Origin of the sequence: Pauljensenia sp. UMB1177 (assembly GCF_030217965.1) — a bacterium.
GTDB lineage: Bacteria > Actinomycetota > Actinomycetes > Actinomycetales > Actinomycetaceae > Pauljensenia > Pauljensenia turicensis_A.
Genome location: NZ_JASOOV010000003.1, coordinates 115,343 through 230,685, shown reverse-complemented (window position 1 = coordinate 230,685; position 115,343 = coordinate 115,343). Strand labels below are relative to the sequence as shown.

Below are 115,343 nucleotides of genomic sequence, written 5' to 3'. Positions count from 1 at the left end.
GAACGAACTCGGATCGCCCTTCCTGAAGACAACGCCTACGACACGATAGGCGGCCTCGTGATGGCCCAACTTGGACGCATCCCGATGGTTGGCGACCGCGTTGACGTGCACTCAGTGATCCTCGAAGTTGAACACATGCAGGGTCGACGCATTATGCAGATAGCGCTCTATGTGCCTGATCAGGAAGATGAAGAACCGGAGGTTCAGCTATGAGCGCCGGTTGGGGTCTTGGAATCACCGTTGTGTTGCTGGCAATGAATGCTTTCTTCGTCGCCGGAGAATTTGCGACGACATCGTCGCGCCGTTCGCAGATCGAGCCTCTCTGCGAAGAAAAGCGTCGCGGAAGCGCTCAGGCGATGTTCGCACTTGAACACGTATCATTGATGCTCGCTATCTGTCAGCTGGGTGTCACGGTCGCATCAACAACCCTCGGCGTCGTCGCAGAACCGGCGATCGCGCACCTCGTGGAGCATCCGCTGGTTTCACTGGGCTTACCTGCCTCGTCGGCGCACATCGTTGGTTTTATTGTCGCACTGATTATCGTGTTGTTCCTGCACGTAGTGTTCGGTGAAATGGTGCCGAAGAACGTGTCGATCGCAAACCCGGCACGACTCCTTCTGCTTCTTGCGCCGCCTCTGGTGGCAATTGGACACGTTGTCAGCCCGATTATCCACGCAATGGATTCATTGGCGAACTGGTTCCTGTCACTTCGTGGAATTGAACCTAAATCTGAAATTGCGGCAACGTTTACAGCCGAAGAAGTGGCCTCCATCGTCGAATACTCGACCGCTGAAGGAGCTTTGAGTGACGACTTTGGTCTGCTCTCGGGAACCTTGGAATTCTCGACTGAAACCGCTGGGTCAGCGATGGTTCCTTTGGGTGACCTGGTTACTTTGGAGCCCGATGTCACCCCCGACGAGGTTGAAAAAGAAGTCGCTCGAACAGGTTTCTCGCGCTTCCCGATCGTTGCTCAATCCGGTGAAATCGCTGGGTACATTCACCTGAAGGACGTACTCTATGCCGATGCTACGAATCGCACTCAACCGATTCCCGCCTGGCGTATCCGCAAGATGGAAACCGTTGCATCAACCGATGAAGTCGAAGACGCGCTCCGCGCAATGCAACGTTCGGGAACGCACTGTGCACTGGTGAAAAACCAAGCAGGAGAACGAATTGGCGTGCTCTTCCTTGAAGATGTTCTAGAAGAATTGGTCGGCGAGGTTCGTGACTCATTGCAACGCGATGTGATCACTCGCGACCGCGATGAGTTATGACTCCCACTTTCAACCAAACCTCTTTAACCGCCAGGCAATACGATGTAGGTTAGTAAGCGTTGAACTCGGGCACTCACTTCGAGGGCAACTCCCTGAAATCAGCAGATGAAAAGGAACGTTCAGCGTGTCTGAAGCCAAGATTGAATGTCCGTTGCCGTCACGTCGGCAGATTCATGGACATAGCGATCTGGACGCGTCTACGCCTCGCAAAAGACAATCCCACGTTACTCGTCGTGTAGCTCGTGTCGGTGTTCTTGCTGTGCTAACGGCAACGACTGTCGCGATCCCGCTGTCGGGGTTTGTTGGCGCTCAGTCTTCTGTTGAACTTCCTGCGCGTGCACTTGGTGTCAGTGCCGGTGACGAGTCCTGGACAACGGCAACGGTCGTCGCGCAATCGCAGGCCCTTGAAGGGTCCGTCACCGCAGCATCTCGCACACGAGTTCGCGCACCTTTGACTCTCAATGGGTGCTTGCCCTCTGCCCAGACAGCCGCGGGCAATCGAGATGTCCAGGTTCGATCCTCGGAGATCTACTGGCCAATGCCAGCAGGAACGTTCGAGATCACGTCGCCGTTCTTGATGCGCGTTTCCCCGATTTCTGGTCAGCTACAGATGCACGAAGGCATCGACATGGCTGGCCCACTGGGAACTCCGCTACACGCCGTGTATGGCGGCGAGGTCGTCGAGGTCTCTGAAAACAGCCGTTCCGGTGCGTTGGTGAAGATCAAGCACGTCCGTGAAGACGGAAGCATTTTCTATAGCGCGTACCTGCACCAGTACATGGATCAGATCAAGGTCCGTGTGGGCGACACCGTAGAAGCGGGACAGGTAATCGGTGCCGTTGGAAACAACGGTTGGTCAACTGGCCCGCACCTTCACTTTGAAATCCATAACTCCAACGACGAGCCCATCGATCCCGAAGCATGGCTTAAAGAAGTTGGCGCAGTTTATTTCGGAGAGCAGGCTTGTTCATGATCCCGGTTTCTTCTCGCGTCGGGCCGATCATTCTTGCCCACAGGGGAGGCAACGAGGTCGCGCCTGAAAACTCGCTTGAGGCATTCGCTGATGCACGTCAGCTCGGTATCCGCCACATTGAAACCGATGTTCATCTGACCGCTGATGGCAAGGTTGTTGTCCACCATGATCCGATGATCGATCGCGTGTACAACGGTTCTGGTCTGATTGCTCAGATGACGTGGGATGAGTTGAAGACGTACACGAACGATCACGGTGATCGTATTCCGTTGCTGTCCGAAGCTCTTGAGACCTTCCCGGATCTGTACTTCAACATCGATGCGAAGGTTCCCGGTGTTGAGGGGCCTCTGTTGGATGTTGTCCGTCAGGCTCATGCTGAGGATCGCGTTGTCCTGGCATCGTTTAACGAGCGTCGGCTGAAGTGGCTCAGAGAGCAATCTCAGGGCCAGATTGCAACGTCGTTGGGTAGTCAATCAGTGGTGCGTTTGGTTGCGGCTGCAAAGAGCGCAACGAAGACGCGCACATGGCGGATTCCAGGTTCTCATCAGGGCGTTGTTGCCGCTCAGGTTCCGCTGTCCTTCGGCCCCGTGACCGTTGTGGATCGTCGTTTTGTTGCGGCGGCCCATTCGCATGGTTTAGCTGTCCACGTCTGGACGGTCGATGAGATTGACGATCTTAATCAGCTGATCGCTCTTGGAGTCGACGGCTTTGTGACCAATAAGCCGAAGTGTCTGCGCGACTATCTGATCGATCGCGGACTTTGGGAAGAGCTTCCTCCTCCAGGCGCGATGCGGGGTCAGCACCCGCGCGACTGAGCGTCGTGAGCAGAATGCGCCCCCATGCGTTTATGTGCATGCAGGTGCGTTTTCTTTTGCGTTACGCGCGAGCTGGCAGGTTTGGGCGTGTGAGGCGACGTTGTGGGGTTTGCGCGTGGAGTGGATCCGGTTTTTTGCCTCGAATGACCTCAGAGAGTGCCAGCGAGGTTCTGTATGTTTGATCCGCTGTTGACGTCGATGCTGACCCCATACTTACACACGCATTCGGGGTGTGCGCAGCGCGGCGCACACCCCGAATTGTCTTTCAAGCTGAAAGGTTATCGGTCAGCCACAACGTGGTGGTGAGTGATTACGGGTTCACGCTTTCCAGCTTCCACGTCGTTGGCGAGCTTTACGCGCCACACCATCTGAGCGACGAGGAGCGCTGCCAGTACCCAACCTGCGAGATGAGCGATCATGGATTCGGCAACGAAGATTAAAGCCATGGCAACCAATGTCGGAAGCAAGTCTTGGAACGCTTTCACAACGTATCCGCCGAAGGACGGCATATCGACGCCATCGGCGTCAGCAACTGACTTGACCATGAAGTTCGGACCATTGCCGATGTACGTCAATGCCCCGCAGAAGACTGCACCCAACGAAATCGGGACCAAGTAGTACTCGGGGACACCCGCGATCAGGGTTCCATCGCCACCCAGCGACTTCGCCATTTCGAAGAAAGTCATGTAGGTCGGGGCGTTATCCAAGATCGAGGACAGGCCGCCCGTGAAGATAAAGAAGGTAACGCGGTTCAGGGGGAGGTGCGGTGCAACCTGCTCCAAGAAGCGCAATGCCGGAGCCATCGTCGAGAAGATGCCGATGAACAGGGCTGCAACCTCAAGGATTGGGGCCCACGTAAAGGCATTGTCCTCGTAGCGGATCTTCTTAGAGCCCGCAAAGTAAGAGATTGCTGCGGCGCTGAGCATGACGATCTCGCGCCACGGCACCAGGTCTGCTCCATGCGCGTGGCCTTCAATGATCTCGTGAGCGTTCCACGAGGGGATCTTGGCAACGGCGACGATGACAATGGCGAAAAGAACCAGGTTGAAAGCACCGCGCAGGCGCAGTGGGGTGATCTGGGTATCGTCCCTGACGATTTGCGCTTGAGGCTCCGACGAGTAAAGCAGACGGTCGAGCGAGTAGTACATACCGAGCATCAGCACAAGTACGAACAACCATTCCTTCCACAGCTGGAATGTCCAGGTGAAGGGGACACCGTTCAAGAAGCCTAGGAACAGTGGCGGGTCGCCGAGAGGTGTCAGTATGCCACCGCAGTTAGCAACGATGAAGATTGTAAACAGCACGGTATGTACGCGGTAGGTACGTTCTTTATTCGTCGCAAGAAGAGGGCGAATCAGGAGCATTGCGGCGCCTGTCGTTCCGATGAAAGAGGCAAGCGTGCCACCGATAGCCAAGAAAACTGTGTTGTTCTTCGGGGTTGCGCGAATGTCACCTTCAAGGTGGATACCGCCGGAGATGATGAAGAGCGAAAGAAGCAGAGCAATGAACTGAACGTATTCAACACCGACGTCAATCAGCGCTTCATTTCCGATCATGTACACCATGAATGCCAGCGTGGGTAGGCCTAGAACGAGGGCAACCAGAAGCTGGCTGGAGTTACGTTCCCACCACTTGTGTGTGGCGGGGATGATCGGGAAGAGTGCAATGGATGCAAGCATTGCTACGAACGGCAGAAGAGACCACCATTGGAAGGTCATCGGGATCCTTGTCGTCGATTACTAGGGACAGGCACATATTCGTGCGTACCGTTTCAGCCTAACGTGAAACCGCAATATCTTGCCGAAGATGTCCGTTTTTGATGATTGTTAACACTTTGCCCTGAATGTTCGTCCAGATGTGATTGGGCACAAAAAGTGCCCCGAACAGGATTCGAACCTGCGACCTTTCGCTCCGGAGGCGAACGCTCTATCCACTGAGCTATCGGGGCTTAACGCATTGAGTCTAGCAAAGGTTGATGGTGGGTGAAGAATGGCGCTTGACTGCTTCACTTTCGTGCATAGGCGAACGCCCTGATGACGCTGAGGGGTGAGGAGTGTCATACTAGGGGAGTTGATTCGCTGATACCCAAGGAAGGGACACAATGCGCGTTCATATTGGAACAGACCATGCTGGCTATGAGCTGAAGGAAAAGGTCGTCGAGCACCTCAAGGAAAAAGGTTACGACGTTGTTGACCACGGTGCCCATGAGTACGACTCGCTGGACGACTACCCGCCGTTCTGCATTGAAGCAGCAGAAGCAGTGGTTGCAGATGCCGGTTCTCTGGGTGTCGTTATCGGTGGCTCCGGAAATGGTGAGCAAATGGCCGCGAACCGTGTGAAGGGTGTGCGCGCTGCGCTGGTGTGGAATGATTCGACCGCACGTCTTGCCCGCGAGCACAACAATGCGAACGTCGTCTCTGTTGGTGCGCGTCAGCACACCGTCGAAGAGTGCCTGGCATTCATCGATGCCTTCCTCGAAACCCCGTTCTCTGAAGATGAACGTCACCAGCGTCGTATTTCCGAAATGGATGATTACGACGAAGCGCATCGAAAGTGAGTGGTGTCGTTAGACGCTGAAACTCAATAGAATGGGGTCCCTCGGTTTTCCGAGGGACCCCATTCGCGTTGTCACAGGGCAAGTAGCTCAGTTGGGCCTGCCCCTAGATGTCGAATCCGAAGTAGGGAGCTAAGGTCAGCGCCACAAGGAAAATGTTGAGTGCCACGATTGCGACGGCAATCAGAGTTCCACAAACCTGCGTGATCATCGCATTCGAGTGCTCGCCCATAATCGAAGGCTGGCGCGTGTAGCGGATCAAAGGAAGAATCGCGAAGGGAATGCCGAAGGACAGGATGACTTGGGAGACGACCAATGCCCACGTCGGTTCTGCCCCTATGCCGAGGATGATGAGGGCGGGGATTAGCGTGATCAGTCGTCGCACAATCAGCGGGATCCGAATGTGAAGCAATCCGGCCATGATTTCTGAACCGGCGTATGCGCCAACGGATGTCGATGCTAGGCCTGACGCGAGGAGACCAACGGCGAAGATCATGGCAACGACCGGTCCAAGTGCGCTGGCGATTGCAGTGTGAGCACCTTCAATGGTGTCTGTTCCGCTGACCCCTGATAGTGCGGATGCTGCGAGAAGAAGCAGACCGATGTTGACGATTCCCGCCAATCCGAGTGCCCACACGATATCAATCCGGGTTGCTCGCAAGTAATGTTTCAGGTTCGCGCGAGGAGCTTTTTCGTCGTGGTCGTTCACCAGCGAGGAATGCAGGTAAATCGCGTGTGGCATCACGGTTGCGCCAAGCATGGACGCTGCGACGAGAACCGAGTCCGTGCCAGCAAATCGGGGGACGAGGCCGGCCACAACTGACGGGCCGTCTGGCGGAGCAATGGCCAGTCCTGCAAGGAATCCGATTGTGATGATGACCAAAAGGCCGATGATGACGCGTTCAAAGATCTTTTGTGTCCCGCTACCTTGCAGGGTTAACAACAATGTTGAAACGACACCGACAATGATTCCGCCGGTAAGAAGCGGGAGCCCGAAAAGGAGGTGAAGTGCTAGAGCTCCGCCGATGACTTCCGCTAAGTCAGTTGCGGCTGCAACGACTTCTGCTTGAAGCCAGTAGCCAATGCGTGCGCGTTTTTTCAAACGTGTGCCGAGAAGAGCGGGCAGTGATTGCCGCGTGACTAGGCCCAGCTTTGCGCTCAAGTATTGAATGAGCATTGCTGCAAGGTTGGATGCTAGAAGAACCCATACCAGCAGGTAGCTGTAGCGTGCGCCGGCGGTAATGTTTGCTGCAACATTCCCAGGGTCCACGTAGGCGATTGCCGCAACGAATGCAGGACCCAGCAGTGTCGCAAGCGACGGGTGATGGGTCTTTGATGTGCCTGGAGTATGCGACTGCATCTCCGTAGAATCAAGTTTCGGCATACCGGAACCCTAACGCGTTTTTATTGAGATGTCACTCAAGAATGAAGAGCATGAACACGCCAAAGCAACGCTAGACCAGCGTGACCAGGGATCAAGATTCGCTCGAAGCCTCGTCAACCTGATCGGTGGAGAGCACGGGGTAGGTAGCGAGCACGCAGACGTACTGGGCGAAGGCAATCCCGAAGACGACGAACCAGAAAAGCAAACGGATAGCCCACGGCAGTGAAATTGATGCCAGCACAAGCGGTCCAGCCACAACGAGCAACGCCAACAGAGTCCGATGAAGCTTCGCCGCGGATGCCAAAAGCGCAGCGCTGGCCAAACGCGGAAGATCTTTGACGCTTACGCGTCCCCTGTATGCCAAACGGTGAGCAAACATCGGCCAGACCCACACGTGCGTAAACGCTGCAATCAGCACCACAAACACAATCAGCGCACGAACGATCAATGCCATTGAGTGGGAAGCAAGATGCGTCGTCACAGACCACTCCCACAACAGTAGGGAGAAAAGAAGACCTTCAATAAGTGCAAGGAGAATCGCGGGCAACGCTGCCTTGCGGACAACCTGAGCGACGGCCGGGGCAATCGCCGTGGACTCGGAAGCAATCAAACGCAACGAAACCAGCGTCATCACACCAAGACCCACACCGAAAGTGACGACGGGTAGCGAAATGAGCAAACCGACAACGTTCGCCATCACAAGCGCCGCAATCCACGACAGCACCTGAGCGATTGACGAATCAGGCCCAAAACGTGAGCTCACTTGGCTTCTCCGCTCTGAACCAGGGGAGCAGTCGTGCCACCAGCATGAATCGTGGCGGGAACAAAGACGTGGCGGACCGGTGCGGAATCATTGATCTGCTCGAATAAGACATCGCAGGTCAGGCGAGCGATCTCAAGGGGAGGCTGAACGACAGTCGTCAGTTCAGGTTCGACAAACTGGCCGATCGTAATACCGTCAAAACCAATGATGGACATGTCATCAGGAATCGACAAACCCGCTTCGCGAATTGCGCGCATTGCACCAATCGCGAGAACATCCGCGATGGCAAAAATCGCGGTCACATCGGGACGCTCTTGAAGCAGGCGCTTCGCCAAGTGATATCCGTGTTCGTAGGTGTAGGGGTTCATCTGCTCGCGTGTTTCGAAGCGAATCAGATCGTCATCAAGCGGAATACCGGCATTTGAAAGAGCCTGTCGATAGCCGGTGATGCGCTGGGCGCCAACAGAAGCATCCCCTTCGGGAACGCCAAGGGCGGCAATCGTTGTATGCCCCAAGTCAATCAGGTGTTGGACAGCGCGGGTAGCTTCTTCTTGGTCATCAACGGCTACAGACGAATACGCCGAATCATCAACCTTGGGCAGACGTGACACCGTGGAAAGCACGAAAGGCACGTTGAACTTCTTGAAGACGGATGCTTCGTGGCGGAAAGAGCCGCCAAGGAAAATAGCTCCCGCCATCAGTTCTTCATCAACGATCTTCGTGGCCTCTTCGACTTCGTCAGCCCAGTGGGGGACCTTCACGACGGTCAGAAGATAGTTCTTTTCACGGACGATAGCTTCCAATGGATCGAGAACCTGTTGGAAGAACGGATTATCGATACCCTTGATGATCAGGGCAATCGCAGGATTGTGAGAGAGCTTGAGGAAGCGAGCGTGACGGTTGGGGCGATATCCCATCTGATCGGCGAGCGCCACAATGCGTTCGCGAGTGGAGTCGGAGATATCGGGCTTGTTATTGAGTGCACGAGACACTGTCACCACACCAACACCGGCGACTTTGGCGATGTCTTTAATCGTGGGGCGGGAATTCGAGGCTCGCATGATCGCCTTCGTTTCGCTCTCTAGAAAACGGGGGTTAAACGGTGCTCGCCCCTTATCGTGGGCCGTGTCACACCAAGTGTGGTGCGACGCATCTTCAGATAAGGGGCGAGTCCGTCATGAGTATGTTCAGCCCTTGACTGCGCCGGCGACGACGCCTTCAATGATGTGCTTCTGGCTGGACAGGTAGAAGATGATGATCGGAATGATCGCAAGAACGAGCATTGCCATCAACGCGCCCATGTCGTTTGAACCGCGCGAGCCGACCAGCTGCTGAACAACAACAGGGATCGTCTTGTACGGGGTCGACAGGCCAATAACCAAGTAGGGCAGAAGGTAGTCGTTCCAGACCCACATCGCGTTGAGGATCGCGACGGTGATCATTACGGGCTTCAGCATCGGCATAACGATGCGGAAGTAGTTCTGAACCGGACCGCACCCATCAATCATGGAGGCTTCTTCAATCTCCAGAGGAATTGACTTCACGAAGCCGGAGATGATGAAGACCGACAGGGGAGCACCAAAGCCCAGGTACAGCAGGATCATGCCGATTGGGTTGTCGAGGTGCAATATGTCAGCGATCTTGACGGTCGGGAACATGACCATCTGGAAAGGAACGATCATCGAGAAGACGAAGAAGAGGTAAAGCAGGTTCGTCCACCACGTCTTCACACGCGTAATGTAGTACGCGGTCATCGCGCAGAAGAAGACGATCAGAATCAAAGAACCGATCGTGATGAAGAATGACCAGCCTGCGGCGGCCAAGAACCCGGTCTGCTCGAGGCCCGTCACGTAGTTCTGAATACCGGCGAAGTAATCGCCCAGTGGCAGAGCAAACGGGTTATCAGAGATGAACAGACGGCCCTTGAACGAGTTCATCAAGATGAAGAACAGGGGGCCAAGGAACACCAGAGTCAGTGCGATCAAAACGATGTAGAGAATCGCCTTGCCGACGGGGTTAGAGCGTTCTTCCGTGGCAACGATGGGGGCAGCCTTTGTGCTCACGCTTCGACCTCCTTGCTACGGGTTGCGCGCAACTGAATGAATGCGATCACGGAAACGATGAGGAAGAAGATCACGGCCTTGGCTTGACCAACGCCCTCGAAACCGACGCGCGAGTAGAATGTGTTAACGATGTTCAGAGCAACCATCTCGGTCATGTCGAGCGGTTGGCCGTTCGTCAATGCGAGGTTCTGGTCGTAGAGCTTGAACGAGTTGGAAAGCGTCAGGAACAAGCAGATGGTGATCGACGGCATGACCATCGGGATGGTCACGTTACGAAGAATCGTCCACTTTCCTGCGCCATCGATTTCAGCTGCTTCAATGAGTTCCTTCGGAACACCCTGAAGACCGGCGATGTAGATGATCATCATGTAGCCGACCATCTGCCAGTTGATCAGGATGATCAAACCGACGAAGCCGTAGGTGGCATTGGTGACCAGCGTGGTTTGCCAGTGCAGCAAGAGTGCGTTCAGAATTGTCTGCCAGGTGTAGCCCAAGACGATGCCGCCGATCAGGTTCGGCATGAAGAAGACGGTACGGAAGAAGTTCGTACCCTTGAGCTTGCGGGTCAGTGCGTAGGCGATTGCGAATGCAAACACGTTGACCGTAATGATGGAAACAATTGTGATGGCGGCGGTGAAGATCAGAGCGGTAACGAAGCCCTGCTTGTCGCTGAATGCATCAATGTAGTTCTGAACGCCGACAAACGTCGCGTTGGTGACGGTCGTGAACTTCGCGAAGGACAGGTACAAACCGATTGCGAACGGGGCAAGGAACGCCAGCGTGTACGCAAGGAATGTGGGTCCGACGAAGAGCAACCCAAATTTCTTAAGAGCTTTAATCATGAAAAGTTCTTCCTTGAACTATGCGAAGGCGGGTGTGCGGGACCCGGTTGGTTCCCGCACACCCGTATTCGGCAGATTAGTGCGGAGCGTTAAGCTCAGGCGCCCTTTTCAGCTGCCCATCCGGTGGTGAAGGTTTCGACGACCTTGTCCCAATCCATCTGGCCTGCTGCGTACTGCGACAGGGCGGCACCGAAGTCATCCTTGAAGGTCTGGCTCGGGAAGGTGGTGAAGACCCACGGAATCGTGGTCAGCTCGGTGTTGGACAGGTAGGAAACAACTTCCTTTGCTAACGGATCGGCCGGCTGCTCAGCATCGGTGAAGGTGTTGAACGGCGGGATGAAGCCGAGGTCTTCGACCATGTACTTCTTGCCCTTTTCGGAGTTGATCAACCAGTTGACGAAGTCGATCGAAGCCTTCTGCTTGGCCTCGGAAACCTGAGAGTTGATCGAGAAGAAGTTCTCAGTGCCGATGTTCAAGCCCTGGGTTTCTTCGCCCTTGTGTCCGGTGTAGATCGGGAGCATCTTGACATCTTCAGGCTTGACAGTGTTGCCTTCGATGTCAGAAATCTGGCCGTATGCCCAGTTGCCATTCTGAACCATAGCGGCCTTGCCGAGGGCGAACTCAGCCATGGAGTCGTTGACTGCCTTGGAGGAAGCGAGCTTCGGATCAATGGTGGAATTCTGCAGGTAGAGATCGAAGATGTTCTTGAACTCATTGCCGTGCGAGAAGGTCATTTCTGCCTTGTCGTCCACGCCGTCGTCCTGGTACTCGAAGTAGACGGGAAGGTCGGCGAGGTGCGTCTGCCAGCGCCAGTCTTCACCGGGCTTGAGTGAGGTTGAAGCAAAGACGCCGTCGATGCCGAGCTCGTCCTTGCGGGCCTGCATGTCCTCAACAACAGTCTTCAGCGTGGCGAAGTTGTTGATTTCTTCCATCGAGGAAGCCTTCGCGCCGGAGAGGGCGAAGTACTTGTCCATGATGGACTGGTTGTAGATGATGCCATAGCCTTCGACGACGTAAGGAACGCCGTAGACCTTGCCATCTTCACCCTTGACTGCCATTGATGGGTCAAGGAGAGCCTTGTTGAAGTCGGTGTCGGTCAGGTCGGCGGTATAGTCCTGCCAGTTCTTCAGGCCGATGGGGCCGTTGATCTGGAACAGGGTCGGAGCGTCTGACTTGGCGATTTCAGACTTGAGGGTCTGTTCGTAGGTGCCGGAAGCTGCCGTGACGACCTTGACCTCGACGCCGGTTTCCTCGGTGTACGCCTTGGCGATTTCCTGCCAGGTGGCATCGGATTCAGGCTTGAAGTTCAGGTAGTAGACGGAGCCGGTGGTGTCATCGGCTGAATCTGAACCTGACGAGCAAGCTGCCAGAGTAGAAAGGGCGGCGGCTGCTGCAACGGATGCTGCGGCGACCTTCATGAACTTCGACATCGCAGGTGTCCTCCTTTGGACGCTTCGAGTTCGTGACGCTACCTGAAGTGCGTCAAGTTGATGCGATAGCGGGGGGCTACGTCTGAAGAATTGTTATCTCCGTCGGTAACGTTTCCGGTGATAGTGAGCATAGGACGATGAAGGCGTTTGCGTCCACATTTTTAAAAGATTGTCAGGTCACAATTTGGTGACGAAAAAATGGCTTGGTTGAGTCATTTAATGGCTGTCGGGTTGTTTTTAAATCATTTACGGATACGTTACCGGTAACGATTCCGTTCCTGACCTGCAGATTTGCTTTCAACTCGTCCTATTTCACCTCGGTGCGCGTAGCTAATCGGGGACGAAAACAACTACCCTAGAAGGCGTGACTCCAGAAGAACTTGCACTTGTTATTCGTCAGGCCATCATCGCTGCTATCGATAATGGTTCGCTTACCCTGAATGCTGAAGACGTTCCCGACCCTGTGAAGGTTGAGCGTCCGCGCAACCGCGACCATGGCGATTGGGCAACCAATATCGCGATGCAACTGGGCAAGAAGGCCGGCATGGCGCCTCGTGACTTCGCGCAGCTTCTCACTTCCGCACTTGTCTCAGTTGAGGGAATCGACGAGGCCGAGATCGCAGGACCGGGCTTTATTAACATTCGGCTCGGTGCCGCATCTGCTGGTGAACTTGCTCGAACGATCCTCGAAGCTGGCGATGCCTATGGCACCGGAGACAAGCTTGCTGGCAAGCACGTGAACCTCGAATACGTGTCCGCAAACCCGACCGGTCCGGTTCACCTTGGCGGTGCTCGCTGGGCAGCTGTCGGTGACTCGCTTGCTCGTCTGATGGTTGCAGCGGGTGCACAGGTAACCCGCGAGTACTACTTCAACGATCACGGTTCGCAGATTGATCGCTTCGCGCGTTCCCTCTATGCCCGTGCAATGGGTCAAGAAGCGCCTGAAGACGGCTACGGTGGCCAGTACATCGCCGATATTGCTGCCCAGGTGCGTGCCGATGCGGCTACGGCCGCTCAGCCTGATCCTGTCACCCTCGAAACTGAAGAGGCTGTTGAAGTCTTCCGCGCTCGTGGCGTAGAGCTGATGTTCGGCGAGATCAAACAGCGCTTATCTGACTTCCGTTCTGAGTTCGATGTCTTCTTCCACGAAGACTCTCTCCACGAATCAGGGGCAGTCGCTCGTGCGATTGAAACCCTGCGCGAACGCGGAGAGGTCTTCGACCAAGATGGCGCCGTGTGGTTGCGCACTACCAAGTACGGTGACGACAAGGATCGTGTCCTCATTAAATCGGATGGTCAGGCCGCCTACTTCGCTGGAGACGTTGCCTACTACTTGGATAAGCGTCAGCGTGGCGCAGACGTCGCAATCTACCTGCTCGGTGCTGACCACCACGGTTACATCGGTCGCATGATGGCAATGTGTGAAGCCTTCGGTGATAAGCCGGGTGAGAACATGCAGATCCTCATCGGTCAGATGGTGAACTTGGTGAAGGATGGCAAGCCGGTTCGTATGTCGAAGCGTGCGGGCACGATCGTGACTCTTGATGACCTTGTTGATGCTGTGGGTGTCGATGCGGCCCGCTACTCGCTGGTCCGCGTTTCGATGGACTCCAACCTCGACATCGACCTTGACCTGCTGTCATCGCACACGAATGAAAACCCCGTCTACTACGTCCAATACGCACATGCGCGTACTCGTAACGTTGCGCGCAATGCCGCCGAACACGGCGTGACGCGCGAAGCTGGATTCGAGCCCTCAGCTCTCGATACGCAGGCGGATTCGGATCTTCTGGGTGTGCTTGCCCAGTTCCCTGCCCAGGTCGCCCAGGCTGCTGAGCTACGTGAACCGCACCGTGTCGCCCGCTACCTCGAGGCTCTCGCTGCTACATACCACACGTGGTACGGCCAGTGCCGCGTCACTCCTCGTGGAGATGATCCAGTCGATGCGGGTCACGTTGCCCGCCTCTGGCTGAATGATGCCGTGGCGCAGGTTCTGCGTACCGGCCTTGGCCTGTTGGGCGTCGCTGCTCCGGAACGGATGTGACGTGGGGGAAGCGCCAGCATCGTTTGACGCCCGCCCCATCGGGGACCTGATTTGCCCAGAGCCCGATCAACGGCCCGACATGTGGCCTTGGTCGGCCAAGCGCCTTGACAATGGTGTTCTAGAAATCGGTGGAGTTTCTTTGACGGACCTTGCCGATGGCTTTGCCACGCCCGCGTTTGTCCTCGATCGCGCTGATCTTGCTGGACGCGCGAATGTCTGGGCGACCGCGATGGCCGAAGAATTCTGGGACGGCTACGGAATGAATGGCGGTGACGCCTTCTACGCCGGCAAGGCATTCCTTTCATCCGACGTAGTCCGTGTCGTCACGGACGCAGGGATGGGAGTCGATACGGCTTCCCTCGGCGAGCTGACAATGGTGTTGCGCTCCGGCGTAAACCCCGCCAAAGTGGGGTTGCACGGGAACAACAAGCTTGATAGCGAAATCGAACGTGCGCTGTTGGCAGGCAACAAAGAAGGTATCGAGCGAATCTTCATCGATTCCCTCTACGAAGTCGGCCAGCTCGAACGCATCGCTCAGAAGCTGGGCGTCGTCGCACGTGTCATGGTGCGCGTGAAGACGGGTGTGCGTGCGGGCGGAAACGAATACATTTCCACCGGGCACGAGGATCAGAAGTTCGGCGTTGGTGCCTTCGATGGTCAGCTTGACGAGGTCGTTGACTCGATTGCCTCCTCGGATCATCTTGAGTTGCGAGGCCTGCACTCGCATATCGGCTCGCAGATCATCGGCATTGACGCATTCGTTGAAGCGGCTACGATTATCTGCCGGCTGGCGAAGCAGATCCAGGAGCGTACCGGCCTGACAATTCCCGATATTGATCTTGGCGGTGGGGCTGGCGTTGCCTACACGGGTGATGACGAAACACCGACTTCGCCTATTGAGATAGCGCGCGCAATTGCGGGTGCAGTGCGTGACGCGTGCGCTGAGCTGGACTTCCCCGTTCCGCACGTTTCAGTTGAGCCTGGGCGTTCGGTTGTTGGACCCGCGATGGTGAGCCTCTATCGCGTTGGGGCCGTAAAAGACGCGACCCTAGGAGATGGCCTGAAGCGTCGCTACATCGCGGTCGATGGGGGGATGGCTGACAATATTCGACCGGCTTTATACGGGGCACGCTACACGGCGACGCTCGCGAATCGTGTTTCCGATGTCGAACCAGTGCGCTCGCGAATCGTGGGCAAGCACTGCGAGAGCGGCGACGTTATCGTCTGGGATGTTGATCTTCCGAGTGATGTGCACGCCGGGGACCTTCTCGTTATCCCGGTGACCGGTGCCTACGGTTATTCGATGGCATCGAACTACAATATGTTGACCAAACCGGGTGTCATTGCTGTTGAAAGCGGTCAGGCGCGTTGGATCATGCGTCCTCAAACCATTGATGACCTGCTGGAACTCGATACTGGACTTGCCAGCCTTGCCACCGCCAACGACACGTAGGGGCGAATTCTTCAGCGTATGTCGTTCATGTTTTTCCTTAAAGAAGATCAGCTTACTGTTGAGTCACGCACGTGAAAAGGAAAGGATGCGCAGTGCGTTCATGATCGGCCTATTCAACGACTGCTACGACGGTTTTCAATCCTGATTTCACCATGTGGTGGTGCGAGTCATGCCTGCGCCTCGTTGAGCACCTTGAGTGGGAATTATCGACGAGGTTTCGCGCGCGATGTCGGCTTCGCGCTCATCGGGTCTTCAGGCCATAGATGCTTGGGATAACGACCCCGTAGCTGGGATCGCACCTGCTGGTAAGGCCCTGCCCAAAAACTTGCGAGGTCTGATGTGACGGCAGTGGGTCTGCCCGCGGGGTCCGTCAAGTGAATAAGAAGGGGAAGACGCCCGTTGGCGAAGGTGGGCGTTACAGTCCAACCGAAGGCTTCCTGTACCCGCAGTGTCACCGTTGGAGTGCCAGTTGACCAGTCGATTTTCCTTCGCTCTCCGGTGGGAATCTTAATGTCGGCGGGAGCCCACTCGTCGAAAGAACCCGCATGCCGCCAAGGGATCAAGCTCCTGATGAGCGACGCAGTGTCAATCCTGGCGATCGATTCGCCCTCTGCCAACGCGGAAATGAAGGGAGCACACCACGAGTCAGCGTCGGCAATCAGCGCATCATCGCTCACGTCGGGCCACATATCGGGCGCTACCGCGTGCAACGCTGAGAGACGAGCGCGCATATGTGTCGCAGACTCAGTCCACTTCAGCATTGAAAGACCGTGGGTGGTGAACTCATTGGTGAGTAGGCGCATGACATCCTCAGGGCTGGGCTTCACATTGCGTGGTTGCCCAAGTGCAATGACGCCAAGCATTGTGGTTGCGGTTGCGCGGATTCTTCCACCGCTGAGCGTGCAGTCCGTGCGCTCCGTGATGAGTGAGTGTCCTAGGGATAGTGCGTCTTCGGCGCTAATCGGAACAGCCGCTCGAATGAGACCATCGGCTCGGCCGACACTGCGCGTCACATCCGTGATTGCCAGCCAATCGCTTCCCGCCAGTGGAGACGAAGGTGGGAGGGAAGCTCCCTGCCCGTCAGCAAAAAGATAGGTTCCGCTTTGTCCACCTCGCGCGCGAGCAATCCACGTTGGGTGAGCAAGCCCAGCAACGAGGCCAATCGCCTCTTCGTCAGAGAGCCTACCGGGGTCGGAATGGGGATCCGCCCAGTGTTCGAGGCGCTTTGAAGACTGACGTACCCGACGGGCAATATCGGCGTGCCCCGCCTTCAATCGTCGAGCAAAATGTGCCAGGTCACCGTTGCCAACTCGAGGATTCTCACCGAGAAGAGCGACAAAGTATGCGGCGCGTTTACTCCCGATCAGTGGTGAAGCGGCAATCAAAGCCTTCCCGAGGAAAGGGGAAACAGGCATTCGAGCAACGCGACGACCAAGTGTCGTCGGAGAATAATTGTCGTCCACAAGGTCTGCGGCGTGGAGGCGCTCGTGGGCACGCTTTAATGCTCCAGGCGGGGCTGGGTCAATAAGCGCCAACGCATCCAAACCACCACTGGTCCAGCAACGCGCTTGAAGCTCAGCGTCTGCAAGATCCGTCGACAGGATTTCCGGGGTGATCTGGTCGGGTCTGCGCGCGAAACTCACCTGATCAAAGCAGCGATACACCGTGCCCGGCCCGAGTCTGGCAGAGCGCCCAGCACGCTGATCACAACTCGCGCGAGGCGCTGGAACTGTTATCAATGAACCTGCATCGCGTTGAACGTCATACGACGGAACGCGTGCAAGACCAGAATCCACAACACATCCAATGCTCGGCACGGTCAAAGACGACTCTGCGATCGACGTTGTAATAATGATCCGTCGGACTTTCTGACTATCGTCGACGCTCAGAATCGCGTCTTGCTGTCCGGGAGCGAGGTGCCCGTGCAGGCCCCGCACATCCATCATGACCCCGCCAACTTCGTGGAGGCCGAACCCTCCTAAAGCCTGGGCGGCCTCGTCGATTTCTTTGGTGCCGGGCACGAAAACGAGGATGTCGGAATTGGTCTGGCTGACCGCTTGGCGCGTGACTGACGCGATGTGCGAGATGAACTCACGCGCGACCACCACATTCCCGCTACTTGTCGTTGCAAGAGGTTGGGTAGACGGCGCCATCCAATGCGTCGTGATCGGATGCAGTGCTCCGGGAACATCAACAACGTTGACCTCATTGAGGACGCCGCCAAGGAACGAAGCCAAACGATCAGCATTCAAAGTTGCTGATGTGAGAGTCAGGTGAAGATCTGGGCGTAGGACGCTCATCGTGTCCACGATGAACGCAAGCGACAGATCCGTTTCAAGATGGCGCTCGTGGAACTCATCGATGACCACGGCGCCAACGCCTTCAAGCTCCGGATCGCCCTGTAGGCGACGAAGCATAATACCGGGCGTGACAAATTCGACCCGAGTACGGTCGGAGACCTTGACGTCGCCTCGTACTCGATATCCGGACGTGTCACCCACCTTTTCGCCGAGGAGCCAAGCAAGACGGCGAGCAGCACTACGCACCGCGATCTGGCGTGGCGCACACACGATCACACGAGTATCGAGGATCGCTTCAAGAAGAGGAGGAAGCAAAGTCGTCTTACCGGAGCCAGGCGGAGAAGGAAGAACTAGGGCATGACCTGGCTTGATTGAAGGTGCAATGCGATCCAAAGCGTTGGCGATAGGCAGGCGTGGCAGGTTAGCCAGGAGGGGATCGCACGCACTCATGGGATAAGTATGACGTGAAGTCGCTAGACTGTGGAATACGAAGAAAGAAAGGGAGCATCAGTGACAGACCCTGACGTTGCGCGAATTGTCGCATCAACCCGTCACATTTCAATCCCTGCTGACCTTGATCCTCTGATGCTACTTGGTACATCAGATCAGGTGTTGCGCGCTCTGGAACACGGTTTCCCGCGCGTGAACTTCCACGTCATCGGCCGCGATATTTCGCTCACCGGCTTTTCTGCGGATCTTGGTGTTGCCGGCGACTTGATCGAAGAACTGATTTCTTTGGCGAAGAAGGGGCAGCCACTGGATGCGCAGGCAGTCGAGCACGCCATCTCACTGCTGACCCGAACATTCGCAACGCCCGCTGTTTCCGACGAAATTCTTTCCGTCCGTGGTCGGTCTATCCGCCCGAAGTCTGCTGGTCAGAAGGCCTATGTTGATGCGATTGATCGGTCGACGATAGTCTTCGGACTCGGCCCGGCGGGTACGGGTAAAACCTATCTTGCGATGGCAGCCGGCGTGCAACGTCTGCTTTCCGGGCAGGTCAAGCGCATTGTGCTGACCCGTCCTGCGGTGGAAGCGGGGGAGAACCTCGGTTTCCTGCCCGGTTCCCTGACCGACAAGATCGACCCGTATCTGCGTCCGCTCTACGATGCGCTGAAAGACATGCTCGATCCCGAGGTCCTGCCGAAACTCATGGCTGCGGGCACAATCGAAGTCGCCCCTCTGGCGTACATGCGCGGTCGCACGCTGAACGACTCCTTCATCATCTTGGATGAGGCGCAGAATACGACGCCGAACCAGATGAAAATGTTTTTGACGAGGCTCGGATTCAACTCTCAGATTGTTGTCACTGGCGACGCGTCTCAGGTGGATTTACCGGGTGCTGGTCAATCCGGTCTTGCGGTCATCTCGAAGATCCTGAGTGACATCGACGGAATTGAATTCTGCTACCTGACCAGCGCAGACGTAGTGCGTCATCAGCTGGTCGGAGTAATCATAGACGCCTACGAGCGTTGGGAAGACCGCCTGAGCGCTCAACGCTCCATATCTGGGCGAACACGTACGAATGTTTCGCGCTCACGCGCAGTTCGGACGGGCAGGCTGTCATCTGATCGATCACGCACTGGTCACTACCGAGGAGGAACCGATGACTGAAGTCATCAACGAAACTGATTTCGTCATTGACGGGAGCGAATTCGCAGCTCTTGCTGACCACGTGCTGACGCAGATGCACGTTGCCACCGACGTTGAACTGAACATTCTGTTCATCAATCCAGAGCCGATGGAAGACCTGCATTTGCGCTGGCTTGATCTTCCTGGACCGACCGACGTGATGAGCTTCCCGATGGACGAGCTCCGCCCGGGAAGTGCCGACAACCCGACTCCGTCGGGAACGCTTGGTGATATCTGCATTTGCCCGCAGGTCGCCCAGAAACAGGCACTTGAAGCCGGTCACGCGATGGTTGAAGAAATGCTGATGCTGGCCACCCACGGCATGTTGCATCTGCTCGGCTACGATCATGCAGAAGAAGATGAAAAGAAAGTCATGTTTGACCTGCAACGCAAGCTACTGCTGACTTTCCTGGCAACTCGATGACCTCTTCCACCACCTCACTTCCTCTTCCTGCTCTGATCATCATCGCGGTTGTCGGGCTTTTCTTAGCTGCGATGCTTCAGTCGATCGAGGTTGCGTTTTCTCGTATGTCGATTGCGCGTGCAACGGATCTGGTTGAAGAAGAACGCCAGAATGCTTCCGCACTGTTGGCTCTGCTGAACCATCGCAGGCGGGCGACGCTTGTTTTGCGTGGTTTTCGCACGTTTTTCCAAGTGATTGTTGCCGTCTCATTGACGCTTGCGTTTTCTGCGATGTCGTTGGCGTGGTGGGCGACAGCTCTCGTTGCTTTACTAGCGATCACCTTCGTCCATTTCGTCTTCATTTCGCTTGCTCCCTCCCGTTGGGGACAGCGCAGTCCAGAGAAGATTGCTCTGTCGGGAGCACCGTTGGTCTCCTCCCTTGTTACTTTGACAAGATTCCTCGACCCTCTTGTTGAAGCCATCCGTGGGCGTCTTCCCGCATCTGGCCTGACGGAAGCCGAAGCGCGCGCCGAAATGGCAAATGACCTGCGTGAAATGGTCGACCAGGTGGGTGAAACCGAAGGACTTGAAGACGAAGATCGCGCAATGTTGCGGTCCGTTCTGGACCTGGGGCATACGCTTGTCCGCGAAGTGATGGTTCCCAGAACTGAAATGGTGACCGCCCCGGCGGATCTTCCCGCTCATAAGGCCTTGCGCCTGTTTGTCCGCTCGGGCTTTTCACGTATTCCTGTTGAAGGTGACGATGTCGATGACATTCGTGGCATCCTCTACTTCAAGGATGTTGTTGCCCGCTTGCAGACCTACGGGGCGGACATGGACCAGGTGGCAGAGCAGATGATGCGCCCGGTCGAGTTCACCGTCGAAATGAAGCCCGCAGACGATCTGCTTCGTCTGATGCAAGCAGACCACTTCCATATGGCGATCGTCATCGATGAATACGGTGGAGTAGCGGGGCTGGTGACCCTTGAGGACCTCATTGAAGAAGTCGTCGGTGACCTCACCGACGAACATGACAAGGGAATTATTGAGCCCGAACAACGTGACGACGGATCGTGGCGTGTACCTGCACGCTATCCAATTACCGAGCTTGGCGAGCTTTTCGACCTTGAACTTGAAGATGACGACGTGGACTCTGTCGGTGGTTTGCTTGCAAAGGCATTGGGGCGCGTCCCTCTTCCCGGGGCGCAGGGTGACGCATTAGGCATCCACATGCTCGCCGAAGAAGCACGAGGACGCCGTCGCCAAGTTGGTACGATTGTGTGTTCGCTACTCGTGGCGAGCGATGAATCGACCGAAGAAACCAGTGAGGACGCATAATGCATTTCCCCAGCGACGACGAGCTGATGGCAGGCCCGAACGCGTTCGAAAGCGACGAAGTGTGTGTCGATGACAGTGATATTGATGCTGGCGAACTACGCGCATCGGGGGACGAGGTCGCGCACACCACTGAGTTCGATGACGTTGATGACGCGGATAGCCAGGCCTTCGATGACGTCGATCTCGACGACGCAAGTGACATTGACCCCGAAGACGTGTTTGCTGTCGTTGAGGGAATGAAAGCTCTGCGCGACGAAACGAACGTGGGCACCGGCCTGATGATCCCAGACTTTCCGGAGGACTTCCGCGCGGGATTTGTCTCTATCGTGGGTCGTCCGAACGTAGGTAAATCAACGCTGACAAACGCGCTTGTCGGCCAGAAGATTGCGATCACATCGGGTCGTCCTGAAACGACGCGTCACAATATTCGTGGCATCGTCCACGGTGAAAAGAGCCAGCTGGTTTTAGTTGATACCCCCGGATATCACCGTCCGCGAACGCTTTTGGGTAAGCGCCTGAATGACATGGTTCGCGAGGCGCTCGCGGAAGTTGATGTCGTCGTCTTCTGTTTGCCTGCTGACCAGCGTATTGGTCCTGGCGACAAGTTCATTGCCCGCGAATTGAAGGACGTTCGTCGTCCGATTATTGCTGTTGCGACGAAGTGCGATCTGGTGAGTCGAGAGCGCCTGATGAAACACCTGCTGTCGATTGACAAGATGGGTGATTTCGCGGCGATCGTTCCCGTCAGTGCTTTTGACGGAAATGGCGTTGACCAGTTGCTTGATGTGCTGACGAAGACGGTTCCGCTCTCCCCACCGCTCTACCCAGATGGGGATGTGACCGATGAATCGCGTGACACTCTGATTGCGGAGTTCATTCGCGAAGCTGCACTTGAAGGGGTCCGTGATGAGCTTCCGCACTCGCTTGCAGTTCAGGTTGAAGAGATCGTTGCCAGGCCTCGACGGCAGGGTGATACTCGTCCACCGCTCATGAACGTGCACGTCAACGTTTATGTTGAACGCGATTCTCAGAAGGCCATCATCATTGGTAAGAAGGGATCACGCCTGAAAGAGATTGGCTCAAAGTCGCGTCCTTTGATCGAGGACTTGCTGAAAGCGCGTGTGTATTTGGATCTGCATGTGCGAACGGCGAAAGACTGGCAGTCAGATCCGAAAATGTTGGGACGTCTCGGGTTCTAGATGAAGAGCGATTACTCTTCTAGCTCCGCGACGGTTGTTGCTCTAGGAGGTAATGCTCTAGGGCAGACACCCGACGATCAGTTGCACCTGTTGCGTCAGGCTGCGCCAGTCTTGGTGAGTTTGGCTGATGCGGGCCCTCTTGTGATCGCTCACGGGAATGGACCCCAGGTTGGTCAGATCACGCGTGCGTTTTCACTGGGCGTTGCAGCTGACCCCGGTGTGCCCGACGTTGATCTTCCAGAGATGGTTGCGATGAGCCAAGGCTACATCGGCGAGCACCTGGTGCGTTCAATCGACGAGGCTGGGGCGAGGCGCGGATATTCCGGCAAAGTAGTCGCTCTTCTGACTCGTGTGGAAGTCGATCCCAATGATCCAGCATTTGCTGACCCGACTAAACCGATCGGTCAGTTTCTGACTCGGGAAATGGCAGAACAGCGGATGAAGGAAGAGCCCGGATCCGTGTACCGCGAGGATGCTGGGCGTGGATTTAGGAAGTATGTTGCCTCTCCATTGCCACATCGGATCGTTGAAATTGAGGCGGTTCAAGCTCTGACAAACGCCGGCTTCATCGTCATCGCTTCAGGCGGTGGCGGTATCCCAATTATTCGCACCGACTATGGAATGAAAGCCGTGGACGCGGTTATCGACAAGGATCGAAGCGCAGCTCTCATGGCTGATGAGTTGGGAGCCTCTGCTCTGGTTATTCTGACTGCAGTTCCGGCGGTTGCTGCGGGGTGGGGAACACCAATGCAACACTGGCTTCACCACATTTCTTTGGATGAAGGGCGTGCTCTGATTGAGTCGGGGGAACTTGCTGAAGGTTCCATGCGCCCCAAAGTTGAAGCAATCGTTGACTTCGTATCGAAGGCCCCGGCTGGTACGGTTCGCCGTGGTGTCATTTGCGCGTTGGCGGATGCTGATAGAGCTCTGAGCGGTGAAGTGGGAACAACCATCACCTCGGTGTGACCAATGGTTAAACGCGCGTTGCTACGATGCTCGGGACAATAGAGCCATAACATCTTTGACGATTATTGGTCTTGCTGCGACGATCTTTACACTCTTCTGCACTGTTTCATCTTCTATGTGGAAGCCTTTGCCTGGGAAGGGTCGCCCCCGCGCGTTCATTCTTCGGCGATAGCGCTGAAGAAACGCGAAAGTACGCGTTCTACGCCTACAACCAGGGCACGTTCCCCTTGATTGCGTGGCCGGCCTCGTGATTGGGTTGGCGATCTGAAAGGCGAAAATGTCCACATAACGAAGCGGACGCGTACGCTTACCCCCGTCTGTCATACGCTACGAGGCATGAGCCGAGAATGGATGCTCCTGCTTCTTTGCCGTGACGAGGCCTGAAAGGGTCGAAACCTCGCCACGGCTCAACGTGTTTCGACCCGACGCCCACCGATAACCGGGCGAATCAGGATAGCGAAGAAAGAAACACAATGAAGACGACTGGAAACGTCCCCACTCCTGCTGGCTCGCACATGCCGATTGCGAAGTACAAGCCGTTCCTCGACACGAACCCCGTTGTTCTGGACGACCGCAGGTGGCCCTCGAATCGGATTACTCACGCACCTCGCTGGATGTCGACGGACCTGCGCGACGGTAACCAGGCACTGATTGAGCCGATGGACCCGGTTCGTAAGCGCAAGATGTTCGACCTGTTGGTCAGTCGCGGATACAAGGAGATCGAAATCGGTTTCCCCGCAGCATCGCAGACTGACTTTGATTTCGTGCGATCCCTGATTGACGAAGATGCCGTGCCGGACGATGTGACGATTTCGGTTCTGACCCAGTCTCGCCCTGAAATCATCGAGCGCACCCTTGATGCCCTCGTCGGTTTCCCGCGCGCGACCGTCCACCTGTACAACGCGACGTCGCCACTGTTCCGCGAGCTCGTCTTCGGCAATGACAAGGCACAAACGATCGACTTGGCTGTCTTTGGTGCACGCGAAGTGGTGGCGCAGGCAGAAAAGCGTCTGGGCGATGAAACGATCTTCGGCTTCGAATACTCGCCCGAAATCTTCGTGGATACCGAACTCGACTTTGCTCTCGAAATCTGCGAATCCGTTATGGATATTTGGCAGCCCGAAGACGACCGCGAAATCATCTTGAACCTGCCAGCAACCGTTGAACGTGCAACGCCGAACGTTTATGCCGACCAGATCGAATACATGGCACGCAACCTCAGCCGTCGCGACAACATTGCGATCAGCGTGCACCCGCACAATGACCGTGGAACCGGCGTTGCTGCGGCTGAATTGGCATTGCTCGCCGGTGCAGACCGCGTGGAAGGGTGCTTGCTCGGCCAGGGTGAACGCACCGGTAACGTTGACCTGTTGACCCTGGGGCTCAACCTGTTCAGCCAAGGCATTGACCCGGGTGTTGACCTGACGAATATCGATGAGATCCGTCAGACCGTCGAATACTGCACGTCGATGGAAACGTCACCGCGTGCACCTTACGTGGGTGACCTCGTCTACACTTCTTTCTCCGGATCGCACCAGGATGCGATTAAGAAGGGCTTCGTCGCCCGCAAGAAGAAAGTTGGAGAAGCTGGCGGTGACGAAAATGCAGTGGTGTGGGAGTTGCCCTACTTGCCGATCGACCCGCACGATGTGGGTCGTTCCTACGAGGCCGTTGTCCGCGTGAACTCGCAGTCCGGCAAGGGGGGCGTCGCCTACCTCATGTCGACCACTCACAATCTGGAACTGCCACGTCGTCTGCAGATCGAGTTCTCTCGCATCGTTCAGCGACATACGGACTCCTACGGTGGCGAGATCGACGGCGATACCCTCTGGCAGATCTTCGCCGATGAATACCTGCCGAACTCGGCAGCGAAGAACCTCACCGCCTGGGGTCGCTTCGAACTCGGAACTTCTCACGTGACGACTAACGCCGACGAGCAGGTTGATCTGAAGGTGATACTGACGGATCAGGGTGAGCCCGTCGAGGTCAAGGCACACGCCGGCGGTCCGATCGAAGCATTCGTCAAGGCACTCGGCCAGTTTGACGTGGATGTCCGCGTCCTCGACTACTCCGAACATGCGATGAGCCAGGGCGGTGACGCGAAGGCAGCGTCCTATGTTGAAGCCGCCGTCAACGGCCAAATCCTCTGGGGTGTCGGTATCGATTCGTCGATTACGCGCGCAACCTATAAAGCAGTTATTTCTGCGGTGAACAGGGCTTTGCGCTGACATACAGGGGAGAAACGGGGCGGGTACGACCACTTCGTTCCCGCCCCGGCCATTTTCCAGTCGCCGTTTTCTCTCTGCAATTTCAGCCAGGGACTCGACAGTCGCCTCGTCCCCGCATTGCATAACGCGCCATTAATGCACCGAAGTGGGACAATTTCACCGTGATGAGAACGTATCGAGACGAAGCGATCGTGCTTCGCACACACAAACTGGGGGAGGCCGACAGGATCATCACACTGCTCACCGCGAATAACGGTCTGGTTCGCGCAGTCGGTAAGGGCATACGCAGAACAACGTCGAAGATGGGCGCACGTCTTGAACCATTCGGCGTGATTGACGTGCAACTCCATCGCGGGAGGAACCTCGACATCATTACCCAAGCTGAAGTCATTACCCAGTACGGTGACGCGTTATCGAAAGATTTTGAGCTGTATGCCCGCGCATGTGTCATGATCGAGATCGCAGAGAAACTGACTGCTGATTCTGATGATGGAGTGCGCTCCCAACATCTTCTGCTGATCGGTGCTCTCTACGCTCTTGCACACGTGCGTCACGACCCCAATCTGGTGCTCGCATCGTATATTCTCCGCGCGCTTGCGATAGCCGGCTGGGCACCTTCGTTCTTCGATTGTGCCGTGTGTGGAGCCCAGGGGCCACACGCTGCTTTCTCCATTCAGGAAGGCGGTGCCGTCTGCGAAAACTGCCGACCCGTCGGAGCGTCAGCTCCCTCTTTCGAAGCAATGGAATTGATGGGGGACCTGCTGTCCGGAGAGTGGGGCCGAGCCGATAACTCGCCGGATTTCGCTCGCATTGAGGCATACGGGCTTGTCAACGCCTATGCTCAATGGCACGTTGAACATCGCATTCGTTCATTGCGGGTCCTTGAAAGGAACAGTTGATGGCACCTGAAGCGAATCTGACACCGATGGATCGAGCCGGCGGTGATCCCAGCGCGCCTCTGACCGGGCCGGGTCAGTGGCATCAGCCTGTTCCCGAATTTACTACTGGGGAAGTGCCCGCGCACGTTGCGCTGATCATGGATGGTAACGGCCGTTGGGCGAATTCACGAGGCCTCGCGCGCACCGAAGGACACCGCGCCGGTGAATATGCGCTGATGGATACGATCGCGGGTGCCATTGATGCGGGAGTCCGCTACCTGTCGGTGTACACGTTCTCCACGGAAAACTGGAAGCGGAGCCCAGCAGAGGTCCGTTTCATCATGAATTACGCGACCGACGTTCTTGCTCGCCGTACCGATCAACTGAATGACTGGGGAGTCCACGTGCGCTGGAGTGGGCGTGAACCCCGCCTATGGAAGTCCGTCGTGAAGGCCCTGTCGAAGGCAGACGAAGCCACGAAAGATAACTCCACACTGGACCTCATCATGTGCGTGAACTATGGCGGGCGTGCAGAGATCGCTGATGCTGCGCGAGATATCGCTAGGCAGGTCGCAGCGGGAAAGCTCCGCCCAGATGGCGTGACAGAAAAGTCATTTGCCCATCACCTGTATCTGCCCGATGTTCCTGACGTTGACCTGATGATTCGCACGTCGGGGGAGAAGCGCATCTCCAACTACCTGCTCTGGCAGATGGCGTACTCGGAAATGATGTTCATTGATACGCCGTGGCCTGCGTTCGATCGTGAAGTGCTGTGGGACTGTCTGCTCGAATACGCAGGGCGTGACCGCCGATTCGGGGGAGCGATTGATCAGGTGGGGTCGGCCTCGTAAAAACGAGTCAGTCGACGCGGACGGTAGCAGGCTCGCTGGAGGTGCGCTTGCGCCATGCAATGACTCCAATGGCAACAGCGGCGACGGCAAGGCCTCCCGTGCGACCCCACCAGGAGCCAGCAACTGTGCCAAGCAATGCCATCCAAATAGCCAGCAGCCCCATGCCGTACAGGATTGCCCATGCGATGCAACCAGGAATCATCGCTAGCGTGTATGTGCGCCACTTCATGGAGACTAAGCCGGCACCGGCGTTTACCGCAGTTTGGATACCAACGGTCAGGAAACACAGGGGAATGATGATCAACCCCCATGTGTCCAACAGCTTCGCACCGCGCTTCGGCGTAGGGCCGTTAAACCAGCGGGCAATCGAACCCCGCACACCATCTTTCCCGGCGCCAGCCAACGCGCCACGCGCGGCACCTCGACCCAACCAATAGGTTCCCTGGGCTCGGCAAAAAACGATCACGAAGAGGGCAATAAAAAGCGTCGAGCCGTGATCGGCCCACGAGGGAATCACTGAGCATCCTTAGACGACTGAGCGCCCGCAGGGCCCTCATCATCTGCCACGCCAGCCGAACACGTCTGGCATAGGCCAAACAACTCAACGGAATGCTCGACAGCCGTAAAACCGTGCGCGGACGCATTATCGCGAATCCACTTCTCGGTCATATCCAGTTCGATCTCTTCAGTATGCCCGCAGGTGCGACAGACCAAATGATGGTGGTGCGTTGATGAATGGCATACGCGGAACAAGGATTCTCCATCGGCGCTACGCAACACGTCCACATCGCGGCCGTCGGCAAGAGCCTGCAGGTTCCTGTAGACGGTCGCAAGACCGACCTTGAGTCCCTGCTTGTGCAGGTCTTCGAAAATCTGCTGGGCGCTACGGAAATCAGGTACCCGAGTCAGCTCGGCAAAAACCGCCTGACGTTGCTTGGTCATGCGTTGCATTTTCGGACCTCCAGTTTTGCGTCGAGTCAATCGGGTGGATGGGTGGCTCAGGGGCACAGCCTGAGCATATCGGTTCGGTTCGTTTCTGTCCGACCGTGATAGTGGCACTGTGTCTGATCACAGCCGGGTACGGGAGCGATTCTGTTGTGTTGAGTGGGTGTCTTGGTGTTCGGGGTGAGCGACGTGGGCGCGCACATTCGCCATTTTTGACGCACGCTGGCGCCTGTCGACCAGTCCCTTGATGATGAATCCGATCGCGTACAGGGCAATCGCGAATACGACGATGGATGCGCCCGGGGACAGATCGATGAAGTATGTGAAAGACAGTCCCGTGATGCAGATGATTGCGCCGAAAACCATGGCCCATGCCATCGTTGATCGAAATGACTGTGCCATCAGTTGTGAGATGGCAACGGGAATGATCATGAGTGCGGACACCAGTAGCGATCCCACAACGCGCATCGCAACAGCTACGGTCAAGGCAGACAGGATGGCAATAATCATCGACAGTGTCTTCGTGGGTAGTCCGGTTGAACGCGCGAAATCTTCATCGTTCGTCACTGAGAAAAGAGCTGGTGCAATACCGACTCCCACTGCCAAGATGAGGATTCCGAGGACTGAAATCAGCGTGATATCAGTCCATGTCACGGTTGCAATCGAGCCGAAGAGGTAAGAATTCAGCTGGGCTGAAGTGCCACCGGCAAGACCGATAAGAAGGACACCGCCGGCAATGCCACCATAGAACAGCATCGCGAGCGCCACGTCAGCAGACGTGCGCCCAGACTGGCGGACTAATTCGATCGTGATAGCTCCCACAAGCGAAATAATCATCGCCCCTGGGATCGCCCACGAATCTTGTGGGTTCGCGTTCGCCATTGTGCCGGCAAGCCAGCCGAGCGCTACGCCGGTCAGCGAAATATGCCCGATTCCGTCACCGAGCATTGCCAGTCGGCGATGCACTAAGTAGGTGCCGACAACGGGTGCTGACAAGCCGACGATGAGAGCGGCAAGAAGTGAGCGTTGCATGAGGGACGAGGTCAGCAGTGAGGTGAGTCCGTCGATAATTGTCGCGATCATCATGCCTGCCAAATATCGTCGACGAGGCCTGGCCCGGCCTGCGGATGTGGATGCCCGTGATGATGGCCGCCACCATCGGAATGCTGTTCATGGTCGTCACTGATGTGAGGTGGCCCGTCGTAGGTGACGTGTCCCCCACCGATGTGGAGTTCCCTATCGAGAAGCGGACCGAGTTCGCCGAGCTCGTGGAGTACGACAAGAATCGTTGTTCCCTCAGCTTTTGCTTCGCTAACGATTCGCGCGAGGCGCTCTCGAGATGTCCGGTCGATGCCGGCCATGGGTTCGTCCATGATCAGCAAATCGGGATTGCGGACGAGTGCTCGAGCGATGAGGACTCGCTGTTGCTGTCCACCCGAAAGAATCGACATCGATTCTTTGGCGCGGTGTGCCAACCCGACTCTCTTCAGCGCAGCCATTGCCTTCTTTGTATTTCCGGGAAGGCTCCACCACTTCTTTGAGCCAAGAAGACCTGACTTCACAACTTCCAGAGCACTGGACGTGACTGCACCACCAACGCTGATGCGCTGAGGGACATAGCCGATTCGATCCCAGTTGACCGCGCGACGCTGAGTGTTATCAACACCGAAGATGTGAATCGATCCGCGGGTAATCGGAGCGGTACCAAGAATGGCGTGGAGAGTCGTGGACTTTCCTGATCCATTCGCACCCGTCAGGGCAACAGTTTGCCCAGGGCGAACATCGAACTCGATCCCGTGGAGAACGAGGTGAGAATCCCACGCAACGTGGACATTATCCAGTGAAATGACGGGAGCGGATATCCCCACCTCAGGGACATCCGCTTCCGAGTTTTTGGTGTTGCTCACTTGCAGGACAGAGCCGTCTGAAGAGCTGTGATGTTGTCACGCATGACCGCTGCGTAGTCCTTGGATGAATCAACCTGGCTTTCGATCGGATCGAGAACCGCGGTCTGGATTCCAAGATCGTCAGCAAGAGTCTGCTCAACCTTTGGGTCGATGAGAGCTTCAGTGAAGATCGTCGTGATACCTTCCGACTTCACGAGCTTGGAGATTTCTTCCAGGCGCGCCGGCGAGGGCGAGGATTCGGGATCCAGACCCGAGATGCCCACCTGGGTCAGGCCAGTGCGGTCTGCAAGGTAGCCGAATGCGGTGTGAGCAGTGACGAAGGTCTGGTGCTTGCAGGTTGCTGTTGCGTCAACGAGTTCGGTCGACAGATCTTTCATGTTCTTGGTGAGTGTCGCAGCATTGGATGTGTAGGTCTGAGCATTCTGAGGATCAGCCTTGGCCAGAGCCTGACCGATAGCCGTTGCTGCCTGGCCCATGCGTTCCGGATCCAGCCAGAAGTGAGGGTCAGTCGTCATGTCGTGGTGGTGATGGTGCTCAGCTTCTTCACCGGACTCAGCGGTTTCGCTCGAGGCCATGTGATGGCCGTCGTCATGATCTGCTTCATGATCGTGCGAATCAGACTCGGTAGCGTCGCCTTCTTCTTCCGCTTCAGCCGGGTGATTGCCGTCTTCTGCAACATCAACAAGCTGAACAGCCTTAGCGACGTCGATAACCGTTTCCGGGCCGTTGTGCTCAACAGCTTCGTCCACTGCGGACTGGAAGCCCCCTAGATAAACGACAGCATCGGCCTTGCCAAGCTGGTCGACGGTGGCGGGAGAAAGCTCAAGATCGTGCGGTTCGGCACCGTCGGGGGTTAACGAGGTGACCTTAATAAGGTCGCCACCGATTTCTTCGGTCAGATACTTCAGTGGGTAGAAGGACGCCATCACATTCAGAGGTGATGATGAACCAGATGCGGAGGTATCTGACGCCGACTGGGTGGTCGTCGTGCCCGAGCATGCGGCCAAAGCGAAAGAGCCAGCGAGCGCGCTAGCGATAACAACAGAACGAGACAGCTTCATGTTTCAAGTTTCACCCTTAATGGTAATCATTGCCAATAGTGGGAAGGGGGGTGTGCGTCACACTGAGCCTGTCAACGAAGCCGTCGCTAAGTTCGATAGACTCCCACTATCGCAGGCTGCGCCAGCCAGGTGTGGCCGCCAAAACAAGGAGCACAAAGTGGCAGCGCCTTCTCGTCTTGATTCCGTTATCTCCCTAGCCAAGCGTCGCGGATTCGTCTTCCCATGTGGCGATATTTACGGTGGTACTCGCTCAGCGTGGGATTATGGTCCGCTCGGCGTTGAACTGAAGGAAAACATCAAGAAGCAGTGGTGGCAGTACATGGTTCGCTCCCGCGAAGACGTCGTGGGTCTGGACTCCTCCGTCATCCTTCCTCGTCAGACTTGGGTTGCTTCCGGTCACGTCAAGGCATTCACCGATCCGCTCGTTGAGTGCACCTCCTGCCACAAGCGCCTCCGTGCAGATAATCTGCAGGAAGCTCACGCTGCTAAGCACGGCATCGACAACCCGGATGACGTCCCTCTCGGAGACGTCGCATGCCCCAACTGTGGCACCCGCGGTCAGTTCACCGAGCCTCGCGCATTCTCTGGCCTGCTCAAGACCTATCTCGGCCCGGTCGACGACGAGTCCGGTCTGCACTACCTGCGCCCCGAAACCGCTCAGGGTATCTTCATCAACTACGGAAACGTTGCGGCAGCCTCGCGCAAGAAGCCGCCGTTCGGCATCGGCCAGATCGGCAAGTCCTTCCGTAACGAAATCACCCCCGGTAACTTCATCTTCCGTACCCGCGAATTTGAGCAGATGGAACTCGAGTTCTTCTGCGCACCGGGCACCGACGAAGAATGGCACCAGTACTGGATCGACTACCGTCGCGACTGGTATACCGACCTTGGCATCAACCCCGACAACCTGCGCTTCTACGAGCACCCAAAGGAAAAGCTCTCGCACTACTCCAAGCGCACCGTCGACATCGAATACCGCTTCGGATTCCAGGGCTCCGAATGGGGTGAACTCGAAGGCATCGCAAACCGTACCGACTACGACCTGGGTGTCCACTCCGAAGCCTCCGGCTCGAAGCTCGACTACTTCGACCAGACCACCGGCGAACGTTGGACTCCCTACGTCATCGAGCCGTCCGCTGGCCTGACCCGCTCGCTCATGGCATTCCTCATCGAGGCCTACCACGAGGACGAAGCCCCCAACACCAAGGGCGGCGTCGACAAGCGCACCGTTCTGCGCCTCGACTCGCGTCTTGCCCCCGTGAAGGCAGCTGTCCTGCCACTATCGCGTAAGCCCGAGCTCACCGGCCCGGCACGCGAACTTGCAGCAGACCTCCGCTCCATCTGGAATGTCGAATACGACGATGCGGGTGCCGTTGGCCGTCGCTACCGTCGCCAGGACGAAATCGGCACCCCGTACTGCATCACCTACGACTTCGACTCGGTTGAAGACAAGGCAGTGACCGTCCGCGACCGCGACTCGATGGTTCAGGAACGTATTCCGCTTGAGAACGTCAAGAAGCTCCTCATCGAAAAGCTCGGAGCTTGCTGATTTGATTCCATCCGAATCAACGCTTGGCCCGACCTTAGCTCTTGAGGTCGGGCCACTGCGCGTATGGTCGCCCATCGTTCTTGCCCCGATGGCGGGAGTAACCGATGTGCCATTTCGGCGTTTATGTCGACAGATGGGCGAAGAAGGACTGCCGGATTGGTTGAATCCTTCCAGCTCGAACGCTCAGGTCACTCCAGAAAAAGGCGTGGACGCACTCGCCGGCCTATACGTCTGCGAAATGGTAACGTCGCGCGCCCTCGTTGAAGGTAATGTGCGCACATTGGAAATGGTGCGCCCAGACCCCGCCGAACGCGTGCGCTCCATCCAGCTCTACGGCGTCGATCCAGCAACGATGGCTCAGGCTACATCGATCCTTATTGACCGTGACCTGGTGGATCACATTGACCTGAACTTTGGGTGCCCGGTTCCGAAAGTGACGAAGAAGGGTGGGGGAGCTGCCCTTCCGTGGAAGCGCGACCTGTTCGACGATCTTGTACACGCGGTTGTTGGTGCTGCGGACAGGGCCGGAGCAGCAGCTGGTCGCGACATTCCCGTCACAGTGAAAATGCGCGTTGGTATCGACGACGATCACATTACGTTCCTCGACGCTGCGAAAGTGGCTGAAAATCGCGGTGTCGCAGCGGTTGCCCTCCACGCGCGCACGCAAACCCAGCACTACGCGGGTCACGCTGACTGGACGCAGATCAAGCGTTTGAAAGACGCGATGCGTATTCCTGTCTTCGGCAACGGCGATATTTTCTCCGGCGCAGATGCGCAGCGAATGATGGATGAAACCGGTTGCGATGCAGTTGTCGTTGGTCGAGGATGCCAGGGGCGCCCCTGGCTGTTTACCGACCTGACTTCGACACTGATGGGTGGTCCTGCCTTTAGCGACCCGAGTCTTTCCGATATCGCGGACATCATCGAAAAGCACGCCGCATGGGTCATTGAAGACCAGGGCGATGAACTGCGGGCCCTCCGCGAAATGCGCAAGCACGTCGGCTGGTATCTGCGAGGCTTCGCGATCGGCGGGCCGACTCGTCACGCGCTCTCAATGGTGTCGACCCTCGAAGAACTCCACGATCTTCTCCACATGCTGGACCTCGATCAGGAGTATCCGCAGGCGGCGCTGGGAGCTCGCGGTCGCGCCGGCGGTGAAAAGACGCCACGCCTACCCGATGGGTGGTTGGACTCTCCCTATCTGAGCGATGCTGAACGCCAGACCCTTCATCTTGCTGAATCCGATGTCAGTGGAGGCTGATATGTCGAATCCCTGCGATGATTTCATCCCAACTGAAGTGACGATCGGTCATGCGTCGACTCTGCGAGGAATGCTCAACATCGGAGGGGGCGCTCCAACGGCCGTCATCTCTTCGCTGATGAGCGCCTCACTGGAATCGCTAACAAGCGAGATCACGGATGTCGCCGGCGCTCAGCCCGACCTGATTGAATGGCGCGTTGACCCACTCCTTGCCTCGGTGCAAGCGAGCGAGCGTGAAGGCCTATTACGCACTGGACTCAAGCTCGTGACGGATCAGAGCCCGCTTCCTCTGTTGGCAACAATTCGCACAGTCGCCGAAGGGGGCCTCGTTGATCTTTCTGACGGTCAATACACGGACTTTCTTGCCATTCTGGCCACCTTCGCCGACGCGATCGACCTTGAAATTTGTCACCCGGGTGCAATCGACATAGTTGAAGAGATTCACGAGGCCGGTAGCATCGCCGTGGCGTCGCACCATGATTTCACCCGAACGCCCCCCGCCGTTGACATTGATCGAGTATTCGCATCGATGGCAAAAGCTGGCGCCGACGTGCTCAAAATTGCCTATATGACTCATCGGCCCGAGGACGCACTGAGGATCATGGACGCGCAACTAAGAGCGTCACGAACCTATGCCCTTCCTGTTATCGGCATTGGAATGGGTGAATTCGGTGCGATCACCAGGATCTGCGGTCACACATTCGCCAGCGCGGCAACATTCGCTTCAGCGTCGTCCTCTAGCGCCCCAGGTCAGCTCAGCGTTGAAGAAACCCGGCGTGGCCTCGTCACCCTTCAACGCTGAAAGGCGCGCACGAAAGCGGAAATCGAAACGGTGGTCGTGGATCCGTCAGCCAGAGAACTCGGCGGTCGGTGCCGGCTGGATGCGGGCGACACTTACCCACGCGCACGACCTGGGAGCGACCACACCATGGCTACTCTGGGAACTCGCCACAAGGATCTGGGAACCGGGCGGAAGAGCGAGAGGCTGATCGGCGGTGTTCACAACGATCATCACGTCGGAGTTCAGATAGACAAGAGTGTCGGGGCGCGCCCACTCCAACCCGTGCAGTACGCCCAGCGCGTGCGTTCCCAGCTTGCGTTCGGATCGCAGGGCAAGCGCCGTTCGAATGTACGAGGTCGCACTGACCTGCTCGACCACGTTTTCTTCACGAAGGCGACCGTGGAACACACCCGGCAGACCAAGCGCAAGTAGCGTTAACGCACGATCCGCATCCGACTGGCGATCGGCGGGCAGACAATCAACGTTCCATGGAGCAACCGCACCAATACGATCGCGGATAGACAGCGAATCTGAAACAACCAACTCAAGGCTTGGAGCGTCAAAAGAAGCAGTTCGTAGCGCATCATCGTACAGATGATGGAACCACTCGTCTTCAAGGTGAGACATAATGGCGGGAGTGTCAAAGCCAGACAGGCGTGCCGTCACAATCGGCTGAGAATCAAATGTTGCACACTCTGCTTCAACCTGGCGGACAAGAGCAGTGAAACGCTCTCGCGCAAGCGCCCTGCGGATCGGGGAGTCTTCATACTCTTCGGCGCACACGCCCAAATCAACACCATCCGCGCCAGCGTTGAGGGCACCGCGCGTCCTCAGAAGGAGCGTCGTGACGCGGTTTTCCATATCCGCTCCGCGCGCCCCCAAAGACACGAATGTTTCATTCGGGATACGCACAATCACACGCTGGCGGCGCGCTTTCAACTGATGAATAAACTCTGGCAACGGCGACTTCGGATGAACCAGCAGAATCGGGTCATCAAGAGTGACAAGAACGGTATCAAAACCGGCATTGTGTAAGGTCAGTGCATCAGTGGAAATCTGAGCAGCGTTATCCGCAGACAGAGAAGTAGGGATCGTCGCGAGCGCACAGGAATGCCACCAGGGACTAGGACCGCGCCTGGATCGGTGAACGAGCAGGGTGCGGACGGCGTGTGGGCGAGGCTCGTGGTGTTTCACCCTTTCATCGTGTCACAGATGTGGATAACTCGTCTGCCCATTCCCAAGGGATAGGCTTATATGGTGAATGAAAGCCCTGAAATGACTCGGAGTGCCATGGTGCTCGTGCCCGTGTATTCGTCCCAGGATCAGTCACGTATGTGGCCTGAACCTTCGAAGTCAGCGATGCGGACAGCGTTCGAACGCGACAGGGCTCGAATTGTGCACTCGTCGGGTTTGCGTCGTCTGGGTGAGAAGACTCAGGTGTTAGGCCCGGCCACTGACGACTTTGTTCGTACGCGTCTGACGCACTCTCTTGAGGTTGCGCAGGTTGGTCGTGAACTGGGTAAAGAATTGGGCGCGAATCCTGACGTGGTGGATGCAGCGTGCCTGAGCCACGATCTTGGACACCCGCCGTTTGGGCACAATGGCGAGAGGGTTTTGGATGAGCTTGCCGGCGATTGCGGTGGTTTTGAAGGAAACGCGCAGACTCTGCGTCTAGTGAGCCGACTTGAGCCGAAAGTGCTGACCGATGATGGGCATCCGGCGGGGTTGAATCTGACGAAGGCGACACTGGATGCGATCTGTAAATACCCGTGGGCGAAAGGCCAGGGGCCGGATCCGATGAAGTCAGCAAAGAAGTTCTCCGTCTATTCAGATGATGCTCACGTTTTCGAGTGGATGCGTCAGGGAGCACCCGTTGGTCGACGTTGCTTGGAAGCACAGATCATGGATCTCTCAGACGACATTGCCTACTCCGTGCATGACGTTGAAGATGCCATCGCAACGGGTAAATGCGACGTTGCATCCCTCAGCGATGAATCGACACTGAATGAGATTATTGACTCGACGATCAACTGGTACGGGACAGGTGTTGCCCGCACCGATTTGGAACTGGCGATTGAACGTCTGCTTCGTATGCCCGAATGGCCACGATCCTTTGATGGTTCCTATCGTGCGCTCGCGGAATTGAAAGATTTCACATCCGAACTGATCGGACGTTTCTGTGCCTCTACGGTCAGCGCGACTCGTGTTGAGTTTGGTGCCGGTCCGTTGGGACGATACCGTGCGGATCTGGTTGTTCCTCCCGAGGCTCGTGCAGAGATCCAGATCCTGAAGGGGCTGGCTGTTCACTTCGTGATGAGCCCGCGTGAGAACGAGCCGGTGTATTACCAGCAGCGCACGCTTTTGGCGGACTTGGTGGATGCTCTTTTCGAAGCTGGACCGTCGGCTTTGGAGCCTCTTTTTGCTGAAAACTGGCGTCAAACGAACGATGATAATGAGCGTTTGCGCGTGGTGATTGACCAGGTTGCGTCGCTGACGGATGCGTCCGCATCACGCTGGCACGCCCAGTGGTGTGGCATGCTTTCAACCCAATTGTGAGCGTGCGCTAAACGGTGAACGGATCGGTAGACTAGCGTCTATGGCCGGACGCATTCTTGAAGAAGACAAGGAACGCTTACGACAGGCAATTGATGTTGCTCGTGTCGTAGGTGAACACGTCACTTTGCGTAGCGGCGGAATGAACTCTTTGAAGGGGTTGTGCCCTTTTCACGATGAGCGCACTCCGAGTTTCACCGTTAATCCGACGACGGGTCTCTGGCATTGCTTCGGGTGTGGAGAAGGCGGGGACATCTTCGCTTTTGTTCAGAAGATCAATAATTTTTCCTTCCCAGAGACTCTTGAATACCTGTCTCAAATGACGGGTGTCCCTCTTCGGTACGAAGAGGGAAGCTCTCAGACGGTGCGTGAACAGCCCGGCAGGCGCCAGCGTCTGATCGACATGCATCGAATTGCTGAAGAGTTCTATCAACAACAGCTTGAAACTCCAGAGGCCTTGCCTGCCCGTAAGTTCTTAGGCAACCGCGGGTTCGGACCTGCAGAGTGCCGGCATTTTGGCGTCGGTTACTCAGCCGATTCCTGGGACACTCTGACGCGCATGCTTCGCTCACGTGGTTTTACCGATGAAGAGATTGAAAAGTCCGGTTTGGCGTCGCGTGGGCAGCGAGGTCTGATTGATCGTTTCCGCGGTCGCGTCATGTGGCCGATCCGGGATATCACGGGAACAACCGTTGGTTTTGGCGCCAGGCGTTTGAACGACGAAGACAAGCAGAGCCCGAAGTACTTGAATACCCCCGAAACTCCGCTGTATAAGAAGTCCACGTTGCTGTATGGGCTGGATTTGGCGAAGAAAGAGATTTCCAAGAACCGTAAGGTCGTCATTGTCGAGGGATACACGGACGTGATGGCTGCTCATATGGCCGGTGTGACCTGCGCGGTTGCTACCTGCGGTACGGCTTTCGGATCCGAGCACGTTCGCGTTGTCCGCCGACTGCTGGGCGACTCAGCGGATTCTGCTGCCGGGGTTGTCCTATCCAGTGGGCAGGCACGAGGTTCCGAAGTGATCTTTACCTTTGACGGTGACGAGGCGGGCCAAAAGGCTGCTCTTCGCGCGTTTAAAGAAGACCAGAACTTTGCGTCTCAAACATTTGTTGCAGTTGATCCTCAGGGGATGGATCCGTGCGACATCATGATTAATCGTGGGAAGAACGCGGTTGTTGAATTGATTCGTTCGCGTATTCCACTGTTTGAATTCGTCTTGCGTTCGATCCTTCGCCAATCGAACCTCAATTTCCCCGAAGGACGCGTTCGGGCTTTGGAAGCTTCTGCTCCCATCGTTGCTGACATTAAAGATCGGGCATTACGGATGGAGTACGAACGCCTGCTAGCCGGCTGGCTTGGCATGGATCCTCGTTTCGTGCAAAACCAGATTCGTTCACTATCACGCGGGAGATACCAGCGTTTCGACAGTGCGCAGAATAACCACATGGCTGGAGCTGGTCGCCCGCAACCTCAAGCGCGCCCCGAACCCGAAGATCTCGTCTCGCGCGTGGAACGCCAGGCGTTGGAAGCAGTTTTGCAACAGCCGATTTATTTCATTGGCACGCAGTTCGATTCCATCGATGGTGCGACGTTTACTCATCCAACGCGCAGAGCCGTATTCGATGCGGTTAAAGCGGTTGGTGGCGTCGATGCGTTTGCTCGTCAGCTGAAGAAAGCACAGGACGAAACAGGCGATAGTGTCTATGCGCAAGAGGTGGCGACACGTCGTTTCGTGGATGATATTCGCCAAGAAGCAGGCGAATTGATTGAACCGATTATCACCAAACTTGCAGTCGTCGAACTTCCTCAGGATCGCGAAGACGAAATGCGTTCCTACTGCAAGGGAGTTGTGAACGCACTGGTTCGACTGGACCTGAATCGCAAAACAGCCGACATTCGCTCTCAGCTTCAGCGTATGAATGAAGACGACCCGAAGTATCAAGAAACATTCGAATACCTGGTCACTCTTGAACAGCGACGACGTTCTTTGCGTGAACGCGACTAGATTGTTGATCGTTTCTCGCACTGGCTTCCCCGGTGCCGTGCTACCGACATATTCGACCCCAAGGAGGAGGCCACCATGGCTGAAGTTGAGAGCTTCGCGCTGGATCACACTGCAGTGAAAGCACCCTATGTTCGCCTGATTGCCGTTGAACACGGCCCGAGGGGGGATGCGATTTCTAACTTTGATCTGCGTTTCGTCCAGCCGAATGAAAACGCGATCCCAACCGGTGGTCTGCACACGATCGAACACCTGATGGCATCCCTTCTGCGCGACCGCATGGATGGAGTGATTGACTGCTCGCCGTTCGGTTGCCGAACCGGTTTCCACCTGATTATGTGGGGCACCCCAAGCATTGAAGAAGTCACGCGAGCCGTTGTCTCCAGCCTTGAAGCAATCGCTGACCAGATCACTTGGGATGACGTTCCCGGCACCGACATCGTGTCCTGCGGTAACTACCGTGATCACTCACTGTTCTCCGCCAAAGAATGGGCGCGAGCCATCCTGGATAAGAAGTTCTCCATTGATCCTTTTGTGCGCACTCTGCTGGACGACTAGGGGCGCGTTGTAGCGACTGAAAAACGTGTCGGCGAGGTCACAGACTTCGCCGACACGTGTATTACTGGGGAATAGACTTAATCGAGGCCCACGCTCTCACGCAAATCGCGTTCGAAGGCATCTGCTTCCTTCTGGGAAGCCTCATCAAGCGGGCCAAGCGCAATCAGAACAGAAAACAGCTTTCCGTCTTCTGTGCGCCGAATCCATGCCGCTACTTGCGTTCCATTCGACACCTTCAAGGCCTTGTGAATCACGATCGAATGATTGACGCGGTCACTGATGGTCCGCATCAGAACGTGCGGATCTTCAGACACTGTCGTCAGCGTCCAATCCGGGCGTTGAGGATCAACCCAGGTGACCGACAACTGACGAGTTTCAGCCTCCCATTTGGCGGTCGCGGCCTCGTACCACATTGCGGAGTCGATGATCGCGGTGGCAGAAGTCAGGATCAGCGCATGAGTGCCGGCGACAACCCAGAGGTCATCGCCTACTTGCTCAGCGACGGGGTTGCGATCACTATCGGGGAGTAGGCCAAGAGTGGACGCGGGCAGAACGGTAGTCATGGGCTCATTGTAAGCAAACGCCATCTGCCCGGCTGGGCGAGGTGGCGTCCTGCGAAAAGCGGGCTTCCAAGACGGACAGTTAGTTGCTCTGTCCGGATTCGGTGCGTGCAACGGATTGAGATGACGGGGAGTCGTCAGTGCCCTCGGCGGGAACAGGGGTTGGCAATGGAAGAGAGCTCATCGTGGCAACACCCATCCATGAGCGAATATCATCGAGGGCTGCCTGAATGCCGATTGTCCGCAGGCTTTCGTCAGACGTATTCACCAAGTGAAGGTCGGCTTCAATCAGAGTCAAGAAAATAGCGTCAGCGCTGGACGTATCGATTGAACACCTCATGGCGCGCGTGTCCGTTGCACCATTCTTTAATGTTTCATCGACGCGGCTGAATAGTTCATCGGCTTTGATGCTGGCATCAGAAATGACTTGGTTCTTTAACTGAGCAGTCGGCAGTGACTGAGCAACACAATCCCAGCGTGCGACAGAATCGGAGAGCTCCGTGGAAGCTGCAAGCTTTTCACCTGTTTCGTCGCTTATTTCGAGCGTGGGCAACATCGTGCCATTCTCAAGGTGTTCCTGGTCAATCCCCCATGTTGACAGCGCCGCGAGCTCCCTATTGTCTGTTTTCATGCTGAAGCGAGAGTTGAGAGTCTGGAGGCTCTGACTCTGCATGCGTGTACCAATCCCGTACGTTAGAGCAAGCCCCTGAGTATCGGCGTAGCGGCTCAAAGCCACTTGAGTGAGGGCAACGGCTTGTCCGCCGTCAAGAGCATCGGGATTTGATGCGGTTGCAAGATCTCGAAGAGCAGTTGTTTCGTTCCACGCGATGAATTCGTCAATCGAAAGTGGCGCGTCGGCAATATCCGGAACGTTCTTGGCATTGTCTGGCACCTGAGTTCCCCACGGCTGCCAGACCCCACCCAAGGACTTTGCGCGTCCCTGAGCCTGCGTAGAAAAAGTTGAAAGCGCAGTGGCACATGACTCACACGATGAAGCAAGGGAAGCGAAACTCTGAGCGCGAATCGCTGCTGCCTGATCAGCGCGCGCAGCGCGATCACGAATGATGTCGGTGTCAGACATTGACGGGATCTGAAGTGTTCGCGTCAAAAATGGGATATTCGTTGACGTGCAGGCGCTGAGGATCAGGGCAGAAGCGATACTGATGCTCACCGAGGTGGCGATTCGGCGACGCCGAAGTGGTCGCGACGAAGTGGCTCGGTCAGTCTGAGTGTGATGATCAACAAGATGCACCTTCAAATCATGTCATGTTTCAAGGCGGGTACGATGGGGAGCTAATGCCGTGTTGGACACGTAGGAGGAATGGTGGCGAAGCCACAACATCACTTTGAGGCGCTTGAAGAACGCTTAGCGCCTATCGCTTCAGGGTTCGGACTCGAACTCGATTCCGTTATTGGAGTCAAAGAATCCGGAATGCAGATTGTTAGAGTGATCGTCGAAGCAATCGAGCCCGGCGCCAGCGTCGATTCGGAAGCTCTTGCCGATATGTCACGTGCAGTCAGCCCGATTATGGACGAAGTCGATCCCGTCGATGGCGAATACTTCCTTGAGGTGTCAACACCAGGAGCTGAGCGTGAACTGGCCACCCCTCGTCATTGGGGGCGCCAAATTGGGCGCCTTGTTGCCGTCAAACTCAAAGACGCTACGAAGCTGGTCGGACGTGTCGAATCCGCCACTGATTTCCATGCTGTGCTGAACGTCGATGGAACGCCTACTACCATTGAATACACCCAGGTTAAGAAGGCGCGTCCGCGCGTCGAATTCGGTTCGGAGGAATGAGACGCATGGAAATCGATATGACAGCACTGCGCATGGTCGAGCAGGAAAAGGGCGTGTCCCTAGACCGGCTCGTCGATGCCATTGAAGAAGCCCTTCTCAAGGCCTACCACAATCTTCCCGGCGCCATCTCTCAGGCTCGAATCGAAATCGATAAGAAGACCGGTAGCGTCGCAGTGATCGCCACCGAAGAAGACGAAGAGGGCAACCCGATCGGCGAATTCGACGACACCCCGAAGAACTTCGGTCGTATCGCCCAGACGACCGCTCGTTCGATCATCATTGCGCGCCTGCGTGATGCAGACGATCAGAAGGTTCTCGGCGACTTTGCTTCCCAGAAGGGACAGGTCGTCACCGGCGTCGTTGACCAGTCGCGCGACGGGCGCATCACCATCGTCAAGGTCGGCGATGACTTCGAAGCAGTTCTTCCCGACTCGGAAAAGGCTCCCGGCGAAACCTACCGTCACGGAGACCGCATTCGCGCGTTCGTCGTCAACGTTGAACGCACCGAAAAAGGCGCACGCATCACGCTTTCGCGCACTCACCCGGGCCTCGTTTCCGGTCTCTTCGAGCGCGAGGTCCCCGAAATTCAGCAGGGCTTGGTCAAGATCAAGTCGATCGCACGCGAAGCCGGACACCGTACGAAGATCGCCGTTGCACCGACTCGTGACGGCATTAACGCCAAGGGCGCATGCATCGGTCCGATGGGTGCACGTGTGCGCGCGGTCATGAACGAACTCGGTGGCGAAAAGATCGATATTGTCGACTGGTCGGCAGATCCGGCACGCTACGTCGCAAACGCTCTGTCGCCTGCACGCGTTGCCCGCGTTGTCGTTCACTCGATCGACAATCGCACCGCAACCGCGATCGTCCCGGACTTCCAGCTATCGCTGGCGATCGGTAAGGAAGGTCAGAATGCTCGCCTAGCCGCGCGTCTGACCGAATTCCATATCGACATTCATTCTGATACGGAAAACGGTGAAGAAGCAGACGTTTCGCGCACCTCAATGCCTGATGACGTGACCAGTCGCTCATGCGTGGACGACGAGGAATAAGCCCAGCTCGATTAAACTGATCATGTGTCGCATCCTGCGCTGAACCAGATTACCGTGCCACAAGGCGCGGTAATGGTGCGTACGTGTGTGGGATGTTCACGTCGAGCGTTACGCGCGGATCTAATTCGCGTTGTTGTTTCGAAAAATGGGGTGTGCACCGTAGACCCCACAAGCGCGCAACCCGGTCGAGGTGCGTGGATTCACCCGGATCCAACGTGTATCGAAACCGCCCGCAAGCGTCGGGCATTTCAACGCGCACTCTCATGCGAGGGCGACATTGACGCCCACATGTGGGACCAGCTTGGCCAGGTTGCCTCATCACGAGCACACAGTGCTCTCGTCGAGTAATGAAAGCGGGTTGGAAGCCGATGGGCACCCGATGAGTACCCAGCGATGAGCTGCCAGCAATACAAGTAACGCGTCTCCGTCCGGAGGCGCTTCCGGACAGGAGAAAAGTGGCAAAGTTGCGTGTCCACGAGCTCGCCAAAGAGCTCGGAATCACCAGCAAGGAACTTTTGACGTACCTCAACGACCACGGTGAGTTCGTCAAAGCCTCAAGCTCAGCATTGGAATCGCCAGTTGTGCGTTCCGTGCGCGAGCACTACGGATCGAAGGGCCCGGCTGAAGCCCCTTCAACGAAGAAGACCGCTACCAAGAGCGAAAAGAAGCCCGCCGAAAAGAAGACTGCCGAAAAGAAGACTGCGGCATCGAAGGCTTCTTCTTCGCAATCTTCCGCTCCGAAGCCTGCCTCACCGAAGGTAACAAAGAGCGCTGAGAAGACCTCGGCCCCCAAGCCGGGTGTTCCCAAGCCTGCAGCCCCCAAGCCGGCAGGCCCCAAGCCGGCAGGCAAGCAAAAAGCTGAAAGCAAGGACGACGCTAGCGCGCCACGTCCTTCTGCACCTCGTCCCGGCCCTCGTTCGGGTGGCCCGCGTCCGGGTAACAACCCGTATGCGTCCAGCCAGGGCATGCCTCGGCCGGGTGGTACCGGTGGCCCGCGCCCCGGTCCGCGTCCGGGCCCGCGCCCCGGTGGCAGCCGTCCACAGGGTGGTAATGAACGCCCGACACGTGGCAATTCCAACCGTTCCGGTAGCCCTCGTCCGAGTGGTAACCGTTCCGGTGGTGCCAATCGCCCGAACCCCGGCATGATGCCAGGACAAGCAAACTTTGCTCGCAACGCTTCCGGCGCCGCCCCCGCAAATGATCGCCCCGCACGTAACGGTGGTGGCCGTGGTCGTGGTGGCGCACGTCCCGCTGGTGGTCGCTCTGCGGGCGGTCCCGGCGCAAACGCCGGTGGCGGTTTCGGAGGTGCTCCCCGCGGTGGTGGACGTGGTGGACGCGGCTCAACTCCGGGCGCATTCGGTCGCGGAGGCGGTCGCAATCAGCGCGGACGCAAGTCGAAGCGCGCAAAACGTCAAGAGCTCGAACAGCAGAATGCACCCGTCATTGGTGGCGTTCAGATTCCTCGCGGAAACGGCAAGGTTATCCGTATCCGCCAGGGTGCATCCCTCGCAGACTTCGCCGAGAAGATCGAGGTCAATCCCGCAGCACTGGTCACCGTTCTGTTCCACCTTGGTGAAATGGCAACCGCAACCCAGTCGCTCGACCAGGACACCTTTGAAACACTCGGTGCAGAACTCGGTTACGACGTTAAGGTCGTTTCTCCCGAAGAAGAAGACCGCGAACTACTGGAGTCCTTCGATATCGACCTCGAGGCCGAAGAACTCGACGACGTCGAAAACCTCATGCCTCGTCCGCCGGTCGTCACCGTCATGGGTCACGTCGACCACGGCAAGACCAAGCTGCTTGACGCGATCCGTCACACCGATGTGGTCGATACCGAGCACGGTGGCATCACGCAGCACATCGGCGCCTACCAGGTCAACGTTGAACATGAAGGTCGCAAGCGTCCGATCACGTTCATTGATACCCCCGGTCACGAAGCATTCACCGCTATGCGTGCCCGCGGTGCTCAGGTCACTGACATCGCGATCCTGGTTGTCGCAGCCGACGACGGAGTCATGCCACAGACGGTTGAAGCAATCAACCACGCTCAGGCGGCAAACGTTCCGATCGTTGTCGCGGTCAACAAGGTCGATAAGGAAGGCGCAAGCCCGGACAAGATCCGTGGCCAGCTGACCGAATACGGTCTGGTTGCCGAGGAATACGGTGGCGACATCATGTTCGTCGACATCTCGGCAAAGCAGCGTACCGGTATCCGCGAACTGCTCGAAGCGGTTCTGTTGACCGCAGACGCTGCTCTGACCCTGGAAGCTAACCCCAATACCGCAGCACGTGGCGTTGCCATTGAAGCGAACCTCGATAAGGGTCGTGGCGCCGTTGCAACCATGCTGGTTCAGCGTGGCACCCTGCGCATCGGTGACGCACTGGTCGTCGGTTCCTCCTACGGTCGCGTCCGCGCCATGTTTGATGACACGGGGGATGACGTTTCTGAAGCCGGTCCGTCGCGTCCGGTTGCTGTCCTTGGTCTGACCTCCGTTCCGCGTGCAGGCGACTCCTTCTTGGTTGCCTCCGATGACCGTACTGCTCGCCAGATTGCTGGCAAGCGTGAGGCAGCAGAACGTCAGGCAATGCTTGCCAAGCGCCGTAAGCGTGTCTCCCTTGAAGACTTCGATAAGGTCCTCAAGGAAGGCGAGGTTGATACTCTCAACCTCATCATCAAGGGCGACGTTTCCGGTGCCGTCGAGGCCCTGGAAGATTCACTCCTCAGCATCGATGTGGGCGAAGAGGTCGCACTGCGCATCATCCACCGCGGTGTTGGTGCAATCACGCAGAACGACGTCAACCTGGCAACGGTCGACAACGCCGTCATCATCGGCTTCAACGTTCGCCCCGCAGAACGCGTGGCAGAACTGGCCGACTCCGAAGGCGTCGAGATCAAGTACTACAACGTCATCTACTCGGCGATCGACGACATTGAGGCCGCTCTTAAGGGCATGCTCAAGCCGATCTACGAAGAGGTCGCACTCGGTAGCGCAGAGATCCGTCAGGTCTTCCGCTCCGGCAAGTTCGGCAACATCGCAGGTTCTATCATCCGCTCTGGCACGATCAAGCGTGGAACCAAGGCTCGCTTGGTTCGCGACGGCGTGGTTGTCGCAGACAACCTCGAAATCGCATCGCTACGTCGCGAGAAGGACGATGTCACCGAGGTCCGCGAAGGCTACGAATGTGGTATCACGCTGGGCTACAAGGACATCGCCGAAGGCGACATCATCGAAACCTGGGAAATGCGCGAAAAGCCGCGTGACTGAGGCCGTGATGGTCCGCTTGTAGGACATACGTAGTGTCGGGTGGAAGCGAGTTTCGTTTCCACCCGACCTTTGTATTCCAAGCAGCTAACGCGTTTGGATAGGTGCGTTGAACGTGAGGTATCCACCAGCATTCAGCCGATGAGGGTGAGACCCTCTACGATGGGATACCAGCAAGTACGCCAGTTCGACTGAAATCATGAGCCACCGAACGGGTGACAGAAGAAAAAGGGGAGTGCCATGGCAGACGAAGCACGCCAGCGCAAAGTTCAAGACCGTATTCATCAGACCGTCGCGCGTATGCTCGGCCGTCGAATCAAGGATCCACGTCTCAGCTTCGTCACGATCACCGACGTGCGAGTGACCGGCGACCTTCAGCATGCTTCGATCTTCTACACAGTCCTCGGCGATGATGCTGACCGCGCAGGCGCCGGTCGCGCATTCGAATCTGCAAAGGGCATTATTCGTTCCGAAGTGGGTAAGGCTCTAGGCATTCGCCTGACCCCGACCCTTGAATTCATCCTGGATGGCCTGCCCGAGTCTGCGGCAGCTCTCGAAGACGCGCTGGCAGCAGCGAAGAAGCGCGATGAAGAGATCGCGGCCTCGTCGATCGGGGCTACCTACGCTGGAGATGCAGATCCCTACCGTCGCGACGATGAAGATGAAGGTAGCGAGGAAGCCGACGGCTTCGACGAAAATGAGCAGGACCTCGCCTGAGATGGCGAAAAAGCCTGACACTTCCATCCCAGGCATCGTTCTTATCGATAAGCCAGCTGGGATGACCAGCCACGATGTCGTGTCGAAGATGCGACGCGTGGCGCATACTCGCAAGGTCGGCCACGGAGGAACCCTGGATCCGATGGCGACCGGCGTTTTGGTCATCGGCATCGGTCAAGCAACGCGACTGCTGACCTACATTACCGCCGGCTCGAAGGCTTATGATGCGACGATTCGTTTCGGCGTCGCAATGACCACGGATGATGCGCAAGGCCAGCCGATTTCGATTGCCGGATGCGAACAGCTGGACCGAGAAGCGCTCGAATCTGCAATGGCAAGCCTGCGCGGTGAGATCATGCAGGTTCCTGCAACGGTCTCGGCGATCAAGGTCGATGGCAAGCGAGCCTACGCGTTAGCACGTGAAGGCCGCTCTGTTGAGCTGAAAGCGCGTCCGATTACAATCCACGCCTTCGAACGACTGGGCGATCCGCGCATTCAAATGGCGGAGTATGCGATTGCTACAGATGATGATTCGGCTGAAATGACGGCTATTCCAGTCAGTGTCGTTGATGTTGACGTTCACGTCGATTGCTCGTCTGGCACGTATATTCGTTCCCTCGCCCGCGACCTCGGGCAGATGCTGGGGTGCGGCGCGCACCTGACGGCATTGCGTCGTACGCGTGTTGCCTCGTTCACCCTTTCGGGCGCCCACCAGCTGGCTGATCTGCAAGCGGAAGCTGAAGCGCGAGGGGAGTTTTCGCCAGGCGCGCCCTCGTTGCCGTCTCCCGGCCTGATTCCGATTGCCGAGGCCGCGACCTCGTTGTTCCCCTCCATTGTTCTGAGCGCGGAAGAAGAACAGCGTTTCTCCCATGGTCAGGCACCGACGCGTGACGCGCAGGAAGTCATGGCATTAGGGAACCCCGGCGATGTCATCGCAGCATGCAATACATCTGGAGTGCTCTGTGGGGTGCTGGCCATTAAGAATCATTCTTTGAAGACTCTCAACGTATTTTCTGGAGAAACACAATGAAGGTCTGGACCGACCTGTCTGAGATTCCCGGCGACGAAAAGTCGGTGGTCACCATCGGTAACTTTGACGGTATGCACAATGGGCACCGCCGAGTCGTTGCCTCGTGCGTTGAGCGCGCACGCAAACGCGGTGTGGATGCCGTGGCGATTACTTTCGACCCGCATCCGACCCAGGTGCATCGCCCGGAAGTAAACCTCCAGCTGATTTCGCCGTTGCGGGATCGACTTGATGCCATGGCCTCGTGCGGACTGGATGCGACACTTGTGGAGCACTACGACCAAAGCGTGTACACGCTGGAACCCGAAGATTTCGTCACCGAGTTCCTCGTTGATCGCTTGGGTGCGGTTGAAGTTGTTGTCGGTGAAGACTTCCGTTTTGGCGCCCACAACGTAGGCACAATCGATACGCTTCGGGCGCTGGGACGCACCTACGGTTTTGATGTTGTGATGGTCACCGATATTCAGGCTCCCGAAGGGCGTCGCTGGTCCTCATCGTGGGTGCGTGAACTGCTCGCTGAAGGCGATGTCGCTGGCGCTGCCCGGGTTTTGGGGCATTTGCACCGAATCCGTGGCACGGTCGAACACGGTTTTAAACGAGGCCGTTCTCTGGGATTTCCGACCGCCAATTTGCGGGGCGGAATTGAAGGCGTTGTGCCTGCTGATGGCGTGTATGCCGGCTGGGTTGTGCGTACCGTTCCGGGAACGCAGTCCGCAGAATTCTTGCCCGCAGCGATCTCGGTGGGAACGAACCCACAGTTCGATGGGGTAGAGCGCACTGTTGAAGCTCACGTGCTGGGGCGATCCGACCTGAACCTCTACGGCGAGAAAATCGCGGTCACCTTCGTGTCACGCATTCGCGAAATGATGACCTTCGATTCTCTCGATGAACTACTTTTCCAGATGGATAATGACCTGCTGAAGACCGCGTCCGTGCTCGGAATCGCCGTGGCGAATCGCGTGGATCCCGATTCGGTGACCGCCGTCTGAAAGCAACGGGTTTCCCTCGGGTGTGATTGTCCTTTCACAAGGTGAGTCTGCCCACGTAGATACGGGGAAAAGCCCGCATCATGCTAACCTTGAAAAGCCGTCAAACGGCCGCGGATCCGATGCTGTAAAGGAAAGCTTTACAGCTCCGCGCAACGAATGAAGCAAAGGAGACGCCTGTGCCGCTGAGCAAGGACGTTAAAGACCAGATCATCGCCGAGTACGCGACCCACGAGGGCGACACCGGTTCCCCCGAGGTTCAGATTGCACTGCTGACCCAGCGCATCAAGGATCTGACCGAGCACTTCAAGTACCACACGCACGATCACCACTCACGTCGTGGCCTTTTGCTGCTCGTTGGTCGTCGTCGTCGCCTCCTTGGCTACTTGGCTTCGGTCGACATCGAACGCTACCGTTCGCTCATCGAGCGTCTCGGCCTGCGTCGCTGAACTTGTGCCGGCCCGATCCCGTATGGGACCGGGCCGGTTCACTACGTGTGGCGTTTTCACCCACACACCCACACACCCAATAGGAAAGAACCACGAACGCGTCGCCGGTTTTCGACAGTGGTTCACGGACCCCCGCTTGTTTGTCGGGTGCGACGCCGTGGACTTCGATCGAAGGCCGAAGCGTGACGTGAGTTCTTCAGTTGAGAATCACAAAGGAGAATCCCCATCATGATGGAAGGTTCAGACATCACCGCCGCAGAGGCGATTATTGATAACGGCCGTTTCGGCAAGCGCACCGTGCGCTTCGAAACGGGTCGCCTTGCCAAGCAGGCCGCCGGCTCCGCTCTGGCATACCTGGACGACGAGACCACCGTCCTGTCGGCCACCACTGTCGGCAAGTCGCCTCGCGATCAGTTCGACTTCTTCCCGCTGACTGTCGACGTTGAAGAACGTTCGTACGCTGCGGGTCGTATCCCCGGATCGTTCTTCCGTCGCGAAGGTCGCGCGGGCACCGAGGCAATCCTCGCAGCCCGCCTGATTGACCGCCCGCTGCGCCCCGGCTTCGTCAAGGGCCTGCGCAACGAGGTCCAGGTTGTCGAGACTGTCCTGACCGTTCACCCGGATGACGCTTACGACGTTCTGGCAATCAACGCAGCATCCATGTCTACCCAGATCGCGGGTCTGCCCTTCACCGGCCCGATCGGTGGCACCCGTCTTGCTCTGATCGACGGCCAGTGGGTGGCATTCCCGCGTTGGTCTGAGCTCGAGCGCTCCGTCTTCAACATCGTTGTTGCCGGTCGTATCGTGACCGCTGAAGACGGCACCGAAGACGTCGCAATCATGATGGTTGAGGCCGGTGGCGGAAAGAACCAGTGGGAACTCATCCAGGCCGGTGCCATTGCTCCGACCGAAGATGTTGTTGCCGATGGTCTTGAAGCAGCAAAGCCCTTCATCAAGGTCCTCTGCGAGGCCCAGATTGAGGTCGCCAAGACCGCTTCGAAGGAAACTGCAGAGTTCCCGCTCTTCATCGACTACACCGATGAAGAATACGCAGTAGTCGAGGAATGGGTTGGCGACAAGCTTGCCAAGGCGCTCCTGACCGAAGGCAAGCTGGCACGCGACGAAGCCGTTGATGCTGTTAAGGCCGAGATGCTCGAGGCACTGCTTGCGCGCTTCGAACATGAAGACGCTGAGAAGGAACTGAAGGCAGCCTTCCGTTCGCTCGAAAAGTACACGATCCGTCAGCGCACGCTGCGTGAAGAAATCCGCATGGATGGTCGTACCCCGCGCCAGATCCGCTCCCTCTCCGCAGAGGTCGAGGTTCTGCCTCGCGTCCACGGTTCCGCCATCTTCCAGCGTGGCGAAACCCAGATCCTGGGCGTCACCACACTGGCAATGCTTCGCATGGAACAGCAGCTCGACAACCTGAGCCCCGTCACCGCGAAGCGCTACATGCACCAGTACAACTTCGCTCCCTTCTCGACCGGTGAAACCGGCCGAGTGGGTGCCCCGAAGCGCCGCGAAATCGGCCACGGTGACCTTGCAGAGCGCGCTCTGATCCCGGTTCTGCCGTCGCGCGAAGAGTTCCCCTACGCAATCCGCCAGGTCTCCGAGACCATGGGCTCCAACGGCTCGTCCTCGATGGGCTCCGTCTGCGCATCGACTCTGTCGCTACTCCAGGCTGGCGTCCCGTTGCGCGCACCCGTCGCCGGTATCGCCATGGGCCTCATGACCGGTGAAGTTGATGGCGTTCAGAAGGCTGTCACCCTGACCGACATTCTCGGTGCCGAAGACGGCTTCGGCGACATGGACTTCAAGGTAGCCGGCACCAAGGACTTCATCACCGCCCTCCAGCTCGACACCAAACTCGACGGTATTGATTCCCAGGTCCTGCGTGGCGCCCTTGCTCAGGCCCGCGACGCTCGCCTGACCATCCTTGATCTGATCAACCAGGCTATTGACGGCCCTGATGAAATGAGCCCGAACGCTCCTCGCATCATCACCGTCCAGGTTCCCGTGGATAAGATCGGTGAGGTCATTGGCCCGAAGGGCAAGATGATCAACCAGATCCAGGAAGATACCGGCGCAGATCTGACGATCGAAGATGACGGCACCGTCTACATTGCTGCCGCTGCCGGCGAAGCCGCTGAAGCTGCACGCCAGATGGTCAACCAGATTGCTAACCCGCAGATGCCTGAGGTCGGCGAACGCTTCATCGGCACGGTCGTCAAGACCACGTCGTTCGGTGCATTCATTTCCCTGACCCCGGGTAAGGATGGCCTGCTCCACATTTCCCAGGTTCGTCGCCTGGTCGGTGGCAAGCGCATCGAGTCTGTCGATGACGTTCTGCAGGTTGGCCAGCAGCTTGAGGTCGAGATCGCTGAAATCGGCGATCGTGGCAAGCTCTCCCTGCACGCTGTCCTTGATGACGAAGCTACAGCCGCTGAAGCTGCCAATGCTTCCAACTCCGAGTCCGAAGGTCGCCCCGAGCGTCGCGAACGCCGTGACCGCTCCGAGCGTCGTGAGCGTCGTCCGCGCACCCGCACGCGTCGCAAGCGTGAGGACGAGGGTGAAGCAACCCAGGCTCCGTCTGAAGACTGATAGTTCTTCATCACCTCGTTGGGCCGGTGGCAGAGCCACCGGCCCAACAGTATTTTTCAGTCAATACTGCTCTGCCTGAACGTCTCCAACCGGTTGAGCATTGAGCAAGTAGACTCACACACGTGGACGTTTTGAACCTCCGCCTGAACAATCGGGGGAACATCGCGTTAACGGCCAGAAGAAAAGGAAATGGAAGACTCGTGAGCGAACCGATCGAACTGACACTCGATGCGATCGACAATCAGTTACTGGATGACACTGATGGCGATCTGCGACGGACAGTGACTTCGTTTGGTACGCGTATCATCACCCAGCACATTCCTGCCACGCATTCTGCTGGAGTCAGCATGTGGGTTCCTGTGGGATCTCGCGATGAAACCCCCGAAGTCGCAGGTTCGACCCACTTCCTTGAACATCTGTTGTTTAAAGGGACGGATACTCGCTCCGCTTTTGACATCGCCGAAAGTTTCGACCGTGTGGGCGGAGAAACGAATGCGGAAACCGCGAAGGAACACACTGCATACTGGGCTCGCGTCGTTTCGACCGATCTCACAATGGCGGTGGGGACGATCGCTGACATGTTGACCAACTCGCTCTTGGATCCGGCAGAGTTTGAAATGGAACGAGGGGTCATCCTCGATGAGCTCGCGATGTCAAAAGACTCTCCGACCGAGAACGTCCACGAAGCATTCCAGCAGGCAATTCACGGTGATACTCCGCTTGGTCGCCCGGTGGGTGGCACCCCTGACATTATTAGCGCTGTCAGTCGTGACAAGGTGTTTGAGCACTATCACCGCCACTATGCGCCGAACAACTTGATCGTTGCGGTTGCCGGCGATATTGAGCATGAAGCAGTCGTGAACATGGTGACCGATGCTCTGTCGGCGTCCAATTGGGCGTCACAGCTGAAATCATCCAGCCGGCCTCGTCAGCGCCGCTCGAAGCTCGCAACCAACGAAGGCGTTCAGTCGGCGGAAATAGTGAGGCGTCGCGATGTTGAACAAGCTCACGTTGTGATCGGCACCAGGGGGTTTCGCGCACTCGCTGATGAACTCCCGACCTTTAACGTTTTGCTCAATGTGCTGGGCGGGTCGATGTCGTCGCGCTTGTTCCAGGAAGTTCGCGAGAAACGAGGCTTGGCCTACACGACCTACGCTTTCGGTTCGTCCTACGCGGAAACCGGTAGCTTCGGCATGTACGCGGGCACATCGCCGGCGAAGGTAGACGAGGTCGAAAAACTCATGCGGAGCCAATTGGAGTTGCTCGCAAGCGAAGGCCCGACCGCCTCAGAGATGGAGCGCGTACGAGGCCAAGTGCGAGGCTCCGTCGTGCTGAGCCAAGAAGATAACTGGTCGCGCATGATGCTTATTGGTCGCGCTGAAGTGTCTGGCCGATACAAGTCCATCGAACAAGCAATTGACGCGATCAACCAGGTGAGCGCTGAAGACGTGAAGGCCATGGCCACCGACCTTGCACGCCGTAATTTCTCTCGTGCTCTCGTCCTTCCGAACAACGCCTAAAGACAAGAAGAGGAACTCATCATGATTCACGTAGCAGTCATTGGCGCTCAAGGCCGTATGGGCGCGACCGTCGTTGAAGCAGTGAACGGTGCAGACGACATGGAGTTCGTCGCTGGTCTTGATGCTTCGGATCAGATCACAGCCAGTAACCTTGGTGGCGCCGAGGTTGCCGTCGATTTCTCAACGCCGTCTGTTACCGAAGCAAATGTCCACGCACTGCTGGACGCTGGGGTGAACGTCGTTGTGGGCACAACGGGGTGGAGTGATGAATCCTATGAGCGTGTGCGCGTCCACGCTGAAGAATCTGGCCGTTGCGTCCTGATCGCACCGAACTTCGCGATGTCTGCCGTGCTGGCGATGAAGTTCGCTGCGCTGGCCGCCCCGTATTTCGAGTCCGCTGAGGTTATTGAAATGCACCATCCGAACAAGGTGGATGCGCCTTCCGGTACTGCGGTTGCCACTGCGAAGGGGATCGCAGCGTCGCGCGGAAAGGCCGGATGTGGTCCCATGCCTGATGCCACCCAGTCGGATCCACTGGGTGCCCGCGGGGGAGCCGTAGACGGCGTGCCTGTCCATGCTGTCCGCCTGCGTGGCCTGACAGCCTCGGAAGAGATCCTGCTGGGCAACCCTGGTGAACAGCTGGTGATCCGCACGGATTCCTTCGACCGTTTCTCTTTCATGCCCGGCGTTTTGTTAGGCGTGCGTGAAGTGAGCAAGCATCCGGGTCTGTCGATCGGCTTGGATACTGTCCTTGACCTGCCGGGGCTTCTATGAGCATCGACCTTGGTATGCCGGGAGCAGGTGCACCTCAGTCTGTTTCGAAGGTGCCCGACCGATCGGTTCGCCCCGCATTGGCTCAGGATGCGCCACAGATTGCGCGTATTCAGGCAGCCTCGCTCAAGAGGCTCTTCGGCGCGAGCGCACAGGTGGGCGAACAGGTTCTTGTGCAACAGTGGGCAACAACATTGACTGCTCCTGCTCCCGCTGGGTGCTTCACTCTTGTTGCCCTCCACGCCAACGTGGTCGCCGGTTATGCTCTGGTTGTTCCCGCCGATGATTTCACCGCCGGTGATGGTAGCGCCATCACGGGCGCCTCGTTAATTGCCGAAATGGACGTGGACGAAAGTTTCCGTCGAAGCGGACATGCCTCTCGCTTGGTGCAGGCGTGCGTCGATGTTTCGCGTGCGACCGCCCTCAGTACGTGGATTGATTCAAGGGACGAGGCCCGGATCCGTTTCTTCACCTCATGCGGGTTTGGGCCGGCAGGGGTGAGGCGCACATTCCCCGACATGCCTGATGTTGTCCAACACCTGTGGTGGACTTCGACGCAGACACCTGACGAGTGATAGGCGTTCACCTAGTGAACTTTGGGCTGTTTCGATGCCTCCGCGTCATATGCTCAACCCATGAGCTACACCCCGCGCCGTCTTTTCGGCTCCCTCGCAACCGCAATGGTGACCCCGTTTCACGCTGACGGGTCAATCGATCTCGACTCCGCGGTCCGTTTGGCAAAGAAGCTCGTTGACGACGGGTCTGACACAGTTTTGCTGTCTGGAACGACTGGCGAATCTCCGACGACCCATCAGCCGGAGAAGGATGAACTGACGGTTGCTGTGAAGGAAGCTGTGGGTGACCGCGCGTTTATTCTCTGCGGTGCGTGCTCGAACGACACCGCGCACGCTGTGCGTATTGGTGAAGGGGCACAGGCGTCGGGGGCTGATGGTCTGCTGGTTGTCTCCCCGTATTACAACCGTCCCTCTCAGGTGGGTCTGCGTGCCCACGTTCGCGCTATTGTGGACGCAACTGATCTTCCCGTCATGCTCTACGACATTCCGGGACGTACCGGCTTGGCGTTCAGTGATGAGACACTGGATGACCTTGCCACCCACCCGCGTATCAAAGCTGTTAAAGATGCCACAGGCAACGTTGAACAGGGCGTCGAACGAATGCACCGAACTCAGCTCGAGTACTACTCGGGTGATGACGGCTTGAACTTCGCTTGGATGACCGGTGGAGCCTCCGGTTTCGTGTCGGTCGTGTCACATGTTGCCTCGTCGCACTACCGGAAGATGATCGACCTGCTGGATGCCGATAAGGTCTGGGAAGCCCGCGAACTTGCCTACTCGCTTCGCCCGCTGGTGGCTGCCATCATGGGCGGGGGACAGGGGGCTGTCATGGCAAAAGCAGCCCTGTACCTGCAGGGCGTCATTGAAACGCCGGTTCTGCGTCTGCCGTTGGTGGGAGCCTCGAATGACGAAATGGAATCCTTGAAGTCTGCGCTGAAAGTGGCCGAACTGCTCTGACTTGGGTCTGAGTGTTCACGGATTTCCCCTGAGGTCGTGGCACACTTAGACCTATGAAGTCCCTGTATGAGAACCTTTCCGAACCCGCACCCCTAGAAGAGGGCGCCATTCGCATCATCCCACTTGGTGGCTTGGGTGAAGTGGGCCGCAACATGAACGTGCTGGAGTTCGACTCCAAACTCCTCGTTGTCGACTGTGGCGTTCTTTTCCCTGAAGAAACCCAGCCGGGTGTTGACCTGATTCTCCCGGACTTCTCTTGGATTGAAGACCGCATGGACGACGTTGTCGGCATGGTCCTCACCCACGGTCACGAAGACCATATCGGCGGTGTTCCGTACCTGTTGAAACTCCGCGAAGACATCCCAATCTACGGTTCGGAACTGACGCTGGCATTTGTCGAACCGAAGCTTCGTGAGCACAAGCTGACCACCGACAACCTGCATGTCGTAGCAGAAGGTGACCGAATCACTATTGATGACTTCGATCTTGAATTCGTCTCCGTGACCCACTCGATCCCCGACGCTCTGGCTGTCTTTGTCCGCACCCCGGCAGGAAAACTGCTGATCACCGGTGATTTCAAGATGGATCAGCTTCCCCTTGACTCTCGCCTGACCGACCTTCGTGCCTTTGCTCGCTTCGGTGAAGAGGGCGTGGACCTGTTCATGGTTGACTCCACGAACGCTGAGGTTCCCGGCTTCATCACTCCCGAACGTGAAATCGGCCCTGTCCTCGATCGAGTATTCGGTGAAGCTCCGGGACAGATCGTCGTTGCATCCTTCGCCTCGCACGTCCACCGCGTCCAGCAGGTTATTCAGGCTGCGGCGCACCACGGGCGGCACGTTTGCCTGGTGGGGCGCTCAATGGAACGCAATATGCGCATCGCTCAGGAAAAGGGCTACCTGACTATTCCCGAGGGCGTTATTGTCGACGCGCGCACCATTGAAATGCTTGAACCCTCCAAGCGTGTCTACATGGCAACTGGCTCGCAGGGTGAACCAATGGCCGCGCTGTCCCGTATGAGCCTTGGAACTCACCGTAGCGTCTCCATTGAGCCCGGCGACATGGTGGTCCTAGCGTCCTCTCTGATTCCTGGAAACGAAAACTCCGTCTACCGCGTCATCAACGACCTCATGCGCCTGGGCGCACGCGTCGTGCACAAGGCGAACGCGAAGGTTCACGTATCCGGCCACGCCGCTGCAGGCGAGCTGATTTACTGCTACAACATCGTGCAACCCACCAACGTCATGCCGATTCACGGCGAGGTCCGCCACCTGGTCGCTAACGGGCAACTTGCCGTGAAGACCGGTATCTCACCCGACAACGTGGTGCTGGCAGAAGACGGCGTCTGCGTCGACTTAAAGGACGGCACGGCACGCGTCAGTGGAGCCGTTCCCTGCGAATACGTGTACGTCGACGGTCGCTCCATCGGCGAAATCTCTGAACACGAGCTTGAAACTAGGCGCACGCTCGGCTCCGAAGGCTTTATCTCCGTCTATGCCGTCGTTGAACACGATTCAGGTATGGTGCTTTCTGCGCCGATCATCCGCGCAATCGGTATGGCAGAAGATGATTCGGTCTTTGAAGAGATTCAGCCGGACGTCGAAGTAGCGCTCGCGGAAGCGGCGGCTCCCGGTGGAGTCGACCCCTACGTTCTCCAGCAGGCAATGCGTCGTGTGATCGGTCGTTGGGTGGCGCGCAAGCTCCGCCGTCGTCCGATGATCGTCCCAGTCGTTGTAGAACAGTAGAAGAGGCACACGTGGGGATCTCTTCACCGCACGAGCGTTTGAGGGTGTCCCTATCGCGTACTCTGGTGTCAGCAACCTCAACGAAGAGCCTCAAACTCAAAGAAGCGTGGAAGAAATGACAGGTCGTTTTATCTCAACCCACTCGGTGGTGCTTGTTCTTCCGATGCACATTTCACATTCACCGGTTCGTGGCGCTTCCATCCATGCCGATGCTTCTAGCTCGCGTCCCGGGGGTGGTTTTACAACCCTATCTGCGGTGGCAGCTCTCGGTATCCCGGCTGCGCTGGCTTCCCCGTTAGGCACTGGACCGAACTCGTTCACTGTTCGTCGTCAGCTTGTTGAAGCTGGAGTTGAGGTTCTTATTCCAGAACTGGTGGGTGACATCGGCGTCGCAATGCAGTTGATCGAACCCGATGGGTCGATGACCTCGATTGTGACGTCCGGTGTTGAGTCAGAGCCGTCGCGTACAGCGTTGGACTCTCTTGTTCTTACCCCTGGCGACTTGATCCATATTGCTGCCTCTGACTTGACGAATCCTCATTCTGCGAAGGTCCTTGCGGGATGGGCTGCAGCCCTGCCGTCATCTGTCACTCTTGTTGTGGCCGTTTCCCCGGCAGTTGAGCAAGTTCCCGTAGAACTATGGCGCCAGCTGTTGCATCGTGCTGACGTCGTGACAATGAATGTCCGTGAATCGAACACCTTGGCGTCGATCCTCGACTCTTTTGAGCCCGGCACGGGAGTGCGTCACCTCATGCGACCCGAAGCTGCGCTGGTCCGTCGCACGGGCGCGTCGGGGTGCGAATTGCAACGCACACAGACTGATGAACCCGTTATGATCCCCGCCTACAAGACGCACGTCGTCGACACCGCTGGTGTCGGTGATACACACATCGCGACAATGTGCGCCACTCTGATCACCGGCAAAGACGTTGCGGAAGCATGTCGTATCGCGAACGCGGCTGCCGCAATTGCGCTCTCTCATGAATCTGCTCTTCCTGTTCCCTCACGCGAACAGATTGATATCGTCATGGAAACGGGAACAGTCGAGAGCCTCGCGGCACTGTAGAGACTGCACGTGCGCCTCTTTCTTCTATTCGCAGACGCGTCACGAGTGTGAGATCCGCGTGAGACTGCGCTTTAACGGCGCGCCGATCACGATTCGCCAGGTCTACGGGTAGCGTTTTGATCATCATGGCTAAAAGCAACCCATCTGCCCGAAATGGCTCGAACGCCAAGTCGCGCCAGCGCACGTCGAATCAGAAGCAGGCTCAACCCGAGATAACGGAGAAGCCGGGGCTCCTTGCCTCGTTCTTCTCAGCAATCGGGCGTGGTATTGCCTCGATGGTTCGCGCGTTCAATGCAGCTGATGTGCAAGTAAAGCGCGACGGCCTTGCGTTTGTGCTTCTTGCGCTAGCGATCGTTGTCGCCCTGCGCGAGTGGTTCCACATTTCCGGCCAGGCTGGGGATGTATTGCACCACGGGGCAGCCGGCCTCGTTGGTCTATTCTCTGTCGTTGTTCCACTGGCACTTGTCGCACAAGCCGTAGAACTCTTCCGCGCGCGCTCCGGAAACCACGCCTTGCCACACCACACTGCGGGTGGCATTGGGTTGACGGTTGCCCTGACCGGTTTGGTGCATATCAGTCAAGGAAATCCGGCATTCGATGACCTAGCAGCTATTGAATCGGCCGGTGGCATTATCGGCTGGTTTATCGCGCGCCCACTGACGCTTCTGCTGTCAGGGTGGGGGGCTGGCGGAATCCTCATTCTTTTGGGCATTTACTCGATCTTGCTGGCAACTCGTACGCGTGTTGCCGATGCTCCGGCTGCTCTCGCCTCCTTCTTCCGTTCGCTGACCCACCGCGGTGGAGATGAAGAAATGAGCGATGAAGAACGTGCACGCGAACGCAGGCGTCGTGCGCGCGAGGATCTTGCTGCGGGCGATGATCCTTTCCTTGAACAATATGATGGTGATGAGTCGTTCCGTTCCCCACAGATCAGCGATGACCCGACGGTTGTCCTTGAGCAAGATGCGAATGCGGAAAAGTTTGTTGATAAGCCGGCGCGCAAGTCTCGGTTTGCGAAGAAGGCTGAGCCTTCCCCCGATCCGCAGGACATGCCAACTCAGGTGATTTCCCTGCCTGATGCGACTGCTGGCATCGATGGGCTGACCGCTAATATAGCGACCTCCGAAGTCGATGTGCGTGGGGGAGCGACAAGTATTCCTGCTCCGCCGATCACCGATCCTCCTGCTCAGCCCGGTTTTCAGCCGAACCTGGACGATGCAATCACGTACACGCTTCCCCAGGCCAGTCTTCTTGTTGCCGGCCCGCCGCACAAGACTCGCTCCGAGGTCAATGATCAGGTTGTCAATGCGCTGATGCAGGTGTTCGCTGACTTCAACGTTGATGCGAGGGTCACCGGTTTTTCACGAGGTCCGACAGTGACGCGCTACGAAGTTGTTCTTGGTGCCGGCGTCAAGGTCGACAAACTGATGAACCTGACGAAGAACATCGCGTATGCGGTGGCTTCAGCTGACGTGCGTATCCTTGCTCCGATTCCTGGAAAGTCAGCGATCGGCATTGAAATTCCGAACGCTGACCGCGAAAACGTGGCGCTGGGTGACGTATTGCGTTCCGGCGCTGCTATGCGTAACCAGCATCCGCTGGTCGTCGGCGTGGGTAAGGACGTCGAAGGCGGGTACGTTGTCACGAACCTCGCAAAGACTCCTCACATGCTGGTCGCTGGCCAGACGGGTTCCGGTAAGTCGAGCTTCGTGAATTCGATGATTACGTCGATCATGATGCGTGCGACGCCCCAGCAGGTGCGCATGATCCTGGTTGATCCCAAGCGCGTGGAACTGACGATTTACGAAGGAATTCCGCACCTGATTTCGCCGATTATCACCGATCCGAAGAAGGCTGCTGAGGCTCTCGAATGGGTCGTGCGCGAAATGGATGCGCGTTACGATGATCTGGCTGAGTATGGCTTCAAGCACATTGACGATTTCAATAAGGCTGTGGCGTCCGGTCAGGTTCAGGCAAAGCCCGGTCTGCAACGCACGCTTCACCCGTACCCGTATTTGCTGGTGGTGGTTGATGAGCTCGCCGACATGATGATGGTTGCTCCGCGCGATGTTGAAGCCTCGATTCAGCGCATCACTCAGCTGGCGCGTGCCGCTGGCATCCACTTGGTGCTGGCGACGCAGCGTCCGTCTGTTGACGTTGTGACCGGCTTGATTAAGGCGAATATCCCCTCGCGTTTGGCGTTTGCTACCTCGTCCCTGACTGACTCTCGCACGATTCTCGACCAGCCGGGTGCTGAGAAGCTGATCGGTCAGGGCGATGCTCTCTACCTTCCTGCCGGCGCTTCGAAGCCGTTGCGCGTCCAGGGCGCGTGGGTCAGCGAGTCGGAGATTCACAAGGTTGTCGCGCACGTGAAGTCGCAGATGCAACCCACGTACCGCGAGGATGTGGTTGCGCCGGCGAAGAAGGTCAAGGTCGCCGAGGATATTGGCGATGACCTCGATGATCTGTTGCAGGCAGCTGAGCTGGTTGTTTCCTCGCAGCTGGGTTCGACGTCGATGCTTCAGCGCAAGTTGCGTGTCGGTTTTGCCAGAGCAGGTCGCCTGATGGACCTGCTCGAGTCGCGTGAAATCGTCGGCCCATCCGAAGGGTCGAAGGCGCGCCAGGTGTTGGTTGCGCCCGAGCAGTTGCCTCAGGTGCTTGCCATGCTACGAGGCGAAGTAGAGACGCTAGACGAAGCAACAGAGGTCGTGCCTTCCATGGGTGACGAGACCGCGTCAACTGGTGATGGCGTTCCCGGCACCGATGTGCGCACTGGTGCGGTCGATGGTGCTATGTCGGCACCGGACCCATATTCAGGACATGATTATGGTGGGAATGCACCACAATGGGTAGATGAAGAGCCCGACGATGATGAGGACGCTTGGCAGCTGACCGGTCGCTAAGCCAAAAAAAGGGGTGCTATGGGAAGTAATGTTTCTCGTGTTGATCATGAACACCATGTTTCTTTATGGAACGTGCCCAATGTTTTGACCGTTTTCCGTCTGGTTCTGGTCCCGGTATTCATTTGGCTGATGTTCCTTGAGGCTTCTGCTGCGCGCTGGTGGGCTGTTGTAGTCTTCATGGTTGCTGCCGCAACAGATCAGCTTGATGGGCATATTGCGCGTTCGCGAAATCTCATCACAGACTTCGGTCGTTTGATGGATCCGATTGCGGATAAGGCGCTTACGCTGGGTGCATTCATCGTGCTCTCGATTGCTGGATTGTTGCCGTGGTGGGTGACGATTCTGATTGCTGTTCGCGAGCTTGGTATTACGGCTTTGCGTGCAGTTTTGTTGCGACGTGACATTGTTGTGTCGGCAAATAAGGGTGGCAAGCTGAAGACGGTTCTGCAGATTTTCGCGATCTGGTTGCTTCTGATTCCGTGGCAGTCTCTGGGTGCTTCGTGGCCCGCATATGCTTCGCTGACCCACGGAATGCTGATCTTCGGTTGGGTTGTCGCAGGCCTGGCATTGGTGATGACTGTCTGGTCTGGTCTGGTTTATGTTGTCGAGGGCGCGAAGCTCTGGAAGGCAAGCTCACCTCAAGTTGAGTCAAAGTGACTCAACTTATTTAATGGTGAGACACACTTCCCCTTTCGCGTCTTATCGTTGAAATTTCGCGGATAATGTCCGCATTTCTTGTGCTATCCAGTCGGCGGGTTGGTCTTATCACGTGGTCTGCGCGCGCATTTTTATATGGTGGGGGATACTCTTTTCTTATGAATGCTTCACTGACTACCGCACCTTTATTGAGGACTGAGCTTGGCGACGTCCTGCGTGGTATCCGTCAGCGTCAAAAGCGCACGCTCAGAGAGGTCTCTGCCGGCGCTCAAGTTTCGCTGGGATATCTGTCAGAGGTAGAGCGCGGTCAGAAGGAAGCGTCGTCAGAGTTGCTTGAAGCTATTTGCGAGGCTCTCGATGTCCCGCTGTGGTTTGTTCTGCGTGAAGTCTCTGACCGCCTTGCCGTTGTAGATGGCGTTGTCGTTCCGGATACTGTTCCGGACGATCTTGTCCCTGTTACCTTGATTAGCTGACGCGTGAAGGTCTCTGAATTCTGGGAGGGCGTTGACGCTGTCTTTGGGGCGACGCTCGGTCGTTCATACGCGTCTGACCTCTATCTCACTTCGCTATGTGGAACGTGCGAAGAGGCTCTTGATCGCGGGGTTGCTCCTCAGGAAGTGTGGGATGCGTTGGTCGACGAAACGGGTGTTGACCCGTCCATGAAGTGGATTCATCGACTGGATCAAAAAGAGCGACGTAGGTCTCGTTCGTAGCTTTCGGCGCGTCGCCCGAAGGTGTAGAACACCTGTTCCATATATCATTTTGTGTAGATGACGCATTTTGCCCTCACTTATCCACAGGTAAGCAGGTGTGCAATGTGGTTTGCCCATGGTCAGGCATATCGTCATTGTGTGTCCTCGGAGAGGGGATCACACTTCAAAGGCCAGAATAATCGTCAGCCGGTGAGGCTCGGATCTGAAGAAGGACATCATGGCAGGTCGCAAGAATGCACCCGTGTCTGCTCCCAAGGGAAATGACCGCAACAAGGCGCTCGAAGTAGCGCTTTCTCAGATTGATAAGCAATTCGGTAAGGGCTCTGTCATGCGCTTGGGCGACGACTCGCGTCCGCCGGTACAGGTGATTCCCACCGGTTCGCTTGCTCTGGATGTTGCTCTCGGCATCGGTGGCTTGCCACGTGGTCGTGTCATCGAAATCTACGGACCCGAATCCTCCGGTAAGACCACCGTTGCTCTCCATGCTGTCGCCAGCGCTCAAAAGGCTGGCGGTAACGCAGCGTTCATTGACGCTGAACATGCTCTTGACCCGGTATATGCAAAGGCGCTGGGTGTTGATACGGACGCTCTGCTGGTTTCTCAGCCCGATACCGGTGAACAGGCCCTTGAAATTGCAGATATGTTGATCCGCTCCGGTGGTATCGACATTATTGTTATTGACTCGGTTGCAGCCCTCGTTCCTAAGGCTGAAATCGAAGGCGAAATGGGCGATTCCCATGTTGGTCTTCAGGCTCGCCTGATGAGCCAAGCACTTCGTAAGATCACGGGTGCGCTTTCTGCCACTGGGACCACGGCCATTTTCATTAACCAGCTACGTGAAAAGATCGGCGTATTCTTTGGTTCTCCCGAAACGACAACGGGTGGCAAGGCTCTGAAGTTCTACGCATCGGTTCGCATTGATGTTCGTCGCATTGAAACCTTGAAGGAAGCGGGAGCCCCGGTCGGTAACCGCACGCGTGCCAAGGTCGTGAAGAACAAGATGGCGCCACCCTTCAAGCAGGCCGAATTCGACATCGTCTACGGCAAGGGCATCTCGCGTGAAGGTTCGATTATCGACATGGGTGTTGAGGCTGGCGTCGTGCGTAAGTCGGGATCCTGGTTTACTTACGGGGACGATCAGCTTGGACAGGGCAAAGAAAACGTCCGTCAGTTCCTGATCGATAACCCTGAACTTGCCACAGAGATCGAAAACAAGATTCTGGCAGCCCTCGGAATCGGTGAACCACTTGAGCCCGAAGATGAAAACCAAGATCTTCCTGACATCGATCCGATGGAAGATGCAGGTTTCTAACACCAATGGTTCGTTATCTGGATCCTGAAGATCATCCGGAGCTCGAACGAACGTGCAAGGCGCGCTCCTCAGTCGGAGAGCGTCTTGCACGCTTAAAAGAGAAGAATGCTGCTCTGACGGGCACTGAAGCGATCGAAGCGGCGCGTGAAGTTGCTCTTCGACAGCTTGATTCTCGGAGTCGTTCGACTGGCGAATTGCGTAGCGCTATCGTCGCAAAAGGTTTCTCAACCGAGACTGCCGACGAAGTGATCGATCGCCTCCAACAGGTTGGGTTGGTTGATGATGCTGCTTTTGCTCGCATGCTTGTTCATGATCGTTTTGAACTTGGTGGGAAGACCGGGCGAGCACTCGTTGAAGAACTACGACGTAAAGGACTGTCGCGCGCTGACATTGAGCAAGCACTTGCTTTGATAAAACCTGATGATGAAGCGAACAAGGCATTCGATCTTGCCATGCGAAAGCGCAGGTCAATGGGCAGTGTCAGTCGCCAAGTTGCCTATCGTCGGCTGGTTGGTATGTTGAGCAGAAAAGGGTATTCGCCTTCGGTTGTCTCAAGTGCCGTCTTGCAGGTGCTTGCTGATGACATCGAAGCTGAAGACAACGAATAGCACACCATGCTTTGTGGCTGTGCGTTGAGTGGAAGAACCTCATGCCTGTAGAAGAAGCAGTTGAACTGATTCAACAATGCTCACTGAATCATGTCACCGTCAGCGTTGCTGAATCACTGACCGGTGGAAAACTGTGCTCCACATTGGTTGATGTGCCGGGAGTATCAGCTGTCCTTCTTGGCGGAGTGTGCACCTATGACACCAAATTAAAAGCTCAGATCCTGGGTGTTGATCCCAGCCTGTTACAGTCATTCGGTCCCGTTGACCGGCGCGTTGCAATTCAAATGGCGCGCGGAGTCTGCGAGCTCACTGGTTCAGACCTTGGCATTGCAACGACGGGGGTTGCTGGTCCCGGACCGCAGGGACTTCATCCTGCCGGAACCGTGCATGTCGCCTGCGTGATGGGCGCTGTTGAGCGCCATCGCCTCTTCCACTTCATGGGGGACAGGGAAGCGGTACGCAACCAGAGTGTTAGTGCAGCTCTCAGCCTTGCCCACGATGTTCTTCACTTCACCCGAACCGATGGGAATGATTAAACTGTCCGCGATGGAAACGAATATAGACGAAGCATCTCAGGTAGCTCTTCCGCGCACCTATGCGATTAAAACGCTGGGATGCCAGATGAACGTTCACGACTCTGAGCGTATGGCTGGCTTGCTGGAAGAAGCTGGACTCATCCCGGTTGACCGTGTTCCTGCAGCTCAGGCACGAGCAACTGATGCCGGTGACATGGGTGCCGACGTTGTTGTTATCAACACCTGCTCGGTTCGCGAGAACGCTGCGACGAAGCTGTATGGCAACCTCGGTCAGCTCGCGTCGGTAAAACGTGAACGTCCGGGCATGCAGATCGCCGTCGGTGGATGTCTTGCGCAACAGATGCGTGACGGCATTATCGATAAGGCTCCATGGGTTGATGCAGTGTTTGGAACACACAATATTGATGTGCTCCCCGCCCTGTTGAAGCGTGCTGAACACAACCGCAAAGCTGCTGTCGAAATCGAAGAATCGTTGAAGGTCTTCCCGTCGACTCTGCCCACTCACCGCGAATCCGCGTACGCTGCGTGGGTTTCAATCTCCGTGGGTTGCAACAACACGTGCACCTTCTGCATCGTTCCTCATCTGCGCGGTAAAGAACGAGATCGTCGTCCAGGAGAGATTCTGTCCGAAGTTCAGGCGGTCGTCTTAGAAGGTGCGATCGAAGTGACGTTGCTGGGACAGAACGTCAATTCATATGGTGTCGGTTTCGGTGAACGAGGCGCATTCGCCTCTCTCCTTCGCTCAGTGGGGCAGATCGAGGGTCTCGAACGCGTACGTTTCACATCACCTCACCCGGCTGCCTTCACGGACGATGTGATTGCGGCGATGGCTGAAACTCCTACCGTGATGCCCAGCCTTCATATGCCACTTCAATCTGGCTCCGATGCGGTGCTTCGTCAGATGCGACGCTCCTATAGGCGCGAAAAGTTCATGGGTATTCTCGAAAGAGTCCGCGCCGCGATTCCCGATGCTGCGATTACGACAGACATCATTGTTGGCTTCCCCGGTGAAACCGAAGAAGACTTCCAACAGACGCTGGACGTTGTCGAACGGGCTCGATTCTCGTCAGCGTTCACGTTCCTCTATTCCCCACGTCCGGGTACGCCAGCTGCCGATCGTGAAGACCAGGTTCCCGATGATGTCGCACTGGAACGCTACAAGCGCCTCGTTGCTCTTCAAGAGCGAATTTGCGCGGAAGATAATGCTGCATTGGAAGGCACCACGGTCGAGGTCCTGATCTCTGAGGGTGATGGTCGTAAAGATGGTGAAACACTGCGCGTTACCGGGCGAGCCCGCGATAATCGCTTGGTGCACGTTGCTTTGCCGGAGGGCATCAGCGAAGCAGATAAGCCACGTCCTGGCGACATGGTGACCGCTACCGTCACTCACGGCGCCCCGCACCACTTGATCGCAGATTCGGCTCTGACAGGTGGTGGTCTATGGACTATGCGCCGTACGCGCGCAGGCGATGCATGGGAGCGTCGCCAAGCTCATGAGGAAGACGAACGCGTGTCGTTGGGTATTCCGACGATCCGCGTGGGACGACCTCACTGAAACTGCTCGGTTCCCTATAGACGCATAGCAGGTGTGCTCCGCTCGATGAGCGATGCACACCTGCTATTTCGTTTCGCGAATCGCGCACCAATCGTGTGCGCACTGATCAAGACTTACGCGTGTGCCAGCAAAGCCGGCATTTCGTTCAATGCTTGCAGTGTCACTCCCAGTCCGCGACGCACCATCGCATGGATCTGACGGTCTGACATTCCCTTGCCAGCGAAGAAACGGGTCGCCAAGATAACGACCTTGCTATCTTCAGTTTCAAGAGCGAACGTGGTCGGCTGAAGATGGTCGACGTTCCACTTATTGGTGAGTTCGTTCAGGCGAGGCATGTCGAGCTTAGCTGCTCTCTCAGCGTCGAGTTCCATGCGTGCTTCGATCTGAATCCACGGCGAATCTGCTGGTTCGCGGTGAATCTGGATGCGAGCACCCTCAACTTCAGTGATAACAACGAATTCGTTTGAGCCGTGGGACAGTCCATCTCCAGCAACAACGTTTTCAATTCGTTCAATGCTGACCTCAGAAACCTCGGTACCCCACTTTTCAGCGGCTTCATCAGCTTCCATGCCCGGTGCCGGCGTAGCGGTCTGGGACAGGTGCTGGATCGGTGACTCGGTCAGTGGAGAGGCGCCGTCACCCATCGAAAATGACTTCCATTCAGGCATTGGAGGCCTCCTTTGTCCACGGGTCAACGTACATCTGGTCAAGACGGTTTTGGACCGCGATGGATGCGAGCACAAACTGCTGGACCTCTTCTGCCAGCTGCTCATGAGTCGCCCCAGCTACCCAGTTGAAGCAGTGGAAGAGGCGGATACCGATCATCCCTTGCTCGCTGGTGTAGGTTGTCGCCTTCGGCACGTATGTTGAAGCGTTCAACGTGCGCATTGTTTCAAGCAGAGCTTGCTGGTGCGACGGGTGGAAGAAGCGGGGGTAGTCGACAACGCCCTGTGCTGGAGACGTGGGCGGGACGATGAATCGGATTGTACGGTTTGGAAGCAGAGCAGCAACTTGATCCTTGGACGAAATGAAGGGGAAAACGCCCATGTCTTCAAGTGCGCGTGCAATGCGGTCGATGGTGACCGGATCTGTTGTTGTCACACTCATACTGCTACCTTACGGGGTTTGGTAGACGGCGGGAAATAGGAAGTGCCATTTAGACTGAACCCATGGCTGACACTCATTCTTTAATCCCAAGCGCTGATGCGCGCTGCACCACGTCTGATGCTCAGGTGGGGGATCGTGAGAGCCAGGCGATGACTCTAGCGAATCCGTCGCAACTGATTGTTGCTGTTGTTGGACCGACAGCGTCGGGCAAGTCTGATTTGGCTCTGGATCTTGCCGAAGAATTGGGCAGACGCTGGGGAGCAAATGGCGGTCAGATCGTGAGTGCTGATGCACTTCAGCTGTATCGGGGCATGGATGTTGGCACGGCGAAGACGCCGCTGGAGGAACGTCGCGGGATTCCTCACTATCAACTCGATGTTCTCGACATCAGTCAGGAAGCGTCGGTTGCCCACTATCAGACGCATGCGCGAGCGGACCTAGAGGCGATCCACGGCGAGGGAAGCGTTGCGATCGTTGCCGGCGGCTCGGGTCTTTATCAACGTGCGTTGCTCGATCATATTGAGTTCCCTGGAACAGATCCGAAAGTACGCTCTGCACTGGAAGAAGAAGCGGAAGGCCCGCTGGGCAGTCGGGGGCTTCATGGCAAACTCGAGGCCCTCGATCCGGTGTCTGCTTCTCGCATTGATCCGCACAATGCTCGTCGTATTATTCGTGCCCTCGAAGTCATTGAACTGACTGGCAAACCCTATTCGTCGCATATGCCGGTCAAAGAGTTCGTGAAGCCGTCTGTGATGATCGCGATCCGCCGTGATCTCGATGAATTGGATCGACGCATTGTTCTTCGCACCCAGATGATGTTTGATGACGGTCTGATTGAAGAGACTCGCGCCCTGATCGATCAGGGCTTGCGCGATGCGAAGACGGCGTCGAAGGCGACGGGGTATGCCCAGGCAATTGCGGTGATCGATGGGCAGATGAGCATCGATGAAGCGAAGGAATCGATCGCTATCGCGACCAGGCAGTTGGCCAGGCGTCAGATCAAGTGGTTGCGCCCTGACCATCGCGTGATCTGGATCGATGCCGAAGACGGAAGCTCGAAGAACGACCTGCTGGACCGGGCACTGAAGATTGTCCAAAAAACGGCGGATGACTACGCCGGCGCGCAGACCCACTAGCGTTAACGATATGACTGCTCTACGTCCCTCAACTCGTATTGCGAAAGCCCACGGCACTGGGAATTCTTTCGTTGTCTACACAGATGCCGATGACACAAACGATATCGATGCTGTAGAGGTGCGTCGTCTCTGCTCGCCTGCGTTCGGTATCGGCGCTGATGGGCTGATGCGTGCCGTCATGAAGGATGGTCGCTGGTTCATGGACTACCGCAATTCCGACGGGTCGATCGCGGAAATGTGCGGCAACGGTATCCGCGTCTTTGTTGATCATCTGCGCCGCGAAGGCCTGATAACCGATGAGGAAATTGAGGTGGGCACCAGAGGGGGAGTTCGCACTGTCCGCGTTATCGATCAGGGGGGCGAGGCCGAGGTCCTGTACCGCGTTGACATGGGTCCGGCTCGATCCAGTGGAACGGCCGACATTGACGTGACGATCCCGGGCATTGAGCAGACCCTGCGCGGAGTATATGTGGATATGCCGAACCCGCATACGGTTGTCGCGCTTGCGAGCGAAGAGGAACTCCACAACATTATCTTCCCGGCCACTGATGCGTCCGAAGCCCCCGAGGTTATGCGCCCCACCTATGCGCCCTCGAATGAGCGCGGTACAAACCTTGAAGCCGTCGTTGACCTGACCGGCCCGGAGGATCAGAGTGGCCACATTCGTCTGCGCGTCCTTGAACGCGGAGTGGGTGAGACCCTTGCGTGTGGCACGGGATGTTGTGCGGCGGCCCTTGCAACGGCTATTCGTCGAGGTGAGGGAGCGCCGGCCTCGTGGATCGTTGACGTGCCGGGAGGTCGCGTGTGGGTTGATCTGGACGATGTCCTGAGCTGGGAGAACGGTCAGCTACATGTCACCGACGCTTCAGTGATTCTGACCGGTCCTGCGACTCGCGTTGCTACATTCGAACTCGTCTGAGCCTGTTTCTCTCGCTCAAAGGTCTGCGTCACCCGTAAAAAGTGGGGGCAGAAGTTCAGGCGCCCGAACGAACCTTGATAATGCGGTAGCCCTTCTTTGACGCGTACTTTTCAGCGTCGTATCCGCGGCCGTTCAGCCATGAAATGAGGGAATCGGCGCCAAGGTTTCGCTGCACAACAAGATAAGCGACACCCGTGGGGCTCAGGCGGTCGAGCCACCGCACCAGCAGAGCATGCAGAGCCTCTTTGCCGATACGGATCGGCGGGTTTGACCATATGACGTCAAAACGAACGTCATCGGTGGCCACGGCTGCAAGGGCCTCGTCTTCGCTCATCGCGCGCACATTGGTGCAACCGTGAGACGTGGCGTTCCGGCGCGTGAGATCAATCGCCCGATTGTTCACATCAACAGCCCAGACGGTAGCTTCAGGCGCTTCCTTTGCCATTGCCAGAGCAATCGGACCCCAACCGCATCCCACATCAAGGAAAGTGCCGGTGGCGGGAAGGCAAGGAGCTTCGGCAAGAAGCTGGCGAGTTCCTAAATCCAGACGGCTGGTCGAAAACACCTTCGATGAGACGGACATGTCGAAGTTATGGCCTCGTACGCTGTAGGTCAGCTTCGATATCTCGTCGGCGCGAGCAGGGCTGGAATGAGAAAAATACTGTTGATTCACGCTCTTTAGCCTAGCGGGTTGACTGCCTGGCAACGAACGCACTAAGAGGGGCGTAGGTCGCACGCCGACCGAATAGGTGCCACACTTAGAGGGCAGACATACGCGGAAGGAACTGAATGGACAATCCCGGATTCTCGGCTGACGACGAATTGGCACAACAGCGCGCGAATGACGTTGTTGCACGCATTCTGGCGCGTCGAGGCACGGCGCTGGAATCCACCGCCGGTCAAGATCACTCCGCAGATGCTGGCGACCTTGAACGAGAGGCGCGTGCCGGTACCCGTCGTATCCAGGGTTATGCCAACGATCGTGAGGAAATCTCCGAAGTCGAATACCGCCAGGTTCGCCTCGAAAAGGTTGTCCTTGTCGGTCTGCGGACGACGCAGACCGAAGAAGAAGTCGAGACTTCGCTACGTGAGCTTGCTGCGCTCGCGCAAACCGCCGGATCTCAGGTCCTCGATGCGGTCGTGCAAAAACGGGTGAAGCCGGATCCTGCCACCTATCTGGGGTCAGGTAAAGCGAAAGAGCTCGCGGGGATCGTGCGCGCCGTTGAAGCCGATACCGTCATTGTTGATGAGGAATTGGCCCCTTCCCAGCGACGCGGACTGGAAGATGTTGTCGACGCAAAGGTCGTTGATCGCACCGCTCTCATCCTCGACATTTTCGCTCAGCACGCGAAGTCGCGTGAAGGTAAGGCGCAGGTCGAGTTGGCTCAGCTCGAATACTTGCTTCCCCGTCTTCGTGGCTGGGGCGATTCGATGTCCCGTCAGGCGGGTGGTCGAGTCGCGGGCGGTGCGGGTATCGGTTCACGAGGTCCGGGCGAAACGAAGATCGAATTGGATCGTCGTCGCATTCGCACGCGCATGGCGAAGCTCCGCGAAGAAATACGAAAGATGGAGCCTGCCCGGCGCACTCAGCGTTTATCGCGTCGTCGCGGAGCTGTCCCTTCCGTCGCTATTGTTGGCTACACGAATGCTGGTAAGTCCACTTTGCTCAACCAACTGACGGGCGCAGGGGTCCTCGTTGAAGACGCTCTGTTCGCCACCCTTGATCCGACGGTGCGTCGGACCCAGACAGCGGATGGTCGCGAATACACGCTGTCAGACACGGTTGGTTTTGTTCGGAATCTTCCCACCCAGCTGGTTGAAGCATTCCGCTCTACCTTGGAAGAAGCGGGCGAAGCCGACCTGCTCGTTCACGTTGTGGATGCCGCGCACCCCGATCCGGTGGGACAAGTTGAGGCTGTCCACCAGGTGTTGGGTGAAATTGAGGGGGCTCTCGGTATCCCCGAAATTATCGTGCTGAACAAAGCCGATCTTGCATCTGCAGAGCAGTTAGCACTGCTTCGCACCTACTTCCCGTCGTCGGTAGCAGTATCCGGATACACGGGCTTTGGAGTCGATGAACTTCGCCATCGCATTGAAGAAGCTCTACCCAGGCCTCGTATTCAGATTGACTGCGTGATCCCATATTCGCGTGGCGACCTGGTCCATCAGATCCACGAGGATGGCGAAGTCGATCACGAAGAATATGTTGCCGAAGGAACGCGCATTCGAGCTCGAGTTGATGAGCACCTTGCAGCGCTCATCCGTGACGTGGCGCTACCGGTCGCTACCGAAGGTGCCCCCTATACTCGCCAGGACAGTGGCGAATGAGTGAGGAAGTAGGACCGGGAAACTCCGAAGCCAGCAAGACCATCGAGGTTCTTGATGCGGTGATCGAATCAATGGGTGGCACGCAACGTGATGGCCAGCGACGAATGGTCACCGATATCAGCGAGGCCCTGAATTCTGACGGTCATATTTTGATCCAGGCGGGCACCGGTACGGGTAAGTCGATTGGCTACCTCGCGCCACTTCTCAGTCACTGCGTTGCAACTGGCGAGCGCGGCCTCGTCACCACCGCGACTTTGGCACTCCAGAGGCAGATTCTGACGAAAGACGCGCCTGCGGTCCAAGACGCAGTTGCGAAAGTGACGGGTATTCGTCCCACTGTCGCTGTGCAAAAGGGCTGGTCAAACTATCTGTGTTTGAACCGTGTCAACGGTGGGTATCCGGACGAGGGCACACTGTTCGACCCGGCACATGCCCCGTCGGCACACTCGTCGACTTCCGCGCTTGGCAAAGAGGTTCTGCGTCTTCGTCAATGGGCGAAGGAAACCGATACTGGTGATCGTGATGATCTGGTCCCCGGTGTTGATGACCGAGCGTGGAGGCATGTCAGCGTCGCCAAACGTGAGTGTTTAGGCAAGACCTGCCCCTACGTTGATGACTGTTTCGCCCAGCAGGCGCGGGAGACAGCCGGAGAGGCTGACCTGGTGGTCACGAACCATTCTCTATTTGGCATCCATTGCACGTCGCCGAACGATCTGTTTGAAGACATTGGTCCAGTCGTTGTCGACGAAGCCCACGAACTTGCTGAGAGAGTACGAAGCCAGGCGACGATGACGCTATCGCAGGCCATGATTCATCGCGTATCACGCAGGCTTCGAACCAACGCGAAGCTTGAAACTGATGCTCTTGATATGGCTACAGTCGATTTTGTTGCCGCTCTGACCCCGTGCGGGGAAGGGCTGATGGGCTCTCGTCCACAGGCGCTTGTCGGCGCATTAGCGCTGCTCGATAATGTCTCACGCGAACTCGGAACTCAGCTACAGGCGTCATCTGCTGATCAAGCAGACAAGATACTTGCGCGCGGGTCCCTGGACGAATTGCGGGACTTTATCGCCGGATGGAGTGAGGACCCGGCATCGATGGCGACTTTTGTGACGAAAGATGACGCGGGGAATATGTCGCTGAATCTAGCGCCCCTTGACGTTGCGCTTCCCGTTGGGTCCAAAGGGTTCTCAGGTAGGCCGGCAATCTTGACCTCAGCGACTCTGACGTTGGGTGGTTCTTTCGACCAGATGGCACGCGATTGTGGATTCATGGTGTCGAAGCAGCCGTGGACGTCGCGCGATGTGGGCACCCCTTTCGATCCGGCGCGCCAGGGGATTCTCTATATTGCTTCCGGCTTGCCAGATCCTGGGCCGGGTGGGTTGTCTGACGCTGCTACGGATGAATTGGTGGCCCTTGCCCAGGCCTCCGATGGGGGAATGTTGGCGCTGTTCAGTTCGTGGAAGGCAGCGAATCAGGGGTACGAGGCTCTGAAGGATCGGACAGAACTCACCGTGTATCGCCAGGGAGATGAAACCTTGAGCGTGCTGGTTGACCGATTCCGTAGGGAGCGCGATGCGTGTTTGGTTGGCACCTTGTCGTTGTGGCAGGGTGTTGATGTTGTGGGCGACTCGTGTCGACTGGTCGTCATCGACCGCATTCCATTCCCGCACCCCGATAATCCGGTGACGAAGGCTCTGTCCCAGGATGCCGATGCGCGTGGTATTGGAGGGTTTTGGGGTGTTTCTCTTCCTCATGCCGCGCTTCTGATGGCGCAGGGGGCTGGGCGTCTGATTCGATCGGCGTCGGACAGGGGAGTGGTGGCGATCCTTGATCGTCGTGTGGACACGAAGTCCTATGGTGGATACCTGCTGAATTCGTTGCCGAGAATGTGGGTCACACGCGATCAGGAGGTCGTGAAAGGGGCCCTAAGTCGCTTGTCCAAGGTTAATTGTTAACAATATCCTGAAATTGGGTGACGTAGTTACCTTGAAGCAATGCGAAATCGAGATAATGTGATTCAAATTTGAGACTATGAGACCACTCAACGAGGAAGGAAGGCATCGTGCCTGGACGTGTGAATAGCTTGTATCCCCCGAAGTCATCGGGTCGTCCGTCAAAGATCGCTGTCGTGGGGGCTGGGGCCGTTGGCACGGCAGTCGCCTACGCGTGCGCAATGCGCGGTGATGCTCGAACAATCGTTCTTCAGGACATTAACAAGGCCAAGGTTGAAGCCGAAGCTCTCGACATGGCACACGGTATTCAATTCACTCCGTGTGGCAGTGTTGAAGGCTCAGATGATGTTGAAATCGTCCGTGGGTCTGACCTTGTGATTGTGACCGCTGGTGCCAAGCAGAAGCCGGGGCAGTCGCGCCTTGAACTTGCTGGTTCAACTGTTGAACTGATGAAGAAGATTGTTCCGAACCTTCAAAACGTTGCGCCAGACGCAATCTTCATGTTCATCACGAATCCCGTGGATGTTGTTACCTATGTGGCGCTGAAGCTGACCGGTCTACCACGCAATCAGGTATTTGGATCTGGCACTGTGCTTGATACGTCGCGTTTGCGCTACCTGGTGTCGCGTGAAACCGGCGTGGCTACCCAGAATATTCACGCCTACATTGCTGGTGAACATGGTGACTCAGAAGTTGCACTGTGGTCCTCCGCTGAGATTGGTAATGTTCCCCTTGAGCACTGGGGGCCAACCTTGGAGGGTAAACCGTTCGATATTGGATTGCGTAAACGCATTGCTCAGGATGTTGTTGAGTCTGCCTACAAGATCATTGAAGGCAAGGGTGCGACAAACTACGCAATTGGTCTTGCCGCATCGAATATTGCGAGTGCCGTCCTTAGAGACGAAAATCGTGTTCTTACCGTCTCTAGCCTGCTGGAGGACTGGGAAGGCATCTCGGATGTCTGCATGGCTGCGCCGACAATCGTTGGTCGTTCGGGTGCGGGCAGGGTCCTGAATCCGCCGTTGACGCTGAATGAGCGCGATGGTCTGACTGCCTCTGCGACGCGCCTGCGTCAGGTGGCAAGGGACTTGGGCTTCTAAGTTCTGTATCTGTCCAGTGTGGGGAGTGCCCGTTGGGTGCTCCCCACACGTGTGTGCTGTGCGAGCAGGGGTACGAGGCCGGGGCTACGCCCCGGAAGCGACTATGCCAAGGAACGCAGGACGGTGACCACCTTGCCCAAAATGGTGGCTTCATCGCCTGGGATGGGGGCGTAGGATTCGTTGCATGGCAGGAGCCAAATATGGCCGTCTGTCTTTGAGAACACCTTGACCGTAGCTTCGCCGTCGATCATGGCGGCAACGATTTCTCCCTGGGATGCGTTCGATTGGGAACGAACAACGACGAAGTCGCCGTCCAGAATGCCAGCGTCCACCATGGACTCTCCGCTGACCTCCAGCATGAACATTTGCCCGTGGCCGGTAAGTCGAGTGGGTAGCTCGAAAACATCTTCCACGTACTGCTCTGCTGTGATCGGAGCGCCCGCGGCAATACGGCCAACCAGGGGGATTGACGAACTGTCTTCGTCAACGTGTCCGGCTGGCAGGTCAATGGTGACCACGTTCGTGACTGTTTGAGGTGCCGGAGGAGTTGGCGCGTCCACGCCGAGCTCCTGTTTCGCTGTTACGGAGAGTTCAAGGGCGCGCGGTAAGCCGGGGACTCGTTGGAGGTAGCCGGCGCGTTCCAGTGCGTCCAAGTGGTACTTCACGGTTGATGGGGAAGCAAGGTGTGCGCGTTGGGCAATCTCTCTGACAGAGGGAGGAAAACCGTGCGCGCTGACCTCTTCGTGAATGACAAGAAGGATCTCTCGCTGGCGACTAGTCAGCGTTGCTTTGTCTGTCATGAGGTTCTCCGTGAGGTTGCGTGCAATTCGGTTTCTACATGGTTGCTGATGCACTTGTTAGGTCAGATTATCTGATTCTGACGCGAAAATGAAACATTTGTTCGAATAAGTCTCGACTTTTGTTTGAAGACCTGTTATCGTACAAGTGTTCGACGAACATATGTTCGATATGTTGTGAAGGAGATCCTCATGAATGCATGTGCCGGTGCTACTCTTGCCCACGACGCTCATCCACACCTGCACCTTGTTCAGGGGATGGCTGATGGCGCCGATGTGGTCTCGATTGAGTCTGCTCCTTCCGCTCGTCGGCGCAAGGGCGTTCTTCGTCAAGATGATCCTGCAACGCGTCGTCGTCCGGCTTGTCGCCACCAATCGGTCGTGGTTCAATCGACCATGTCGATCGGACATGTCGTTCGTGGCGTGTGTGCGACGCTCGCTCTCAGCGTTGTTGCGGGCCTGGCTGGATTCGCCCTGGCTCCCGATGTCTATTCAGGTCCGACCATTGAACATGCTGTGACCGGTGGGGAATCGGTCTGGTCGCTGGCTCAAGGCGTTGATACCGATCGCAACCTGGAAGATGTTGTGACAGATATTCAGCGTTTGAATGGCATCGAAGGTGGCTTGCAGGTGGGGCAGAAGGTTATCCTTCCGCTGAACTAACACTCAGGTCCCCCCACCTCATGCGCGTTTCTTTTTCGTCTTTCTTATTTGCCGTGTAGCGTTAAAGGCGTGCATTGCCCTTTCTGTCATAACCCAGATTCACGAGTCGTCGATACCCGCATCGCAGATGATGGTGCCTCGATTCGTCGTCGTCGCGCGTGCACATCATGTAAGAGGCGTTTCACCACGCTTGAAACATCCTCGTTCCAAGTCGTGAAGCGCGCCGGTGTCGTCGAGCCTTTCTCGCGCAACAAGGTTGTTTCCGGTGTGAAGAAAGCATGCCAAGGGCGCCCCGTTTCTGACGACGATCTCGCAATCCTGGCGCAACAGGTTGAAGAACAACTCCGCTTAACCGGAGTTTCAAACGTCTCTTCCGATGAAGTTGGAAAAGCGATTCTTCCCTTCCTCCGTGACCTCGACGAAATCGCCTACCTTCGTTTTGCTTCCGTCTATCGAGCCTTTAATACCCTCGAAGACTTCGAAGAAGCCATCCGCATCCTGCGTGAGCGTAATAAAGACAATGCCTCCGCATCCACTTCGGGCTCACACTCTTCATCCAAGACGAAGAAGGCGCTATCGAACCGAGAGATTCTGGATTCTCTACTCGACTCGTGATTAAACGTTTCGGCGTCACCGTGACAGCTAGTCGTTCTTTCGATTCGTAAACTGGCGAATTTTAGTTGTCGCAGAGTCGGCGACCTCCATTACCTGTTCGCGAACACGCTTACGCATGACCTTTCCAAGCTGGGAGCGAGGAAGCTCCGTCATCACCACGAGCTGGCGTGGTAGGGCATAGTGAGCAATAGACTTTTCGGCCCACTGGCGAACATCAGCAAGAGTGATCGAAGCGCCGGCTTCAAGGACAATTGCTGCGACGACATCTTCGCCGGTCGAGCCGGCAGGAATACCGATAACCGCTACGTCGCGAACTCCTGGCATAGAGCGAACAGCGTTCTCAACCTGGCTGGGGTACACGTTAAAACCAGAGGCGTTAATCATTTCCTTACGACGATCGGCCATGTAGATGAAGCCGTCGCGCACCTGGACAAGGTCGCCCGTACGAAGCCAGCCCTCTTCGGTGAAGATCTCAGCTGTTTCCTCCGGCTGCTCCCAGTATCCGGAGAACACCTGGGGGCCTCGTGCAATGAGTTCGCCAATTTCACCGTCTTCGACATCCTTCGTCGGATTATCTTGGTCGACAATGCGGATTTGCGTGGACGGATAGGGAACGCCAAGAGCGCCCGGGCGACGGTTCTTTGCTAGAGGGGAACCTAGGAGGATCGGTGAGGCTTCGGTCATGCCATAGCCTTCAATCATCAACCCGCCAGTCTTTTCTTCCCAGCGTGATGCCAAATCAGCAGACAGTGGCATAGCGCCCGAAAGTGAGAACGTCATCGACGTCAGATCGACATCCATGGTGGCTGCCGTAGCCAGCAAACGTTCGTACATTGGTGGAACACCAAGGAAGAACGTACAGGGAAGACGCTTCTGGCTGGTCAGAATCATGGTTGTGTCGAATTTCGGAAATAGCGCAATTGTGGCACCCAAACGCAAGCCCGACAACAAGCCAATGGTGAAGCCAAACGCATGGAACAGGGGAAGAACGCAGTAGAACACTTCAGCGTTCTCGTGCAGGATCGGCACCCATGCGATCGACTGGGCAATGTTCGCCATCAAATTACGGTGTGTAATGCAGGCAGCCTTCGGAACACCTGTCGTACCGCCCGTATGAATCAGTAGCGCCGGATCGTCAGGACTCGCAGGGCAAGAAGTGGTCCAGCGTGGAGCTTGATCTACAGCCTGGTCCCACGAACGAGCCCATGATGGGGGACGCGTCGACAAAGCGTCACGCTTCGTGCGAGCAGACTTGATCGGAAGCTTCAAAAGCAACTGGCTCGGACCGGGAAGAGCCTTCGTCAGGTTGACAGCAAAAACCGTGGTCGCACGATCAAGGAACGTCAGCTTCGACAGGGTCTTTTCCCATGCAATGACAACGCGTGCGCCGTGGCGGTTAAACTCCTCGTGAATTTCGTGGTCAGGAGCCAAAGGATTGTGCTCAACCACGATTGCGCCAAGGTGCATCGTCGCAAGAATTGCAACAACGTGCTGAGGACAGTTTGGCATCGCTAGGGCAACTCGATCCCCCTGGCGAACTCCTGCATTGGCCAGCACAGTTGCTGCCCTGCGTACGCGCGTCATCAGTTGCGCGTACGTGGTTGGGCGCGAGAAGAAGTCCAGAGCAATCTGATGCGGATAACGTTTCGCTACCTCTTCAACCATCGCAGGAATGGTCTGATCCGGCACCTCAATAGTTTCAGGGACGCCGGGGGCGTATTGGGCTCGAAGCTGGTCAGTAAGAGTCACGTTGTCCTCCGATTCTTTACTACCTACGATACCGTAGGTTAGTTGGGACCAGGCCGAGAAAAGACCACATAAGCGTTTTTCCTACAGGGTCGTCGTAATCAGACGAATAGTGTCCTTCATCGAGCGAATCTTCTCGATCGCATCGATCGGAAGTTCGGAAGAAATGTCGGTCAGCACATAGCCGGTTGATCCTGCAGTTCCCAGAATCTGACCACCAACATTCGCGCCCATCTCGGCAAAGGTGTGGTTGATATTCGCCAGAACACCGGGAGTGTTCTTGTGGATCAGACGAATCCTGTAGCGAGACTCTTGCGAAGCATTCAAGCTGAGGTTCGGCAGGTTGATCGACATGTCGGTTGAGCCGGTGTCCTGGTAGTCACTGATTTTCCCCGCGACGAAACGACCAATATCGTACTGAGCCTCTTCCGTTGAACCACCGATGTGTGGAGTAAGAATAACGTTATCCAGCTTGATCAAAGGTGAATCAAAAGGATCGCCATTCTTCTTCGGTTCTTGGGGAAACACGTCAACGGCAGCGCCGGCCAAGTGACCCGACACCAGCGCATCATGCAGGGCATCAATGTCGACGATAAAACCTCGCGACAAATTGATGAACAGCGCACCGGGCTTCATCATCGCGAACTCACGAGCGCCAAACAGATTGGAATTTGTTTCCTGACCATCAACGTGGATCGACACGATATCCGCTTCGCGCAATACGGATTCCATCGTCGGCATCTGGGTGGCGTTGCCCAGAGACAGGCGCTCGGCCATATCGTAGAAGATAACGTTCAAGCCCATTGCTTCAGCAAGCACGGACAGCTGAGTGCCGATATTGCCGTAGCCAATAATGCCAAGCGTGTGACCGCGAACCTCGTGTGCACCATCAGCGCTCTTGTCCCAAATGCCACGGTGGAGGCGAGAATTCTTCACGGTGACGCGACGCGACAGGTCAATGATTTCGCCGATTGCCAGTTCCACAACGGAACGCGTATTCGAATACGGAGCATTAAAGACCGAGATGCCCAGCTCGGTGGCTGCTTCCAGGTCGATCTGGTTCGTCCCAATGCAGAAAGCGCCAATCGCTTTGATCTGCGGGTTGGCTTCGAGAACGCGTCGCGTCACTTGGGTCTTCGAGCGAAGACCCAAGTACTCCACGCCCTCGAGGGCTTTAATCAGCTCATCTTCGTCCAAGGCACCCGCGTGGCGAGACACATCAATCTCGTTCTTTGCGAAAACCTCGTCAGCAACCTTATGGGGATTCTCAAGCAACAGTGCGCGTGTCATGCCACCATAGTGCCAGAAAAACACCAAGCGATTGCAAAAGTGTTCGTGCTACGGATAGAACCGTCTTACCACTGATCCATTCCCCTGGGAAGATCGCTCGAAGTGATAGCAACCAAATCATGCGTCGCACGAGTCAAGGCGACGAACAGGTCACCAACACCTTCAGCAAAGATCTCGCCGGGCTCAACCACGATAACGGTGTCGAACTCAAGCCCCTTGGAACTCGAGGCACTGAGCAAAGCAATCCGCGAATCAAGTGCGCTCTCACCTGTGGAATCGGCATTCCATGCGTGGCCTCGTGAATCTGAAACCAGAATCGCGACCCTGCCGCTTCCTTCACCCGAAGTGGCATCAAGTCGCTCACACGCCTGCGATGCCGCCTGAATTGCTGCCGCCCACGCCGGCGAATCCTCGCGTGCGACCATATCCGTATCTGCTTCAACAGTCACGACGCGGTAGCAGTCCTCAACGTCGCGGACCGCGCTCATCGGGTGAATAACAGGCTTACCTGCGCGTGCCATCACGGCCTCAGCGATGGCGGTCAATGTCGCCGGAGTACGGTAGGACACCGTCAGAACAAACTCATCGCTGTAGGCTCTGCTTGCCGGCCCCAAGGCTTCAACCCACGTCTTCGGACGCTTCGATCCGCGTCGCTGATCCAAATCACCAACAATCGTGAACGACCGCGACGGACAACGACGCAACAAACTACGCCACGCCATCGGGGAGAGATCCTGAGCTTCGTCAACGACAATATGGCCGTATGCCCACTTGCGATCGTTGGCTGCCTGCTCAGCAAGGGGAGTCCACATTCGCTGAGACAATGTGGACTCGGCAAGCTGCTCAGCATTCACGATGCCTCCGCCAAGCCCCTGGCCTTCGATCGCAGCTCGTGCGCGTTCAATTGCAGCACTTTCTGATTCTGAGGATTCGATGCGCGATGTGGGCATCGGTCCAAGCAATTCTTCGAGCTCGTCTAACAGGGGAATATCGGCATCGGTCCACTCAGCACTATGACGCTCAACGAGTGGCAACAGGCGGGGTAAAACGGGGCGGCCTGCTCGATCGTTAATATGCGCCAACAGTTGGGGACGCGCATAGAGGCGACGAAGAAGAGTCTTGGCGGACGTTGGCATCCACGCAAGATTGATCGCGCGACGCGCATCAATGGAGTCGCGGATTTCGCTGATCCACTCTGTTTTATCCTCGTTGGAATCAAGCACTCCACCGGCCGACGAGGCGTCGGAGGCTAGGCGCTCTGCCAGAACCTCCATCAGCTCCAGAGCAAAACCTTCGCGCGCCTGATTGTGAGTGCGACGCGTATGCCGTGCATGGCGGATCGCTTTCGACACGTCATCCGGCGTCAGTGTCACCGTGCGACTCCACACCTGCAACGTGGTCGGTGCCGATAATTCGCGTGGCAACATTTTGACCGCTTGCTTCAGTAGCTGCGTCCAGCCAATATGACCTTTCGCTTGGGCAACGCCCAGTGGCTCCGTTCCACGTGCGTCTACGCCGGGCAACAGGTCGCCCATGGTCGTCGAAACGACGCCAGTTTCACCCAGTGAGGGAAGTACCTGTTCGATGTATCGCAAGAAAATGCGCGACGGCCCGACCAAAAGAACACCAGAACGCTCTAAGCGCTCACGTTCGGCATACAGCAGGTAGGCAATGCGGTGCAGGGCGACAGCTGTTTTACCGGTTCCCGGACCGCCTTGGACGACGATCGCGCCGTCGCGAGGAGCGCGAATGATTGCATCCTGTTCGGACTGAATTGTCGCGACAATATCACCCATGCGACCATCGCGAGCCTTATCAAGGGCGCTCATCAACGCGCCTTCGCCTTGAAGATCCATACCTTCAGCTCGCGACGAATCCAGCAGTTCATCCTCAAGCGCGACGACGGTGCGCCCGTGAGTTGTAATGTGGCGCCTTCGCACGACACCCTTTGGGTCGACGGCAGTCGCTTGATAGAAGGGCATCGCCACGGGAGCTCGCCAGTCGATCAGGAGGTGCTCGCCGTCGGCGGTCGATAGGGCAACGCGACCAATGTGGTGGTGGTCGCCGTCAGCCATGTCGAGGCGACCGAATACAAGGCGGTCTTCAACGGCCTCGAGGCGTGCTGCCATATCACCAAGGTGAGCCGAGAGTGCCTCGCGTTCTGTCCAGGCCTGAGGATTTCCTGCGCCGTGGATTGCGTGCGTTCGCGCCTGCTGGTCACGGTACTTTTTTCGAAGCTCATCCACCCTTGCATACGCGGCGTCGACATGGCGTTGCTCCGGTATGGACGCCGGCGAAGCAGAAGTCGATGAGTCAGTCATGCGCGTACTTTCGAGGAATGGACAAGATAGCGACCATCTATTGTGCCTGAAAAACTGCGACCAGGTGCAACTGTCCGCGATCTGCGACGCAGGGGAGATAGATTCACGAGGCCGACTATTCGCCCAAGGCGAATATCAGTGGGCCCGTCGGGCGCTCCGGCCTGTTTCCGAGTAGCGTTGATAGTACGAATTGTTCGTCGAGTTGAATTGACGAGCATGGCATTGGACAGAACAGAAATGAAAGGGCATGTGAACGTAATGAAACCGAATGATGCCCTTCTTTTCGAGCGAGGGCCGGCCAGTGAAACTCATTCGCGCATCCTAGTGATGCACTTCTACGGAAGCATGGATGCTGGCGGAGCCGGTCGTATGGCAGTTGCTGAAATGCTTCGCGCCCTGCCGAACGAACGTGTTGCGACTTTTGATTCCGATCAGTTCTTGGACTACCGCTCTCATCGTCCGATCATGACGGTCCGTGATTGGGTCAGCGAAGAAATGGTGACTCATGAAATCGCAATCGACAGAGTTCGCGATGACTTGGGGAACCCGATTTTGCTTCTGCACGGTCCTGAACCGGATGCAAAGTGGGAGGCATTTGCGCGCATTGTTGCTGACTTTGTGAAGGAAGCTGGTGTTGAGATCAGCGTGTCCTTCCATGGCATTCCTTCGAGTGTTCCACATACTCGTGCAACCCCGGTTCACGTGCAGGCCACGGATGCTTCTTTGATTCCGCCTCAGCCGAAGATGGCGGGGTCACTGCAGTTCCCTGCACCGGCAAGTTCCTTCGTTCAGCGTCGTCTTGCTGAACGCGGTGTGAATGGTATTGCTCTTCTTGCTGCGGTTCCGTTCTACATGGCAGAGTCTGGGTACCCGGCGGGCTCCTCTGCGCTGTTATCCAGCCTGTCTGATTTTGCTGATCTGTCGTTGCCGGTTGGTAACTTGGAGTTAGGAGCAGCTCAGGATCAGGGCACGATTGAGCAATTGATCGAAGCAAATCCAGAGATCATGGCGACTATTACGTCCCTTGAAGAGCATTATGACGCGTGGAGTCCTGGCGAATCTTCCTTTTCCTTGAACTCTTTTGGTACTCAGACTCCGCTGGGTCATACTCCTCAACAGGACAAGGACATTGGTGATGTCATTGAGCGCTACTTGGCGAACTTGTCGCAGAGTGAAACAGTATCTGACGATCAGTCGAGCGTCGACGACCAGAGCGTAGAAATGGCGGAAGAAGATCCCCTGACCGCGGCGCTCAAGCGTGTTCACCTGCGTGCAACAGATCCAGAGGCCGTTCGTGCCATGACTCCTCGTCACCGTGCCGATAGCGGGGATGACGCATCGCTGCATGTCGAAGAGCACACCACGGATGAAACCGATCCAAACGAAGAGGCGGATAGCGGAGAAACAGGCGCCATCTGAATTAGGCCTTTGCTCCACGTTTGAGTGTCTTTTCGGCTTCAGCTCGCGCCAGTTTCCTTATATCCGATGTCGGCGTCGCGCAGTGCGGGTGTGCCTGCACGCCACTTCGTCAGATTCGCACCGTGCGTCACCCGAGCGGGTAGAGGAAGGCGCCTCAGTGCGCGGTCAAGGTCTTCAACCGGATAGTCAGCTCCGACATACCCGATGACGATAATGTTGCCACGCCTACCGCTTCGCCCCACCTTCGGATCCTGGATGCTCATCACCTGGCCGAAAACCTCGGAAATAGCGGCAATCTCAGCGCGAGCATCACTGTCGCCACCGTGAGCGCTGTTGAGGATATAGAGTCCGCCGTCCTTCAACTTTTCCCGCGCAATCTTCGCGCACTCGAGAGTCGCAAGATGCGCTGGAACCTGGCCGTTAGCGAAGGTGTCGCGCACGATGACGTTGAATGTGGAATCGCGGAACGAGCTCATCACTTCCCGCCCGTCTCCAATACGTATCGATAGTGCCGGAGATTTCGGCAGATCAAACACACGTCGCGCCAAATCGGGAAGATCCGGATCGATCTCGACAGCGGTCTGCTTCGACTTCGGACGAAGGTAAGACCAGGCGAGTGGCAGAGTACATCCCGCGCCACCAAGGTGGAGCGCGCGGACTGGGGCGGCCTCGTCAATCACGCAATCGAGAGCGCACGTCGCATGCTGCATGTACTCAAACTCGAGGCTGGTCGGATCGTCCACATTCGTGCACGATGACTCGATACCGTTCAAATACAGCGTCGCAAGCGCACCATCCCAACGGATCTCAACCCTCCCAGAGGGGATCTCAAAGAATTCGCTTCCGCGCGCAGTTTTTCGGCTCACGCGTCACACTGTAGTCAGTGAACGAAAGCAGAGTCGACCGCGCTCGCACTGAAGGAGGAGCAATGTCGAACGCTCCCCGCGACGGGCGTGCCCGAAAGTTCTGGGGTGACGACGATTCCCAGACTCCCATCCTGCACGTCGACATGGACTCGTTTTTCGCCCAAGTAGAGATCGCGGAAAATCCAGATTTACGAGGCCGGCCAATCATCGTCGGGCATCTCGGCGGACGAGGGGTCGTCACCAGCGCCACGTACGAGGTCCGCGCTCGCGGTGTGCGAGCCGGAATGCCGAGTGCTCGCGCACATGCGCTGTGCCCGGAAGCGACTTTTGTGTTCTCTGGTAGGGGCGTGTATTCCGAATACTCACACAAAGTGATGGCGATCCTGTCGGAAATCACTCCCGTCTTACAGCAAGTGAGTATTGATGAGGCATTCCTTGATGTGTCAGGGTCGCGTCGGCGCCTCGGGTCACCAACCGAGATTGGAAATCTGATTCGATCCCGCATCCATGCCGAAGTCGGTTTACCCGCATCGGTTGGAATCGCAGCCACAAAGTCGGTGGCAAAAATTGCCTCGTCAAACGCAAAACCTGACGGGCTACTGCTGATTCCTCGCGATCAAACGGTCCCATTCCTGCACGGGCTCCCCGTTGGAGCACTCTGGGGAGTGGGCGGAAAAACGGGGGAGAGGCTTGCTCTCGCTGGCGTTGACACAATCGGTGATCTCGCGAACCTGGACATGACGTTCCTGACGCGACTTGTGGGCCTTGCAAGCGCGCGCCACCTGCACAATCTTGCCTGGGGCATCGACCCGCGTCCCGTTCGCGGTGGTCGCGAAGTAAAGTCCATGAGTACCGAACGAACGTTTGAGTCTGATATTCACGATAGGAGTGAGCTGGAGGCCTTCCTGCTACAGGCGTCTCACGAATGTGCGGCGCGTTTGCGCAGAGCCGACATGGTCGCATGGGGGATCGGGCTGAAACTGAGGGACGCCTCGTTCCACACGATCGCTCGATCTGTGAAGCTACACGCTCCGACAGATGTGGGACGACAAATCTACGCGGCTGCAAGCGAGCTCTTCGCAAAAGAGGTGATGCCGGCATCTGGGATTCGTTTGGCGGGCGTGAAGGTTGAAGTCCTTCAACCGCGATCGGCTGGCGTTGCGATAGCTCTTGACGATGATGGAAAACCGTTGGCTTCGGAGCGAGCAATGGACCAGATTCAGGGGAAATTTGGCAGGGATGCTCTACGGCCAGCAACTTTGTTACCGCAGGTCAGCGGGCACGAATCGCAATCTGCGCCCCCAACCCGTTAGACTCGTCACTAACGGATAGCGGAAAAGGATGCGTCGTGGCTCTATCTGACTATGAAAAACAAGTACTAGAAGAGATGGAACAGGAGTTCCGTCGTGACGAGCCACGTCTTGCCCGTCAAATGGAGCAGGAAGAAGAAGCTCCAGCTTTGCGGCTTTCAATCCGACGCATCGCTCTTGGAATTTTCGTTTTTATCGCAGGTCTGAGTGTCCTGGTTGGCGCAGTTTCCCTTGGATACTCAGGTATTTCCATCGTGATGGGCGTGATCGGTTTTGCCATCATGGTTGGTGGCGTCTGGTATGCGATCTCTTCGCCCGAAAAGAAAGCCGCTCCGCTTACACCTGAAGAACAGCGACGAAACCTCGGTTCGTGGTCGCGTTTTATCGAGGACCAAGAACAGCGGTGGGAAGAACGAAAGCGTCGTCGCGATTTTTAAAGAGATCGTCTTCCACCTCGCCTCGAAAAACGTAAAGAAAAGCCCATGTCCTACGGTCATGGGCTTTTCTGTTGTGTCATCTCTTCGTGTCTTCTAGATGTCGGTGCCTGGCTGAGTCTTTTCTGTTCCCGGGTGCACTTGGTGCGACGAATGTGGGTCTAAAAGCTCGGTTTTGTCGCGTTGGGTGCGGTGGGTGATGTGGTGGTGCGATTGGGGATGAGGATCCTGCCTTTTCTAGCCGAGGAGCTTGTGATGTGGCAGGTCTCGTCCTCTCACTCTCAGATGCAGGAGTAGCGGGCGGAGAGGGGCTCGTGCAGGAATAATCGGCTAGAACTAAAAATGTGCCCCACTTTTCACCACTAGATATTTTCTCGCAGAAAATCAGACTTTTTAAGAAGAGAAAGTGTTCGAAGCTGCCTCTAAATGGTACTAAAAGTAATAGGTGTGGGGTAAAGTGGTGGAAGTGGGAACCAAGGAAAGGTGGTGAGACATGTTCACTGGTACGTTCGAGCCGAAACTCGACGACAAGGGACGTGTTTTTCTGCCTGCAAAAATCCGTGAAGACATGGGTGAGCAACTTGTTCTCACAAAGGGACAGGACCGTTGCATTTACGTCTACCCGGTTGAAACCTTCAATGAGCGCGCGCAGTCGATCATTTCTGCGCCGACCTCGTCGAAGCAGGTTCGAAACTGGCGACGCGTTTTTATGGCGAGTGCGTTCCAAGAAGCTCCAGATCGACAGGGTCGTATATCCCTCCCTGCAGAACTGCGTAGCTACGCCGGACTCGGCCGTCAGCTCACCGTCATCGGTGTAGGTGATCACGCTGAAATCTGGAATTCCGAAGCGTGGGAGGAAGTCCTCACCGTCGAAGACGACGCGTTCTCGGATACGAACGAAGAGATCTTCCCAGGAATGTTCTAGTTCGTCCCTTTTGGTCTCCACCCGAGGCCCCGACTTCACTTCCCCGATGTCGGAGATCGGTGGGGGACCAAGAGGGATGAAAAGCACTCACATCATCTGCAGGAAAGGGGGGCGACATGGAGCTCACCAAGCAAACGTCCGAGCGTCATATTCCCGTCCTCCTGGACGAATGCATGGGCATGATGTCTCCTGCCCTCACTGACGATGGTGCTGTTCTCGTTGATTGCACCCTGGGAATGGGAGGTCACTCCGAAGCTGCCCTCAAGCGATTCCCGAACATTCACCTGATCGGTATCGATCGTGATCCTCAAGCAATTTCGCTTGCTTCCGAGCGTCTTGCGCCGTTCGCAGATCGTTTCACCGCGGTTCACACGACCTACGACCACGTCGACGAGGTCGTTGCGACATATGCTCCGGCAGGAAAAGCTGATGCGATCCTGATGGACCTAGGGGTTTCCAGCTTTCAGCTCGACGAAGCGGAACGTGGTTTCTCCTACTCTGCTGACGCTCCGCTCGATATGCGAATGGATCCGACTAGGGGGCAGAGCGCTGCCGAACTTCTGGTCAGTGCAACTGCTCAAGAGATCGCACAGATCTTGCGCGTATACGGTGAAGAACGCTTTGCCTCTCGAATTGCGCGTCGCATCGTGGAAACGCGTGAAACGCAACCTCTGACCCGCACGGGGCAGCTTGCTGACATCGTTCGCGCATCCATTCCTGCTGCTGCGCGTCGTAGAGGCGGAAACCCTTCGAAGCGCACTTTCCAGGCCCTTCGCATCGCAGTGAACGACGAACTCAATATTCTCGAACGTGCTTTGCCTGCGTGCTTTGCCAGCCTGCGCATCGGTGGCCGTTTGGTTGTTGAGTCCTACCAGTCGCTTGAAGACCGCATCGTCAAGGACCTGTTCCGACGTGCGTCTACGGTGGATGTTCCCCAAGGTCTTCCAGTTATTCCAGATTCGATGGCACCGAGCGTCGAACTCCTCACTCGCAAAGTGCACCAAGCTGATGAAGCCGAACGCGCACATAACCCTCGATCCGCATCTGTGCGTCTGCGTGGCGCCCAGCTTGTTCGTGAATGGAAGGAACTCTCATGAGCAGTGCTGCAGCTTCCCGGCGCCCGGTTTCCCGTCCGGAACGTCACGAGTTTGAACTAAGAAGGGAGTTCCGAGTTGTCGAGGGGAGCAAGCCCACCCGCTCGCTTCTGATGTTGGGAATCGTCTCTATCGTCGTGATCATTGCGACGGTTCTTGCTTCGATGGTTCTTCACACTCGCATGGCTCAAACGGCGTTCGAAATCCGTACTCAGCAGATTGAGCTGAATGAGCTTGAAGCTCAGGCGTGGTCGATGCAAGCCCAAATTGAAAAGGCAGCATCGGCTTCCGAACTTGAGAAAGCTGCCACCGCTCAGGGAATGGTGAAAGGTGGTCGGACTGGCTTCATTAATCTTGGAGCTGGCACCATTGAAGGCGGAACGGCCGGACACTGACAGGAGATCGTATGACTCAGCGTTTTGGGCGATCTCTTGCCATCCTCATCATTTTCTTCTTCGGCCTGATGGCCTGTGCGATCCGCTTAGTCGATTTACAGATCATCAAGGCGCCCATGCTTGCAACCGAAGGCGAGGCCGTTCGTACGTCGCAGACGGGCATTGCCGCTAAACGAGGCTCAATTACCGACGCGACGGGCACGATCCTCGCGGACTCGATTCTGACCTACGACATTGCCGTTAATCAGATCAACTTGCGTTCTTATGTTCACTCAGAAACGACGAAGGAAAACGGGGTTGAAAAGACGAAGGTTGTGGGACGAGGCCCGGTCGAGGCCGCCCGCCAGCTGGCTCCGCTTCTGCACATGAGTGAAGCTGAGCTTGGCGGCTTGTTTTTGGGTGACTCGACCTACACGTATGTGAAGCGCAATGTTGATGCGGTGACGTATCGAGAGATTCGTGCTCTGGATATTTACGGCATTGAGTGGGAAGCCACCTACGAACGGACGTTCCCCAATGGGAATGTTGCTGCTCCGGTGATTGGTACGGTCAATGCTGAAGGCGTTGGCTCGTCGGGCATGGAATCGCAGTTCAATACGTTGCTGACGGGCACGCCTGGCTCGCAGCAGTATGAGATTGCTCCGAATGGTGCGATTATTCCTGGCGCGAAGAAGACAACGGTTGAGCCTGTTGACGGTGGTTCCCTGCAACTGACGTTGCATGCTGACTTGCAGCATCTTGTTCAGGACATGCTGGATGCTCGCGTGGAGCATCACAAGGCCGAATGGGGCACCGTTGTCGTTGAAGATGTGACGACCGGTGAAATTTTGGTGATGGCGGACTCTGAGTCGACTATCCCAGATAACGCGAATCCTCAGCCTGTGGCTTCGGTGCAGTATACGGTCGAACCTGGTTCGGTGGGCAAGGTGGTGACGTTCGCGGCCGCGTTGGATGCGGGGACGATCACTCCCACGTCGGTCTTTAATGTGCCCTATTCTTTGGATCTTCCCGATGCGGGTGGTCCGATTACAGACTTCCACGAGCACGATGGTGAAACTCTCACTGCGACGGGTATTTTGGCTGAATCGTCGAATACTGGCACCGTTCTGGTTGGTCAGACTCTGTCGAATGAACAGCGCTACGACATGATGAAAGCCGTTGGCTTTGGTGACCTGACGGGCGTGGAGCTTGCTGGCGAAACGACAGGTATTCTTCGTCCTCCAAGCGAGTGGGCGGGCCGTGATCAGTATGTGTCGATGTTCGGCCAGTCCTATTCGGTTTCACCGCTCCAAGAGACCTCGTTCATGGCCACAATCGCGAACGGTGGAGTCCACATTCCTCCCCGATTGGTCAAGTCGTGGACGAACGCTGACGGGACCGTTGAAACCCCCGAAGAGCCCAAGCCAACGCAGGCCATGAAAGCTGATACGGCGCAGAATCTGATGCTGATGATGGAGTCCGTCGTTGAAGATCATCTGGGTACTGCAGGGGCTGCGAAGGTTGATGGGTATCGCGTCGGTGTGAAAACCGGTACGGCAGATATCGTCGTCAACGGTCAGCATGGCATTGTGTCGACGACCGCCGGCCTGCTTCCCGTTGAAGCGCCTCGGCTTGCTATCTCTGTTGTTCTTTACAATCCTAAAGTTGCCTACATTTCCTCTGATTCCTCGGCGCCACTGTTCGGTGAGGTCGCGCAAGCGTCAGTGCGTAATCTAGGTATTCCAGCTTCGACGACGCCGGCAACGCTGTTCCCGACGACGCCGACTAACTGAGACGATGAAGTGAAGTCGTATGAATCGTAGAGGAAATAGCATGTACAGGTTAGCTGGGTGGATTGCTGAAGCAGTTGCAGGAACCCTGAACGGTGCTGACCGTCAGGTTGTGATGAACCGTGTTGTTACAGATTCGCGCTTGGCGTCAGCTGGTTCAGCGTATGTCGCACGAATCGGCGAGGCCACCGACGGGCATGACTACGTCAAACAGGCCGTTGACAATGGTGCGGTTGCACTGATCGTTGAACACCTCGTTGATGTTCCCTCGTCCATTGCGCAGATTATTGTCGAGGATTCGACCTACGCTTTGGGTCGCCTTGCCCATGCTCACCTTGAAGACTTGCGTGAGCGTTTTGGGCTGGATGTTATCGCGATGACCGGCTCGGCTGGGAAGACGACAACGAAGGATCTGCTTTTCCAGATTATGAGTACTGATGCTCCCAGCGTTGCCCCTCAGCTCTCGTTCAACAACGAGGTTGGACTTCCTCTGACGGTTCTTCAAGCTGATGAAACAACCCGCCATCTGGTTCTTGAAATGGGTGCGTCTGGCATCGGACACATCAAGTATTTGACAGATATTGCGTCGCCGGATGTTGCCATTGAACTGATGGTTGGTCACGCTCACCTGGGTGGCTTCGGGGGAGTCGACGGGATTGAAAAGGCGAAGGGGGAGCTGATTACAGGTTCGCGCCCCGGTGCTCCGGTGGTCTTGAACTACGACGATCCGCGCGTCATGAATATGACGAAACTGTCGACAGGTCCGATTACGACGTTCTCGCCATCAGGCAAAGAGGGAGCCGATTTCCGTGCTCTCGACGTGGACGTTGACCACCTTGGCCACGCACACTTCACGCTTGAAGCCCCCGGTGGTCGTGGCCTCGTGAATCTGAATATCGTTGGCGTGCACCACGTGGCGAACGCACTGGCCGCCATCGCTGGCGCGGTACAGCTTGGTCTTGAACTCGATCAAGCGATTCGTGCGATCAACGAGGCTCGGGCGCTGTCTCCGCACCGAATGGATGTCGTTGAATTAAGCATTGACAGTATGAAAGTCACGATGATTGACGATGCCTACAATGCGAACCTCGATTCCATGAGAGCCGCTTTCGCTACGCTCACTTCGATCGGTGAGGGGCATACGAAGATCGCTGTTCTTTCCGAAATGCTTGAACTCGGCGACGAGTCTGCTGACATTCACCGCCAGGTTGGTCTGATGGCGAAAGATGCCGGAGTCGAGTCGCTGATTCTGTTGGGTCAAGACGGTCCCTATTACGCCGAGGGTGCTGGTGACACCATCGATGCGGAACACGTCGGTAGTGTTGATGAGGCTGTCACGGCTGTTTGTGCGAAACTGAAAGACGATTGTGTGATTCTTGTGAAGGGATCCTTGTTCTCATATTCGTGGAAGGTAGCGGACCAACTCCGCGAGAAGGGAGTCCAGCGATGATTGGCCTTATTGTCGCCTTCGTCATTGCACTGGTGATTTCCCTGTTGGGAACCCCTTTGCTGATCCGATTCCTGATCGCTCACCAGTACGGGCAGTTCATCCGTCAGGACGGACCGACCCAGCACTTGACGAAGCGCGGTACACCCACAATGGGTGGTCTGGTTTTCATTCTGGCAACCATTATCGCGTGGGTGATTGGGGCGTCGATCGCAGGATCCGGACCCTCGTGGTCCGGATGGACTCTGGTTGTTCTCTTCGCAGGTCTTGGCTTTATTGGCCTTTTGGATGACGGCATCAAGATCATGCGTCAGCGCTCCCTTGGTCTGCATCCGACCGGGAAAATTATCGGTCAGATCACGGTTGCCGCAGTTTTCGCGTGGATGTCACTGACCCGCCCCAATGCCTATGGGACAACGCCGGGTACGCTTCACCTGTCCTTCATTCACCTGTCACCCATCACGCTCGGGTTTGCTGGCCTCGGATTGGGGGTTGTCCTGTATTTGATCTGGACGAACCTGATTGTGACCGCCTGGTCAAACGCGGTGAATCTAACCGACGGCCTCGATGGCCTTGCCACGGGCTGTTCCATTTTCGTTTTCGGCGCATACACGTTTATCGCCTACTTCCAGAAGATTCAATCCTGCTTCCCGCAGGGGCAGGCGACAACTCTCTGCTATCCGACGCGTGATCCTCTGGACCTTGCAGTTTTCTGCGCCGCGATCATCGGTTCGCTTGCTGGCTTCCTCTGGTGGAACGCTTCGCCCGCTCAGATCTTCATGGGGGATACGGGCGCGCTGGCACTCGGTGGTGCGGTCGCTGGCCTGTCGATTCTGACGAACACCGAGTTCATCGCAATCGTGATTGGTGGACTCTTCGTTGTCATCGTGATGTCCGACGTCATCCAGATTTCGGTCTTTAAGGCAACGCATAAGCGTGTCTTCCGCATGGCACCGTTGCACCACCACTTCGAGTTAAAAGGCTGGCAGGAAATCACGATCGTGATTCGCTTCTGGCTGATTGCCGCGTTGTTTGCAGTGGCCGGTGCGGGCATTTTCTACGCTGACTGGGTGACAACGCTGTGAGTGATCGTTACGCCGTCATCGGCCTGGGCAAATCGGGCAAAGCAGCAGCAAAAGCTCTGTTGAAGCGCGGGTACGAGGTTCTTGCTTTCGACCAGCGTTCCGGTACTCCCACAGACGAATTAGGTATTGACGTTCATGTTGTTCCCGATGCTGGGGATCTCGCCTGCGCCGTTATTGACGCTGGTGTTGACACGATCATCGTGTCTCCAGGAATTCCTGCGCACGCCCCTATCTTTGAACGCGCTCAAGCTGCCGGGATCCCGATCTGGGGTGAAGTTGAATTGGCGTGGCGTCTTCAAGAGCAAGGCCCTCATGCTGGTCGCCCCTGGCTGACTGTGACGGGCACGAACGGCAAGACAACGACTGTGGGCATGCTTGCGTCAATTCTTCGGGCCAACGGTGACGACGTTCTTGAGGTTGGCAATATTGGCACCCCCATCACCGAAGCAATCGACTCAGATGCCAGCGTCTTCGCTGTTGAACTCTCCAGCTTCCAACTCCATACCTCCTACACGATTTCGCCTTTGGCGTCCTTGTGCTTGAATGTGGATGCTGACCACCTGGATTGGCATGGAAGCGAAGAAGCATATGTTGCCGATAAGGCGCGCGTATACGAGAACACTCAGGTTGCCTGCATCTACCCGGCCAATGACCGAGTGGTTGAAGCGATGGTTGAAAACGCAGACGTTGTGGAAGGGGCGCGTGCCATTGGGATCACGCTGGGCTCGCCTTCGGTGTCGCAACTGGGCATCGTTGAAGGTGCGCTTGTTGACCGCGCCTACGTTGAAAACCGGCACCGTGAAGCTGCCCACCTGGGTGATTTGAGCGATTTGAGCACGGTCTATGGGGAGAGTCTTTCCCCGGCTGTTGTGATGGATGCTCTTGGCGCGGCAGCACTTGGACGCGCATACGGTGTGCGTCCGCATGCGGTTCGTGATGGCCTGCGCGTTTTTTCTCCAGCAGGACATCGCAGAGCTGTTGTCGGGCAAGTCGCTGATGTCACGTGGATCGATGATTCGAAAGCGACGAACGCCCACGCTGCCAAAGCATCCCTCTATGGGCTTCCTCCTCACTCGGTTGTCTGGATCGTTGGCGGGGACGCAAAGGGACAGGACTTTACCGACCTTATTCGCGACGTTGAGCCGGTTCTGCGCGGTGCGGTGATCATCGGCGAAGACCGTTCGGACCTACTCAAGGCTTTCCGTGCGAGCGCACCCAATGTTCCGGTCGTTGACGTCGGTGGCCATGAGGATTGGATGTTCTCCGTCGTCAATGAGGCTGTCGCTCTTTCACGCCCCGGTGATTTTGTTGTTCTTGCTCCGGCCTGTGCGTCATGGGATCAGTTTGATAACTACGGTCAGCGTGGCGACGTGTTTGTGAACGCTGTTGAACGTTTGCGTGACCAGTGGAGTGCCAAGTAGATGGCGAAGATCAAGAGCGCCATTGATAGTGTGATCCGTCGTCTTCCGCGTTTTGTTTTTGGTGCGGATGATGAACACTATGAGATTCAACCACTGACGACGTACTACATGATTATCGTCCCCACGGTGGTTCTGACTATTTTTGGTTTGATGATGGGCTTTTCAGCTCAATCGGTGACATCAATCGCCAAGGGCGCCAACCCGTACATGGCGTATTTGCGTCCCAGTGTCATCATTGTCATCGCCCTGATCATTGCCTTCGTTGTTCATAAGATCCCTCGCCATATTTTTGTCCGTTTTGCTCCCCATGCTTTCGGGCTGGGATTGATTGTTCAGGCGATGGTCATTACCCCTCTTGGCCGTTCTGAAGGCGGCAACGCGAACTGGGTGTATTTTCCCGGTATTCCCGTCCTTGTTCAGCCGTCAGAGTTCTTGAAACTCGCTTTGATCGTCTTTCTTGCTTTCATTTTGACCGGACCGAATAGGGATTTTTCAAACTGGCGTCAGATGAGTGTTCTTGCGGGGCTCCCCGTGGTTGTCACGCTGATCGACGTCATGCTGGGTCATGACTTGGGTACGTCAATGATTGTGACGGCCGCCGCCATGGGAGCATTGTGGATTGCTGGTTTGCCGAAGCGCTGGTTCGGATACGCGTTCGTCCTAGCTGTTCCGCTTTTGGTGTTCTTGGTCATTCAGAACCCGACGCGTCTTCGTCGAATCTTGGTTGTTCTTCCGGGTTTTGCTCCCAAGCGTGATTTGTCTGCCCCCGAACAGATTGATCATTCGCTGTGGGCTTTTGGCTCCGGTGGTGTTTCTGGACTGGGTCCGGGGGCCTCGCGTGAGAAATGGAATTATCTGCAGGCGGCACACACGGACTTTATTTTCGCCATCGTTGGTGAGGAGTTCGGGTTGATGGGTACGTTGGCAGTGCTTACGGCTCTTGCTTTGTTGGTGTGGGGAATGTTCCGACTGGTTCGTTCAACGTCCGACCCGTTTGTCGCTATCGTTGCTGCCGGTGTGGCAACGTGGATCGGCTTCCAGGCTCTCGTGAATATTGCCTCGGTTACTCAGCTCGGCCCGGTTATTGGTGTCCCACTGCCTCTTGTGTCCTATGGTGGATCATCGTTCCTGTTCACCGCGCTGGCCATCGGCGTTGTCGCGTCCTTTGCGCGTAGTGATGCTGGTATGACTATGTGGAGATATTCTGATCCTGCTACTCGTCGTCGTGATCCTCGGGTTACTCCGAAGCTTCGACGAGCAGGTGGATCCAAAGCTCGAAAGTAGGCAACATGTTGGGCAAAGTCGTTTTGGCTGGTGGCGGTACCGCTGGGCACGTGAATCCGCTGTTGGCCACGGCGACGGTTCTTGCCAAACGTGGATATGACGTCGAGGTCCTTGGAACAGCTCAGGGCTTGGAATCAGATTTGGTTCCCGTTGCAGGGTTTCCTTTTCATGTGATTGAAAAGGTTCCTTTCCCACGCCGACCTTCCCCTTCGATTCTCACTTTCCCATTCCGCTGGCGTAAAGCGGTGAATCAGTGTCGTCTGGCGATTCGTGATGCTGATGTGGTTGTCGGCTTTGGCGGATATGTTTCAACTCCCGCGTACTGGGGCGCACGAGGCGCCGGCGTCCCGATTGTCATTCATGAACAGAATGCCAGGCCCGGATTGGCAAATAAGGTGGGGGCGCGCTACGCCAATGTTCTTGCGTTGACGTTTGCGAATACTCCGTTGAAGGCGCGCAGGGGCATCACGCAAGTAACGGGTCTTCCTTTGCGTCCTGCTATCGAAGAGCTTGCGTTGGCGCGCCAAGATGCCGACGGTGTCCGTGTTGCGCGCGAGCGTGGGGCGAAGAACTTGGGCGTAGACCCCAAGAAGACGACCCTTCTTGTTACCGGCGGATCTCTTGGAGCTCTCCACCTGAACGATGCCATGATTGATGCGCTTGACGACTTGCCTGACAATGTGCAGGTGATTCACTTGACCGGCAAAGGAAAAGACGCCCCTGTGCGGAGCAAGGTTGACGAGTGTTCGGTGGGCGATCGCTACCTGGTTCTGGATTATCTGACGACCATGGAAGATGCTCTTGCCTGCGCAGACTTGGTTGTCTGTCGTTCGGGTGCAGGAACGGTTGCCGAGATGACGGCTCTGTCGTTGCCGTGCGTGTATGTTCCGCTGGCTATCGGTAATGGCGAACAGAAGCTGAATGCGCATGACCATGTTGCCTCTGGCGGAGCGCTCTTGGTTGATGATGCGTCATTCAACGCAGATACGGTGCGACAGAAGGTTTTCCCGCTACTGACTTCACCTGAACTGTCCGCTATGGCGACAGCATCGGCAGGATTAGCAAAGATCGATGCTGCCTCGCGTTTAGCTGACCTGGTTGTTTCACAGATCGCGCGCTAGGGGGAGAACGTGGAACCTATCGAAGGACACTTCCATTTCATCGGTATCGGTGGAGCGGGAATGAGTGTTGTTGCTGAACTGCTTGCTTCGCGTGGCGCGCGGGTGACTGGTTCAGATTGTGCCGATTCGGATGTTCTTGCGCGTTTGAATGAAAAAGGAATTCGCGCATTCGTCGGCCACGATGCCACTCATGTTGATGATGATGCGACGGTTGTTGTGTCAACTGCGATTCGTGAGTCGAACCCAGAGCTGACCAGGGCGCGTGAATTGGGGTTGGATGTCATTCATCGTTCGCAGGCGTTGGCGCTTGCTGCCAGTGGAATGCGTTTTGTTGGCGTTGCCGGCGCCCACGGGAAGACGACTACGTCTGGGATGATTGCGGTTGGTCTGCGTGGGGCTGGTCTGGATCCGTCGGTCGCGGTGGGTGGAATTGTTCCGCAGTTTGGTTCCGGTGCGCATTTGGGCACGTCGGACGTGTTTGTTGCCGAAGCTGACGAGTCTGATGGCTCGTTCTTGAACTACACTCCGTCGATCGAAGTTGTCACGAACGTTGAGCCCGATCACTTGGATCGCTATGGGACGCGCGAAGCGTTCGAATCTATTTTCGTTGACTACGCAAAGTGTCTGGTTCCGGGTGGTCTTTTGGTGTGTTGCGCTGAAGACGCGGGGACTGCCCGCCTGAGCGAGTCGGCGCGTGAGCTGGGTATTCGCGTGGTGACCTACGGGCGCTCCGATAAGTCCGTGGTGGATGCTGACGTGACGATTTGTGATGTAGAGACGACGCCTTCTTCATGTCGTGCACGAGTCAGCTACGGCGATATCAGCGCGGAGCTTTCCTTGGGTGTTCCGGGCGTGCATAACATTCTTAATGCTGTTGGCGCGTGGATTGCCGGCGTGGAGCTTGGCGTTGAACCTGCCCTGATGGCTTCGTCGCTTGCTGGTTTTACGGGGACAGCTCGCCGTTTTGAGCTCCGTGGAACTGTGGGGGACAGGCGCGTTTTTGATGATTATGCGCATCATCCGACAGAGGTTTCTGCCGCGATCGAACAGGCGCGATTGGTTGCCGATGGCGCTGATGTGACCGTGGTTTTCCAACCTCACCTGTATTCGCGTACGCGCTTATTCGCGGATCGTTTCGCCAAGGCGTTGTCGGGCGCGGATCATGTGGTTCTTGCGGATATTTATGCTGCTCGCGAGGATGATGATCCCGCCGTGACTTCCGCTCTGATTGCGGATCAGATTAAGGGCGCTGAGTGTGTCCACGATATGCACGAGGCCGCCCGAATCGGAGCGCGTCAGGCTGGTTCGCGGGGCGTTCTGATCACGATGGGTGCTGGTTCAATCACCCAGTGTGCAGATGATGTTATCGATGAGTGGCAACGCATGGATGCCTCGTGAAGCCACCTCAGCCGCGTCGAACGCCACCCGGATCGACTTCTACGCAACACCAGACGACGTCCACTTCTCGCTTGTCGTCAAAGGGATCTGCTACCCAAAAGTCTTCTTCTGAAAAACCTCCATCACGTCCGGTTGTTGCCCGACCAAAGCGACCGCATAGGGATACTCCAGAGTCTGGGCAACCCCCAGAGCATCAACAGGCAGCACACAAGCGAGGGGCAAGGAAATCTTCGTTGCGTTCTGCTCGTGTCACACTTGCCCGGCCGGTGGGGCAGCAGGATGCCGTTGCTCTCTTAGGTGGTGAAAAGCGCAACGAGCGTTCTGAGTTTGATCTGCGTCGCCAAGAGCGAGCTCGGGCGCGTCGGATTCTCTGCATCAAGACGATGGCAATGATTGCTGCGGGACTAGCGTTTATCGGTGGTTTGGTGTGGGTATTGCTGTTTTCGCCTCTGCTTGCTTTGAGCGCGTCATCGGTGCACGTTGAAGGCGCAGATGAAACCTTGATCACCGCGGAATCAGTTCTTTCGTCAACTGCGCCGTACGTGGGCACCCCGTTACCTAGGGTTCCGACTGCGGCGATCGCTGAATCCATCGAATCGAATGTTGTTGTCGCTTCAGCTGAAGTGGAGCGACAGTGGCCGACTGGTTTGGCAATTACAATTACTTTGCGAACTCCTGCGATGATCGAGGGAAGTGCGGGCGCGTTCCGCCAGGTTGACGATGAGGGAGTGAGTTTCGCTGATGCTCCTACGTTGATCGAGGGGCTTCCATTGGTGAGCCTCCCGGAGACTGATGAAGAACGAGCCGAAGCGGCCTCGGATGTTCTTTCCTTGTGGTCAAACCTGTCTGAGGCAACAAAAGCGCAGGTTTCGGGTGTGAGTGCCGATGGTAAAACTCTGTCGTTTACGCTGACCAACGGTGCCCAAGTGAAGTGGGGAACTCCTGATGATGGGGCGCTGAAAGCGCAGGTTTTGGACGTGCTGTTGGCTCAAAGGAGCGTCCGTGTGTATGACGTTTCATCGCCGACTCATCCTGTCACGTCATAGTCGATTGTTCGTTCAGCGTGTCGCCTTGAAGAAGGTCTACTCAATCCCTAGCTTTCTTCCGAACGAGAGCAGGGTGAAGTTGAACCTTCAACCTGAAGTTGAGGGTTTGATATAGAAAGAGTGACCAATGGACGAACCTCAGAAGAACAAGGCCATAATCAAGGTCGTTGGCGTCGGCGGTGGCGGCGGAAATGCTGTCGATCGCATGATCGAAGCTGGCATGGGTGGTGTCGAGTTCATCGTTGTGAACACGGACGCTCAGGATCTTCTTCTGTCGAACGCTGATATCAAGATCGACATCGGTCGCGAAATTACCCATGGCTTAGGTGCAGGTGCTGACCCTGAGGTCGGACGTAAAGCAGCCGATGACAATGTTGACCTGATCGCTCAGGCTCTCGAAGGCGCTGACATGGTGTTCGTTACCGCAGGTGAAGGCGGTGGTACAGGCACCGGTGCAGCCCCAGTTGTTGCGCGTATTGCTCGCGAACAGGATGCGCTGACCGTGGCTGTCGTCACCCGCCCGTTCTCTTTCGAGGGCAACCGTCGTGCATCCATGGCAAATAAGGGCGTCGAAGCGCTTCGTGAAGCCGTCGACGCTCTGATCGTCATCCCGAACGATCGTCTACTTGAGATTCAGGATGAAGATTTCCCGATCACCAAGGCGTTCGAAGCGGCAGATCAGGTTCTGCACTCCGGTGTTCAGGGCATTACCGATCTGATTACCATCAACGGCATGGTCAACGTCGACTTCAACGATGTGAAGTCGGTGATGAAGGATGCCGGCTCGGCCCTCATGGGTATTGGCCAGGCAACCGGCACAGATCGCGCAGTCGACGCAGTCGAGCGCGCAATCTCCTCGTCGCTCCTCGAATCGACAATCGATGGTGCGCGTGGCGTCCTCCTGTTCTTCCAGGGCGGCTCGAACCTGTCTCTGCAGGAAACTGCACGCGCATCGAAGCTCGTTCAGGAATACGTCCACCCCGAAGCCAACATCATCTTCGGTGCGGTCATCGACGAGACACTGGGCGACCAGATCATCGTCACCGTCATCGCCGCTGGCTTTGATGAGCAGGATCCGCAGACCGACATCGCGTCGCGTCCCAGCGTTATCGGAACCCAAACTCCCGCGCAGTCCACGACACCTGTTGCTACCCCGGCTCCCGTAGCTGCTCCGCAGGAAACTCGCGCGCTCGGTGAGGTTCCGTCCGCTCGCCCAGCCCATCGTGCACCTGTCCAGGTGCCGACCCGTACGGCAACGATTCCAGTTGCTACCCAGCAGCCGGTGCAAGAAGCTCCCTCCGTCGCAGAGGAACCCTCTTTGGAAGTTCCTCGTATCTTTGATGAGGAATCTGAAAGCGCAGCGGATCTGGATATCCCGGACTTCCTGCGCTGAGCGATGCTCACCCAGCTCAACGGTGCCTCGATCCACCTCGTCCAGGCGGATCGAGGCACCGACTCGTTAAGGAACAATGTTGCGCACCACGTGGGTGACGACTTTCAGCTGGTGAAGGAGCGAAGGCAGCTTCTTGCCAGCGAGTTTGAGCGCCCGATCCTCTGGATGAATCAAACCCACTCTCATGTGATCGGCCTCGTCGTCATGACAGCAGACGGGCACCCAACGTTGAATCTCGATACCCACGCGTCGACGCTGAACCTCAGCGACCCGATGGACACTATTGAAGCCGATGGCGTCATCATCGATGCGCGAGGCTGGCAGGACGCTCCCGGGATTGCAGTCATGACAGCGGACTGCCTACCGATTGTCCTGTCAACGGCGGACGGAACGATCGTGGCAGCCGTGCACGCCGGAAGAAAAGGCTTGTTCGACGGCATCATTACTCGAGCAGTGACTCTCATGCGTCGTCTTGCTCCAAGCCATGACATTGAGGCGTATATTGCTCCCGCAATCTGCGGTGACTGCTATGAAGTGCCCGCCCAAATGCGTGACGAGTGCGCCGTAGAGCGCCCTGAAAGTGCCTCGCGTACATCGTGGGGAACGCCCGCTCTTGATCTTCCGCGCGCAGCTCAAGCAGAACTGCGAGCGCTTGGGTGTACCCGCATTGAAATTGACCCGCGATGCACTCTCGAAGACCCCACGTTGCACTCCTATCGGCGTGACCGTGAGTGCGGTAGGAATGCCACAATCATTTTCCCGGCGTAGCGCATGTGTTGACCGACGCAGGCAGTGGCATGTCGCGCGGTGATAAAGGCTCTTGAGTCCCTTGCGGCAGGGGCGTAATCGGAATTATCCACTCTGTTTTTTCGACATACCGGCAAGGTTGCGCCGTAACGGACAGCGCGGGCATTAACGTTGCAGAGCCGACACAATCAGGAGGACACAATGGCGGATGGTTTCGGAGCTCGAGCTCGTAAGTTCATGGGCTGGTACCCGGCTGACGAAGTCGAGGATGAAGCCCAGGATTTTGATCTCTACGAAGATGAAACTACGTACGAGACTGAAATTCCGCAGAAAGAGATTTCCTCCGTCGTCACCCCTCTGCACCGTGAGGACCTTGAAGTGAAGACAACGTCTGACCTTTCGCGCATCGTCACCGTCCACCCGACCGCATACTCGGATGCCAAGACGATCGGCGAAGCCTTCCGCAACGGAACGCCCGTCATTATGAACGTCACTGATATGCGCGAAGAAGAAGCACGCCGTCTGATCGACTTCGCAGCCGGCCTGACCTTCGCTCTTCGCGGTGGTTTTGAGCGCGTGACCAACCGCGTCTTCCTGCTGTCGCCCGCAACCGTAGAGGTCACCGGCGATGTGATTGGAAGCCGTCGCGGAACCCTCTTCAACCAGGGCTGATTAGCTTTCGATGACAGCACTTGTATACGCCGGCTGGGCGATTTACTGGCTTGCGAGCATCTACCTGCTGTTCGCGTTCATTCGACTGGTCTTTGATTGGCTTGAGTTTCTTCTGCCGAACTTTAGACCGCGCGGAATCCTGCTTGTTATCGCGAATTTCGTGTACGTGCTGACTGATCCGCCGATTCGGTTCCTGCGTCGAAGAATTCCGCCGCTACGCATCGGTGCCGGTTTGTCGCTGGATCTTGGATTCTTGATTGTTTTTGTCGCGCTGATCGTGTTGCAACGAGTAGGAATTTCTCTGGCAACAATTGGCTGACTTCGTGGGTTAAAGGTCGCTGATGTTGCTGGTCAAACGCTGTTATTTGACCGTAATGGTTGTTTTGAACCGTTGGAGAGGTGCCTGACTGGCCAAATCTCACACGCATAGATTGTGAGTAATGTGTCATGTCATGTGTTCATTGTTGCGTGTGTGACTATTGAGTCAGATATGATAATCCATGATGTGTCGATGGACAGTTGTCCGGCGACTGTCCTGATGCGCAACCGACGTCAATCGCTTGGGATCGCATCGACCCGACGATATTGAGAGGCGAACACATGGCTCTGCTGACTACAGAGGACGTTCTTAACAAGAAGTTCCAGTACGTAAAGTTCCGCGAAGGTTACGACCAGGTTGAGGTTGACGAATTCCTTGACGAAGTCGTTTCGACGATCTACACCCTGAACGTCGAGAATCAGGATCTGAAGGAAAAGCTTGAAGCGGCCGAGCGTCGTATCGCCGAGCTCTCCTCCGGTGCTGAAATTGTCGAGGCTCCGGTTGCCCCGGCAGTCGAGGTCGTAGAAGAGGCTCCTGCTCCGGTTGAACAGGCCGTTGAGGAGGCTCCGGTTGCAGCCGTCGTCGAGACCCCTGCTGAAACCGTAGCGCCCGTCGACACCGAGTCGGCTGCTTTTGCTACCAACATGCTTACACTTGCTCAGCGCGTCCACGACGAATACGTGCGCGACGGCAAGGAAGAATCCGAGCGTATCATCGCCGAAGCTCACGCCAAGGCCGACGAGATCGTTGCAGACGCTCAGAACCAGCACGAAACCATCCTTGCGAAGCTTGACGAAGAACGCACTCGCCTTGAGGGCACCATTAACGAGTTGCGTTCCTTCGAGTCGGATTACCGCTCGTCGATCCGTGGTCACCTCGAGACCCTGCTCTCCCAGGTCAACCCGGACGCCCATCAGGACTGATCTTTTCATCAGATCTGATCTTCACATCGGTTAAATGGCGGTGGTACCTCTCAGGGCCACCGCCATTACCATGTGAAAAGCTAAGAACCATCATCCTTGGCTAGCAGATAGGGCCTCGGGGCGCGTTCACTACGATAAGGCAAACACAAAGAACCCAGAAAGGAGAACCTGACATGAATACCTCCCAGTCACAGTCTCGCTATGTTATCGCGGGAGCGATTGCGATTGTCGCAGTGGTCCTCGATCAGGTGACGAAGTTCTGGGCGTTGTCAGCATTAGCTGATGACACTCACCCGATTCCGATTATCGGCTCGTTGCTTTCATTCCAGCTGCTTCATAATTCGGGTGCCGCGTTTTCTTTAGGAGAAACGTCCACGTGGGTTTTCACCGTCCTCTCGGTTGTCATCATCGGCATCCTGATTGTTGGACTGAGCCGCTCTGTGCGTGTGAGCGCGGCGGCCTGCCTTGGTCTTCTGGGTGGCGGAGCGATCGGTAACTTGATCGATCGTCTGATCCAGCCCCCGGGCATCGGCGTTGGACACGTCGTTGACTTCATCAACTACAACGGCTTTTTCGTTGGCAATGTGGCTGATATTTGGATTGTGATTGGCGCGATTTGGCTGGCGTGGGAGTTTTCCCGTGATGGAGCGTTCTCCGGTGAAGACAACGCAGATGATGCACTTGTCGTGAATTCATTGAGTGACGAGGCCGCGCATGAGTGATACGCGTTTGCTTCCTGTTCCTGACGCGCTGGTAGAAGAACGCGTTGACGCGGCTCTTGCTCGCATGCTCGGGATGTCGCGTGCGCAGTGTGCGGGGCTTGTTGAAGATGGAAACGTCCTGATTAACGGCGTGGTTCCTTCAAAGTCGACCAAGCTCGGTGCGATGGATCTGATTGAAGTCACTATCCCAGCGCCCGATACAACCCCACCACCGGTCACCGGCATGGACATTCTTTACGACGATGATGACGTGGTTGTCGTTGATAAGCCCGTGGGCGTTGCTGCGCATACGGGGCCAGGCTGGAGTGGCCCGACGGTTCTTGGAAACTTGGAAGCGGCCGGTTATCGCATTACCTCGTACGGTCCCCCCGAGCGCCAGGGGATTGTGCACCGTCTCGATGTGGGAACATCGGGGGCGATGATGGTGGCGAAGTCAGAGCTCGCCTATTCGGTGATGAAGCGCGCGTTCAAAGAACGAACCGTGACGAAGATTTATCACGCGGTCGTTGCCGGTCATATGGATCCGCCGTCGGGCACGATTGATGCTCCTATTGGTCGCCACCCGTCGCGGGAGTGGCGCATGGCCGTCATCGATGGTGGGAAGCATGCGGTGACGCACTATGACACGTTGGAACTGATGGCGGGGGCGTCTCTGCTGGAAATCCATTTGGAGACCGGGCGAACCCACCAGATTCGTGTTCACACCGCGGCAGTGGGGCATCCGTGTGTCGGAGACGTTTTCTATGGGGCTGATCCAAAGAAGGCCAAAGAATTGGGCCTCGTGCGCCAGTGGTTGCATGCCGTTGAACTGATGTTTAACCACCCGCGTACCGGTCTGCCCACAACTGTTCGCTCACCCTATCCCGCTGATCTGCAAGCGGCTTTGGAAGCGTTGAGGATCGCCGACTGATACCGCAATCGTCGTAGCGGGCACCGGCAAACCACGCCGGCATGTTGTGTACTGAAAGCATATCCATGCACCCCTCACGGGTGTGCAATCTTTGGTCGCCTGATGAAGAAGGCAGGTGCGTCAATACGCCGAAAACCGCTGGTCGAGCTTGTGAATCTGCGTGATTTCAAGGAAAGCTCTCACGCTCCTTCCGGGGTGCTTAATCACCCGATGACGGCTACCATCAAGACCATGGCTGATTCCTTCGTTCACTTGCACAACCACTCCGAGTACTCGATGCTTGACGGCGCAGCAAAGACGAAGGCGATGGCTGAAGAAGCGGCTCGTTTGGGTCAGCCCGCTATTGGCTTGACCGATCACGGCTACTTGTTTGGCGCATACGACTTCTACTCGAACTGTAAGAAGGCCGGGGTCAAGCCGATTATTGGTTTGGAAGCCTATGTGACTCCCGGTACGTCGCGTTTTGACCGTCAAAAAGTGCGATGGGGAGAACCCTGGCAAAAGAGCGATGACGTGTCGGGTTCGGGTTCATACAACCACCTGACGCTGATCGCCTATTCAACCGAGGGCATGCATAACCTGTTTCGCCTCGGTTCCTACGCCTCAACTGAAGGACAGTTTGGCAAGTATCCTCGCGCGGATAAGGAACTACTCTCTCAGTTCCACGAGGGCTTGATTGTGTTTACCGGGTGTCCTTCGGGTGCTGTTCAGACGCGTATGCGCCTTGGCCAATGGGACGAGGCAGTTCGTGAAGCAGCCGAGCTCCGCGATATTTTTGGCGCAGAAAACTTCTACGTTGAGCTCATGGACCACGGCATCGAAATGGAACGTCGCACCCAGCTCCAGCTACTGGAATTGGCGAAGTTGATGGATGCTCCGCTTGTCGTGACGAATGACGCCCACTATGTGAAGAAGGAAGACCGTCAGATCCAAGACGCTCTTCTCTGCATCAACTCCGGTTCGCGTATTTCTGACCCCGATCGATTCAAGTTTGATGGCGACGGCTACTACATTCGTCCCAGTGAAGAAATGCGCGAGCTGTGGAAGGAACTCCCACAGGCGTGCAACTCGACTCTGGAAATCGCTGAACGTTGCGAGGTGCACTTCACAACCACCGATGACGGCGCAAACTACATGCCCGACTTCCCGGTGCCCGAAGGCGAAGACAAGACCTCGTGGTTCATCAAAGAGGTTGAAAAGGGCCTCAACTATCGTTTCCCGAACGGTATTCCCGACGATGTCCGTAAGCAGGCGAAATACGAAGAAGATGTCATTATTTCGATGGGCTTCCCCGGTTACTTCCTGACGGTGGCAGACTACATTAACTGGGCGAAGAGCCAAGGTATTCGCGTTGGACCTGGTCGTGGTTCGGGCGCAGGATCAATGGTTGCCTACGCCATGAAGATTACAGAGCTGAATCCTCTTGAACACGGTCTGATCTTCGAACGCTTCTTGAACCCAGAACGTATCTCGATGCCCGACTTCGACGTCGACTTCGACGAACGTAGGCGAGATGAGGTCATTCAGTACGTCAAGGCCAAGTATGGCGAGGATCGCATTTCGCAGGTTGTCACCTACGGCACGATTAAGACAAAGCAGGCCCTGAAAGACTCTGCCCGTATCTTGGGTAAGGACTTCAAGGTGGGCGAGCAACTGACGAAGGCTCTACCGCCGTCCATCATGGGCAAGGACATTAGCGTTCACGGCATCTTTGACAAGGACGACAAGCGTTACGCCGAAGCTGTCGAGTTCCGTAAGTACTACGAAGAAAACCCGGAGACTCACGAGGTCGTTCAGTACGCGCTCGGTCTTGAAGGTTTGACCCGCCAGTGGGGCGTTCACGCGTGTGCGGTCATCATGAGTTCGCATACGCTGACCGACATTATTCCGATTATGAAGCGCCCCCAGGATGGCGCGATCATCACTCAGTTCGACTATCCGACGTGTGAAACACTCGGCCTGCTGAAGATGGACTTCCTGGGTCTTCGTAACCTGACGGTCGTCTCGGACGCGCTGGAAAACATTGCGCTGAACGGCAAGGAAGAACCGGATCTGGAACACCTGGAGTTCAACGATCCAAAGACATACGAACTCCTGTCTGCCGGTGAAACACTGGGCGTTTTCCAGCTTGATGGTGGCGGTATGCGCGACCTTCTGAAGCTGATGAAGCCCGACAACTTCGAAGATATTTCCGCTGTCGGCGCCCTGTATCGTCCAGGTCCGATGGGCGCGAATTCGCACACGAACTACGCGCTACGTAAGAACGGGAAGCAGGAAATTACGCCGATTCACCCCGAATTGGCTGAGGCACTGGAATCGATTCTGGGTACGACCTACGGCTTGATCGTGTATCAGGAACAGGTCATGCAGATCGCGCAGAAGCTGGCGGGCTACTCACTTGGCCAAGCAGATATTCTGCGTAAGGCAATGGGTAAGAAGAAGCCCGAGGTTCTGGCAAAGCAGTTCGAGGCATTCCAGCAGGGAATGCTGGACAACGGCTATTCGAAGGAATCAATCCAGGCTCTCTGGGATGTCGTTGTTCCCTTCTCCGCCTACGCATTCAACAAGGCACACTCGGCCGCATACGGTTTGGTGTCCTACTGGACCGCGTTTTTGAAGGCGAACTACAAGACGGAGTACATGGCGGCTCTGCTGACGTCCACGAAGGACAACAAGGACAAACGTGCGCTCTACTTGGCTGAAGCCCGACACATGGATATCACGGTTCTTCCCCCCGACGTCAATGCGTCGCAGGGTAACTTTGCGCCAGACGGTGAAGCGATTCGTTTCGGTCTGAACGCGATCCAGAACGTGGGAGCGAACGTGGTTGAAGCCATCGTTGAGACCCGAAAGGAAAAGGGCCCGTTTACTTCCTTCCAGGACTTCTTAGACAAGGTGCCTCAGGTTGTGTGCAACAAGCGCACGATTCAGTCGCTGATCCGTGCAGGTGCGTTTGACTCGATGGGCTACACGCGTCGTGCAATGCTGTCGTGTTGTGACGAGGCCGTTGAAGCAATCACCGATGTGAAGCGTAACGAAGCGATTGGTCAGTTCGACCTGTTTGGTGCGTTGGGTATGGATGCCGGCGCTGATAGCGGTTCACATGCCCTGGGAGTCACTATTCCGGATATCCCTGAATTCGACCGCAAGTTCAAGCTGTCTCAAGAACGCGAGATGCTTGGCTTGTACGTGTCGGATCATCCGCTTCGTGGCATTGAAGGAGCGCTGGCTCGCTATCAGGATCACGAGATCGCGCAGGTCGTCGGATCTGAGGATTCAATGTCGAATCAGACAGTGCGTATCGCGGGTCTGATTTCGAATGTTCAGACGAAGGTGACGAAACAGGGTAGTGTGTGGGCCGTTGCGACCCTCGAGGACTTGTCGGGGTCGGTTGAAGTTCTTTTCTTCCCGCGTTCTTACGAGACGATTTCAACGCATCTTGCCCAGGACATTGTGGTTCAGATTGAGGGTCGCGTGAATGTCCGCGATGAGGGCATGTCGATTTATGGCCAGTCGATGACGATTTTGGACTTGCGTGAGGACGGCGATACTCCGCTGGAGCTTCAGCTTCCTGCAACGCGGTGTACGGCGGAATTGCTGGGCGAGTTGAAAGATGTCCTTCAAGCGTTCCCAGGTGATTCTCCTGTTCGTTTACATATCCGCGAGCGCACGGGCACGACGATCGTTGAGTTGGATCAGCGTTTGCGCGTGTCGCCGACGGGACCGTTCTTCTCACATGTGAAGGCTATCGTGGGCATCGACGGAGTCCTGAGCACGCACTGAGCTACTTCGGGGGGCTCGTGCTAAAAGGACGAGGCCGCCCAGCGTTGTTGGTCGTTTCTCGTGTGTCGGGGTCGAATGATGGGATGGCGTGGCCTTGGTTGTTGCGCCTCAGGCTTAGTCGATCTGTGCGACGATGGCGCCATCTGATCCCATGGGGGAGTTAACCTCTACGACGTCACCGTCTGTGAGCTGACGACCTCGCCTGGTTTCAACTGTGTGGTTGACGTATACGTCGCCACCCTGGATGAGCTCGCGTGCGAGTCCCCCGTCTTCGGCAAGGTTGGCGAGTTTGAGGAACTGTCCGAGTCTGATGACTCCGCTGACTTCGATGGTGGGGAAGTCTGACATGGACGTTTCCTTTCTGGCGTTTACGGGCTGCGGGTGAGTTGTCCGCATTGTGTGCTTCTATGTTCGCGCGTTGGGCGCCGAAGAACCAAATGTGTGTGCCCGCCTATGCTTGGGGTATGGATACTCTGATGCAACGACTGGATCTTCGTGGAACTGTTCTTGAAACGACAGATCTTGCTCATGCGTTGCCTCGTGCTGCGCTGGATACGTCGAAGGCCGCAGATCAGGTTGCTCCGATCTTGAAGCGTGTTCGTGAAGAGGGCGCGCCCGCGCTGTACGACTTGGCTGAAAAGTTTGACCGTGTTCGCCCGGCTTCGCTTCGTGTTCCGGCTCAGGCAATTGCTGATGCTTTGGTGAATCTTGACCCGAAGATTCGCGAGGCGCTTGAGATGTCGATTGCGCACAACCGTATGGGGCATACTCAACAGTTGCCCGCGCCTGCTCAGGTGCAGATTATTCCGGGCGGAACCGTGTCCCAGCGTTGGATTCCAGTTGAACGTGTGGGCCTGTATGTTCCCGGTGGCTTGGCCGTCTACCCGTCGTCCGTCGCGATGAACGTGGCGTGTGCGCAGGTTGCGGGCGTGGAGTCTATTGCGTTGGCGTCTCCTCCTCAGTCAGAGTTCGGCGGTCTTCCTCACCCGACAATTTTGGCGGCGTGCGCGTTACTGGGCGTTGATGAGGTCTGGGCGATTGGTGGAGCTCAGGCGATTGGATCCTTTGCCTACGGTGTGACCGATGGTGATGACGTCTTGAAGCCCGTCGACGTGGTGACCGGACCGGGCAACATTTTCGTTGCCGCAGCCAAGCGCCTTGTTCAGGGAACCGTCGGCATTGACGCCGAAGCGGGAACAACCGAGATCGCAATCCTCGCCGATTCCAGTGCTCACCCGGCATTCGTTGCCGCCGACCTGATCAGTCAGGCGGAACATGACCCGGCTGCAGCATCGGTCCTCGTGACCTCCAGCGAGGAACTGGCTGACGAAGTGGAAGCTGAAATCAAGGTGCAGGCGCAGGCGACAACGCACACTGAGCGTATTCTTACCGCCCTGTCAGGCCCACAGTCCGGTATTGTCCTCGTCGATGATGTGGAAGACGGACTGACTGTCGTGAACGCGTACGGCGCAGAGCACCTGGAAGTCCAGACCCTGAACTCCCGCGATGATGCTCTGAAGGTGAAGAACGCGGGTGCCATCTTTGTTGGGTCGTACACGCCGGTTCCGCTCGGCGACTACATTGCCGGCTCGAATCATGTGCTGCCCACCGGTGGCACAGCGCGCTTCGCATCGGGATTGAATGTCATGCAATACCTGCGTTCCCAGCAGGTCGTGGAATACACGGCCGAAGCACTGGATCAGTTGAGCGACAAGCTGAACACGCTTGCGATCGCGGAAAACCTGCCGGCACACGGTCAAGCCGCCCTGATCCGCCGCACAGCTGCTAAAGACGGAGAGTGACACCATGACGATTCTTCCGATTCGATCCGATCTTAAAGGACTCTCGCCCTACGGTGCTCCGCAGCTCAACGTTCCGGTGTGCCTGAACGTCAACGAGAACCCGTATTCGCCCTCCGAAAACGTGATTGCCGATATCGCTGAGTCCGTTGCCAAGGCGGCTGCGGGTCTCAACCGTTACCCGGATCGCGACTTCATGGAACTACGTTGCGCGCTCGCGGACTACCTAGAAAAAGAATCCGGTGTTCGTCGTCGTCCGGAACTGATGTGGGCAGCGAACGGCTCAAATGAAGTGATGGTGCAGATTCTGGCAGCATTCGGTGGCCCTGGCCGGACGGCCGTCAGCTTTGCTCCGACGTACTCGATGTACCACGAGTACGCGCGCGACACGAATACCGCGTGGGTGCAGGGGCGTCGCGATGATGACTTTACATTGAACCGCGCGATCGTTGAAGAAACACTGAAAGCGCAGCGTCCTTCTGCTGTTCTGCTGGCCAGCCCGAATAATCCGACGGGCACAGCGTTGCCGTTCGAGGACATTGAGTGGATCCTGGACATCGCGCGCGAAAGTGGCCCAGAGATTGATGGCCAGACGTCTGCGTCGATCGTCGTTATTGACGAGGCCTACGGTGAATTCCGCAGAACCGGCACACCGTCATCTCTTGAACTCTTGGACGCGAATGAGCACCTCATCGTCAGTCGCACAATGTCGAAGGCCTTCGGCATGGCGGGCCTGCGCCTCGGCTATATGAGCGCCTGCCAAGAAATCATCGACGCGATCATGTTGGTTCGCCTGCCGTACCACCTCTCAACTCTTACGCAGGCAACGGCGCTTGCTGCTCTGCGCCACACGGATGAACTGATGGCACAGGTGGCCTCGTTGCGCGCCGAACGCGACCAGCTGGTCACGTGGCTGAAAGACAAAGGCTTCGACGCTGTCGATTCGGATGCCAACTTTGTCCTCTTCGGACGCTTCGATGACCGCGAAGCCATCTTTCAGGCTCTGCTTGATCGCGGAATTCTGATCCGAGTTGTCGGGCCTGAGGGCTGGCTTCGTGTCAGTATTGGAACACCTGAAGAAACCGCCAGCTTCAAAGCAGCACTTGAGGAGATCACGAAATGACGAACACCTTTGCTACTCCGCGTACCGCCGTCATTGACCGCGTGACGTCTGAGTCCTCGATCCACCTCGAGCTGAACTTGGATGGAACAGGCAAGAATGACATTTCCACGTCCGTGCCTTTCTACGACCACATGTTGACTGCACTGTCGAAGCACTCGCTGATTGACCTGACGGTGAAGGCGACGGGTGATACTGATATCGACGTGCACCACACGGTTGAAGATACGGCGATCTGCCTGGGTCTTGCGCTGAAGGAAGCGCTAGGGGACAAGCGCGGTATTCGTCGTTTCGGCGATGCGACTGTTCCGCTCGACGAGGCGCTGGCTCACGCGGTTGTTGACGTCGCGGGACGTCCCTACATTGTGCATGCGGGTGAACCTGCCGGTCAGGAATACCACCTGATTGGTGGTCACTACACCGGTTCAATGACGCGTCACGTCTTCGAATCCCTGACCTTCAATTCCGGAATTTGCCTGCACATGAACGTGCTTGCTGGTCGCGACCCGCACCACATCGTCGAGGCCCAGTTCAAGGCGTTGGCACGAGCGCTTCGTGCTGGCGTTGAGCCGGATCCTCGCGTCGACGGAATTCCATCGACCAAGGGTGCGCTCTAAGCCGAGTCGAGCGTAGGTAGCAGAGGAGAGTTATGTCGCGTCGTGATGACGACTTCGATGCCGAGTTCGCGGATCTTGTCGCGTCCCTTGACGGCGAAGATTTAGGCAAGGAAACGCTTGATGGCGAAGCGTATACCGACGATGTACTGGCGGCACACAATCTGGGAGAAAAGCCCGCTGGCGCAGATACGACGAGCGAGACAGACAACAGGGACGCATCGACCAAGGCGTTGAAAGATCCTGACGATGTCCCGGTTGATGAATCCCTCCATCTTGACGGTGGCAAGCTGTCGGTTGGTTTGGTTCTGGCCCCGATTCCATCGCCTGGCGCGCTTCACTCTCTTTTGGCTCTGTCTGGTTTGAAGCTCAGCGTCGTCCGTTTGAAGCCGTGGACGGCGATCTGGCAGCGCGTGGAAACTCAGCCGACTGACGAAGAAGAGTTGGATGCGTTGCTTTCCGGCCAGCGTCCCATGCCCGCTCCCATCGACGAGGCCGCCCGCGTTGTTTCACGCCTGTCCAAATATGGGGCGGTTGCTGTCATGTCGTGGCTGGTTGAAGGCGATGGGGTTGAACCCGGTGTTTCTGGTCGGATTACAGCCCAGCGTTATGTGAACGGACAGCCGGAGGAAACGATTCCTGCGGGTGTTTTACTTGGTGCAATGCCACAGGCAACCGAGGATCTACTGCTTGGACGTTCGACCCCCGAAGACTACGAGGACTCCGTGTCTGCGGATGGGACGAGCCGTAAGCGTCCGGGCGGTTTCTTTGGCGGATTGTGGAAGAAGTAGACGATGACGCACGTAGTTGTTTTTGACTATGGTTCGGGCAATGTACGCTCTGCGTGCCGAGCTTTGGAACATGTGGGCGCCGATGTTGAACTGACTGCAGACCGTGAAGCAGCATTGAATGCTGATGGCTTGCTGGTGCCTGGCGTAGGCGCGTTCCATGCGGTGATGCGCCAGCTGCGCGTAGCTGACGGCGAAAACATTATTGACATGCGTCTTGCTGGTGGGCGCCCGGTGATGGGTATCTGCGTTGGCCTGCAGATCATGTTCTCTTCGTCCGAAGAGAAGGGCGAAGGCGAGGGCCTTGGCCAGTGGCCGGGCGTGGTGAAGCGTTTGGACGCTGAAGTGGTTCCGCACATGGGCTGGTCACCGATTGAAGCGGCTACCGGTTCGGAGCTTTTCGCGGGAGTCGAAGACCAGCGCTTCTATTTCGTTCACTCCTACGGTGTCCATGACGATCCGACCGCGGCGTTTGCTGGGGGAGTGACCACCCCACCGTTGACGTCCTGGGCACGGCACGGAAATTCCCGCTTCGTTGCAGCCGTAGAAAACGGCCCATTGAGTGCAACCCAGTTCCACCCGGAAAAGTCAGGAGATGCCGGTATGACGCTACTGGCAAACTGGCTCGACACACTGAAGTAACTTCACGCAATAAACGATTAAAGGATTTCCATGAACGACCTGATTCTTCTTCCCGCCGTTGACGTTGTCGACGGACAAGCCGTTCGCCTGACCCAGGGTGAAGCTGGTACGGAAACACACTACGGCCATCCGATGGACGCTGCGCGCTCTTTCGCGGATGCTGGGGCAACGTGGCTGCACCTCGTCGATCTGGATGCCGCATTTGGACGTGGGTCGAACGCTGCGCTACTTGCTGAGATCACCGCGAACGTGGATATGAATGTCGAACTGTCCGGTGGCATTCGCGATGATGAGTCGCTCAAGCGCGCTTTGGGAGCCGGTGCCCGTCGCGTGAACCTTGGTACTGCAGCTTTGGAAAATCCAGAGTGGACTGAACGAGTCATTAAAGAATATGGCGATCAGATTGGCATCGGCTTGGACGTGCGTGGAGATACCTTGTCTGCCCGCGGATGGACCCGCGATGGAGGCAATCTTTGGGAGACAATCGAACGCCTGAACAAGGCTGGTTGCGTGCGCTACGTGGTCACTGACGTGACGCGC

105 protein-coding genes and 1 tRNA gene (2 of these 106 running past the window's edge) are annotated in these 115,343 nt (G+C 56.6%); 80 read left to right on the top strand and 26 right to left on the bottom strand.

What is annotated here, in order from left to right:
* From QP442_RS05730 to QP442_RS05715, 4 genes are all read left to right on the top strand, one after another.
* On the top strand, positions 1 to 213 hold the 3' portion of the coding sequence (locus tag QP442_RS05730) for a hemolysin family protein (protein WP_103633627.1). It extends 1,119 nt beyond the left edge of the window; 213 of the gene's 1,332 nt are visible here — the last part of the coding sequence; its start codon lies beyond the left edge, outside the window; the stop codon is at positions 211 to 213.
* Positions 210 to 1,274, top strand: a complete 1,065-nt coding sequence (locus QP442_RS05725) for a hemolysin family protein (protein ID WP_103633525.1) — start codon at positions 210 to 212, stop codon at positions 1,272 to 1,274. The genes QP442_RS05730 and QP442_RS05725 overlap by 4 nt, the downstream gene beginning before the upstream one ends.
* A gap of 124 nt (positions 1,275 to 1,398) precedes the next feature.
* Positions 1,399 to 2,247, top strand: a complete 849-nt coding sequence (locus QP442_RS05720; protein WP_103633526.1) for a M23 family metallopeptidase — start codon at positions 1,399 to 1,401, stop codon at positions 2,245 to 2,247.
* Positions 2,244 to 3,062: a glycerophosphodiester phosphodiesterase gene (locus tag QP442_RS05715; protein WP_103633527.1), complete on the top strand. Its 819-nt coding sequence runs from the start codon at positions 2,244 to 2,246 to the stop codon at positions 3,060 to 3,062. The genes QP442_RS05720 and QP442_RS05715 overlap by 4 nt, the downstream gene beginning before the upstream one ends.
* 278 nt (positions 3,063 to 3,340) lie before the next feature.
* Here the strand turns inward: QP442_RS05715 and QP442_RS05710 are convergent, their stop codons facing one another.
* Positions 3,341 to 4,780 carry a sodium:proton antiporter gene (locus QP442_RS05710; RefSeq protein ID WP_285069688.1) on the bottom strand — a complete coding sequence of 480 codons (1,440 nt, stop codon included), beginning with the start codon at positions 4,778 to 4,780 and terminating at the stop codon, positions 3,341 to 3,343.
* A 157-nt stretch (positions 4,781 to 4,937) separates the two neighbouring features.
* Positions 4,938 to 5,010 (bottom strand) — tRNA-Arg (locus QP442_RS05705).
* 153 nt (positions 5,011 to 5,163) lie between these two features.
* On the opposite strand from QP442_RS05705, the gene QP442_RS05700 reads away from it, so the two are divergent.
* The gene (locus QP442_RS05700) at positions 5,164 to 5,619 is read left to right on the top strand and encodes a ribose-5-phosphate isomerase (protein ID WP_006681762.1); all 456 of its coding nucleotides are present in this window, start codon (positions 5,164 to 5,166) and stop codon (positions 5,617 to 5,619) included.
* A gap of 103 nt (positions 5,620 to 5,722) precedes the next feature.
* Here QP442_RS05700 and QP442_RS05695 read toward each other — a convergent pair whose 3' ends face one another.
* From QP442_RS05695 to QP442_RS05670, 6 genes are all read right to left on the bottom strand, one after another.
* The gene (locus tag QP442_RS05695; protein WP_219811041.1) at positions 5,723 to 7,000 is read right to left on the bottom strand and encodes an Nramp family divalent metal transporter; all 1,278 of its coding nucleotides are present in this window, start codon (positions 6,998 to 7,000) and stop codon (positions 5,723 to 5,725) included.
* Between the two features lie 91 nt (positions 7,001 to 7,091).
* A complete protein-coding gene (locus tag QP442_RS05690) occupies positions 7,092 to 7,763 on the bottom strand; it encodes a hypothetical protein (RefSeq protein WP_006681760.1) in 672 nt (223 codons plus the stop codon).
* Entirely contained in the window at positions 7,760 to 8,824 is a 1,065-nt protein-coding gene (locus QP442_RS05685; RefSeq protein WP_006681759.1) for a LacI family DNA-binding transcriptional regulator, read from the bottom strand. The genes QP442_RS05690 and QP442_RS05685 overlap by 4 nt, the downstream gene beginning before the upstream one ends.
* Before the next feature lie 126 nt (positions 8,825 to 8,950).
* On the bottom strand, positions 8,951 to 9,826 hold the full coding sequence (locus QP442_RS05680) for a carbohydrate ABC transporter permease (protein WP_006681758.1): 876 nt from the start codon (positions 9,824 to 9,826) through the stop codon (positions 8,951 to 8,953).
* The gene (locus tag QP442_RS05675) at positions 9,823 to 10,668 is read right to left on the bottom strand and encodes a carbohydrate ABC transporter permease (protein WP_006681757.1); all 846 of its coding nucleotides are present in this window, start codon (positions 10,666 to 10,668) and stop codon (positions 9,823 to 9,825) included. The genes QP442_RS05680 and QP442_RS05675 overlap by 4 nt, the downstream gene beginning before the upstream one ends.
* A 95-nt stretch (positions 10,669 to 10,763) precedes the next feature.
* Positions 10,764 to 12,098, bottom strand: a complete 1,335-nt coding sequence (locus QP442_RS05670) for an ABC transporter substrate-binding protein (protein ID WP_006681756.1) — start codon at positions 12,096 to 12,098, stop codon at positions 10,764 to 10,766.
* A 364-nt stretch (positions 12,099 to 12,462) separates the two neighbouring features.
* On the opposite strand from QP442_RS05670, the gene argS reads away from it, so the two are divergent.
* Complete coding sequence (gene argS, locus QP442_RS05665; protein ID WP_006681755.1) at positions 12,463 to 14,142, top strand: arginine--tRNA ligase; 1,680 nt, start codon at positions 12,463 to 12,465, stop codon at positions 14,140 to 14,142.
* 79 nt (positions 14,143 to 14,221) lie between these two features.
* Positions 14,222 to 15,595, top strand: coding sequence for a diaminopimelate decarboxylase (lysA, locus tag QP442_RS05660; RefSeq protein ID WP_243440796.1), 1,374 nt, complete (start codon positions 14,222 to 14,224; stop codon positions 15,593 to 15,595).
* A gap of 203 nt (positions 15,596 to 15,798) precedes the next feature.
* Here lysA and hrpB read toward each other — a convergent pair whose 3' ends face one another.
* Positions 15,799 to 18,345 carry an ATP-dependent helicase HrpB gene (gene hrpB / locus QP442_RS05655; protein WP_285069687.1) on the bottom strand — a complete coding sequence of 849 codons (2,547 nt, stop codon included), beginning with the start codon at positions 18,343 to 18,345 and terminating at the stop codon, positions 15,799 to 15,801.
* A gap of 135 nt (positions 18,346 to 18,480) precedes the next feature.
* Between hrpB and QP442_RS05650 the strand changes: the two genes are divergently transcribed.
* The 8 genes from QP442_RS05650 to QP442_RS05615 all read left to right on the top strand — a co-directional run bounded on the left by QP442_RS05650 (position 18,481) and on the right by QP442_RS05615 (position 27,386).
* Entirely contained in the window at positions 18,481 to 19,506 is a 1,026-nt protein-coding gene (locus QP442_RS05650) for a PhoH family protein (RefSeq protein ID WP_083856973.1), read from the top strand.
* Positions 19,499 to 19,948: an rRNA maturation RNase YbeY gene (gene ybeY, locus QP442_RS05645; protein ID WP_006681751.1), complete on the top strand. Its 450-nt coding sequence runs from the start codon at positions 19,499 to 19,501 to the stop codon at positions 19,946 to 19,948. Before QP442_RS05650 ends, ybeY begins: the two co-directional genes overlap by 8 nt.
* A complete protein-coding gene (locus QP442_RS05640) occupies positions 19,945 to 21,264 on the top strand; it encodes a hemolysin family protein (protein ID WP_103633531.1) in 1,320 nt (439 codons plus the stop codon). Before ybeY ends, QP442_RS05640 begins: the two co-directional genes overlap by 4 nt.
* Positions 21,264 to 22,463 carry a GTPase Era gene (gene era, locus QP442_RS05635; RefSeq protein WP_006681749.1) on the top strand — a complete coding sequence of 400 codons (1,200 nt, stop codon included), beginning with the start codon at positions 21,264 to 21,266 and terminating at the stop codon, positions 22,461 to 22,463. Before QP442_RS05640 ends, era begins: the two co-directional genes overlap by 1 nt.
* Positions 22,464 to 23,429: an amino acid kinase family protein gene (locus QP442_RS05630; RefSeq protein WP_006681748.1), complete on the top strand. Its 966-nt coding sequence runs from the start codon at positions 22,464 to 22,466 to the stop codon at positions 23,427 to 23,429.
* A gap of 473 nt (positions 23,430 to 23,902) precedes the next feature.
* Positions 23,903 to 25,657, top strand: coding sequence for a 2-isopropylmalate synthase (gene leuA, locus QP442_RS05625; protein WP_103633532.1), 1,755 nt, complete (start codon positions 23,903 to 23,905; stop codon positions 25,655 to 25,657).
* Positions 25,658 to 25,821: 164 nt separating this feature from the next.
* Positions 25,822 to 26,556 carry a DNA repair protein RecO gene (gene recO / locus QP442_RS05620; RefSeq protein WP_040318689.1) on the top strand — a complete coding sequence of 245 codons (735 nt, stop codon included), beginning with the start codon at positions 25,822 to 25,824 and terminating at the stop codon, positions 26,554 to 26,556.
* The gene (locus tag QP442_RS05615; protein WP_103633533.1) at positions 26,556 to 27,386 is read left to right on the top strand and encodes an isoprenyl transferase; all 831 of its coding nucleotides are present in this window, start codon (positions 26,556 to 26,558) and stop codon (positions 27,384 to 27,386) included. The genes recO and QP442_RS05615 overlap by 1 nt, the downstream gene beginning before the upstream one ends.
* A gap of 7 nt (positions 27,387 to 27,393) precedes the next feature.
* Here the strand turns inward: QP442_RS05615 and QP442_RS05610 are convergent, their stop codons facing one another.
* The 5 genes from QP442_RS05610 to QP442_RS05590 form a co-directional block, all read right to left on the bottom strand.
* The gene (locus QP442_RS05610) at positions 27,394 to 27,903 is read right to left on the bottom strand and encodes a VTT domain-containing protein (protein WP_006681744.1); all 510 of its coding nucleotides are present in this window, start codon (positions 27,901 to 27,903) and stop codon (positions 27,394 to 27,396) included.
* Entirely contained in the window at positions 27,900 to 28,337 is a 438-nt protein-coding gene (locus QP442_RS05605; RefSeq protein ID WP_006681743.1) for a Fur family transcriptional regulator, read from the bottom strand. The genes QP442_RS05610 and QP442_RS05605 overlap by 4 nt, the downstream gene beginning before the upstream one ends.
* A 117-nt stretch (positions 28,338 to 28,454) precedes the next feature.
* Entirely contained in the window at positions 28,455 to 29,417 is a 963-nt protein-coding gene (locus tag QP442_RS05600; protein WP_219811044.1) for a metal ABC transporter permease, read from the bottom strand.
* Entirely contained in the window at positions 29,414 to 30,238 is an 825-nt protein-coding gene (locus tag QP442_RS05595; RefSeq protein ID WP_285069686.1) for a metal ABC transporter ATP-binding protein, read from the bottom strand. Before QP442_RS05595 ends, QP442_RS05600 begins: the two co-directional genes overlap by 4 nt.
* Entirely contained in the window at positions 30,235 to 31,299 is a 1,065-nt protein-coding gene (locus QP442_RS05590) for a metal ABC transporter substrate-binding protein (RefSeq protein WP_006681740.1), read from the bottom strand. Before QP442_RS05590 ends, QP442_RS05595 begins: the two co-directional genes overlap by 4 nt.
* Before the next feature lie 157 nt (positions 31,300 to 31,456).
* Between QP442_RS05590 and QP442_RS05585 the strand changes: the two genes are divergently transcribed.
* From QP442_RS05585 to aroD, 3 genes are all read left to right on the top strand, one after another.
* A complete protein-coding gene (locus tag QP442_RS05585) occupies positions 31,457 to 32,848 on the top strand; it encodes a glycine--tRNA ligase (protein WP_103633630.1) in 1,392 nt (463 codons plus the stop codon).
* Positions 32,849 to 32,936: 88 nt separating this feature from the next.
* A complete protein-coding gene (dusB, locus tag QP442_RS05580) occupies positions 32,937 to 34,109 on the top strand; it encodes a tRNA dihydrouridine synthase DusB (protein WP_040318728.1) in 1,173 nt (390 codons plus the stop codon).
* Between the two features lies 1 nt (position 34,110).
* Positions 34,111 to 34,911, top strand: coding sequence for a type I 3-dehydroquinate dehydratase (aroD, locus tag QP442_RS05575; protein WP_181002182.1), 801 nt, complete (start codon positions 34,111 to 34,113; stop codon positions 34,909 to 34,911).
* Between the two features lie 45 nt (positions 34,912 to 34,956).
* On the opposite strand, the gene QP442_RS05570 is transcribed toward aroD, so the two are convergent.
* A complete protein-coding gene (locus QP442_RS05570) occupies positions 34,957 to 36,084 on the bottom strand; it encodes a hypothetical protein (protein WP_141089661.1) in 1,128 nt (375 codons plus the stop codon).
* Positions 36,085 to 36,180: 96 nt separating this feature from the next.
* Between QP442_RS05570 and QP442_RS05565 the strand changes: the two genes are divergently transcribed.
* The 3 genes from QP442_RS05565 to QP442_RS05555 all read left to right on the top strand — a co-directional run bounded on the left by QP442_RS05565 (position 36,181) and on the right by QP442_RS05555 (position 40,006).
* Positions 36,181 to 37,446 (top strand): deoxyguanosinetriphosphate triphosphohydrolase, encoded by a 1,266-nt coding sequence (locus tag QP442_RS05565; protein WP_006681735.1) that lies wholly within the window; start codon positions 36,181 to 36,183, stop codon positions 37,444 to 37,446.
* 40 nt (positions 37,447 to 37,486) lie between these two features.
* Complete coding sequence (dnaG, locus tag QP442_RS05560) at positions 37,487 to 39,451, top strand: DNA primase (protein WP_006681734.1); 1,965 nt, start codon at positions 37,487 to 37,489, stop codon at positions 39,449 to 39,451.
* Between the two features lie 75 nt (positions 39,452 to 39,526).
* The gene (locus QP442_RS05555; protein WP_103633536.1) at positions 39,527 to 40,006 is read left to right on the top strand and encodes an S-ribosylhomocysteine lyase; all 480 of its coding nucleotides are present in this window, start codon (positions 39,527 to 39,529) and stop codon (positions 40,004 to 40,006) included.
* Positions 40,007 to 40,083: 77 nt separating this feature from the next.
* Here the strand turns inward: QP442_RS05555 and QP442_RS05550 are convergent, their stop codons facing one another.
* The gene (locus tag QP442_RS05550; RefSeq protein ID WP_285069685.1) at positions 40,084 to 40,569 is read right to left on the bottom strand and encodes a hypothetical protein; all 486 of its coding nucleotides are present in this window, start codon (positions 40,567 to 40,569) and stop codon (positions 40,084 to 40,086) included.
* 79 nt (positions 40,570 to 40,648) lie between these two features.
* Complete coding sequence (locus QP442_RS05545) at positions 40,649 to 41,818, bottom strand: hypothetical protein (protein ID WP_285069684.1); 1,170 nt, start codon at positions 41,816 to 41,818, stop codon at positions 40,649 to 40,651.
* A gap of 72 nt (positions 41,819 to 41,890) precedes the next feature.
* Between QP442_RS05545 and rimP the strand changes: the two genes are divergently transcribed.
* The 23 genes from rimP (at position 41,891) to miaB (ending at position 67,380) form a co-directional block, all read left to right on the top strand.
* Positions 41,891 to 42,364: a ribosome maturation factor RimP gene (gene rimP, locus QP442_RS05540; RefSeq protein WP_219811046.1), complete on the top strand. Its 474-nt coding sequence runs from the start codon at positions 41,891 to 41,893 to the stop codon at positions 42,362 to 42,364.
* Between the two features lie 5 nt (positions 42,365 to 42,369).
* Positions 42,370 to 43,416: a transcription termination factor NusA gene (gene nusA / locus QP442_RS05535; RefSeq protein ID WP_006681729.1), complete on the top strand. Its 1,047-nt coding sequence runs from the start codon at positions 42,370 to 42,372 to the stop codon at positions 43,414 to 43,416.
* 72 nt (positions 43,417 to 43,488) lie between these two features.
* Entirely contained in the window at positions 43,489 to 43,764 is a 276-nt protein-coding gene (locus QP442_RS05530; RefSeq protein WP_083856965.1) for a YlxR family protein, read from the top strand.
* 107 nt (positions 43,765 to 43,871) lie between these two features.
* Complete coding sequence (gene infB, locus QP442_RS05525; protein WP_103633540.1) at positions 43,872 to 46,685, top strand: translation initiation factor IF-2; 2,814 nt, start codon at positions 43,872 to 43,874, stop codon at positions 46,683 to 46,685.
* 237 nt (positions 46,686 to 46,922) lie between these two features.
* Positions 46,923 to 47,399: a 30S ribosome-binding factor RbfA gene (gene rbfA / locus QP442_RS05520; protein ID WP_103633541.1), complete on the top strand. Its 477-nt coding sequence runs from the start codon at positions 46,923 to 46,925 to the stop codon at positions 47,397 to 47,399.
* Between the two features lies 1 nt (position 47,400).
* Entirely contained in the window at positions 47,401 to 48,429 is a 1,029-nt protein-coding gene (gene truB, locus QP442_RS05515) for a tRNA pseudouridine(55) synthase TruB (RefSeq protein WP_103633542.1), read from the top strand.
* Positions 48,426 to 49,415, top strand: a complete 990-nt coding sequence (locus QP442_RS05510) for a bifunctional riboflavin kinase/FAD synthetase (protein ID WP_103633543.1) — start codon at positions 48,426 to 48,428, stop codon at positions 49,413 to 49,415. The genes truB and QP442_RS05510 overlap by 4 nt, the downstream gene beginning before the upstream one ends.
* A 176-nt stretch (positions 49,416 to 49,591) precedes the next feature.
* Positions 49,592 to 49,861 (top strand): 30S ribosomal protein S15, encoded by a 270-nt coding sequence (rpsO, locus tag QP442_RS05505; protein ID WP_006681724.1) that lies wholly within the window; start codon positions 49,592 to 49,594, stop codon positions 49,859 to 49,861.
* Positions 49,862 to 50,089: 228 nt separating this feature from the next.
* Positions 50,090 to 52,462, top strand: coding sequence for a polyribonucleotide nucleotidyltransferase (locus QP442_RS05500; protein ID WP_006681723.1), 2,373 nt, complete (start codon positions 50,090 to 50,092; stop codon positions 52,460 to 52,462).
* 200 nt (positions 52,463 to 52,662) lie between these two features.
* Positions 52,663 to 53,982 carry a M16 family metallopeptidase gene (locus tag QP442_RS05495; protein WP_006681722.1) on the top strand — a complete coding sequence of 440 codons (1,320 nt, stop codon included), beginning with the start codon at positions 52,663 to 52,665 and terminating at the stop codon, positions 53,980 to 53,982.
* 21 nt (positions 53,983 to 54,003) lie between these two features.
* Positions 54,004 to 54,756: a 4-hydroxy-tetrahydrodipicolinate reductase gene (gene dapB, locus QP442_RS05490; protein ID WP_103633544.1), complete on the top strand. Its 753-nt coding sequence runs from the start codon at positions 54,004 to 54,006 to the stop codon at positions 54,754 to 54,756.
* A complete protein-coding gene (locus tag QP442_RS05485; protein ID WP_103633545.1) occupies positions 54,753 to 55,328 on the top strand; it encodes a GNAT family N-acetyltransferase in 576 nt (191 codons plus the stop codon). Before dapB ends, QP442_RS05485 begins: the two co-directional genes overlap by 4 nt.
* 60 nt (positions 55,329 to 55,388) lie before the next feature.
* Positions 55,389 to 56,285: a 4-hydroxy-tetrahydrodipicolinate synthase gene (gene dapA, locus QP442_RS05480; RefSeq protein WP_103633546.1), complete on the top strand. Its 897-nt coding sequence runs from the start codon at positions 55,389 to 55,391 to the stop codon at positions 56,283 to 56,285.
* Positions 56,286 to 56,338: 53 nt separating this feature from the next.
* A complete protein-coding gene (locus tag QP442_RS05475; protein WP_103633547.1) occupies positions 56,339 to 58,030 on the top strand; it encodes a ribonuclease J in 1,692 nt (563 codons plus the stop codon).
* A gap of 115 nt (positions 58,031 to 58,145) precedes the next feature.
* Positions 58,146 to 59,096: a PfkB family carbohydrate kinase gene (locus QP442_RS05470; protein WP_006681717.1), complete on the top strand. Its 951-nt coding sequence runs from the start codon at positions 58,146 to 58,148 to the stop codon at positions 59,094 to 59,096.
* Positions 59,097 to 59,221: 125 nt separating this feature from the next.
* Positions 59,222 to 61,999, top strand: coding sequence for an FtsK/SpoIIIE family DNA translocase (locus QP442_RS05465; RefSeq protein WP_006681716.1), 2,778 nt, complete (start codon positions 59,222 to 59,224; stop codon positions 61,997 to 61,999).
* Positions 62,000 to 62,017: 18 nt separating this feature from the next.
* Positions 62,018 to 62,656: a CDP-diacylglycerol--glycerol-3-phosphate 3-phosphatidyltransferase gene (gene pgsA, locus QP442_RS05460; RefSeq protein ID WP_006681715.1), complete on the top strand. Its 639-nt coding sequence runs from the start codon at positions 62,018 to 62,020 to the stop codon at positions 62,654 to 62,656.
* Between the two features lie 158 nt (positions 62,657 to 62,814).
* Positions 62,815 to 63,129: a helix-turn-helix domain-containing protein gene (locus QP442_RS05455; protein ID WP_006681714.1), complete on the top strand. Its 315-nt coding sequence runs from the start codon at positions 62,815 to 62,817 to the stop codon at positions 63,127 to 63,129.
* A 3-nt stretch (positions 63,130 to 63,132) separates the two neighbouring features.
* Positions 63,133 to 63,369, top strand: a complete 237-nt coding sequence (locus QP442_RS05450) for a DUF3046 domain-containing protein (protein WP_103633548.1) — start codon at positions 63,133 to 63,135, stop codon at positions 63,367 to 63,369.
* A gap of 217 nt (positions 63,370 to 63,586) precedes the next feature.
* A complete protein-coding gene (gene recA, locus QP442_RS05445) occupies positions 63,587 to 64,681 on the top strand; it encodes a recombinase RecA (protein WP_006681712.1) in 1,095 nt (364 codons plus the stop codon).
* A gap of 5 nt (positions 64,682 to 64,686) precedes the next feature.
* Entirely contained in the window at positions 64,687 to 65,289 is a 603-nt protein-coding gene (locus QP442_RS05440; protein WP_006681711.1) for a regulatory protein RecX, read from the top strand.
* Between the two features lie 41 nt (positions 65,290 to 65,330).
* The gene (locus tag QP442_RS05435; protein WP_006681710.1) at positions 65,331 to 65,825 is read left to right on the top strand and encodes a CinA family protein; all 495 of its coding nucleotides are present in this window, start codon (positions 65,331 to 65,333) and stop codon (positions 65,823 to 65,825) included.
* A 10-nt stretch (positions 65,826 to 65,835) separates the two neighbouring features.
* A complete protein-coding gene (gene miaB, locus QP442_RS05430) occupies positions 65,836 to 67,380 on the top strand; it encodes a tRNA (N6-isopentenyl adenosine(37)-C2)-methylthiotransferase MiaB (RefSeq protein WP_103633631.1) in 1,545 nt (514 codons plus the stop codon).
* Positions 67,381 to 67,493: 113 nt separating this feature from the next.
* Here the strand turns inward: miaB and QP442_RS05425 are convergent, their stop codons facing one another.
* Both QP442_RS05425 and QP442_RS05420 read right to left on the bottom strand, forming a co-directional pair.
* Positions 67,494 to 68,048 (bottom strand): histidine kinase, encoded by a 555-nt coding sequence (locus QP442_RS05425; RefSeq protein WP_103633549.1) that lies wholly within the window; start codon positions 68,046 to 68,048, stop codon positions 67,494 to 67,496.
* Positions 68,041 to 68,487: a YbjN domain-containing protein gene (locus tag QP442_RS05420; protein ID WP_006681707.1), complete on the bottom strand. Its 447-nt coding sequence runs from the start codon at positions 68,485 to 68,487 to the stop codon at positions 68,041 to 68,043. Before QP442_RS05420 ends, QP442_RS05425 begins: the two co-directional genes overlap by 8 nt.
* Positions 68,488 to 68,636: 149 nt before the next feature.
* Here QP442_RS05420 and miaA point away from each other — a divergent pair, with 149 nt between their 5' ends.
* Complete coding sequence (miaA, locus tag QP442_RS05415; protein WP_181002190.1) at positions 68,637 to 69,623, top strand: tRNA (adenosine(37)-N6)-dimethylallyltransferase MiaA; 987 nt, start codon at positions 68,637 to 68,639, stop codon at positions 69,621 to 69,623.
* Between the two features lie 10 nt (positions 69,624 to 69,633).
* Positions 69,634 to 70,542 (top strand): diaminopimelate epimerase, encoded by a 909-nt coding sequence (gene dapF, locus QP442_RS05410; protein WP_103633551.1) that lies wholly within the window; start codon positions 69,634 to 69,636, stop codon positions 70,540 to 70,542.
* A 55-nt stretch (positions 70,543 to 70,597) separates the two neighbouring features.
* Here the strand turns inward: dapF and QP442_RS05405 are convergent, their stop codons facing one another.
* Positions 70,598 to 71,215, bottom strand: coding sequence for a class I SAM-dependent methyltransferase (locus QP442_RS05405; protein WP_103633552.1), 618 nt, complete (start codon positions 71,213 to 71,215; stop codon positions 70,598 to 70,600).
* A 116-nt stretch (positions 71,216 to 71,331) separates the two neighbouring features.
* Between QP442_RS05405 and hflX the strand changes: the two genes are divergently transcribed.
* The 3 genes from hflX (at position 71,332) to QP442_RS05390 (ending at position 75,925) form a co-directional block, all read left to right on the top strand.
* Positions 71,332 to 72,870, top strand: coding sequence for a GTPase HflX (gene hflX, locus QP442_RS05400; protein ID WP_006681703.1), 1,539 nt, complete (start codon positions 71,332 to 71,334; stop codon positions 72,868 to 72,870).
* Positions 72,867 to 74,828, top strand: a complete 1,962-nt coding sequence (locus QP442_RS05395; RefSeq protein WP_285069683.1) for an ATP-dependent DNA helicase — start codon at positions 72,867 to 72,869, stop codon at positions 74,826 to 74,828. Before hflX ends, QP442_RS05395 begins: the two co-directional genes overlap by 4 nt.
* A 107-nt stretch (positions 74,829 to 74,935) precedes the next feature.
* The gene (locus QP442_RS05390) at positions 74,936 to 75,925 is read left to right on the top strand and encodes an L-lactate dehydrogenase (RefSeq protein ID WP_006681701.1); all 990 of its coding nucleotides are present in this window, start codon (positions 74,936 to 74,938) and stop codon (positions 75,923 to 75,925) included.
* Between the two features lie 101 nt (positions 75,926 to 76,026).
* On the opposite strand, the gene lexA is transcribed toward QP442_RS05390, so the two are convergent.
* The gene (lexA, locus tag QP442_RS05385; protein WP_103633554.1) at positions 76,027 to 76,725 is read right to left on the bottom strand and encodes a transcriptional repressor LexA; all 699 of its coding nucleotides are present in this window, start codon (positions 76,723 to 76,725) and stop codon (positions 76,027 to 76,029) included.
* A gap of 189 nt (positions 76,726 to 76,914) precedes the next feature.
* Between lexA and QP442_RS05380 the strand changes: the two genes are divergently transcribed.
* A complete protein-coding gene (locus tag QP442_RS05380) occupies positions 76,915 to 77,385 on the top strand; it encodes a LysM peptidoglycan-binding domain-containing protein (RefSeq protein ID WP_006681699.1) in 471 nt (156 codons plus the stop codon).
* A 69-nt stretch (positions 77,386 to 77,454) separates the two neighbouring features.
* Positions 77,455 to 78,000 (top strand): transcriptional regulator NrdR, encoded by a 546-nt coding sequence (gene nrdR / locus QP442_RS05375; RefSeq protein ID WP_006681698.1) that lies wholly within the window; start codon positions 77,455 to 77,457, stop codon positions 77,998 to 78,000.
* A gap of 27 nt (positions 78,001 to 78,027) precedes the next feature.
* Here nrdR and QP442_RS05370 read toward each other — a convergent pair whose 3' ends face one another.
* The 3 genes from QP442_RS05370 to QP442_RS05360 all read right to left on the bottom strand — a co-directional run bounded on the left by QP442_RS05370 (position 78,028) and on the right by QP442_RS05360 (position 83,357).
* Positions 78,028 to 79,749 carry an AMP-binding protein gene (locus QP442_RS05370; RefSeq protein ID WP_285067837.1) on the bottom strand — a complete coding sequence of 574 codons (1,722 nt, stop codon included), beginning with the start codon at positions 79,747 to 79,749 and terminating at the stop codon, positions 78,028 to 78,030.
* A gap of 81 nt (positions 79,750 to 79,830) precedes the next feature.
* Positions 79,831 to 81,036 carry a phosphoglycerate dehydrogenase gene (gene serA / locus QP442_RS05365; protein WP_040318683.1) on the bottom strand — a complete coding sequence of 402 codons (1,206 nt, stop codon included), beginning with the start codon at positions 81,034 to 81,036 and terminating at the stop codon, positions 79,831 to 79,833.
* 65 nt (positions 81,037 to 81,101) lie between these two features.
* Positions 81,102 to 83,357: a HelD family protein gene (locus QP442_RS05360; protein ID WP_103633556.1), complete on the bottom strand. Its 2,256-nt coding sequence runs from the start codon at positions 83,355 to 83,357 to the stop codon at positions 81,102 to 81,104.
* Positions 83,358 to 83,615: 258 nt separating this feature from the next.
* Here QP442_RS05360 and QP442_RS05355 point away from each other — a divergent pair, with 258 nt between their 5' ends.
* Complete coding sequence (locus QP442_RS05355) at positions 83,616 to 84,776, top strand: PAC2 family protein (protein ID WP_285067866.1); 1,161 nt, start codon at positions 83,616 to 83,618, stop codon at positions 84,774 to 84,776.
* Positions 84,777 to 84,814: 38 nt separating this feature from the next.
* Here QP442_RS05355 and QP442_RS05350 read toward each other — a convergent pair whose 3' ends face one another.
* Positions 84,815 to 85,642: a spermidine synthase gene (locus QP442_RS05350; RefSeq protein ID WP_103633558.1), complete on the bottom strand. Its 828-nt coding sequence runs from the start codon at positions 85,640 to 85,642 to the stop codon at positions 84,815 to 84,817.
* 62 nt (positions 85,643 to 85,704) lie between these two features.
* On the opposite strand from QP442_RS05350, the gene dinB reads away from it, so the two are divergent.
* The 22 genes from dinB (at position 85,705) to dnaE (ending at position 109,840) form a co-directional block, all read left to right on the top strand.
* Entirely contained in the window at positions 85,705 to 86,955 is a 1,251-nt protein-coding gene (gene dinB, locus QP442_RS05345) for a DNA polymerase IV (RefSeq protein WP_103633559.1), read from the top strand.
* 35 nt (positions 86,956 to 86,990) lie between these two features.
* Positions 86,991 to 87,389, top strand: a complete 399-nt coding sequence (locus QP442_RS05340; RefSeq protein WP_006681691.1) for a DUF3040 domain-containing protein — start codon at positions 86,991 to 86,993, stop codon at positions 87,387 to 87,389.
* Between the two features lie 490 nt (positions 87,390 to 87,879).
* Positions 87,880 to 88,311 (top strand): division/cell wall cluster transcriptional repressor MraZ, encoded by a 432-nt coding sequence (gene mraZ / locus QP442_RS05335; protein WP_006681690.1) that lies wholly within the window; start codon positions 87,880 to 87,882, stop codon positions 88,309 to 88,311.
* A 116-nt stretch (positions 88,312 to 88,427) separates the two neighbouring features.
* On the top strand, positions 88,428 to 89,408 hold the full coding sequence (gene rsmH, locus QP442_RS05330) for a 16S rRNA (cytosine(1402)-N(4))-methyltransferase RsmH (RefSeq protein WP_103633560.1): 981 nt from the start codon (positions 88,428 to 88,430) through the stop codon (positions 89,406 to 89,408).
* Positions 89,405 to 89,800 (top strand): hypothetical protein, encoded by a 396-nt coding sequence (locus tag QP442_RS05325; RefSeq protein ID WP_006681688.1) that lies wholly within the window; start codon positions 89,405 to 89,407, stop codon positions 89,798 to 89,800. The genes rsmH and QP442_RS05325 overlap by 4 nt, the downstream gene beginning before the upstream one ends.
* Before the next feature lie 11 nt (positions 89,801 to 89,811).
* Positions 89,812 to 91,572, top strand: coding sequence for a peptidoglycan D,D-transpeptidase FtsI family protein (locus QP442_RS05320; protein ID WP_006681687.1), 1,761 nt, complete (start codon positions 89,812 to 89,814; stop codon positions 91,570 to 91,572).
* A gap of 40 nt (positions 91,573 to 91,612) precedes the next feature.
* Positions 91,613 to 93,019, top strand: a complete 1,407-nt coding sequence (locus QP442_RS05315; protein WP_006681686.1) for a UDP-N-acetylmuramoyl-tripeptide--D-alanyl-D-alanine ligase — start codon at positions 91,613 to 91,615, stop codon at positions 93,017 to 93,019.
* Positions 93,016 to 94,101 carry a phospho-N-acetylmuramoyl-pentapeptide-transferase gene (gene mraY / locus QP442_RS05310; protein ID WP_103633561.1) on the top strand — a complete coding sequence of 362 codons (1,086 nt, stop codon included), beginning with the start codon at positions 93,016 to 93,018 and terminating at the stop codon, positions 94,099 to 94,101. The genes QP442_RS05315 and mraY overlap by 4 nt, the downstream gene beginning before the upstream one ends.
* Entirely contained in the window at positions 94,098 to 95,522 is a 1,425-nt protein-coding gene (gene murD / locus QP442_RS05305; RefSeq protein WP_103633562.1) for a UDP-N-acetylmuramoyl-L-alanine--D-glutamate ligase, read from the top strand. Before mraY ends, murD begins: the two co-directional genes overlap by 4 nt.
* Entirely contained in the window at positions 95,523 to 96,806 is a 1,284-nt protein-coding gene (locus QP442_RS05300; RefSeq protein ID WP_006681683.1) for an FtsW/RodA/SpoVE family cell cycle protein, read from the top strand.
* A gap of 5 nt (positions 96,807 to 96,811) precedes the next feature.
* On the top strand, positions 96,812 to 97,927 hold the full coding sequence (locus tag QP442_RS05295; protein ID WP_006681682.1) for a UDP-N-acetylglucosamine--N-acetylmuramyl-(pentapeptide) pyrophosphoryl-undecaprenol N-acetylglucosamine transferase: 1,116 nt from the start codon (positions 96,812 to 96,814) through the stop codon (positions 97,925 to 97,927).
* Positions 97,928 to 97,987: 60 nt separating this feature from the next.
* Positions 97,988 to 99,325 carry a UDP-N-acetylmuramate--L-alanine ligase gene (murC, locus tag QP442_RS05290; protein ID WP_442953372.1) on the top strand — a complete coding sequence of 446 codons (1,338 nt, stop codon included), beginning with the start codon at positions 97,988 to 97,990 and terminating at the stop codon, positions 99,323 to 99,325.
* Positions 99,297 to 99,437 (top strand): hypothetical protein, encoded by a 141-nt coding sequence (locus QP442_RS05285; protein WP_165544437.1) that lies wholly within the window; start codon positions 99,297 to 99,299, stop codon positions 99,435 to 99,437. Before murC ends, QP442_RS05285 begins: the two co-directional genes overlap by 29 nt.
* Before the next feature lie 121 nt (positions 99,438 to 99,558).
* On the top strand, positions 99,559 to 100,371 hold the full coding sequence (locus tag QP442_RS05280) for a cell division protein FtsQ/DivIB (protein WP_103633564.1): 813 nt from the start codon (positions 99,559 to 99,561) through the stop codon (positions 100,369 to 100,371).
* Positions 100,372 to 100,498: 127 nt separating this feature from the next.
* Positions 100,499 to 101,764, top strand: a complete 1,266-nt coding sequence (ftsZ, locus tag QP442_RS05275; RefSeq protein WP_006681679.1) for a cell division protein FtsZ — start codon at positions 100,499 to 100,501, stop codon at positions 101,762 to 101,764.
* 3 nt (positions 101,765 to 101,767) lie between these two features.
* The gene (locus tag QP442_RS05270) at positions 101,768 to 102,532 is read left to right on the top strand and encodes a polyphenol oxidase family protein (protein ID WP_103633565.1); all 765 of its coding nucleotides are present in this window, start codon (positions 101,768 to 101,770) and stop codon (positions 102,530 to 102,532) included.
* A 180-nt stretch (positions 102,533 to 102,712) separates the two neighbouring features.
* A complete protein-coding gene (locus QP442_RS05265; protein WP_006681677.1) occupies positions 102,713 to 103,183 on the top strand; it encodes a cell division protein SepF in 471 nt (156 codons plus the stop codon).
* Positions 103,184 to 103,193: 10 nt separating this feature from the next.
* On the top strand, positions 103,194 to 103,502 hold the full coding sequence (locus QP442_RS05260; protein WP_006681676.1) for a YggT family protein: 309 nt from the start codon (positions 103,194 to 103,196) through the stop codon (positions 103,500 to 103,502).
* Between the two features lie 281 nt (positions 103,503 to 103,783).
* A complete protein-coding gene (locus QP442_RS05255; RefSeq protein ID WP_103633566.1) occupies positions 103,784 to 104,425 on the top strand; it encodes a DivIVA domain-containing protein in 642 nt (213 codons plus the stop codon).
* 173 nt (positions 104,426 to 104,598) lie between these two features.
* Complete coding sequence (lspA, locus tag QP442_RS05250) at positions 104,599 to 105,147, top strand: signal peptidase II (protein WP_103633567.1); 549 nt, start codon at positions 104,599 to 104,601, stop codon at positions 105,145 to 105,147.
* A complete protein-coding gene (locus QP442_RS05245; RefSeq protein ID WP_181002185.1) occupies positions 105,140 to 106,057 on the top strand; it encodes an RluA family pseudouridine synthase in 918 nt (305 codons plus the stop codon). Before lspA ends, QP442_RS05245 begins: the two co-directional genes overlap by 8 nt.
* A 231-nt stretch (positions 106,058 to 106,288) precedes the next feature.
* Positions 106,289 to 109,840 (top strand): DNA polymerase III subunit alpha, encoded by a 3,552-nt coding sequence (gene dnaE, locus QP442_RS05240; RefSeq protein WP_103633634.1) that lies wholly within the window; start codon positions 106,289 to 106,291, stop codon positions 109,838 to 109,840.
* 114 nt (positions 109,841 to 109,954) lie between these two features.
* Here dnaE and QP442_RS05235 read toward each other — a convergent pair whose 3' ends face one another.
* Complete coding sequence (locus QP442_RS05235) at positions 109,955 to 110,188, bottom strand: RNA-binding S4 domain-containing protein (RefSeq protein WP_006681671.1); 234 nt, start codon at positions 110,186 to 110,188, stop codon at positions 109,955 to 109,957.
* A 116-nt stretch (positions 110,189 to 110,304) separates the two neighbouring features.
* Between QP442_RS05235 and hisD the strand changes: the two genes are divergently transcribed.
* The 6 genes in view from hisD to priA are tightly spaced (at most 32 nt apart) and all read left to right on the top strand, a layout consistent with a single transcriptional unit that may run on beyond the window.
* On the top strand, positions 110,305 to 111,642 hold the full coding sequence (hisD, locus tag QP442_RS05230; RefSeq protein WP_181002186.1) for a histidinol dehydrogenase: 1,338 nt from the start codon (positions 110,305 to 110,307) through the stop codon (positions 111,640 to 111,642).
* A gap of 4 nt (positions 111,643 to 111,646) precedes the next feature.
* The gene (locus QP442_RS05225) at positions 111,647 to 112,762 is read left to right on the top strand and encodes a histidinol-phosphate transaminase (RefSeq protein WP_103633569.1); all 1,116 of its coding nucleotides are present in this window, start codon (positions 111,647 to 111,649) and stop codon (positions 112,760 to 112,762) included.
* Positions 112,759 to 113,376: an imidazoleglycerol-phosphate dehydratase HisB gene (hisB, locus tag QP442_RS05220; RefSeq protein ID WP_103633570.1), complete on the top strand. Its 618-nt coding sequence runs from the start codon at positions 112,759 to 112,761 to the stop codon at positions 113,374 to 113,376. The genes QP442_RS05225 and hisB overlap by 4 nt, the downstream gene beginning before the upstream one ends.
* Before the next feature lie 32 nt (positions 113,377 to 113,408).
* Positions 113,409 to 114,164: a hypothetical protein gene (locus QP442_RS05215; protein WP_103633571.1), complete on the top strand. Its 756-nt coding sequence runs from the start codon at positions 113,409 to 113,411 to the stop codon at positions 114,162 to 114,164.
* Between the two features lie 3 nt (positions 114,165 to 114,167).
* Positions 114,168 to 114,803, top strand: coding sequence for an imidazole glycerol phosphate synthase subunit HisH (hisH, locus tag QP442_RS05210; RefSeq protein ID WP_103633572.1), 636 nt, complete (start codon positions 114,168 to 114,170; stop codon positions 114,801 to 114,803).
* Between the two features lie 30 nt (positions 114,804 to 114,833).
* A protein-coding gene (priA, locus tag QP442_RS05205) for a bifunctional 1-(5-phosphoribosyl)-5-((5-phosphoribosylamino)methylideneamino)imidazole-4-carboxamide isomerase/phosphoribosylanthranilate isomerase PriA (protein WP_103633573.1) crosses the window boundary here: on the top strand, positions 114,834 to 115,343 show its 5' portion. It continues 219 nt past the right edge of the window; only the first 510 of its 729 coding nucleotides appear in the window; its start codon is at positions 114,834 to 114,836; the stop codon falls past the right edge of the window.

Excerpts from the sequence above, each read along its gene's own strand:
- QP442_RS05725 (WP_103633525.1), top strand. The coding sequence starts at position 210 with ATGAGCGCCGGTTGGGGTCTTGGAATCACCGTTGTGTTGCTGGCAATG.
- QP442_RS05715 (WP_103633527.1), top strand. The coding sequence starts at position 2,244 with ATGATCCCGGTTTCTTCTCGCGTCGGGCCGATCATTCTTGCCCACAGG.
- QP442_RS05710 (WP_285069688.1), bottom strand. The coding sequence starts at position 4,780 with ATGACCTTCCAATGGTGGTCTCTTCTGCCGTTCGTAGCAATGCTTGCA.
- QP442_RS05700 (WP_006681762.1), top strand. The coding sequence starts at position 5,164 with ATGCGCGTTCATATTGGAACAGACCATGCTGGCTATGAGCTGAAGGAA.
- QP442_RS05695 (WP_219811041.1), bottom strand. The coding sequence starts at position 7,000 with ATGCCGAAACTTGATTCTACGGAGATGCAGTCGCATACTCCAGGCACA.
- QP442_RS05685 (WP_006681759.1), bottom strand. The coding sequence starts at position 8,824 with ATGCGAGCCTCGAATTCCCGCCCCACGATTAAAGACATCGCCAAAGTC.
- QP442_RS05675 (WP_006681757.1), bottom strand. The coding sequence starts at position 10,668 with ATGATTAAAGCTCTTAAGAAATTTGGGTTGCTCTTCGTCGGACCCACA.
- QP442_RS05670 (WP_006681756.1), bottom strand. The coding sequence starts at position 12,098 with ATGTCGAAGTTCATGAAGGTCGCCGCAGCATCCGTTGCAGCAGCCGCC.
- lysA (WP_243440796.1), top strand. The coding sequence starts at position 14,222 with ATGTGGCCTTGGTCGGCCAAGCGCCTTGACAATGGTGTTCTAGAAATC.
- hrpB (WP_285069687.1), bottom strand. The coding sequence starts at position 18,345 with ATGAGTGCGTGCGATCCCCTCCTGGCTAACCTGCCACGCCTGCCTATC.
- QP442_RS05650 (WP_083856973.1), top strand. The coding sequence starts at position 18,481 with ATGCTACTTGGTACATCAGATCAGGTGTTGCGCGCTCTGGAACACGGT.
- ybeY (WP_006681751.1), top strand. The coding sequence starts at position 19,499 with ATGACTGAAGTCATCAACGAAACTGATTTCGTCATTGACGGGAGCGAA.
- QP442_RS05640 (WP_103633531.1), top strand. The coding sequence starts at position 19,945 with ATGACCTCTTCCACCACCTCACTTCCTCTTCCTGCTCTGATCATCATC.
- era (WP_006681749.1), top strand. The coding sequence starts at position 21,264 with ATGCATTTCCCCAGCGACGACGAGCTGATGGCAGGCCCGAACGCGTTC.
- QP442_RS05630 (WP_006681748.1), top strand. The coding sequence starts at position 22,464 with ATGAAGAGCGATTACTCTTCTAGCTCCGCGACGGTTGTTGCTCTAGGA.
- leuA (WP_103633532.1), top strand. The coding sequence starts at position 23,903 with ATGAAGACGACTGGAAACGTCCCCACTCCTGCTGGCTCGCACATGCCG.
- recO (WP_040318689.1), top strand. The coding sequence starts at position 25,822 with ATGAGAACGTATCGAGACGAAGCGATCGTGCTTCGCACACACAAACTG.
- QP442_RS05615 (WP_103633533.1), top strand. The coding sequence starts at position 26,556 with ATGGCACCTGAAGCGAATCTGACACCGATGGATCGAGCCGGCGGTGAT.
- QP442_RS05605 (WP_006681743.1), bottom strand. The coding sequence starts at position 28,337 with ATGCAACGCATGACCAAGCAACGTCAGGCGGTTTTTGCCGAGCTGACT.
- QP442_RS05600 (WP_219811044.1), bottom strand. The coding sequence starts at position 29,417 with ATGATGATCGCGACAATTATCGACGGACTCACCTCACTGCTGACCTCG.
- QP442_RS05590 (WP_006681740.1), bottom strand. The coding sequence starts at position 31,299 with ATGAAGCTGTCTCGTTCTGTTGTTATCGCTAGCGCGCTCGCTGGCTCT.
- dusB (WP_040318728.1), top strand. The coding sequence starts at position 32,937 with ATGGCGGGAGTAACCGATGTGCCATTTCGGCGTTTATGTCGACAGATG.
- aroD (WP_181002182.1), top strand. The coding sequence starts at position 34,111 with ATGTCGAATCCCTGCGATGATTTCATCCCAACTGAAGTGACGATCGGT.
- QP442_RS05565 (WP_006681735.1), top strand. The coding sequence starts at position 36,181 with ATGGTGCTCGTGCCCGTGTATTCGTCCCAGGATCAGTCACGTATGTGG.
- dnaG (WP_006681734.1), top strand. The coding sequence starts at position 37,487 with ATGGCCGGACGCATTCTTGAAGAAGACAAGGAACGCTTACGACAGGCA.
- QP442_RS05555 (WP_103633536.1), top strand. The coding sequence starts at position 39,527 with ATGGCTGAAGTTGAGAGCTTCGCGCTGGATCACACTGCAGTGAAAGCA.
- QP442_RS05550 (WP_285069685.1), bottom strand. The coding sequence starts at position 40,569 with ATGACTACCGTTCTGCCCGCGTCCACTCTTGGCCTACTCCCCGATAGT.
- nusA (WP_006681729.1), top strand. The coding sequence starts at position 42,370 with ATGGAAATCGATATGACAGCACTGCGCATGGTCGAGCAGGAAAAGGGC.
- QP442_RS05530 (WP_083856965.1), top strand. The coding sequence starts at position 43,489 with ATGGTGCGTACGTGTGTGGGATGTTCACGTCGAGCGTTACGCGCGGAT.
- rbfA (WP_103633541.1), top strand. The coding sequence starts at position 46,923 with ATGGCAGACGAAGCACGCCAGCGCAAAGTTCAAGACCGTATTCATCAG.
- truB (WP_103633542.1), top strand. The coding sequence starts at position 47,401 with ATGGCGAAAAAGCCTGACACTTCCATCCCAGGCATCGTTCTTATCGAT.
- QP442_RS05510 (WP_103633543.1), top strand. The coding sequence starts at position 48,426 with ATGAAGGTCTGGACCGACCTGTCTGAGATTCCCGGCGACGAAAAGTCG.
- QP442_RS05500 (WP_006681723.1), top strand. The coding sequence starts at position 50,090 with ATGATGGAAGGTTCAGACATCACCGCCGCAGAGGCGATTATTGATAAC.
- dapB (WP_103633544.1), top strand. The coding sequence starts at position 54,004 with ATGATTCACGTAGCAGTCATTGGCGCTCAAGGCCGTATGGGCGCGACC.
- QP442_RS05485 (WP_103633545.1), top strand. The coding sequence starts at position 54,753 with ATGAGCATCGACCTTGGTATGCCGGGAGCAGGTGCACCTCAGTCTGTT.
- dapA (WP_103633546.1), top strand. The coding sequence starts at position 55,389 with ATGAGCTACACCCCGCGCCGTCTTTTCGGCTCCCTCGCAACCGCAATG.
- QP442_RS05475 (WP_103633547.1), top strand. The coding sequence starts at position 56,339 with ATGAAGTCCCTGTATGAGAACCTTTCCGAACCCGCACCCCTAGAAGAG.
- QP442_RS05470 (WP_006681717.1), top strand. The coding sequence starts at position 58,146 with ATGACAGGTCGTTTTATCTCAACCCACTCGGTGGTGCTTGTTCTTCCG.
- QP442_RS05465 (WP_006681716.1), top strand. The coding sequence starts at position 59,222 with ATGGCTAAAAGCAACCCATCTGCCCGAAATGGCTCGAACGCCAAGTCG.
- pgsA (WP_006681715.1), top strand. The coding sequence starts at position 62,018 with ATGGGAAGTAATGTTTCTCGTGTTGATCATGAACACCATGTTTCTTTA.
- QP442_RS05455 (WP_006681714.1), top strand. The coding sequence starts at position 62,815 with ATGAATGCTTCACTGACTACCGCACCTTTATTGAGGACTGAGCTTGGC.
- recA (WP_006681712.1), top strand. The coding sequence starts at position 63,587 with ATGGCAGGTCGCAAGAATGCACCCGTGTCTGCTCCCAAGGGAAATGAC.
- QP442_RS05440 (WP_006681711.1), top strand. The coding sequence starts at position 64,687 with ATGGTTCGTTATCTGGATCCTGAAGATCATCCGGAGCTCGAACGAACG.
- QP442_RS05435 (WP_006681710.1), top strand. The coding sequence starts at position 65,331 with ATGCCTGTAGAAGAAGCAGTTGAACTGATTCAACAATGCTCACTGAAT.
- miaB (WP_103633631.1), top strand. The coding sequence starts at position 65,836 with ATGGAAACGAATATAGACGAAGCATCTCAGGTAGCTCTTCCGCGCACC.
- QP442_RS05425 (WP_103633549.1), bottom strand. The coding sequence starts at position 68,048 with ATGCCTGAATGGAAGTCATTTTCGATGGGTGACGGCGCCTCTCCACTG.
- QP442_RS05420 (WP_006681707.1), bottom strand. The coding sequence starts at position 68,487 with ATGAGTGTGACAACAACAGATCCGGTCACCATCGACCGCATTGCACGC.
- miaA (WP_181002190.1), top strand. The coding sequence starts at position 68,637 with ATGACTCTAGCGAATCCGTCGCAACTGATTGTTGCTGTTGTTGGACCG.
- dapF (WP_103633551.1), top strand. The coding sequence starts at position 69,634 with ATGACTGCTCTACGTCCCTCAACTCGTATTGCGAAAGCCCACGGCACT.
- hflX (WP_006681703.1), top strand. The coding sequence starts at position 71,332 with ATGGACAATCCCGGATTCTCGGCTGACGACGAATTGGCACAACAGCGC.
- QP442_RS05395 (WP_285069683.1), top strand. The coding sequence starts at position 72,867 with ATGAGTGAGGAAGTAGGACCGGGAAACTCCGAAGCCAGCAAGACCATC.
- lexA (WP_103633554.1), bottom strand. The coding sequence starts at position 76,725 with ATGACAGACAAAGCAACGCTGACTAGTCGCCAGCGAGAGATCCTTCTT.
- QP442_RS05380 (WP_006681699.1), top strand. The coding sequence starts at position 76,915 with ATGAATGCATGTGCCGGTGCTACTCTTGCCCACGACGCTCATCCACAC.
- serA (WP_040318683.1), bottom strand. The coding sequence starts at position 81,036 with ATGACACGCGCACTGTTGCTTGAGAATCCCCATAAGGTTGCTGACGAG.
- QP442_RS05360 (WP_103633556.1), bottom strand. The coding sequence starts at position 83,357 with ATGACTGACTCATCGACTTCTGCTTCGCCGGCGTCCATACCGGAGCAA.
- QP442_RS05355 (WP_285067866.1), top strand. The coding sequence starts at position 83,616 with ATGAAACCGAATGATGCCCTTCTTTTCGAGCGAGGGCCGGCCAGTGAA.
- dinB (WP_103633559.1), top strand. The coding sequence starts at position 85,705 with ATGTCGAACGCTCCCCGCGACGGGCGTGCCCGAAAGTTCTGGGGTGAC.
- mraZ (WP_006681690.1), top strand. The coding sequence starts at position 87,880 with ATGTTCACTGGTACGTTCGAGCCGAAACTCGACGACAAGGGACGTGTT.
- rsmH (WP_103633560.1), top strand. The coding sequence starts at position 88,428 with ATGGAGCTCACCAAGCAAACGTCCGAGCGTCATATTCCCGTCCTCCTG.
- QP442_RS05325 (WP_006681688.1), top strand. The coding sequence starts at position 89,405 with ATGAGCAGTGCTGCAGCTTCCCGGCGCCCGGTTTCCCGTCCGGAACGT.
- QP442_RS05320 (WP_006681687.1), top strand. The coding sequence starts at position 89,812 with ATGACTCAGCGTTTTGGGCGATCTCTTGCCATCCTCATCATTTTCTTC.
- QP442_RS05315 (WP_006681686.1), top strand. The coding sequence starts at position 91,613 with ATGTACAGGTTAGCTGGGTGGATTGCTGAAGCAGTTGCAGGAACCCTG.
- mraY (WP_103633561.1), top strand. The coding sequence starts at position 93,016 with ATGATTGGCCTTATTGTCGCCTTCGTCATTGCACTGGTGATTTCCCTG.
- QP442_RS05300 (WP_006681683.1), top strand. The coding sequence starts at position 95,523 with ATGGCGAAGATCAAGAGCGCCATTGATAGTGTGATCCGTCGTCTTCCG.
- QP442_RS05295 (WP_006681682.1), top strand. The coding sequence starts at position 96,812 with ATGTTGGGCAAAGTCGTTTTGGCTGGTGGCGGTACCGCTGGGCACGTG.
- murC (WP_442953372.1), top strand. The coding sequence starts at position 97,988 with ATGAGTGTTGTTGCTGAACTGCTTGCTTCGCGTGGCGCGCGGGTGACT.
- QP442_RS05285 (WP_165544437.1), top strand. The coding sequence starts at position 99,297 with ATGAGTGGCAACGCATGGATGCCTCGTGAAGCCACCTCAGCCGCGTCG.
- ftsZ (WP_006681679.1), top strand. The coding sequence starts at position 100,499 with ATGGACGAACCTCAGAAGAACAAGGCCATAATCAAGGTCGTTGGCGTC.
- QP442_RS05270 (WP_103633565.1), top strand. The coding sequence starts at position 101,768 with ATGCTCACCCAGCTCAACGGTGCCTCGATCCACCTCGTCCAGGCGGAT.
- QP442_RS05265 (WP_006681677.1), top strand. The coding sequence starts at position 102,713 with ATGGCGGATGGTTTCGGAGCTCGAGCTCGTAAGTTCATGGGCTGGTAC.
- QP442_RS05260 (WP_006681676.1), top strand. The coding sequence starts at position 103,194 with ATGACAGCACTTGTATACGCCGGCTGGGCGATTTACTGGCTTGCGAGC.
- QP442_RS05255 (WP_103633566.1), top strand. The coding sequence starts at position 103,784 with ATGGCTCTGCTGACTACAGAGGACGTTCTTAACAAGAAGTTCCAGTAC.
- lspA (WP_103633567.1), top strand. The coding sequence starts at position 104,599 with ATGAATACCTCCCAGTCACAGTCTCGCTATGTTATCGCGGGAGCGATT.
- QP442_RS05245 (WP_181002185.1), top strand. The coding sequence starts at position 105,140 with ATGAGTGATACGCGTTTGCTTCCTGTTCCTGACGCGCTGGTAGAAGAA.
- dnaE (WP_103633634.1), top strand. The coding sequence starts at position 106,289 with ATGGCTGATTCCTTCGTTCACTTGCACAACCACTCCGAGTACTCGATG.
- QP442_RS05235 (WP_006681671.1), bottom strand. The coding sequence starts at position 110,188 with ATGTCAGACTTCCCCACCATCGAAGTCAGCGGAGTCATCAGACTCGGA.
- hisD (WP_181002186.1), top strand. The coding sequence starts at position 110,305 with ATGGATACTCTGATGCAACGACTGGATCTTCGTGGAACTGTTCTTGAA.
- QP442_RS05225 (WP_103633569.1), top strand. The coding sequence starts at position 111,647 with ATGACGATTCTTCCGATTCGATCCGATCTTAAAGGACTCTCGCCCTAC.
- hisB (WP_103633570.1), top strand. The coding sequence starts at position 112,759 with ATGACGAACACCTTTGCTACTCCGCGTACCGCCGTCATTGACCGCGTG.
- QP442_RS05215 (WP_103633571.1), top strand. The coding sequence starts at position 113,409 with ATGTCGCGTCGTGATGACGACTTCGATGCCGAGTTCGCGGATCTTGTC.
- hisH (WP_103633572.1), top strand. The coding sequence starts at position 114,168 with ATGACGCACGTAGTTGTTTTTGACTATGGTTCGGGCAATGTACGCTCT.